This is a genomic window from Pseudomonas rubra (assembly GCF_028656935.1).
GTDB classification, from domain to species: Bacteria; Pseudomonadota; Gammaproteobacteria; order Pseudomonadales; family Pseudomonadaceae; genus Aquipseudomonas; species Aquipseudomonas rubra.
On sequence record NZ_JAMDGZ010000044.1, the window covers coordinates 1 to 115,343 of the forward strand.

The window sequence follows — 115,343 nt, forward strand, 5'->3', positions numbered from 1 at the left end:
CTGGTGATACTGGCCAGAAAGCTCGCACGCGTGGCATTCGCCCTGATGAAAAATCAGGACGAATACGTCACCAAGGGCGGCAAATTGGCTTGCCCAAAACCATAGAATCTCCCACTGGAGGGAGCCGGACACCATCAGTGCGTTGAACAAAATCCGAAGTGGGAGCGAGCTTGCCTCGCGATACGATCTACCGGGCCACGCACATCGCGGCGTAGGCATCTACTCATTGCTCAATGGTGTGATGGCGGCAAGGTGCTGGCCTTGGGATGGGGTAAAGCCTATCAAGTGTTCGCCGCAAGATTTGTAGTGCCCTGGAGATCGAGCGCCGCCCGCGCGGCGCATCGCCGGCAAGGCCAGCTCCCACATTTATTGCAACGTACCATGGCCTGTAAGACCGGCGTTGTCAGCCTTGGTGCTAGGTGCGAGCGCGTATAGAGGCCACAAACCTAGCGGTCTACAAGCGATCGCGAGATGTGTGGATAGAATCTCCCACATCGGGCCGGCGTGTTTTCTACAAGCGCTGCAGGATCAACTCCCCTGCCGCCCCCGCCGAGCCCGGTTGCCCGGCCATACCGGGCTTGCCCGCAGCGCCGCTGGCGGTGCTGTAGACCAGGCATCCCTTGCTCACACCACCAGCACCCGCCTTACCGGCTGCACCTGCCACGCCCGGCGCACCGCCATCGAGCTGAACCACGATGCGCTCGGCCGGGAAACTCGCGGGCAGCGCTAGCCGCACCCGACCACCCGGGGCACCATCATGGCCATTGCCACCATTGTCGCCATTGGCACCACGGCTGGCCTGACCCCAAGTGCAACCACCTGGCTTGCCGTTGGCGCCATCAAGCCCGACGTAGCCTGGTGCACCGGCGCCGCCACGGGCATCAATGGCCAGGGTCGAAGCCTGCAGCTCATGCACCTGCAACTCCAGGTTGCGCCCAGCTTTTGCCACTTTTTCATAAGTACCCGGCGCGCCATGGGCGACAAGCTGGCTGCCCTCGCCCAGACTCGCCCGCTTGATCTCGATCTGCAGAGTGGCCTGCGCCGGGACAATGGCAATCCGCGCTTCATGCCCCAGGTGCAGCTCATCGACCTTGAGGTCGACCAGACTCGCAGGCAATAGCAACGTGGCTGAATCAGCCACATCCAGGCGTTGCAGATGTACGACACTGGAGGTGTTTGGCAGGCGCAGCACCGAATGGGCGGCAACGCTGATTGCGTCAGCCAGCGCCAGAGGGCTGAACAGCGCAGCCAGGATGATCAATTTACGCATGGACAGCTTCCTTGCGGGGTGCTGGAATCGAAAGAACGTGAAAAATACCCACCAGCAGGATCTGCAAGCGATCGAACCAACGGTGGCTGCGCGTGCGCAAGCAACCATTGAACATCAGTATCTCCAGCACATGCAGGCCCAGCAGGGCAGCACCGGCGGCATTGATCAGCAGATGGAAGGGATGTTCCTGTGGGATCAGCAGGTTGACCAACACCACCCACCAGAACACCACGGTCAAGGCCTTGCCCAACCCCAGTAAGCCTTTCATGGATGCCCCCTGTTGTTATTTTTCGGTGGCGATGCCAGCCACGCTGGCATCGCCTGCAACAGTAACGGCTGATACGCGCCTTGTGCCAGAGGCTTGATCAATTAAGGTGCAATTCCACCCTGCGATTCTGCGCACGCCCCGCATCAGTCGCGTTATCGGCGATCGGCTCGCTCTCGCCACGGCCCTGGCTGGTCACCTTCGACGGCGATACTCCCTGGCTGATCAGATACTCGGCAACGCTGCTGGCGCGCCGCTCGGAGAGTGCCTGATTGTAAGTGTCAGAACCCTGGCTGTCGGTATGGCCGATGACCTTGATGCTGACTACATTGGCACCATTGAGCTTGCTGGTCAGTGCCTGCAATTTCTGATGGGCCATTTCGGTCAACTCCGCCGAATCAAAGGCGAACATCACCGCCCCCTGATCGTTCAGAGTAATCACCTCCGAGGTTGACGCAGGTTCTGGGGCCTTCTGCGTCGCCGGGTATTGCGGCAACGGGCAACCGGTGTGGCTGACAGGGGTATTGGCTGGGGTATCTGGGCAACGGTCGCGACGATCGAACACGCCGTCTTCATCCTCGTCACCGTCCTGGGCATAGCAGATCAGCCCACCGGCAATCGCGCCAGCAACGCCGGCACCGGCGGCCCAGGCCGAGCTTTCGATTGCGCCCAGGCCGCCACCGACCAACCCGCCAAGCAGGCTGCAGACAGGCCAGGTCCTTTGATTGAGTGGGGCGCTGCCATCGCTGTGGGTCGCGCAACCGGAGAGCAGGCTTGCGGCCAGCAGGACCGGCAGTGTGGCCTTGGAAAGAACACTCATGAGAATTGCTCCTGTGTCACCGGCCTCTACCGGTCACACAGGAGTAAAGACCGGCCTGCGGCACTTCTCAAGCCGCAGGCCGCTGGCGCTTCAGCGCTCGATGCGAATTTCCGTGCGACGGTTCTGCGCACGGCCATCTGCCGTCGCGTTATCGGCAACCGGCTGAGTCTCACCCGCGCCCTGCACCGAGACGAAACTGCTGCGCGGTACACCGCTCTCGATCAGGTAATCCGTCACCGACTGGGCGCGGTGCTGCGAGAGCTTCTTGTTGTAGGTGTCCGATCCTTTGCTATCGGTGTGGCCGGTGACGCTCAAACGGGCACTCGGCGCTTCGTTTTTCAGGCGTGTGGCGATGGTGTTGAGGCGTTCCTTGTCCTTGGCGGTCAGCTTGGCCGAGTCGAACTGGAAGTGAACATCGCGAATGACGATAACCTCTTCCTTGACGACGGCCACTTCCTCCACCACAGCCACCGGCTCAGGTGGGCAACCGTTGGCATCAACCTGCACGCCGCGTGGCGTGCCCGGGCACTTGTCACGGCTGTCCGGGACGCCATCGCCATCTTCGTCGCCATCGCCGTGGGCCCAGCAATAGCCAGCGGCCATGCCTGCGCCAAGCAGCGCACCCCAGCCAGCCCAGCTAGAACTCTCGATAGCGCCCAGGGCTGCGCCGCCTACACCCCCGACGGCAGCACACTTCGGCCAGTCGGTTTTTTGCAAACCTGCACAACCAGTCAACACGCTGGTTAGCAGAACCAGAGGTAATGCTGTGCGTACTATGCTCATTTTGTTGCATCTCCTAGGGGGAATCGGTGCAATACCGATGCTCTGGGAGTAAAGACCCGCTCATTGATATCCGCCAGCAATAGGCCATGATGCGACCGCGCAGCACTATGCCAAGTGGCGCCAGACCGTTAGTCTTGCGGCATCTGACCGAGGATTCCCGATGATTGACGGTTTTTCCCAGCGCACGCCACAACAGGCCCTTGCCGCCCTGCTCGAACGCCAGGCGCCGCAACGCCTGCTATTGATAGGCGAGCGATTTCCAGCGCTGGAAGCGTTCGCCCAGGCGCATCCGCAGGTGCACATCGCCGCGGCCAGACCGGGCCCGCTGCCTGAGGATCTGGCGACCCAGCGCTTCGACCTGGCGCTGCTGGTAGATTGCCTCGAGCACCTGAGCAAACGTGATGGCCTGCAACTGCTCGGCGGCATCCGAAACCTCAATGCCAGCCGCGTGGCGGTGCTGGCTGACCTGAGCGTCTGCGGCTGGCAGGAAACCGACTTTTTTGCCCTGGCCTTGCAGGCCAGTGAAAAGTTCCAGCGTGATTCGCAGGTTCTGAACCTGTTCACCTATGATCTACGTGAATACAAGCAGGTCCCGGACTGGCTCAACGCCAGGTTCTGGGCCAACCCGGAAAATTTTGGCAAGTACTGGTGGTGAAACGATGAGTGTCTCGGTTTGTCCCTGCGGTAGTGGCGATCTGCTTGCCGCCTGTTGCGGGCATTATCACCAAGGGCAACAGGCGCCCGACGCCCAGACCCTGATGCGTTCGCGCTACAGCGCCTACGTGCTGGGCCTGGTCGACTATCTGGTAGCCACCACACTGCCGGCCCAGCAAGATGGGCTCGATCGCGAGGCAATCAAGGCCTGGAGCCAGCAAAGCACCTGGCTGGGCCTTGAAGTGGAAAGCGCCGAAGTGTTCGGCGGCAAGCCCGAGCATGCCTTCGTCACCTTCACCGCCCGCTGGCACGATAATGACGGCGAGCATAGCCATCGCGAACGCTCGGCCTTCGTGCAAAACCTGGGCAAGTGGTACTTCATTGACCCCACCGTCGGCCTCAAGGCCACCCGCAACGATCCTTGCCCGTGCAACAGCGGACAGAAATTCAAGAAGTGCTGCGCCAGTTACCTGGGAAGCTGAGCCTGATGACCCGCCTGTTGCTGGTCGGCGCTGTGCTCCTGCAACTGGTGGGCTGCGCCAGTTGGCTGGGTGATGACTATCAGGACCCACAGGTGCATTTGCTCAAGGTCGAACCCTTGAAGATGCGCCTGCTGCAGCAAGAGTTCGTGCTCCATGTGCAGGTCGACAACCCTAACGACAGCCGCCTGTTCATCCGCTACCTGGGCTACAAGGTGCTGATCAACGACCTGCCGCTGACCGAAGGCGAAGCCAGCCTGTGGCGCAGTGTCGGCCCGCACGCCCGGCGCACCTTCAAGATCCCGGTGCGCACCAACCTCTGGCAGCAGGTCAAACCCCTGGCAAAACTGCTCAAAGGCAACCAGGGGCCATTGCGTTATCGCCTGGAAGGTGAGCTAGTCAGCGGATTATTCTTCGCCCGCGACCTGCACTTGTCGCGCAGTGGTGAGATAATTCCCGGCGATCTTATTCCGGAGTAACCCAAGATGACCCAGCAACCCCATGTCCATGGCCCAGACTGCAACCACGATCATGACCATCACGACCATGACCATGGCCATGTACACGGCCCGAACTGCAACCACGGCCACCAGGAGCCGGTGCGCAACGCCCTGAAGGACGTCGGCCGCAACGATCCGTGCCCATGCGGCAGCAGCAAAAAGTTCAAGAAGTGCCACGGCGCCTGATAGCCGCCTTCTGACAGTGGTCGCCACTTGTACCCTGTGCAGGCGCGACCGCTATCCCCCTTTCTGCCTCGACACCTCGTCAGCTATTGAAAATAAAGGCTGCGCCCCGCTTGCATGGCGTGATCGCGCTCACTAACGTAGCGCCTTTTACCGCCACGCCCTGCAGGAGCCTGAACATGGCCGCGCCAGCCCTTCCCCCTTTTACCCCCCGGTTCGGCGTAGCCGCTGCGATGCTCGGGCTGCTCAGCCTGGGTGGCTGCCAGATGGCCGGCCAACGTGACAGCGTACTGCCGAGCACAGGTGTGCAGCCGCTCAAGGGCCTGGCGCAGAATGTTTCGGTACGCCGCAACGCCATGGGCATGCCGCTGATCGAATCGAGCAACTTCCACGATGCGCTGTTCGCTCTGGGTTATGTCCACGCCGGTGACCGTATCGGGCAGATGGTCGGCATGCGTTTGCTGGCTCAGGGCCGCCTGGCGGAAATGGCCGGCGCCGATGTGCTGGAAGTCGACCGCCTGATGCGTGCGGCCAACCTCAAGGCCAGCGCCAACCAGCTGTACGCCGATGCCTCGCCCCGTCTCAAGCGCTTCTTCGAGGTGTACGCCCGCGGCGTCAACGCTTACCTGTTCCGCTACCGCGACAAGCTGCCAGCACCACTGGCGCAGACCGGCTACCGCCCGGAATACTGGAAGCCCGAAGACTCGGCGCTGATCTTCTGTCTGTACAACTTCAGTCAGTCGGTCAACCTGCAAGAGGAACTCGCCGCCCTGGGCCTGGCGCAAAAAGTCGGTACCGACAAACTGGCCTGGCTGTTGCCAAGCTACCCCGACGAGCCGCTGGCCCTGAGCGAAACCGACAAGCTCAAAGGTCTGAACCTCAATACCCAACTCGCGGGCCTGGCGCCTCTGACCGCCGTCAGCGAACAACTGGCCGCGCTCAACCTGCTCGGCACCGCCGGCTCGAGCAACTGGGCGATTGCCCCGCAGCGCAGCCGCAGCGGCAAGAGCCTGATGGCCAGCGACACCCTCGGCGCCTGGGCGATGAGCCCGGTGCAGATCCGCTCGCCCAAGTACCAGGCCGCTGGCGTGTCGATTGCCGGCCTGCCGCTGGTACTCTCCGGTTACAACGGCAAGCTGGCCTGGAGCGCCAGTGCGGTGATGGCCGACAACCAGGACCTGTTCCTGGAAAAACTGCGCAAGGAAGGCAGCCGCCTGATGTATCAGGCCGACGGCAAATGGTTGCCGGCCCAGGCCCGCAACGAAACCTTCTTCATCAAGGGCCAGCGCCCGCTGCGTGAAACCCTGTACGACACCCGCCACGGCGCACTGCTCGGCCAGCCGCAGAACACAAGCCTGGGCCTGGCCCTGCGCATGCCCGAGCTCAAGGGCGATCAAAGCCTGGATGCGTTCTTCAACCTGTCGCGGGCGCAGAATGTCGAGCGCGCATTCGACAACACCCGCGAAATTGGCGCCGCAGCGCTGAATTTTGTGTTTGCCGACGCTAGCAACATCGGCTGGCAGGTCAGCGGGCGCTTCCCCAACCGCCGCGAAGGCCAGGGCCTGCTGCCCTCGCCGGGCTGGGACGGGCGTTACGATTGGGACGGTTACGCCGACCCGATGCTGCACCCCTACGACCAGGACCCGCCCCAAGGCTGGATCGGCAATGCCAACCAGCGCAGCGTGCCCAAAGGCTATGGCATGCAGTTGTCCAACAGCTGGTACTACCCCGAGCGCGCCGAGCGCCTGGCGCAACTGGCCGGCAATGGCAAGCACGACAGCCGCAGCCTGATGCTGATGCAAAGCGACCAGACCACACTGTTTGCAGACAAACTGAAAAAGATGTTCGAAGCCCCCGGCATGGCCCAGCCGCTCAAGCAGGCGATCGACGCCCTGCCTTCCGACCAGCGCAGCAAGGCCCGTGAGGCCTACACCCGGCTGATGGCCTTCGACGGACGGCTGAGCACCACCTCGGCAGATGCCGCCCTGTATGAGTTGTTCCTGCAGCAAAGCGCCAAGCTGACCTTCCTCGACGAGCTGGGCCCCGAATCCAGCCCGAGCTGGCAGATGTTCGTCGGCAATGCCCGGCTGTCCTACTCGGCCCAGGCCGATCATTTGCTCGGCCGCGAAGACAGCCCGTTCTGGGACGACCAGAAAACCGCGCAAAAAGAAGACAAGCCAACCATCCTCGCCCGCAGCCTGGCAGCGGCCATCAACGCCGGTGAAGCACAGTTGGGCAATGACCGGCGCGCCTGGCAGTGGGGCAAACTGCACCAGTACCGCTGGCCGGTGCCGACCTTCCATGGCCTGGGTGATGCGCTCAGCCGCGGCCCGTTGGCCACTGGCGGTGACCACAGCACGCTGAACCTTGTGCCCTACGCCTGGGGCAAGGACTTCAACGCGCAACTGGCACCGTCCCTGCGCCTGGTGGTGGACTTCGGCCAGGTCGAGCCGCTGCAACTGCAAAGCAGCAGCGGCCAGTCCGGCAACCCGGCCAGCCCGCACTTTGCCGATGGCCTGGATGCCTGGTTCAAGGGCCGTTACATGAGCTTGCCGCTGCAACCGCAGAACTTCGACCGCGCCTACGGCAACAAGCGCCTGACCCTGGTGCCCGGCAAGTAACCCCGCGATAGCACGCGCAGCCGGTGCAATGCCGGCTGCGCTGATCCATATCAACAGCCCCCGCGTGCAAATCCCTTACAACGAAACTGAGCCAGGTTTCGTCACCTGCCTCTGCCTGATGAACCATAAAAACGATTGCAGCCCTGTGCCCAGGGGACCACCCCAGGCCAGGTGAATAAAGGAATAATGCAATGGCATCCGCCTTCTCCCGTCTGGCCCTGGTGGCCACGACCGTGTTCTCGTTCTCCGTACTCGCCAGCGAGCCGCCCCCGGCAGCGGCAGCCGACAACGAAGTGCTTGCCCGAGGCAAGTACATCGCTCAACTGGGCGACTGCATCGCCTGCCACACCGCCCCGCAAGCACCGGAAATGGCCGGTGGCCTGCAACTGAAAACGCCGATGGGCACCATCTACTCCAGCAACATCACCCCCGACCCGGACACTGGCATCGGCCGCTACAGCTTCGAGCAGTTCGACAAAGCCATGCGCGAAGGGGTTACCCCCGACGGCACCAACCTCTACCCGGCAATGCCCTACCCGTCCTACGCGAAAATGAGCGAAGCGGACATGCGCGCCCTGTACGCCTATCTGATGCAGGGCGTGACGCCGATCAGCCAGTCCAACCAGGAAGCCGACATGAGCTGGCCGTTCAACATGCGCTGGGGCCTGTCGCTGTGGAACTTCGCCTTCGTCGACACCGAGCCCTTCGCGCCCGACCCTGCCAAGGACGAAGTGCTCAACCGTGGTGCCTACCTGGTGCAGGGCCTGGGCCATTGTGGTGCCTGCCATACCCCGCGTGGCATCGCCTTCCAGGAAAAGGCCATGAGCGACGCCGGCAGCAGCGGCAAGCACTTCCTCGCCGGCGAAACCGTGGAACACTGGCGCGCTCTGAGCCTGCGCAACCTGTGGACCGTGGAAGACACCGTGCAACTGCTCAAGACCGGGCAGAACCGCTTTGCCACGGTGTCGGGCAACATGGCCGACGTGATCCATCACAGTACCCAGCACTTCAGTGACACCGACCTGGTCGCCATCGCCAGCTACCTGAAGGCCCTGCCGCCGGGCAAGGACGACCTGCCGATGCCGGATATCCCGCTGGCTGCGGCCAGCGCACCGGACGACCTGTTCAGCAGCCGTGGCGGCCTGGGCTACACCCAGTTCTGCAGCGATTGCCACCGCCCCGATGGCCGCGGGGTCAAGGGCCTGTTCCCGCCATTGGCTGGCAACCCGAGCATTGCCTCGGCCAACCCGACCTCCTTGCTGCACATCACCCTCACCGGCTGGGAGACCGCGCAAACAGCCACTCATTCGCGGGTCTACACCATGCCCGGCTTCGCCCGCCTGGCTGATGAGGAGATCGCCGAAATCCTCACTTTTGTGCGCAGCCGCTGGGGCAACAACAGCTCGCCCATCACCGCCAAGCAGGTGAAGACCCTGCGTGACCAGCTCAATCCGCAAACCACCGACTCAACGGCGTTTGAAACCCCACGCCTGGCCAACCTGCTTGCAGCTACCAACGCCGACCAGGTGATCCGTGGCATGCGCCTGCATCTGCAAACCCGAGAGTTGCTGCCCGATAACGTCGGCAACGCGTTGAACTGCACCAGTTGCCACCTCAACGCCGGCACCGTTGCCGACGGCTCGCCGTTTGTCGGTGTCTCGGCGTTCTTCCCCAGCTACGCACCCCGGGCAGGCAAGGAAGTCACCCTTGAAGAGCGTATCAACGGCTGCTTCCGCCGCTCGATGAATGGCAAGCCGATACCGCCGCAATCGGCGGACATGCAGGCGATGGTGGCCTATTTCGACTGGATGAAAATGAACACCCAACCGGGTGACAAGGTGGCCGGACGCGGTGTCGGTAAGATCGACACGGCAATCAAGCCGGACCTGGACAACGGCAAACAGGTGTACGCCGAACAATGCGCGGTATGCCATGGCAGCAACGGTGAAGGCCTGGCCCGTGAAGACGGCAGCCTGGTGTACCCGCCGCTCTGGGGCGATCAGTCGTTCAACATCGGCGCTGGCATGGCCCGCACCTACACCGCCGCCGCCTTCGTCAAACGCAACATGCCGATTGGCTTTCACGAGAAGTTCCCGCTTGGCCAGGGTGGTTTGAGCGACCAGGAGGCAGTGGATGTCGCGGCCTGGTTCTCGCAGCAGCCACGGCCGGACTTCCCGGACAAGGTCAAGGACTGGCCCAAGGGCGGCAAGCCGGTGGATGCGCGGTACTAAGGTATTTCAGGGCCGCGCTGCGGCCCATCGCTGGCAAGGCCAGCTCCCACAGAATGTGGGGCTGGCCTGGAATATGGTGTGAAACTTGCTATCACTGTGTTGTCTGGCATCGACCGGTAACGGCTTTGTGCCACCCCAACACTTTGCTAATCCAAGGACACACAATGAAAAAAGCATGGCTGACGCTTTCCGCACTCGCGTTGTGTCTGGCTGCGGGGAACACCCTGGCCAAGGAATACAAGGAGCTGCGCTTCGGCGTCGATCCGTCCTACGCTCCGTTCGAATCGAAGGCCGCCGACGGTAACCTGGTCGGCTTCGATATCGACCTGGGCAATGCCATCTGCGCCGAGCTCAAGGTCAAGTGCAAGTGGGTTGAAAGCGACTTCGACGGCATGATTCCGGGGCTCAAGGCCAACAAGTTCGATGGTGTGATCTCGTCCATGACCGTGACCCCGGCGCGGGAAAAAGTCATCGACTTTTCCAGTGAGCTGTTCTCCGGCCCTACCGCCCTGGTGTTCAAAAAAGGTGCCGGCCTGACCGAAGACCCAGCATCGCTCAAGGGCAAGACCGTCGGCTATGAGCAAGGCACCATCCAGGAAGCCTACGCCAAGGCCGTGCTGGACAAGTCCGGGGTCAAGACCCAGGCCTACGCCAACCAGGACCAGGTCTATGCCGACCTGACGTCCGGGCGCCTGGATGCTTCGATCCAGGACATGCTCCAGGCAGAACTGGGCTTTCTCAAGTCGCCACAAGGCGCCGACTATGAAGTCAGCAAGCCGGTCGACAACGAGTTGCTGCCCTCCAAGACTGCAGTCGGTATCAAAAAAGGTAACACTGAGCTCAAAGCTCTCCTGGATAAAGGTATCAAAGCGTTACACGACGACGGCACCTACGCCACGATCCAGAAAAAGCACTTCGGTGACCTGAACCTTTACAGCGGCAAATAACAGGTAGGAGCGGGCTTGCCCCGCGATAGCGATCAGTCAGTCACATCGCAATCGCGGGGCAAGCCCGCTCCCACACTCACCGCTTACCACCTGGCATAGGTTCGGTTCATGTTCGAAGACCTGCTGCAGTTTTTGGGGCTCTCGGCATTCAGTTTGAAGGGCTTCGGCCCCTTGCTGCTGCAGGGCACCTGGATGACCATCAAACTCTCCTTCATGTCGCTGCTGGTCAGCGTTGGCCTGGGCCTGCTCGGCGCCAGTGCCAAGCTCTCGCCATTGCGCCCGCTGCGACTGATCGCCCAGGCCTACACCACGTTGATCCGCGGGGTACCTGACCTGGTGCTGATGCTGCTGATTTTCTACAGCTTGCAAACCTGGCTGACCACCCTGACCGACGCCATGGAGTGGGAGTACATCGAGATCGACCCGTTCGCCGCCGGGGTCATCACCCTGGGCTTCATCTACGGCGCCTATTTCACCGAAACGTTCCGCGGCGCCATCCTCGCGGTGCCCCGCGGCCAGGTCGAAGCGGCCACCGCCTATGGCCTCAAACGCCTGCAACGCTTTCGCTTCGTGGTCTTCCCGCAAATGATGCGCTTCGCCCTGCCGGGCATCGGCAACAACTGGATGGTGATGCTCAAGGCCACGGCGCTGGTGTCGATCATCGGCCTGGCCGACCTGGTCAAGGCCGCCCAGGACGCCGGCAAGAGCAGCTACCAGCTGTTCTACTTCCTGGTGGTCGCCGCCTTTATCTACCTGTTGATCACCAGCGCCTCGAACGTCGCCCTGCGCTGGCTGGAACGGCGCTATAACGTCGGCACCCGGGAGGCCATCCGATGATCGAACTCTTGCAGGAATACTGGCGCGCCTTCCTCTACACCGATGGCACCCACATCACCGGCCTGGCCATGACCCTGTGGCTGCTCACCGCAGCCCTGGCAATCGGCTTTGTGGTCTCGATCCCGCTGTCGATTGCCCGGGTGTCGCCGCGCTTCTGGATTCGCTGGCCCGTGCAGTTCTACACCTACCTGTTCCGCGGCACGCCGCTGTATATCCAGTTGCTGATTTGCTACACCGGGATCTACAGCCTGGAAGCGGTGCGCGCCCAGCCGCTGCTCGACAGCTTTTTTCGCGATGCAATGAACTGCACCATCCTCGCCTTTGCCCTGAACACCTGCGCCTATACCACGGAGATCTTCGCCGGGGCGATCCGCAGCATGAACCATGGAGAAGTCGAGGCCGCCAAGGCCTATGGCCTGCGCGGCTGGAAACTTTATGCTTATATCATCATGCCGTCGGCGCTGCGCCGCTCGCTGCCGTACTACAGCAACGAGGTGATCCTGATGCTGCACTCCACCACGGTGGCCTTCACCGCCACCGTGCCGGATATCCTCAAGGTCGCCCGCGACGCCAACTCGGCCACATTTCTGACCTTTCAGTCGTTCGGCATCGCCGCACTGATCTACCTGTGCGTGACCTTCGCCCTGGTAGGGCTGTTCCGCATCGCCGAACGTCGCTGGCTGGCTTTTCTAGGACCGACCCACTAGGACTGATATGCACCACTCGACTCACGACATTCTGGCCCCGGTTCCAGGCATTGCCCGCCAGATCCACAGCTTCCACTTCGGCCCCCGGGGCGCCGGCAAGCTGTATATCCAGGCCTCGCTGCATGCCGATGAACTGCCCGGCATGCTGGTAGCCTGGCACCTCAAGCAACGCCTGGCCGAACTTGAGGCCCAGGGCCTGCTGCGCCGCGAGATCGTGCTGGTGCCAATCGCCAACCCGGTGGGCCTGGAACAGGTGCTGATGGATGTACCGCTGGGCCGTTACGAGCTGCAAAGTGGCGAGAATTTCAACCGCCATTTCGTCGACCTCAGCGACCAGGTCGGCGATCAGATTGCCGAGCACCTGAGCCAGGATGCGCAGCACAACATTGCCCTGATCCGCGAAAGCCTGCGCCGCGCCCTGGATGCCCATACTGCCCACACCCCGCTGCAATCCCAGCGCCTGACCCTGCAACGGCTGGCCTGTGACGCCGAGATGGTGCTCGACCTGCATTGCGACTTCGAAGCCGTGGCGCACCTGTACACCACCCCCGAAGCCTGGTCACAGGTCGAACCGCTGTCGCGCTACCTCGGTGCCCAGGCCAGTCTGCTGGCCACCGATTCGGGCGGGCAATCGTTCGACGAGTGCTTCACCCTGGTCTGGTGGCAACTGCAACAACGTTTCGGCAAGCAGTTCCCGATCCCCCAGGGCAGTTTTTCGGTGACCGTCGAATTGCGCGGCCAGGGCGATGTCAGCCACCCGCTGGCCGAACAGGACTGCACGGCGATCCTTAACTACCTGACCCGCTACGGCGCCATCGAAGGCGAGCCGGTCGCCCTGCCCGCCTTGCACTACCCGGCAACGCCGCTGGCAGGCGTGGAACCGGTGGCCACCCCGATGGGCGGCCTGTTGGTGTTCCACGTCAAACCCGGCCAATACCTGCAGGCCGGTGAATTGATCGCCGAAGTCATCGACCCACTGAGCGATCGCGTGACACCGGTACGCAACACCCAGGCCGGCCTGCTCTATGCCCGCTCACTGCGGCGCATGGCCACCGCCGGCATGGTCATCGCCCATGTGGCTGGCAACCAGGCCTACCGCAGCGGCTACCTGCTGTCGCCTTGAACCTTCACCTTTAGAGCCTGCGCATGTACAAACTGACCATCGAAGACCTGCACAAACGCTACGGCGAACACCACGTGCTCAAGGGGGTTTCACTCAAGGCCAGGACCGGCGACGTGATCTGCCTGATCGGCGCCAGCGGCTCGGGCAAGAGCACCTTCCTGCGCTGCATCAACTTCCTCGAACAGCCCAACGAAGGCAGCATGACCCTCGACGGCAAGGCGGTGCACATGACCCAGGACCACCATGGCCTGCATGTCACCGACCCGGACGAACTGCAGCGCCTGCGCACGCGCCTGGCCATGGTGTTCCAGCACTTCAACCTGTGGAGCCACCTGAGCGTGCTGGAAAACATTGCCATGGCGCCACGCCGGGTGCTGGGCGTCAGCAAGCATGAAGCCGAAGAGCGCGCCCGCCGGTACCTGGACAAGGTCGGCCTGGCGCCGCGGGTGGCGGATCAGTACCCAGCGTTCCTGTCCGGCGGTCAACAGCAACGGGTGGCGATCGCCCGGGCCCTGGCCATGGAGCCGGAAGTCATGCTGTTCGATGAGCCGACCTCAGCCCTCGACCCCGAGCTGGTTGGCGAAGTGCTAAAGGTGATCCAGGGCCTGGCCGAAGAAGGCCGGACCATGATCATGGTCACTCACGAAATGGCCTTCGCACGCAAAGTCGCAAGCCAGGTGATGTTCCTCCACCAGGGCCTGGTGGAGGAACAAGGACCGCCAGACGAGGTCCTGGGCAATCCGAAAAGCGAACGCCTGCGTCAGTTCCTCAGCGGCAATCTCAAGTAACCGTCAGGCGACGGGTGACGGTGGCGGCTCGTCAGGCAAGGTCGGCTCACCCGGCTCCATCGGCGGATGATCGCCCGGTTGCGGTGAGTCGGGAGTGTCGGGATCAGGCTGGCCGGGCACGCCACCCGCCTGCAGACTGTGCGGGTGCGGATGGGCCAGTAGCGACCAGGCCAGCACCCCGACGCTGTTGGGCTGCAGCACGGCCAGCTTGGCACTGATGGTCGGGTCGAGTTTCATGAGGTGCTCCTGAGTGACTTGCGCCCGGCATAGTGCCGGGCGCAACAGTTCATCTCATTGGAGTCTGCTGACGGCGAGGAATTCCCTCGTTTTGTCGCCTCAGGTGCGTGGCAGGGTGACGCCGCGCTGGCCCTGGTATTTGCCACCACGGTCCTTATAGGACACTTCACACTCTTCATCAGACTCGAGGAACAGCATCTGCGCCACACCTTCGTTGGCGTAAATCTTCGCCGGCAGCGTGGTGGTGTTGGAGAACTCCAGGGTCACGTGACCTTCCCACTCGGGCTCAAGCGGGGTGACGTTGACGATGATGCCGCAACGGGCATAGGTGCTCTTGCCCAGGCAGATGGTCAGCACATTACGCGGAATACGGAAGTACTCGACGGTGCGAGCCAGGGCGAAGGAGTTTGGCGGGATGATGCAGACGTCGCTCTTGACGTCGACAAAGCTGCCGGCATCGAAGTTTTTCGGATCGACGGTCGCCGAATTGATGTTGGTGAACACCTTGAATTCGTCGGCGCAGCGCACGTCGTAACCGTAGCTGGAGACGCCGAAGGAGATCAGCCGGTTGTCGCTCTCACCGCGCACCTGGCGCTCGACGAACGGCTCGATCATGCCGTGTTCCTGCGCCATGCGGCGAATCCACTTGTCCGATTTGATGCTCATGGCGGGGTGTCCTGAAATTGCGTGGTGAAAAATTCTGTGGGGCATCTTACCGGGCCCGGCGCCGGGTTCAAAGTTCCATGCGCCATCAACCGTCGGATCCTTGTATCACGGGGCCTGCAAGGGGGCCCGCAGCACCGTCAGTCATGAATTATGAGAAAGCTTCACAAGACCATTGGCACGTTATGGAAAAAGGGTTAAGGTGACGCCACTGTGCTGCACGTGTCACTGAGAATATCTACCTGATGCAAGATCTCGATCAACCCATCTTCATGAATTTTCTGCCTCTTTGCACTCAGTCTCGGCCAGGGCGTTTCCTGAGTCGTAGTTAACTTTGTCCAAGGAGACAGACCATGTCCAATCGCCAAACCGGTACCGTTAAGTGGTTCAACGATGAAAAAGGCTTCGGCTTCATCACCCCACAATCCGGTGACGACCTGTTCGTACACTTCAAAGCCATCAAGGCTGACGGCTTCAAGAGCCTGAAAGAAGGCCAAGCGGTCTCTTTCATCGCTACCCGCGGTCAGAAAGGCATGCAGGCTGAAGAAGTAGAAGTTATCTAACTTCCGCTTTACAGCTTGAAGAAAGCCCCGCCCTTAACAGGTGGGGCTTTTTTTATGCCCTGATTTTAGGCTGCCTCGTGCCTCATCGCTGGCAAGCCAGCTCCCACAAGGTCCAGTGCATGCAGAACCTGTGGGAGCTGGCTTGCCAGCGATAGCATCACCTCAATCTTCGCTGATGGTGATATTCGGCATCGCCGGCGCCGCCGCTTCCTGCAGCACGATCCGCGCACCGACCTGACGAGCCAGTTCCTGGTACACCATGGCAATCTGACTTTCCGGCTCGGCAATCGCCGTCGGCTTGCCACTATCAGCCTGCTCGCGGATCAGCATCGACAGCGGCAGGGATGCCAGCAGCTCAACGCCGTACTGCGCCGCCAGCTTCTCGCCACCCCCTTCACCGAACAGGTGTTCGGCATGGCCGCAGTTGGAGCAGATGTGCACCGCCATGTTCTCGACCACGCCCAGCACCGGGATATTGACCTTGCGGAACATCTCCACGCCTTTCCTGGCATCGAGCAGTGCCAGGTCCTGTGGCGTGGTGACAATCACGGAACCGGCCACCGGGACTTTCTGCGCCAGGGTCAGCTGGATATCACCGGTGCCCGGCGGCATGTCGATCACCAGGTAATCGAGGTCGTCCCAGGCAGTCTGGGTCACCAACTGCAGCAAGGCGCCGGAGACCATCGGCCCGCGCCAGACCATCGGCGTGTTGTCGTCAGTCAGAAACGCCATGGACATGACCTCGACACCGTGAGCCTTGAGCGGCACGAACCACTTCTGATCGCGAATCTGCGGCCGGGTGCCTTCGGCGATACCGAACATCACGCCCTGGCTCGGGCCATAGATGTCAGCATCAAGAACCCCCACCCGCGCACCTTCACGGGCCAGGGCCAGAGCCAGGTTGGCGGCGGTGGTCGACTTGCCGACACCGCCCTTGCCCGAAGCTACAGCGATAATGTTCTTGACGTTGGCCAGGCCCGGGATCTGCGCCTGGGCCTTGTGCGCGGCGATCACACAGTTGATCACGATCTGCGCCGAGGCAACCCCGTCGATACCTTCGACAGCCGTTTGCAGAACCTGCGCCCATCCGTTCTTGAACAAACCGGCAGCGTAGCCCAGTTGCAGTTGCACGCTGACGCGATCGCCCTGGATATCGATGGCCTGGACGCACCCGGCGCTGACCGGGTCCTGGTTCAGGTAAGGGTCGGTGTATTGGCGAAGAACGGCTTCGACGGCTGCGCGAGTGACGGCACTCATGGAGACTCCCGTGATAAAGACTGAGCAAAACAGGCCACTATGCTAACCCGTCATCCCGCTTCAGATACGTCCATGGGGTGAAATAAATTTCCCGGCGTTTTATAGTGGCCGATCACCGTTTCATCTCAAGTAGCCGAAAAAAGTAGCCGAGCCCCCATGTCCGAGCCACGTCAGATTCTCGTCACCAGCGCCCTGCCCTATGCCAATGGTTCCATTCACCTTGGCCATATGCTCGAGTACATCCAGACAGACATGTGGGTGCGCTTCCAGAAACTGCGCGGCAACCAGTGCATTTACGTCTGCGCTGACGATGCCCACGGCTCGGCCATCATGCTGCGCGCCGAGAAGGAAGGCATCACCCCCGAGCAATTGATTGCCGCCGTCCAGGCCGAGCACAGCGGGGATTTCGCCGACTTCCTGGTCGAGTTCGACAACTTCCACTCGACCCACGCCGAAGAAAACCGCGAGCTGTCGAACCAGATCTACCTCAAGCTGCGTGAAGCCGGGCACATCGCCACCCGCTCGATCACCCAGTACTTCGACCCGGACAAAAAAATGTTCCTGGCCGACCGTTTCATCAAGGGCACCTGCCCCAAGTGCGCCACTGAAGACCAGTACGGCGACAACTGCGAGAAATGCGGCGCCACCTATGCTCCAACCGAGCTGAAGAACCCCAAGTCGGCGATCTCCGGTGCCACCCCGGTACTCAAGGACTCACAGCACTTCTTCTTCAAATTGCCAGACTTCCAGGCCATGCTCCAGCAGTGGACCCGCAGCGGCACCCTGCAGGACGCGGTGGCCAACAAGATCGCCGAATGGCTGGATTCAGGCTTGCAGGAATGGGACATCTCCCGTGATGCGCCGTACTTCGGCTTCGAAATCCCCGACGAACCCGGCAAGTACTTCTACGTCTGGCTGGACGCGCCGATCGGCTACATGGCCAGCTTCAAGAACCTCTGCGCACGCCGCCCGGAGCTGGACTTCGACGCGTTCTGGAACAAGGACTCGCAAGCCGAGCTGTACCACTTCATCGGCAAGGACATCGTCAACTTCCACGCCCTGTTCTGGCCTGCCATGCTCGAAGGCGCCGGCTACCGCAAGCCGACCGCGATCAACGTGCACGGTTACCTGACGGTCAACGGCGCGAAGATGTCCAAGTCCCGTGGCACCTTCATCAAGGCCCGCACCTATCTGGATCACCTGGATCCGGAGTACCTGCGCTACTACTACGCCTCCAAGCTGGGCCGCGGCGTCGATGACCTCGACCTGAACCTGGAAGACTTCATCCAGAAGGTCAACTCCGACCTGGTCGGCAAGGTGGTCAATATCGCCAGCCGTTGCGCCGGCTTCATCCACAAGGGTAACGATGGCGTCATGGTCGCAGGCGACGCTGCACCAGAGTTGACCGAAGCCTTCCTCGCCGCCGCCCCAGGCATCGCCGAAGCCTACGAAGGCCGCGACTTCGCCCGCGCCATGCGTGAGATCATGGGCCTGGCCGACCGCGCCAACGCCTGGATTGCCGACAAGGCACCCTGGTCGCTGGCCAAGCAGGAAGGCAAGCAGGATGAAGTCCAGGCGATCTGCGCCCAGGGCATCAACCTGTTCCGCCAACTGGTGATCTTCCTCAAGCCAGTGCTGCCTGTGCTGGCCGCCGACGCCGAGGCGTTCCTCAACGTCGCTCCGCTGACCTGGGCCGACCACCAGACCCGCCTGAGCAACCATCAGCTCAATCCGTTCAAGGCGCTGATGAGCCGCATCGACCCGGCCAAGGTCGAAGCCATGACCGCTGCCTCCAAGGAAGACCTGGCCGCCAGCCAGACCAGCGTTGTCACCGGCAATGGCGAACTGACCAAGGACCCGCTGTCGGCCGAGATCGACTTCGACACCTTCGCCGCAGTCGACCTGCGGGTTGCCCTGATCCTCAAGGCCGAAGCGGTGGAAGGCGCCGACAAGCTGCTGCGCCTGACCCTGGACATCGGCGACGAACAGCGCAGCGTGTTCTCCGGCATCAAGTCGGCCTACCCGGACCCGGCCAAGCTCGAAGGTCGCCTGACCATGATGATCGCCAACCTCAAGCCGCGCAAAATGCGCTTTGGCATCTCCGAAGGCATGGTGATGGCCGCAGGCCCCGGCGGTGAAGAAATCTACCTGCTCAGCCCTGACAGCGGCGCCAAGCCCGGTCAGCGCATCAAGTAAGGCGTATGCCCCGGCCGATTGCGGCCGGGGCGTTCTCATCCTCGCGTCATTGCCGGATAATGGCGTTCAGCCTCAGCATTCGGCCCCCTCATGAGCGAATTCATTCTGGCCCTGATCAGCGCCGCGCTGATCAACAACCTGGTCCTGCACCAGGGGCAGGCCATCGACCCGCTGCTGCACACCCACCCCGAGCAGAATCGGCGCCAGGTGCATGCCTTGGGGCTTTCGACCCTGCTGTTGCTGGTGTTGGCGGTCGGGCTTGGACAACTGCTTTTTCGTCTGGCGTTGCTGCCGCTGCAGCTTGAGTATCTGTACCTGATTGTTTTCCTGGTGCTGAGCATGGGGCTGATCGTGCTTACCCTCAGGTTGCTGACAGGCCTGCTGCCAGCCCTGCCCTTCGACGGTTTAGCGCCACTGCTGCTGACCAACCTGGCCCTGATCGGCCTGAGCCTGCAGGCCAGTGCAGGCGACCAAGGCATTGCGCAGACCCTGGGCTGGAGCGTGGCCGGAGGCCTGGGCTTCTGGCTGGCCCTGGGCCTGCTCACCGAGCTGCGCCAACGCAGCGACAATGACGATATCCCCACGGCCTTTCGCGGCCTGCCGATCGAATTGATCGGCGCTGGCGTGATGGCCCTGGCGTTTCTCGGCTTCAACGGATTATTGACTTCATGAGCCTGATTCAACGCATCGACGCCCTGCTGCCGCAGACCCAATGCGGCAAGTGTGGCCACCCTGGCTGCAGGCCTTATGCCGAAGGCCTGGCAGCGGGCGAAGCGATCAACAAATGCCCGCCGGGCGGCGGCGAAACCATCGCCGCCCTGGCCCGGCTGCTACAGGTTCCGGTGCTCGAACTCGACGCCGAACGTGGCAGCGCACCGGCGCAAGTGGCCTACATTCGCGAAGCCGAATGCATTGGCTGCACCAAATGCATCCAGGCCTGCCCGGTGGACGCCATCGTCGGCGCGGCAAAACTGATGCACACGGTGATCAGCAGCGAATGCAGCGGCTGTGACCTGTGCGTGGCGCCGTGTCCGGTGGATTGCATCGATTTGCTGCCGGTGAGCGCCGACAGCAATGTCGTGCCGATTGTCGGCGGCCTGGCCCGTAGCGCCGAAGCGCTGGCAGCCCGCGAGCACAAGCGCAACCAGGCCCGGCGCCGCTTTGAACAACGCAACCTGCGTTTGCAGCGCGACGAAGCACGCAAACAGGCTGAGCGCCTGGCCCGCAGCCAGCGTGCCGCGCCCCCCAGTGCTACCCCCGAGAGCGCCGTTGTCGACGACCCGATCAAAGCGGCCATCGAACGGGTCAAGGCACAGAAGGTCGCTGCCGCCGATAGCGCACTCAAGCAAGCGAAGATCGCCGCGGCCATGAGCCGGGCCCAACTGAACAAAGCCAGGACAGCTTTTGGCGATACGCCTGACCCAGCCCAGCAAGCACAACTGGCAGAACTCGAGAACGCAGCGCAACAGGCCCAGGCACGCCTGCAGACCCTGCAACCGGCAGTCGGCGATGGCCGATAATAGCGAACGCCTGCGCAGCACCATGGGCCTGGTGTTGCTGGCCTGCGCCCCAGGGTTGCTGACCCTGTTGTGGCTGCACGGCTGGGGGCTGCTGCTCAATCTGCTGCTATGCGCCAGTGCGGCGCTGGCAAGCGAAGCCGTGCTGCTGAAACTGCAACAACGCCCCTGCCTGCCTGCACTCAACGACGGCAGCGCCTTGGTCACTGCCGTGCTGCTCAGCGCAGCCCTGCCCACCTATGCGCCCTGGTGGCTACCGATGATTGCCGCCAGCGCCGCCATTACCCTGGGCAAGCAACTTTATGGAGGTGTCGGCAAGAACCTGTTCAACCCGGCGATGCTTGGCTATGCGCTGGTGCTGGTGTCGTTCCCGCAACACATGACCCTGTGGCCAGGCACCCAGCTGCTGGGCCTGAGTGATACGCTGCAACAGGTATTTGGCCTGCCCATGGGCGAACAGGTGGATGCCTGGGCACAGGCCACGGTACTCGACGGGCTGCGCAACAACCGCAGCCTGACCATGGATGAGCTGTTCGTCAGCCATCCGGGCTTTGGCCACGTGGGCGGACGGGGCAGCGAGGTGGTCAACCTGGCTTTCTTGCTTGGCGGTTTGCTGTTGTTGCAGCGCAAGGTGATTAGCTGGCATGCGCCCGTGGGCTTGCTGACCAGCCTGTTTGTGGCCAGCCTGCTGTGCTGGAACGGCTCGGGGTCGGACTCCAACGGCTCACCGCTGCTGCATCTGTTTTCGGGCTCGACCATGCTGGCTGCATTTTTTATCATCACCGAACCGGTTTCAGGGCCTCGGAGTCCAAGGGCCAAGCTGTTGTTCGGGGCCGGAGCGGGGCTGCTCATCTACCTAATTCGAACCTGGGGCAGTTATCCGGATGGCGCGGCGTTCGCTGTGCTGCTGATGAACCTCTGCGTACCGATGCTCGAGCGCTGGCAGGGAGAGGCAAAATGAACACCTCCTCCCTGCGTAGCGCAGCCGTGTTGCTGACCCTGGCCCTGCTGACCCTGGGCAGCGTGGTGCTCTGGCAGCACATCACGGCCCCGCGCATCACCGCCGCCGAGCAACAGCTCAAGGCGCAACGCTGGTTGAGCCTGCTGCCAGCGCAGCGCTATGACAACCAACCCCTGCACCACCCCTTGCGGCTACCAGCTGCCAACCTTGATCACAGCCGCCTGCTCGGCGGCTATCTGGCCACCTTGCAGGGCCAGCGCAGCGCCGTTGTGCTGCATAGCCAGATTCAGGGTTATGGCGGCCCGCTCGACTTGCTGATTGCCATTGACGCCAACGGTCGTCTGATGGCGATCAAGGTCTTGCAGCAGCATGAGACCCCAGGCTTGGGTGGCAAGCTAGTGGAGCCTGGCAACACCTGGTTGCAGGGTTTTGCCGGCATCAGCCGGCAGAACACTGCGGACACCGCTTGGGCACTCAAGCGTGACAATGGCCAGTTCGACCAGCTAGCTGGCGCTACCGTGACTTCCCGCGCAGTCATCCAGGCCAGCCATGAAGCCTTGCGCTACTTCGATGAGCATCGCCAGCAATTGCTCTCAGGAGGCGCCGATGAATAGCCGACTGCTCGCGATACTGATGGCGCCGCTGCTAGGCGCCACCCAGACGGCATTGCAGGCTTGCGTGATTGCCCTGTGCAGCGTGCTGATCATCAGCCTGCACCGCTTGTGCATGACGCCGTTGCGCAAGATGCTGGCCGGCACTACGGGCTTGCTTGCCAGCACGCTGCTGGCGGCCTCGCTGGTCACCTGCCTGGAACTGGGCCTGCGCGCCTGGGCCTTGCCGATGTCGCTTGCCCTGGGCCCCTATCCGGCGCTGATCGCCGTACAATGCCTGCTGTTCGAGTACGTCCGCGACGATAACCAGCACTGGCGAAGCGTAGCGCTCACACTGGCAGCGTTCACCTTGCTGTGCATTGCCATGGGTTTGGTACGCCAGGGCCTGGCCGACGTTGCCAACCTGCGACTGGCCAGCCTGTTGCCGGGTGCGCTGATTCTTCTGGGCCTGCTATTGGCCCTGTACAACCGGGTTTGCCAGAGGCGAGCCCCTTCACGTCGTCAAGGAACGCTTTGACCCCATGAATGCCGCCAAACGCCTGGAAATCTTTCGCAGGCTGCATGAAGACAACCCCGAGCCGAAAACCGAGCTGGCCTACACCAGCCCTTTCGAACTGCTGATTTCGGTGATCCTCTCGGCCCAGGCCACCGATGTCAGCGTGAACAAGGCCATGGCCAAACTGTACCCGGTCGCCAATACCCCCGAAGCGATTTACGCCCTGGGCGTCGAAGGCCTGTCGGCTTACATCAAGACCATTGGCCTGTACAACAGCAAGGCGAAAAACGTCATTGAAACCTGCCGCCTGCTGATCGAACAGCATGGCAGCCAGGTGCCAGAGACCCGCGAAGCGCTGGAAGCCCTGCCCGGGGTTGGCCGCAAGACTGCCAACGTGGTGCTCAACACTGCGTTCCGGCATATGGCCATGGCCGTCGACACGCATATTTTCCGGGTAAGCAACCGCACCGGGATCGCTCCGGGCAAGACTGTCCTGGAGGTTGAAAAAGCCTTGATGAAGTTCGTACCCAAGGCATATCTGCTTGATGCCCACCACTGGTTGATCCTGCATGGCCGCTATGTGTGCCAGGCGCGCAAGCCCCGCTGTGGAAGTTGTCGCATCGAAGACTTGTGTGAGTACAAGGAAAAAACCTCGGACGATTGAGCCAATAGTGAAAATACTGCTCAGTCGATTGAAAAAATCTTTTTTACCCGGTCAACATTTCTCGCTATAAGGTGCGCCAATGGCCCTCTTGGCTTGGAGTGACTTATGAGCACCGATAAAGAAGACCTGGATGTAGCAGTTGAAGACCTCAACCCTGAAGATGAGGATGAGGAACCCCGAGTTGAAGTGGCAAAAACCAACCTGAGCAAGCGCCGCACCATCGATAACATGCTGGAAGAGCGTCGTTTGAAAAGGCAGTTGGCCGATTTCGACTTCGACCTCTGACGGATCGACGTTCATAAATCAAAAAAAGCCTCCTGAACGGAGGCTTTGTTGTTGCTGGGTGGATCAAACCAGGCCGTTGCGCTGGGCAAGCTCGATCAGGTCGACCAGCGAGCGCGCATTGAGTTTGAGCAGCAAGCGCGTCTTGTATGTGCTGACCGTCTTGTTGCTGAGAAACATACCATCGGCAATCTCCTTGTTGGTCTTGCCCCGGGCCAGTTGCTGCAGCACCATCATCTCCCGCCCCGACAAGCGCTCGACCATATCTGCCTCGCTCGAACCACCAAGGTTCGAACGCACCGAATGCAACGCCTGGTTAGGAAAGTAGCTGTAGCCGGAAAGCACTGCCTTGATGGCACTGAGCAGCTCAGTGAGGTCCTGCTGCTTGCAGACATAGCCGGCAGCACCCGCCTGCATGCAACGCATGGAAAAGTGCCCGGGCGCCTGGGAGGTGAGGACCAGCACCTTGATGCCGGAGTGATTGGTGGTCAACCTGGCGATGACCTCGAGTCCATCAAGTTTGGGGATGCCGATATCAAGAATGACGATGTCCGGCCCATGCTCTCGCGCCAACTGCAGCGCGTCCACGCCGTTGTCCGTCTCTGCAATGACTTCATAACCATGCCGCTCCATCAACATGCGTACAGCCAGGCGAATGACCGGATGATCATCCACGATCAGGACTTTATTCATGGGCAAATCCAATTGTTCGCTGTTCTATTTTTTTGAGAACTCACAATAGCCTAGATGCATGACTTATTGCATTGCGTCACTAACCAGTGGTTGCATACAGGGACGCGCCCTACAGCCATATGAGAATTATCCTACACGCCGCTATTTCAATAGCGCTGCGAAGACACAGCAATTAAATATTGTCGCGCTCTTTCAACACTTCCTGAATAAAGATATCACCAACACTCGAAAGAGCCCATTACACACGGCCTTATTAGCTGAAGGAAAAATCCTATAACACTGCTTGATAAAAACAGTATCCAAGCATTATGCAAAACCGCCTTACACAAACCTTGGACAAAAGTGCCACCCGGAGAAATTTGCCGCGCTGTAGGTTAGCCCGGTCGATGTGCTAAACCCTGTTGCCATAAAGGACCTGAGTCACCGAGCAAGGTAGCCTGTGCATGAGCAAGATCGAGACGAAACACCCACTGACGATCATCGCGATTCTGGCTGGCGTCATCGAAGCATCGGCGCTGGCCTCGTTGCCATTTCTCAGTGCCGATAGCCAAGGCATCTACACCTGGTTCCTGGTGGGGTTTCCGTTCTTCCTCACGGTGTTGTTCTTTCTCACCTTGAACTTCAACAACAAGTCACTTTACTCACCCGATTCAAGCGATCTCATGACAGATACAATCACTGCACCTGCCGCTGCGCATATGCAAATCGTGGCGGAGCCTGCGCCTCCTGTGAGCGAATCTGTTACTTCAATAAGTACAACGGCCGAAGCCACTAGCACCGTGCTATTGAGAGCGGATAGTTCCGAGCAAAATACAGTATCCATCACCTTGGGTGGTCCGGCAGCCAGCGAACTCATGGAGTTTTTCACATTACAAGCAATCAAACCCGGCCAGCCGACTGGCAACACTTGGACTCTGTACAACCTCAACACCGGCGCTCAAACCACTGTGATAACTCAAGCACTGAACAAGACCTGAGGTTGCCCGGTAATGTCCAGGCAAAAAAAACCCCGGCAAGCCGGGGTTTTCTGAGCAACAACGATCAGACCAGAGTCCGACCCTTGTTGGCCGCAATGCGCATGCGCAGGGCGTTGAGCTTGATAAAGCCCGCCGCGTCGGCCTGGTTGTACGCGCCACCATCTTCCTCGAAGGTCGCAATGTTGGCGTCGAACAGCGAATCGTCGGACTTGCGACCGGTAACGATAACGTTGCCCTTGTAGAGTTTCAGACGCACTACGCCGTTCACGTTGACCTGCGAAGCATCGATCATCTGCTGCAACATCAGACGCTCAGGGCTCCACCAGTAGCCGGTGTAGATCAGGCTGGCGTATTTCGGCATCAGCTCGTCTTTGAGGTGAGCGACTTCGCGGTCCAGCGTGATGGATTCGATGGCGCGGTGCGCACGCAGCATGATGGTGCCGCCCGGGGTTTCGTAGCAACCGCGGGACTTCATGCCGACGTAGCGGTTTTCGACGATGTCGAGACGGCCGATACCGTGAGCACCACCGATCTTGTTCAGCGTCGCCAGCACAGTGGCCGGGGTCATTTCGACGCCGTCCAGTGCAACGATGTCGCCGTTACGGTAGGTAAGCTCCAGATATTGCGCGGTATCAGGCGCATTCTCCGGGGAGACGGTCCAACGCCACATGTCTTCTTCGTGCTCGGTCCAGGTATCCTCCAGCACGCCACCTTCATAGGAGATGTGCAGCAGGTTGGCGTCCATCGAGTACGGCGACTTCTTCTTGCCGTGACGCTCGATCGGGATACCGTGCTTCTCGGCATAGTCCATGAGCTTTTCACGGGACAGCAGGTCCCATTCGCGCCATGGTGCGATGACCTTGACGCCCGGCTTGAGCGCGTAGGCGCCCAGCTCGAAACGGACCTGGTCGTTACCCTTGCCGGTCGCACCATGGGAGATGGCGTCAGCCCCGGTTTGGTTGGCGATTTCGATCAGGCGCTTGGCGATCAGCGGACGAGCGATGGAAGTACCCAGCAGGTACTCGCCTTCATAGACAGTGTTGGCGCGGAACATCGGGAACACGAAGTCGCGTACGAACTCTTCGCGCAGGTCATCGATGTAGATTTCCTTGACGCCCATGGCCTGAGCCTTGGCGCGGGCCGGTTCGACCTCTTCGCCCTGACCCAGGTCTGCGGTGAAGGTCACCACTTCACAGTTGTAGGTATCCTGCAGCCACTTGAGAATCACCGAAGTATCAAGGCCGCCGGAATACGCCAGTACGACCTTTTTTACGTCCGCCATGCCATCACTCCACGGGGTTGTACGGAAAGCCGTCGATTCTACCGGCCTTGCGACAAAAATTACAGTGGGGCGACAGCTTGTGACGACAAAGCGACAAAAATTGTCGAGGCCGCGACGGACGGTCGCAGCTCAGGACTTGCTTGCAGGCTTCACCGTTTCAGCTGCGGCAGCCGGTGCGGCCGCTGGTTTGGCCACAGGCTCGACAGGGTTTTCTTGAGGTTTTTCGACCGGTGTTACCCGATCCAGTTCAATGTTCACGCGCCGGTTGCGTGCGCGGTTGGCTGCGCTGTTGTTGCTCGCCAGCGGATAGCGCTCGCCATGAAAGCGCAAGGTAATCTGCTCTTCGGGGACACCGTGGGCCTTGAGGTACTCCATGACCGCCAGCGCCCGGCGCCGGGACAGGTCACGGTTGGTCAGGCGATTGCCGCTGTTGTCGGAGTGACCGTCGAGTTGGATATGGTTGACCGTCGGGTCGGCCTTGAGGAAATCGAGAATTACATCCAGGCGTGCGCGTGCATCGCTGTCCAGGTCGATGCCACCCCCCGGGAAACCGACCCGGGCCTGACGCACCTGGTCATAGTTCATTGGCAAGAGTTTCGCCGCACAAGCCTGGTAGTCCCCATAGGCCTTGCTGAACTTGACCGGCAGCACCCGCACTTCCATGGCCCGCCCAGCTTCACCGGCGTAGTTGCGCACCACCGTGCTGCGGCCATCGAGCAGGCCGTTGATCAGGCGGCTGGCCTGGCCCTGGGAACTGGTAAAGAGCACGCCGCTGCGGGCCATGCGCACGGCCCCCAGGTTGATATCGCCACGCCCCGGCTGCCACGGCGCAGCCGCCGCCAGCAGGGTGGCGTTGCCGGAGCCGAGCACATTACTGCTTGATCGCAACTGGAATGTCGGCTGCTCGCCGGCGCGACGAACGAATTCGCCGCTGCCGAAATCGGCAATGGGTTGAACCAGCCGACATTCGAACTGATCGCCTTCGACCTTCCACTCGATGTTCTCCAGACGAGTCTGGAAGGTGAGTGCCATGGCAGGCATGCTGGCAAACACACTGAGCAGGGCTAGATAACGCTGGCGCACGGGCGGCTCCACAGATTTTCACGGTATACCTGCACGCTATCGGTCGGGCGCGGCAAAACTTGATAGCGAGTGCTCGTAACCGGCTTTTCCGGTAGCATTCACCTTGAGTTCGACCCGCCTGGAATCCCCAATGTCCGACCGCCTGACCCTCCTGCGTCCCGACGACTGGCACATCCATCTTCGTGATGGCGCTGTTTTGCCGCATACCGTCGGCGACGTCGCGCGCACCTTTGCCCGCGCAATCATCATGCCTAACCTGGTACCACCGGTGCGCAATGCCGCCGAAGCCGGCGCCTACCGCGAGCGCATCCTCGCCGCACGCCCTGCTGGCAGCCGTTTCGAGCCGCTGATGGTGCTGTACCTCACCGACCGCACCCAGCCCGAAGAAATCCGCGCGGCCAAGGCCACAGGTTTTGTCCATGCCGCCAAGCTCTACCCGGCCGGTGCGACGACCAACTCCGATTCCGGCGTGACCAGTGTCGACAAGATCTTCCCGGTGCTCGAAGCCATGGCCGAGGTCGGCATGCTGCTGCTGGTACACGGTGAGGTGACCCGCAGCGAAGTCGACGTCTTCGACCGCGAGAAACTGTTCATTGACGAGCACCTGCGCCGAGTGGTCGAACGCTTCCCGACCCTCAAGGTAGTGTTCGAGCACATTACCACCAGCGACGCCGTGCAGTTCGTCACCGAGGCTCCGGCCAACGTTGGCGCGACCATTACCGCCCAGCACCTGCTGTACAACCGCAACCACATGCTGGTGGGCGGGATTCGGCCGCATTTCTATTGCCTGCCGATCCTCAAGCGCAACACCCACCAGGTGGCCTTGCTGGACGCCGCCACCAGCGGCAGCAGCAAGTTCTTCCTCGGCACCGACTCGGCCCCCCACGCCCAGCATGCCAAGGAAGCCGCCTGCGGCTGTGCTGGCTGCTACACCGCCTATGCCGCCATCGAGATGTATGCCGAGGCGTTCGAGCAGCGTAACGCGCTGGACAAACTTGAAGGCTTCGCCAGCCTGCATGGCCCGGCCTTCTATGGCCTGCCGGCAAATACCGATACCATTACCCTGGTCCGCGACAGCTGGACCGCCCCAAGCAGCTTGCCGTTCGGCGAGCAGACCGTTATTCCGCTGCGCGCCGGTGAACAATTGCGCTGGCGCCTGCTGGAGGAAACTGCGTGAGCGAAGATCAGTACGAAGACGACCAGGAAGGTCATGGCGGGGGTCCGCGCCATCCAATGGCTGAACGCTTTCGCGGTTACCTGCCGGTAGTGGTCGACGTTGAAACCGGTGGTTTCAACAGCGCTACCGACGCCCTGCTGGAGATCGCCGCCGTCACCATCGGCATGGACGAAAAGGGCTTCCTGTTCCCGGAACACACCTATTTCTTCCGCGTCGAGCCATTCGAAGGCGCCAACATCGAGCAAGCAGCCCTGGAGTTCACCGGGATCAAGCTTGACCACCCACTGCGCATGGCAGTCAGCGAAGAGTCGGCCCTGACCGACATCTTCCGTGGTGTGCGCAAGGCGCTGAAGGCCAACGGCTGCAAACGGGCGATCCTGGTCGGCCACAACAGCAGCTTCGACCTGGGCTTCCTCAACGCCGCCGTGGCCCGCCACGACATGAAGCGCAACCCGTTCCACCCGTTCTCAAGCTTCGACACCGCCACCCTGGCCGGTCTTGCCTATGGCCAGACCGTGCTGGCGCGGGCCTGCCAGAGCGCCGACATCGACTTCGATGGCCGTGAAGCGCACTCGGCGCGTTACGACACCGAGAAGACCGCCGAGCTGTTCTGCGGCATCGTCAACCGCTGGAAGGAAATGGGCGGCTGGCAGGACTTCAACGACTGACGCTGCTACAGGCATAAAAAAACCGGCCATCAAGGCCGGTTTTTTTATGCCTGGCAATTACAGCTTGCCAGCGTTCTCGCTCAGGTAAGCAGCAACGCCTTCTGGCGAAGCGGTCATGCCCTTGTCGCCTTTTTTCCAGTTGGCAGGGCAGACTTCGCCGTGCTCTTCGTGGAATTGCAGTGCGTCAACCAGACGCAGCAGCTCGTCCATGTTGCGGCCCAGTGGCAGGTCGTTGACGATCTGCGAGCGGACAACGCCCTTGTCGTCGATCAGGAATGCACCACGGAAAGCGACGCCGCCTTCGGACTCAACGTCGTAAGCCTTGGCGATGTCGTGCTTCATGTCAGCCGCCATGATGTACTGGACCTGACCGATGCCACCGGCATTGATCGGGGTGTTGCGCCAGGCGTTGTGGGTGAAGTGCGAGTCGATCGACACGGCGATCACTTCAACGTTGCGCGCCTTGAATTCGGCCATGCGGTGATCCAGAGCGATCAGCTCGGACGGGCAGACGAAGGTGAAGTCCAGCGGGTAGAAGAACACCAGGCCGTACTTGCCCTTGATGGCCGAAGCCAGGTTAAAACTGTCGACGATTTCGCCGTTGCCCAGAACAGCTGGAACGGTGAAGTCCGGGGCATTTTTGCCAACGAGTACGCTCATGCGATATCTCCTGATGGGGTGGAATCATCTTGCACAGGCCAGCATGCAGCGGCCCGGCAGCGAAATGGCCGACCATCATACACCGCCCGGCGCTACTCGCCGAGTTTCAGTCCGAATGCTCGACAATCTGCCGTCGGTCGCTCTAGTCCGGCCGTTGCAGAAAGAGCTTTGACAAGCATTCTCATTAACATTAAGCTTCTTCGCATTGAGCCTTTACCAGCGATGGTCAGCCTATGTATGTGTGTCTTTGTGTTGGCGTGACCGACGGACAGATCCGCGATGCGATCTATGAAGGATGCTGCAGCTACAAGGAAGTCAGAAGCGCCACCAACGTGGCGAGCCAGTGTGGCAAATGTGCCTGCCTGGCCAAACAGGTGGTACGCGAAACCCTCACCGAGCTTCAGGTCAGCCAGGCTGCCCTGCCCTATCCTGTAGAATTTACTGCAGCATAATTCAGCACATTCCAAGAACCGGACCCAGCGTCCGGTTTTTTTATGCCTGTAATTCAAGTAGTTAGGAGTTTAACGCGGAACAAAAACATTCTTATTCCGATTAATTTTCATTTATTATTCAATAACTTAGGTTTGACAGTAGAAGTTGCGAGGCTCAAACTTGCCTTTATAGACACATTTATAGGGCAGGACCCCATCATGAAAGGCGACGTTAGCGTCATCCAGCATCTCAACAAGATCCTCGGAAACGAGCTGGTCGCAATCAACCAATACTTTCTGCATGCCCGCATGTACGAAGACTGGGGTCTGGAAAAGCTCGGCAAGCACGAGTACAAAGAATCCATCGAAGAGATGAAACACGCTGACAAACTGATCAAGCGTATTCTGTTCCTCGAAGGCATCCCCAACGTCCAGGACCTGGGCAAGTTGCTGATTGGTGAACACACCAAGGAAATGCTCGAGTGCGACCTGAAGATCGAGCAAAAAGGCCTGGTCGACCTCAAGGCCGCCATCGCCCACTGCGAGACCGTTGGCGACTTCGGCAGCCGTGAACTGCTCGAAGACATCCTCGAAGCCGAGGAAGAGCACATCGACTGGCTGGAAACCCAGCTGAGCCTGATCGACAAGATCACCCTGGAGAATTACCTGCAGTCGCAGATGGGCGAGTAAACCCTCCCCCGGTTGCAACAGGTATAAAAAAGCCCCGCACTGCGGGGCTTTTTTTAACCAACCTGGAATCAGGCCTTGTCAGCGGCCTTGGCTGCTGCATCCTTGATCAGGGTCTGCAGTTCGCCGTTGGCAGCCATCTCGGTCATGATGTCAGAGCCGCCAACCAGCTCACCGGCAACCCACAGTTGTGGGAAGGTCGGCCAGTTGGCGTACTTTGGCAGGTTGGCGCGGATTTCCGGGTTCTGCAGGATATCCACGTAAGCGAACTTCTCGCCGCAACCCATCACGGCTTGCGCCGCCTTGGCCGAAAAACCGCACTGTGGGGCATTCGGCGAGCCTTTCATGTAAAGCAGAACGGTGTTGTTGGCAATCTGCTCTTTGATTGTTTCGATAATATCCATGAAGCACCTCGCGGCTGAACTTTCCGACCTGAACTTTCCGACCTGGTTGTCGGCACGGTGACGCATTGTATCGGAAAGCCGGGCAGGACGCTCGGCCTTGCCGATATCAAGCCGCAACCACCTGCACTGGCACGCCGTTGAGCGCTGCATTGCCCGACACTGCGTCCAACTGGCGCTCATCGGTGAGGTCGTTGGCGCTGGCGCCGGGTTGCTCCTGGGCGATGCCCATGCGCACCCCGGCACGGGCATGACCAAAGCCATGGGGCAGGCTGACCACCCCTGGCATCATGTCGCAGCACGCCTGTACCTCGACCTCGATTTCCCCGACCCGAGAGCTGACTCGTACCCGCTGGCCATCGCACAACTGGCGGCCAGCCAAGTCATCCGGATGCATCAACAACTGATGACGAGGCTTGCCTTTCACCAGCCGATGATAGTTGTGCATCCAGGAATTATTGCTGCGCACGTGGCGTCGCCCGATCAACAGCAATTGATCGGCCGCCAGCGGCTGTTGCCGGGCAAAACGCTGCAGATCGTCGAGAATCGCCTGCGGGGCGGCTTGAATCCGTTGGTCTGCCGTCTTCAAGCGCGCCGCCAGGTTCGGCTGCAGCGCTCCAAGGTCGATACCGTGCGGGTGCTGATCAAGGGTCGCAAGCGACAGCTTGAACGCGGAGGCGTCACCATAGCGGCCCTGACGCAGGCCGGTATCGATCATCTGCGCAGGCGCCAAGGTCGGCTTCAATGGCTTGTCACCGAGGGCGGCAAAGGCCTTGGCCAGGCCAACGAATATCTCCCAGTCATGCAGGGCACCTTCGGGCTTGGGCAGAATGGCCCGATTGAAACGGCTGACATTGCGTACCGCGAACAGGTTGAAGGTGGTGTCGTAGTGATCATTCTCCAGTGCCGAGGTGGACGGCAGGATCAGGTCGGCGTACCGAGTGGTCTCATTGATGTACAGATCGATGCTAAGCATGAACTCAAGACCGTCCAGGGCCCGCTCCAACTGCCGGCCATTGGGCGTGGACAGTACCGGGTTACCCGCGACCGTCACCAGCGCGCGGACCTGCCCTTGCCCTTCGACCAGCATCTCCTCGGCCAAGGCCGCCACCGGCAGTTCGCCGCCGTACTCGGGCAGCCCTGAGACCCGGCTCTGCCAGACATTGAAATGCCCGCCCGAGGTGCTGGCCACCAGATCCACCGCAGGCTCGGTACACAGGGCACCACCAACCCGGTCAAGGTTGCCGCTGACCAGGTTGAGCAACTGCACCAGCCAATGGCACAAGGTGCCAAAAGCCTGGGTCGAGACCCCCATACGCCCGTAACAGACCGCCTTGTCGGCGCCGGCAAAGTCCCGGGCCAGCTGGCGAATCACCTCGGCCTCAATACCGCAAAGCCGGCTCATCGCCTCGGCAGTGAACGGTGCAATCGCTGCCTGCACCTGGTCCAGACCCTCGACCGGCAATGCCGTTGGACGGGTCAGCCCCTCGGCAAACAGGGTATTGAGCAGACCGCAGAGCAGCGCCGCATCAGCGCCAGGGCGAATGAACAGATGCTGGTCGGCCATGGCCGCCGTCTCGCTACGACGCGGATCGACCACCACCAGCTTGCCGCCACGGGCCTGAACCGCCTTGAGCCGCTTCTCGACATCCGGCACGGTCATGATGCTGCCGTTGGAGGCCAGCGGGTTGCCGCCCAGGATCAGCATGAACCCGGTGTTGTCGATGTCCGGGATTGGCAGCAACAGGCCATGACCGTACATCAGGTAGCTGGTCAGGTGCTGTGGCAACTGGTCCACCGAGGTGGCCGAGAAGCGGTTACGGGTCTTGAGCAGGCCGAGAAAGTAGTTGCTGTGGGTCATCAGCCCGTAGTTGTGCACGCTGGGGTTGCCCTGGTAGACGGCCACGGCGTTTTGCCCATGGGCTTGCTGGATGGCCCAGAGCTTTTGCGCGGCCAGCTCGAAGGCCTCCTCCCAACTGATCGCCTGCCAGCCGTCAGCAACCCGTTTGTGCGGTGCCCGCAGGCGATCGGGATCATTCTGGATGTCTTGCAGGGCCACCGCCTTGGGGCAGATATGACCGCGACTGAAGCTGTCCTGGGGGTCACCCTTGATCGAGCTGATGCGCGGGGCGACGTCGGGCTCGTGGGTGATTTCGACGGTCAAGCCACAGATGGCTTCACACAGATGACAGGCACGATGATGCAGCGTCTTGTTCATGGCCACCTCTTTCGGGCGTCTGGAATGAGCCTGACTATGAGCCTGCCCCCGCCCACGCACCAGCGAGGTTCGCCGCGTGAATCTTCGGCCATCAGGCACAACGATCCGACGCCGCGCCGCTACCGGGTTTGCCAAGGCGCTGGCAGGCGGTGTAAAACCCTGGTGTAACTATAAAAAAAGCTTCTGACCAATGGGTTACGACACCGCCTGAAACATCGGCGACGAATCCCCCTCTTGGTATGACGCGACATTTAATTATAGTATTGCGTCTTCCCCTAATTCGTCGCCCCGTGCGGCTTTCGCCGCAGGTCACTTCCGTTGTTTTGAAAAGCCGGTATCGCTGACCTGCGGTCTGTTGCAAAAAGGTAGTCAAACATGAGCGCTAGGCACTTTCTCTCCCTGATGGATTTCACACCCGACGAACTGCTCAGTGTGATCCGTCGAGGTATCGAGCTGAAGGACCTGCGTAACCGCGGCGTACTGTTCGAACCGCTGAAAAACCGCGTGCTGGGGATGATCTTCGAGAAATCCTCGACCCGCACCCGCCTGTCGTTCGAAGCCGGCATGATCCAGCTCGGCGGCCAGGCCATCTTCCTCTCGCCACGGGACACCCAGCTGGGCCGTGGCGAGCCGATTGGTGACTGTGCCATCGTCATGTCGCGCATGCTCGATGCAGTGATGATCCGCACCTTCGCCCACAACACCCTGACCGAGTTCGCCGCCAACTCGCGGGTGCCGGTGATCAACGGCTTGTCCGACGACCTGCACCCGTGCCAGTTGCTGGCCGACATGCAGACCTTCCTCGAGCACCGCGGCGCAATCCAGGGCAAGACTGTGGCCTGGATCGGCGACGGCAACAACATGTGCAACAGTTATATCGAGGCGGCCATCCAGTTCGACTTCCAGTTGCGCATCGCCTGCCCGGCCGAATTCGAGCCCAATCCACAGTTCCTGGCCCAGGCCGGTGAGCGCGTGCAGATCTTCCGTGAACCCAAGGATGCAGTGCAGGGTGCTCACCTTGTGAGCACCGATGTCTGGACTTCCATGGGTCAGGAAGAGGAAACTGCACGGCGCCTGGCGTTGTTCGCGCCTTACCAGGTAACCCGCGAACTGCTCGATCTGGCAGCACCCGATGCCCTGTTCATGCACTGCCTGCCCGCTCATCGCGGCGAGGAAATCAGCCTGGACCTGCTCGACGACCCACGTTCGGTCGCCTGGGACCAGGCCGAAAACCGCTTGCATGCACAGAAGGCGCTTCTCGAATTTCTTGTTGAACCGGCCTATCACCACGCATGAGTCAACCTTTACTGCTTAACCTGCGCGAGCTCGCCTGTGGCTATGGCGAGCAGCGCATCGTCCAGAACCTCAACCTGCACCTGAACGCTGGCGACATTGGTTGCCTGCTGGGCTCCTCAGGCTGCGGCAAAACCACCACCCTGCGCGCCATAGCCGGTTTCGAACCGGTGCACGAAGGCGAGATCCAGCTTGGCGGTGAGGTCATCTCCAAGGCCGGGTTCACCCTGGCACCGGAAAAGCGCCGGATCGGCATGGTGTTCCAGGACTACGCGCTGTTCCCGCACCTGACCGTGGCCGAGAACATCGCCTTTGGCATCGGCAAGCACCCGCAGCAGCGTCAGGTGGTTGAAGAGATGCTCGAGCTGGTCAAGCTCGGCGGCCTCGGCAAACGCTATCCCCACGAGCTTTCCGGCGGCCAGCAGCAACGTGTGGCCCTGGCTCGCGCATTGGCACCGGAGCCACAGCTGCTGCTGCTCGATGAGCCGTTTTCCAACCTCGACGTAGAGCTGCGCCGGCGCCTGAGCCATGAAGTGCGCGACATCCTCAAAAGCCGAGGCACCAGCGCAATTCTGGTGACCCACGATCAGGAAGAAGCCTTCGCCGTCAGCGACCATGTCGGTGTGTTCAAGGAAGGTCGCCTGGAACAGTGGGATACCCCCTACAACCTCTACCACGAACCACTGACGCCATTCGTGGCCAGCTTCATTGGCCAGGGCTATTTTATCCGTGGCCAGTTGACCAGCCCGGAGTCGGTACGTACCGAGCTGGGCGAGCTGCGCGGCAACCGGGCCTATACCCTGACGCCTGGCAGCGCCGTGGATGTGCTGCTGCGCCCGGACGACATCATCCATGCCCCGCACAGCGAGCTCAAAGCGCTGATCGTCGGCAAGAGCTTCCTTGGTGCCTCGACCCTGTATCGCCTGCAACTGCCGACTGGCAGCCAGCTGGAAGCGATCTTTCCAAGCCACAACGACCATCAGGTCGGTAGCGAAGTGGGCATTGAAGTGGCGGCGGATCACCTGGTGGTGTTCGCGGTGCCCGGCAGCGTCGCGGCGCAGTTGCCAATGCCGGAGAACGGCGTTCGCCGGTACAGTTCAGCGGTCTGATCAAGATCAATCGCGGGGCAAGCCCGCTCCCACAGTGGGAGCGGGCTTGCCCCGCGATGCCGTTCAATCATTCACGGCCAATGGCGGCAAATCTACCCTGGGTATGCTCGACCAGCACCGCAGGCGCCAACTCGACTTCCAGCCCCCGACGGCCAGCACTGACGAAAATGCGCTCAAACAATTGAGCCGACTCGTCAATGAAAGTACGCAGGCGTTTCTTCTGCCCCAGCGGGCTGATCCCGCCCAATAGGTAACCGGTGGAGCGTTGAGCCGCCGCCGGGTCTGCCATCTCGCACTTCTTCACCCCGGCAGCCTGGGCCAGATGCTTGAGATCCAGGCTACCGGCCACCGGCACTACTGCCACCAGCAACTCGCCCTTTTCGCTACTGGCCAACAAGGTCTTGAACACCCGCGCAGGCTCAAGATTGAGCTTTTCAGCCGCTTCCAGGCCGTAAGAAGCAGCCTTTGGGTCATGCTCGTAACTGTGGATGTGGTGGTCGGCGCGAACCTTTTTCAGCAGATCCAGGGCGGGGGTCATGCAGGACTCCAAGCAGAGGGGTGAATGCCATTTCGCCGGTTACTTTAGGGCAAAACCCCAAGCGCAACCAACGCCCATCACCGCCGCCAATAGTCAGATTGTGAATGGTCGTTCACTTTCGACCTTTGACATAAGCGTTTCTTGTCTATATTTTTTCGATTCTGAATATAGCCATGCCCCGATAAGGTGCATTTTCTGCCGCCGCCCGACCGAAATGGGGATTTCTGTCGGGTTTTTGTCGAGCGCTCACTGCGCCTCACAACAACAAGAACCGAGGTAACGAATGACGACTGCTCTGCGACAACCAACACTTTCAAGCCAGTGCATGGCCGAATTTCTCGGCACCGCGCTGCTGATCTTTTTCGGCACCGGTTGCGTCGCTGCGCTCAAGGTTGCGGGTGCCAGCTTTGGCCTGTGGGAAATCAGCATCATCTGGGGCGTCGGCGTAAGCATGGCGATCTACCTGACCGCCGGGGTATCCGGTGCGCACCTGAACCCGGCAGTGAGCATCGCCCTGTGCCTGTTCGCCGGCTTCGAGAAGCACAAGCTGCCGTTCTATATCGTCGCCCAGATCGCCGGCGCCTTCTGCGGCGCGGCGTTGGTATACACGCTGTACAGCAACCTGTTCTTCGATTTCGAACAGGCCCATGAAATGATCCGCGGTAGCCAGGCCAGCCTCGAGCTGGCCTCGGTGTTCTCCACCTACCCGCACCCGGCACTGTCCACCGGCCAGGCCTTCTTGGTCGAAGTGGTCATCACCGCCGTGTTGATGGCAGTGATCATGGCCCTGACCGATGACAACAACGGCCTGCCGCGCGGCGCCATGGCACCGCTGCTGATCGGCCTGCTGATTGCCGTGATCGGTAGTGCCATGGGCCCGCTGACCGGCTTTGCGATGAACCCGGCGCGGGACTTCGGGCCCAAGCTGATGACCTTCCTCGCCGGCTGGGGCGAAGTCGCCTTTACGGGCGGTCGTGACATTCCCTATTTCCTGATTCCTGTTTTTGCGCCGATCATAGGGGCAAGCCTTGGGGCGGCCCTTTATCGTGGCGTGATCGCCCGAAACCTGCCGGTTGCCGAGAGCGAAAGCGCCCAGACCGACGCCAACCCTCAGGGCAAGACCCAGGCATCCTGATGCCTGCAGTGGCGAGCCAGGCTCGCCCTGCCCTGATCTCTACCCTATTGAGTGCAAGGCCAACGATATGACAGACACCCAGCACAAGAACTACATCATTGCCCTGGACCAGGGCACGACCAGTTCGCGGGCCATCATTTTCGACCGCGATGCCAACGTGGTTGGCACCTCGCAGCGCGAATTCGCACAGCACTACCCTCAAGCCGGCTGGGTCGAGCACGACCCGATGGAAATCTTCGCCACCCAGAGCGCGACCATGGTCGAAGCCCTGGCCCAGGCTGGCCTGAGCCACGACCAGGTGGCGGCCATCGGTATCACCAACCAGCGTGAAACCACCGTGGTTTGGGACAAGGAAACCGGCCGCCCGGTGTACAACGCCATTGTCTGGCAGTGCCGACGCAGCACCGAGATTTGCGAGCAACTCAAGCGCGACGGCCTGCAGGAATACATCCGCGAAACCACCGGTCTGGTCACCGACCCGTACTTCTCCGGCACCAAGCTCAAGTGGATCCTCGACAACGTCGAAGGCGCCCGTGAACGGGCCGAGCGTGGCGAGCTGTTGTTTGGCACCGTCGACAGCTGGCTGATCTGGAAATTCTCCGGCGGCAAGGTGCACGTCACTGACTACACCAACGCCTCGCGCACCATGCTCTTCAACATCCACACCCTGAAGTGGGATGAGAAGATGCTTGAGGTGCTGAACATTCCGCGGCAGATGTTGCCCGAAGTACGCAGCTCCTCGGAAGTCTACGGCCGCACCAAGAGCGGTATCGCCATTGCCGGTATTGCCGGCGACCAGCAGGCCGCGCTGTTCGGCCAGATGTGCGTGGAGCCGGGCCAGGCCAAGAACACCTACGGCACCGGTTGCTTCTTGCTGATGAACACCGGCGACAAGGCGGTCCAATCCTCCCACGGCCTGCTCACCACCATCGCCTGTGGCCCGCGCGGCGAAGTGGCCTACGCCCTGGAAGGTGCGGTGTTCAACGGCGGCTCCACGGTGCAGTGGCTGCGTGACGAGCTGAAGATCGTCAACGACGCCCACGACACCGAGTACTTCGCCAGCAAGGTCAAGGACAGCAACGGCGTCTACCTGGTGCCCGCCTTCACCGGCCTTGGCGCTCCGTACTGGGACCCCTATGCCCGTGGCGCATTGTTCGGCCTGACCCGTGGGGTCAAGGTCGATCACATCATTCGCGCCGCCCTGGAGTCGATCGCCTACCAGACCCGCGACGTGCTCGATGCCATGCAACAAGACTGCGGCCAGCGCCTGAGCGAACTGCGGGTCGATGGTGGCGCTGTCGCCAACAACTTCCTCATGCAGTTCCAGGCCGACATCCTCGGTACCTGCGTCGAGCGCCCGCAAATGCGCGAGACCACTGCCCTGGGCGCCGCCTACCTGGCGGGCCTGGCCTGCGGTTTCTGGAGCAGCCTGGATGAACTGCGCGGCAAGGCCATCATCGAGCGCGAGTTCAGCCCGCAACTGGACGAAGTGCAGAAAGAGAAACTCTACGCCGGCTGGCTGAAGGCCGTGGATCGCACCCGCGACTGGGAACCGCACGAAGAGTGATAGCTTCGCGGGGCAAGCCCGCTCCCACTGTGGGAGCGGGCTTGCCCCGCGATTGTCCAGGCGACTGGCCGTCAGACTCATCCTGCGGCATCATGGCGAAATTTGCCCGGCTGCCCCAAAGGACCGCCCATGAATCTGCCTCCTCGCCAACAACAAATCCTCGAGCTGGTCCGCGAACGCGGCTATGTCAGTATCGAAGAAATGGCGCAGCTGTTCGTCGTTACCCCGCAAACCATCCGCCGTGACATCAACCAGTTGGCGGAGGTCAATCTGCTACGCCGCTACCACGGTGGCGCAGCCTACGATTCCAGTATCGAAAACACTGCCTACGCCATGCGCGCCGACCAGATGCGCGACGAAAAACAGCGCATCGCCGAAGCCATTGCCGCGCAGATTCCCGATCACGCCTCGCTGTTCATCAACATCGGCACCACCACCGAATCCATCGCCCGCGCCCTGCTCAACCACAACCACTTGAAAATCATCACCAACAACCTGCACGTGGCTTCGATCCTCAGCGCCAAGGATGATTTCGAAGTACAGCTGGCCGGTGGCAATGTACGCCGCGATGGCGGCGTTGTGGGCCAGGCCAGCGTCGACTTCATCAACCAGTTCAAGGTCGACTTTGCCCTGGTCGGCATCAGCGGCATCGATGAAGACGGCAGCCTGCTGGATTTCGACTATCAGGAAGTCCGGGTATCCCAGGCGATCATCGCCAATGCCCGCCAGGTCATCCTCGCCGCCGACTCGAGCAAGTTCGGCCGCAACGCCATGGTGCGCCTGGGCTCGATCAGCCTGATCGACTGCCTGGTAACCGACCAGGCGCCGGTGCCCGCCCTCACGCAATTGCTCAACCAGTACAAGATCCGCCTCGAAGTGGTCTGAGCCACTGCCCGCTGCCATCGCAACGGTGGCAGCGCGAATGTTCGTTATTTTTCATTTATTTGTCATCTGATCAGTATTTTCTATGGGAAGGGGCTGGCGAGCAGCATTTTGTTGCGCTAGTATTTTCGAAAGTGAACATCAATGTTCAGATTCGATGTCGGAAAGACCTTCAGGAGGCCACTCGTGTCCCAATCCAGCTTGCCATCGCCCGCCCTTGCCGAACTCTATGACCTCGCTGTAATTGGCGGTGGCATCAACGGTGTGGGGATTACCGCCGATGCAGCCGGACGCGGTCTTTCCGTGTTCCTTTGCGAAAAGGACGACCTGGCCAGCCATACCTCTTCGGCCAGCAGCAAGCTGATCCACGGTGGCCTGCGTTATCTTGAGCATTATGAGTTCCGGCTGGTGCGCGAAGCCCTGGCTGAACGCGAAGTGCTGCTGGCCAAGGCTCCGCACATCGTCAAGCCGATGCGCTTCGTGCTGCCGCATCGCCCGCACCTGCGTCCGGCGTGGATGATCCGTGCTGGCCTGTTCCTTTACGATCACCTGGGCAAGCGCAAGCAGCTCGGTGCATCAAACAGCCTGCGCTTTGCTCCGGGCAATCCACTCAAGCCTGCCATCACCCGCGGTTTCGAGTACGCCGACTGCGCCGTGGATGACGCCCGCCTAGTGGTGCTCAACGCCATGGCCGCCCGCGAAAAAGGTGCAGACATTCGCACCCGCACCCGCTGCATCAGCGCCCGCCGGGTCGATGGTGTGTGGAACGTGCAGCTGGAAAACGCCGACGGCAGCCAGCAGTCGATCCGTGCCCGCGCATTGGTCAATGCCGCCGGGCCATGGGTGGCCAAGTTCATCCAGGACGACCTGCAACTGGAAGCGCCCTACGGCATCCGCCTGATCCAGGGCAGCCACCTGATCGTGCCGAAACTGTACGACGGCGAGCATGCCTACATCCTGCAGAACGAAGACCAGCGCATCGTCTTCGCCATTCCGTACCTGGAGCGCTTCACCCTGATCGGCACCACCGACCGTGAGTACACCGGCGACCCGGCCAAGGTTGCGATCACCGAAGGCGAAACCGATTACCTGCTCAAGGTGGTCAACGAGCACTTCAATCACCAGCTCAGCCGCGCCGATATCCTCCACACCTACGCCGGCGTTCGCCCGCTGTGCAACGACGAGTCCGACAACCCGTCGGCCGTTACCCGCGACTACACCCTGGCGCTGTCGGCCAGCAGCGGTGAAGCTCCACTGCTGTCGGTGTTCGGCGGCAAGCTGACCACCTACCGCAAACTGGCCGAGTCGGCCATGGCCGAGCTTGCGCCCTTCTTCACCCAGATGCGCGGCAGCTGGACGGCCAGCGCACCGTTGCCGGGCGGCGAAGACATGAGCACCCCGCAGGCATTGGTCGATGCCATCCTGGCCCGCTGTGGCTGGTTGCCGGCCGAGATTGCCAAGCGCTGGGCGCGCACCTACGGTAGCCGCGTCTGGCGCTTGCTCGAAGGTGTACAGGGTCCGCAGGACTTGGGCGAGGCCATTGGCGGTGGCTTGTTTACCCGGGAAGTGGATTACCTGTGCCGCGAGGAATGGGCGGTGAACGCCGACGATATCCTCTGGCGCCGGAGCAAGCTGGGGCTGTTCACGACCGCAGCAGAGCAGCAGGCGCTACAGGATTACCTTCAGCGTCTGGAACTGAACCGCGCAGGTGTTCAAGCGGCTTAGTAAGCAGTTGAAAAATATCGCGGGGCAAGCCCGCTCCCACCAATTAGAGTGGGAGCGGGCTTGCCCCGCGATTCGGTTTTCCGAACGAAAAACCCCGCCTCATTCGGCCATCCGGACGAATCCTACCTCGCACAACCCGTCAAAAAAGATTAATCCCCAGTTTTTTCAGGGCGTTATGATCGACATCAGGGCTTGGCACGAGTCATGCTCTACACTCAGTACCCGAATGCGCAAAACGCTTCACTGCAGTGTTCGCTGAACGAAAGAGCCCGCCAACGGCTCCATAAAAAAAACAACGTCGAGGAAATTTTGATGCGTATCGTTCCCCATCTGTTGGGCGCCGCTGTTGCGGCCGCTTTGATCAGCACGCCAGCCTTCGCTGCCGAACTGACCGGCACCCTGAAAAAGATCAACGAGTCGGGCACCATTACCCTGGGGCACCGTGACGCTTCCATTCCGTTCTCCTACATCGCCGACGCTTCGGGCAAACCCGTCGGTTACTCCCATGACATCCAGCTGGCTATCGTCGAGGCCCTGAAAAAGGACCTGAACAAGCCGGACCTGCAGGTCAAATACAACCTGGTCACCTCCCAGACCCGTATTCCACTGGTACAGAACGGCACCGTTGACGTCGAGTGTGGCTCGACCACCAACAACGTCGAGCGCCAGCAGCAAGTCGACTTCTCGGTCGGCATCTTCGAGATCGGTACCCGCCTGCTGTCCAAGAAAGACTCCAGCTACAAGGACTTCCAGGACCTGGCTGGCAAGAATGTGGTGACCACCGCCGGTACCACCTCCGAGCGCATCCTCAAGTCGATGAACGCCGACAAGCAGATGAAGATGAACGTCATCTCTGCCAAGGACCACGGCGAATCGTTCCAGATGCTCGAATCCGGTCGCGCCGTCGCCTTCATGATGGACGACGCCCTGCTAGCCGGCGAAATGGCCAAAGCCAAAAAGCCAACCGACTGGGCCGTCACCGGTACCCCGCAGTCCTATGAAATCTACGGCTGTATGGTGCGCAAGGACGATGCTCCGTTCAAGAAAGCGGTCGATGACGCCATCGTTGCCCTGTACAAATCGGGCGAGATCCAAAAGATCTACGACAAGTGGTTCCAGTCGCCAATCCCGCCTAAAGGCTTGAACCTGATGTTCCCGATGAGCGACGAGCTCAAGGCGCTGATCGCCAATCCTACCGACAAAGCTGCAGACGAAAAGAAGTCCTGATTCCCAGCTAGTTAGTGTCTAACCTTTCATCCGAGGGCGCCTGCGCCCCCGGATGCTCGAAGGTGCCCGTAATAAACCGATCTGAGGGGAGACCCCGATGAATTACAACTGGGACTGGGGCGTATTCTTCAAGTCCACTGGCGTGGGCAGCGAAACCTATCTGGACTGGTACATCACCGGCCTGGGCTGGACCATCGCCATTGCCATTGCCGCCTGGATCATTGCATTGCTGCTGGGTTCGATACTCGGCGTCATGCGTACCGTGCCGAACCGTCTGGTATCAGGCATTGCCACCGCCTACGTGGAACTCTTTCGTAACGTACCGCTGCTGGTGCAACTGTTCATCTGGTACTTCCTGGTGCCCGACCTGCTGCCCGAAGGCCTGCAGGAGTGGTACAAGCAAGACCTCAACCCGACCACTTCGGCGCTGATCAGCGTGATCATCTGCCTGGGCCTGTTCACTGCAGCGCGGGTGTGCGAGCAGGTGCGTACCGGTATCCAGGCGCTGCCCCGCGGCCAGGAAGCTGCCGCCCGCGCCATGGGTTTCAGCCTGCCGCAGGTGTACTGGAACGTGCTGCTGCCACAGGCCTACCGGATCATCATTCCGCCGCTGACCTCCGAATTCTTGAACGTGTTCAAGAACTCCTCGGTGGCCTCGCTGATCGGCCTGATGGAACTGCTGGCACAAACCAAACAAACCGCCGAGTTCTCGGCCAACCTGTTTGAAGCCTTCACCCTGGCGACCCTGATCTACTTCACCCTGAACATGGGCCTGATGCTGCTGATGCGTATGGTCGAGAAGAAAGTCGCCGTACCCGGCCTGATTTCCGTGGGGGGCAAATAATGGACTTCAGTGACATCATTCCAGCGATGCCGGGCCTGTGGAACGGCATGAAAATGACCCTGCAACTGATGGTCATGGGTATCGTTGGCGGCATTGCATTGGGCACGATTCTGGCACTGATGCGCTTGTCATCGAACAAGCTGCTGTCACGCTTTGCCGGCGCCTACGTCAACTACTTCCGCTCCATTCCGTTGCTGCTGGTGATCACCTGGTTCTACCTGGCCGTGCCGTTCGTGCTGCGCTGGATTACCGGCGAAGACACCCCGATCGGTGCGTTCACCTCCTGCGTCGTGGCGTTCATGATGTTCGAGGCGGCGTACTTCTGTGAAATCGTCCGCGCTGGCGTGCAGTCGATCGCCAAGGGCCAGATGGGCGCCGCCCAGGCCCTGGGCATGACCTATGGCCAGACCATGCGCCTGATCATCCTGCCCCAGGCGTTTCGCAAGATGACCCCGCTGCTGCTGCAACAGAGCATCATCCTGTTCCAGGACACCTCGCTGGTCTACACCGTCGGCCTGGTCGACTTCCTCAACTCGGCACGCGCCAGTGGTGACATCGTTGGCCGCTCCAACGAGTTTCTGATCTTCGCCGGTGTCGTCTACTTCGTCATCAGCTTCTCCGCTTCCTTCCTGGTCAAGCGTCTGCAGAAAAGGATAACCGTATGATCTCCATCAAAAACGTCAACAAGTGGTACGGCGACTTCCAGGTTCTGACCGACTGCAACACCGAGGTCAAGAAAGGCGAAGTGGTGGTGGTTTGCGGCCCGTCGGGCTCGGGCAAGTCGACCCTGATCAAGTGCGTCAACGCCCTGGAGCCGTTCCAGAAGGGTGACATCATCGTTGACGGCACCTCGATTGCCGACCCCAAGACCAACCTGCCCAAGCTGCGCTCGCGGGTCGGCATGGTGTTCCAGCATTTCGAGCTGTTCCCGCACCTGACCATTACCGAGAACCTGACCATTGCCCAGCGCAAGGTGTTGGGCCGCAGCGAAGCCGAAGCGACCAAGAAAGGCCTGGCCCTGCTTGAGCGCGTCGGTCTCAGCGCCCACGCCAAGAAGCACCCGGGGCAACTGTCCGGTGGCCAGCAGCAACGTGTGGCCATTGCCCGCGCGCTGGCGATGGACCCGATCGTCATGCTGTTCGACGAACCAACTTCGGCGCTGGACCCGGAAATGGTCAGCGAGGTTCTCGACGTAATGGTGCAACTTGCCAACGAAGGCATGACCATGATGTGTGTAACCCACGAGATGGGCTTTGCTCGCAAGGTCGCCAACCGGGTCATTTTCATGGACAAGGGCAACATCATCGAGGACTGCACCAAAGAGGAATTCTTTGGTGACCAGAGCGCCCGTGACGAGCGTACCCAACACTTCCTCAGCAAAATCCTGCAACACTGAGGTCTCACCACTGCCTGTCCGGTGTACGCCGGGCAGGCAGCGCTGTTAGTTACCGGGCTACTGTGATGAAATGCGACCCTACGCTCTTTCGCCCTGCCAAGCCTGCCCTTGCCGTGAAACCCCGTTTGATCCGCCAGTTGCTGTTCCCGCCCCTGATCGTCTTGCTGATGATCGGCCTGGGTGTGGCCGGCTTCATGATCAGCGAACACAACGGCATCCGCACCTTGAGCGAAAACGGCGAGCGCCAGCTTGAGCTGCACGCGCGCGCGGTCGAGAGCGAAATCAACAAGTACACCTATCTGCCGAGCCTGCTGGAGCTTGAAAACAGCGTTTCCAGCCTGCTCACCCAACCCGACGGCGAACACCGCCAGGCGGTCAACGAATACCTTGAAGGCCTGAACCGCCGCAGCCGCAGCCGGGCGATCTTTGTCCTCGACACCAGCGGCCGGGTCCAGGCCACCAGCAACTGGCGCGATGTCGACAGCTTCCTCGGTGAAGACCTGTCATTTCGCGCCTACTTCCAGGACGCCGTGCGCGGCCAACCCGGGCGCTTCTACGGCATCGGCAGCACCACCGGCGAGCCAGGCTACTTCCTCGCCCACGGCCTGGAAGAGCACGGCAAGATCATTGGCGTGGCGGTGATCAAGGTGCGCCTGGAGGCCATGGAAGAACGCTGGCAGCGGGCTCGCCTGGAAGCCTTTGTCAGTGACGAGAATGGCATCATCATCCTCTCCAGCGACCCGGCGCGGCGGCTCAAGTCTGTGCGCCCGCTTACCCCGGAGATCAAGGAGCGCCTGGCGCGCAGCCTGCAGTATTACTGGTGGCCGCTGAACGAACTGCAGCCACTGTCACGCGAAAAGCTCGCCGACGGCATCGAGAAACTGAGTTTTCCGGCCAACGCCGAACTTGGCGATGGCCGCCGCGAAGTGGCTTACCTTGCACAAACCCGGCGTCTGAGCGACACACCCTGGCACTTCACCCTGCTCACGCCCTTGCAGGACCTGCGCCGCGAATCCATGGTCCAGGGCATCCTGGTCGGTGTCGCCTTCGCGCTGCTGGCGATCTTGCTGATCGCCTGGAACGAACGGCGCAAAGTCATTGCCACCCGCCTGGCCGCCCGTGAAGCGCTGGAAGAGGCCAACAGCCAGCTGGAGCGCAAGATCACCGAACGCACCGCCGACCTGCGCGCCAGCAACGAGCGCCTGAAGGGCCAGATCCGCGAACGCCGGCATGCCGAGCAGACCCTGCGCCATGCCCAGGACGAGCTGGTTCAGGCCGGCAAACTGGCGGCCATCGGCCAGATGTCGACCAGCATCGCCCATGAACTGAACCAACCCCTGGCCGCCCTGCGCACCTTGTCGGGCAACAGCGTGCGTTTTCTTGAGCGCGGCGCACTGGAAACCGTCAGCACCAACCTGCACACCATGAACGATTTGATCGACCGCATGGGCCGCATCACCGCCAGCCTGCGCTCCTTCGCCCGCCGCGGTGAAGACAGCGGCAAGGCCTCGTTGAACAAGGCCGTCGAGGCCAGTCTGCAAGTGCTGGGCAACCGCATCGCCGGCTGCCACTTGCAACTGCATAATCACTACGACGATCAGCAACTGGCCATCGACCAGACCCGCCTCGAGCAGATCCTGGTCAACCTGATCGGCAACGCCCTCGACGCCATGGCCGCGCAACCCCTGCCGCAGCTCTGGCTTGAAGGTGAACTGCAAGGCGACAAATACCGCCTGCGAGTGCGCGATAATGGTCACGGCATCGATGACGAAACACGCAAGCACCTGTTCGAACCGTTTTTCACCACCAAACCGGGAGAGCACGGCCTGGGCCTGGGGCTGACCCTGTCCGCCAGCCTTGCCGCCGCCGCCAAGGGCAGCCTCAGTGTCGAACACCCCGCCAGCGGCGGGACCGCGTTCGTACTCAGCCTGCCGCTGGTCAATGCCCCCACTGAATCAGCCGAGTCCCTATGAACCAAGCGCCCCTTACCGTCCTGATCGTCGAAGACGACCCGCATGTGCTGCTCGGCTGCCAGCAGGCGCTGGCCCTGGAAGACATTGCCTGCGAAGGCGTCGGCAGTGCCGAAGAAGCCCTGCAGCGCATCGGTGATGACTTTGCCGGTATCGTCGTCAGCGATATCCGCCTGCCCGGCATCGATGGCCTGGAACTGCTCAGCCGCCTGAAAGCCCGCGACCGCAGCCTGCCGGTAGTTTTAATCACCGGCCACGGCGATATCGATATGGCGGTCGGCGCCATGCGCAACGGCGCCTATGACTTCATGGAAAAACCGTTCGCCCCGGAACGCCTGGTTGAAGTGGTACGCCGTGCCCTGGAGCAACGTGGCTTGTCCCGCGAAGTATTCGCCCTGCGCCGTCAGTTGGCCGAGCAAAGCACCCTGGAGGGGCGAATCATCGGCCGTTCGCCGGCCATGCAGAACCTGCGAGAACTGATTGCCAACGTCGCCGATACCTCGGCCAACGTGCTGATCGAAGGCGAAACCGGTACCGGCAAAGAGCTAGTCGCGCGCTGCCTGCATGATTTCAGCCGCCGCCAGGGCGCCCCCTTTGTCGCGCTGAACTGCGGCGGGTTGCCGGAGAACCTGTTCGAGAGCGAGATCTTCGGCCACGAAGCCAACGCTTTTACCGGCGCCGGCAAACGCCGGATCGGCAAGATCGAACACGCCAACGGCGGCACCTTGTTCCTCGACGAAGTCGAAAGCATGCCGCTGAACCTGCAGATCAAACTGCTGCGCGTGTTGCAGGAACGCACCCTGGAGCGCCTGGGGTCGAACCAGAGCATAGCCGTCGATTGCCGGGTGATTGCCGCAACCAAGTCCGACCTCAACGCCCTAGGCCAGAGCGGGCAGTTTCGCAGTGACCTGTACTATCGGCTGAACGTGGTGACCCTGGAGCTGCCGCCACTGCGCGAGCGCCGCGAAGACATCCTGCAACTGTTCGAGCACTTCCTGCAGCAGTCGTCGCTGCGCTTTGACCGGGAAACCCCGCAACTGGACAGCCAGACCCTGTCACGGCTGATGGCCCACGACTGGCCGGGCAACGTCCGCGAACTGCGTAACGTTGCCGAACGCTATGCCCTGGGCCTGCCAGCATTCAAAAAGACCGACGCCAGTACCAACCAGGGCCTGGGCTTTGCCGAGGCGGTCGAGGCGTTCGAGCGCAACCTGCTCGGCGATGCCCTGCAGCGCACCGGCGGCAACCTCAGCCAGGCCAGCCAGGAGCTGGGCATGGCCAAGACCACACTGTTCGACAAAGTGAAAAAGTATGGCCTGGGTTAACCCCGCGTTGAAACAGGACAACACGTGGACCTGATACTCAAAGCCTGCCTGGGCGCCGCCGTGGTGGTGATCCTTGCCGCCTTGGCGAAAACCCGCAACTACTACATTGCCGGGCTGGTGCCGTTGTTTCCGACCTTCGCCCTGATCGCCCATTACATCGTCGGTAAGGGCCGCTCACTGGACGACCTGAAGACCACCATCGTGTTCGGCATGTGGTCGATCATCCCTTACTTCGTCTACCTGGCGGCGCTGTACCTGCTGGTCGACCGCCTGCGCCTGGAGGCATCACTGGCGCTTGCCGCAGTGGCCTGGCTGGTGGCGGCGACGGTGCTGGTGAGCCTGTGGGTGAAGCTGCACTGATGGGCTTGCCCTGCGATCAGTACACCGCAACATGGGTATCGGCCAGCCGTTGCGACTGCAGATACGGCAACACCGCACTCAGCAACGGCCCCTTGAACGGCGCCTGAAAACGGTGGGCCAAACCCGGTATCAGCCGTAACTGACTGCCGCGGATATGCGCGGCTAGGTGCACGCCATGCATGACCGGCAGCAGCGGGTCCGCCGTGCCATGCACCACCAGGGCCGGTAGCCGCAGGCGATTGAGCAGTTCAACCCGGCTGGGTTCGGCCAGGATCGCCAGGATCTGGCGTTTGGCGCCCTCAGGATTGAAAGCCCGGTCGTAGGCTTGTGCAGCCTGGCGCACCAGTGCCTGGCGATCGTCGGTTACCTCAGGGCTGCCCAAGGCAGCAAGCAAGTCGGCCTGCTGCTCGATGGCAGTGGCACGATCCGGCGCCTCTCGCCGCGCCAGCAATTGCACCAGTGCCGGTGCCGGCGCCGGCAAGCCCTGGGCACCGGAACTGGACATGATCAGGGTCAGGCTCTCGACCCGTTGCGGGGCCATGGCCGCCAAGTGCTGAGCAATCATCCCGCCCATGCTCACACCCAGCACATGGAAGCGCTCGATACCCAAGGCATCCATCAACTGCAGACCATCCTCGGCCATGTCACCCAGGCTGTAGGGGGCGGCCACCGACAGCCCCAACTTGAAACGCAAAAGCTCGAAGGTCAGGTTGGCGCTGGCCGGCGGCCGGTTCCAGGTCGACAGGCCAACATCGCGGTTATCGAAGCGAATGACGCGAAAGCCCTGCTCGCACAGGGCTTTCACCACGTCATCGGGCCAATGGATCAGCTGCCCGCCCAGGCCCATGACCAGCAGTAACGCAGGATCCGAGGCACGGCCGACACTCTGGTAAGCCAGGCTCACCTGCGCCAATTGAGCCTGTTGCACAGGCACCTGAGTATCACAGCGCGGCGCGGCAAAGGCCGCCGATGCACTCGACAGAACAAGAAGTAAAAACAGCAACGCCCGCATGACTCAAACACCAGAATGCAAATCCCCAGTAGAGCGCGAGTGTGATGAAGTTTGTTCAAGCGCGCTGCCACAGTTGCGTGACAATTTGATGAAGCTCGCTCAGTGGTCGTGTCGATATCTATCTACCACTGCAAGTGCAAATGGGTCCTGTCCAATAAACCGCTCGCCATTCTCGGCGCGATACCGACAGGGAAATCCAACATGAGCGAAATACTCGACGACACAGCCCCAAGCGACTTTCACGCCGTTCACTTCGTTTCAGCCAACTGGCTTGATAGTGGGTCACTGCAACGCCGCATCGGCCAGTGGAATCTACACCTCGACAACTTCAATGCCCTCATCGCCAATGCTCCGGGAGTTCGAGATGCCCTGCGCAGCACTCTGCGCGAACAGTTGAATTCAGACCCCGAGGTCACCGGACTGCTGTTCGAATCCGACGGTTCGCGAACCTTCATCAACCTAATCGAGCTTGCCGTCTTTGGCCGCCACCACCCCACTGCGCCGACAAACCTGGATCAGGATGCGCTAGTCGTCGGTCTGCTGGCGGATAGTCCGTTGCTGCAACTGACCCCAAGCCAACTACTGGATCGACTCCAGCAGCTGGACATCCCCGCCAGTATCCGCCAGCGCTGGAACCACTACTGGGCAGCCCGCGCCGAGGGTACGCCGATCAGTCGTCGTGCCCATGCACTGGCCCATTACAAGGGGCACTTTCAGGTGGCGATGCAAGCCGCCGTGATCATGGACAGCATCACCGAGCAGGCGCTACGGCCAGTGTTCGGTGTACTCGACGACCCCGAGTGGCTGCGACTGGACGGCAAACAACTGACGATCCAAACGCTGCAAAAAAACGGTGAGGCACTCCCTGGCTTGATGGTGTTCGGCATCGAAGACAACCCGACGCTCATCCTCTACCAACCCAACAACCAACCTGCCTTTTCCCAATTCGCGAGCTCTGCAGATCTGGAGGCCAAGTTGCGGGCCGGGAACAAGGACGACCGCATCAGCTATCAGGCACAGGATGGCCTGGTTGGCGGCTTCGACACGCTTGTCGACGGCCTTCTGAACAAACAGCTCAAATCACTGGACTACAACCCGGGCAGCGATCTTCAGCGCCAGGCCGAGTTTGCCTTGTCCAAAGCCGATAGCATTGACCTGGAGCGGCGCCAGACTTCACTGCTGAGCGCCCCACCGTCGCTACCGGCAACAGATCTGGAGGCAACGCCAGCACCGTCCTTGCACGACTTGGGTGGGTTGGGAGATGAAATTCCTCACACCTTGCGGTCACAACTGATTCGCGGTCAGCTCAAGCTGATGAGTGCAATTGCCGAAAGCGCCCCCCAGCGTCTGAAAGCGCACTACTCTGCCCTGGAAAGCGCCACGCTCGCAGCGCAGAGCGCGATCTCTCGACAGTTGGCGAACGACACCTGGCGAACCAGTGAAACAGTACCCGTCGCCAGCACCGAGCTGATTACCGCCCATCATACCGGCCTGCGTGCCCATGCTCAGTTCCAGCAGTTACTGGGGCAAATCGACAGTAAAGAGCTGGGTTGGGTAGAAACCTTGCTCGACCAAGGGCAGTCGTTTCCACGGCCAGGCTCCAGCATCGTCGCCAACCACCTGGTGTTGAGCCAGACCGAGCAGGCACAGGGAGTTGAGCAGACCCGCGAACACACACTGGATACCTTGCTGGTACTCTCCCGCAAGCCGACGGGAGAGGGTCTCGAAACCCCACCCGCCATGCTCCTGTATTGGCCAGGCAAGCACGGTGGCTTGCTGCGCTGCCCGGATATTCAGACACTGGAAAGCTGCTTAGGGGTACAGAAGTTATCAGCGCAGTCCTTGAGACTCAAGCCTGCCTACGGCGATGTCCTCAGCCAGATACTTGACCTGCAGCTCAGCCGCAGCCGAACAGCGGCGCACAACGTAATGTTGGACAACAACGGCGTACCAGTACAGGACGCCCTCGCAGCAATCGATGAAGACCTCGAACAGCAACTGCAGATTCCCCAGCATGCCGCCCGTAAAAGGGCTTACCAGATGCTGCAGGAGCAGGACCAAGCGATCATCCTGGCCGGTGCGACACTGCCCAACTGGCTAAGCAGGCTATCGGATGCCAAGCGTCTGCTGATCAAGCAGCACATCGTCGACTACATCGCGGCCATGCAACTGGCACAGAGCCTGATCACCCGGGACTTGCCCAACCGCCTGCTGTTTTGCCGGCAACACCTGCTAAAGCGTCTGAAAAAAGACTTTCCCAGCTATGACGGCAGTGACATCGTGCTCAACCTGCCGGACTCCACCTCAGAAGAAAAAGTACCGACGACTTCTTCTCCAGGCCTGCCAGGCCAAGCCTCCATACCTGTCGTAGTGAAGCTGTTGCCCAGTACCCAGCGTCACGATCATCTGCTGGAAACCCTGCTCCTGGAGAACGTCGATAGCGCTGTAAGCAATCGGCTGAAGTTCATGAGGGTGGAAAGCCGCTCCAACAGCAGTGACGTGCGAACGCGCCTGAGCAGCGGCATCACCAAGGCGTATGTGGAAAAGCTGAGTATCGAACTGGATCTGGCCAAGCTTTACGAAGACAAGGTTCGCCGGCTGTTCCTGAGCACCGACGAAACAGCGTTCGAGCGCCAGTACCGTCGCGAGAGCCTGGCCAAGCCCATACAGCAGATGCTCAAGCTTCAGAGCCTGGTCGCCCGCGAACAAGGCAACCTGACTGACAAGGGGCAGCGCATTTTTGACATCTGCATTACCGCCAACAGCGCTGCGCACTACACCGCGCAAGGCCATGACATACGCCTGATTCCCGCCCATCTGACCGGCAGCTACCCGGAAACCGACGGCCTGTCGATTACGCTCTCGGGGGTCACCTTTATAAACGACCGCAACAGCGGCATCACCCTGCTCTACCGCCCCGATCATCCATCCAGGGTCCTGCGCGAATACTCAAGCCTGGAAGACGCACGCGATGGTCTTTATCAATTGGCCAAGCAAAGTGGTGAAATCGACTACCTCGCCAGTCGTACCTTGCAGGGTAGCCCCGCCCACCACAGAGCCTGGATGCACCAAGCACTGGGCCACAAATACAGCGGCATGATCGGACTGGGGCCGGACTGGCCGAGGAGTACGTCCCTGAGCGAGCACCTGCTGGACGCTCAGATGGGAAGAATGCTGGAGGCCCATCGCGCCACTTCCCGCTCCAATGATCAGCTCTGGCTGGAGAACTTTGCCCATCAAAGTGGCATGGTCTTCAACTACCTCAAGATGACGTTCAGCTTCATACCTGTGCTGGGCAGCTTGATCGGCCTGTATGACTTTTTCGACGCATGCGCCAAGGCCAGGTCCTTGTTGGTCAATGGTCAACCCTACAAAGCCTTGGGCGAGCTGGGCACAGCCTTGTTGTGCCTGGTCGATGCTGCCGTGGACTTGCTGCCTGCTATCGCCGCCAAGGCCACAGCGGTACGGCGCTTGACCAAGCTGCGTCAACTTCGCCAGTTGGACAGCCCTCTGGTGCAACAAAATATTATAGGGGCGCCCAGAAGCGCCCCCCTGCACGCCCGCTTCAACGGCTATGAATACGAAAAACCCATTGAGTTTTCTGCTTCGCAACTGGGCACCGATGGACGCTTTCGCGGCATCTATCGCCACGCCGACGGCGATTTCATTCTGATGGGGGACCGTCCATGCCAGGTGCAATGGGATGCTACGGCCCATACCTGGCGCTTGCAAGGGACCGCTGCCAAGGGCTGGAAGCGCCCGATCGCACTCTCGGTAGAAGGACAATGGGATACGCATTTCGCGCTGTATGGCGTACACCTGTACGGTGGCGGCGCCGGTGGGGGTATTGCTAGCAGCGCGCTGCGATTTACCGGACGAACTCTCGACCGGCTCGACCCTTACTGGCCGGAAGCAATCCGCAGCAGACTCCCCCGTATTTTGGTGGACAGCCATTTCCGGCGCAAAAACATCCTGTCATTGCAAGCAGCAACGGATGAACTGGCCCTGAAAAACAGCGTGAACCGAACCAATCGTCAATTTGAGCCCTATAACGCCGCCTCCCCTGAAGAACAACGGGTGATGGCAGTCAATCTCGAAAAGAGTTGCCGGGCTGATATCGATCTGGCGAAAAACAACTATTCCACACTGGAAAGCCTCTTTGAAGTCGGTACTCGGGCAGAAAAGCTGCTCTGTACCGAGCAAAAATCCCGTACGGCCAACGTCATCTGTGGCCGCTTGATAAGCTCGATCGAGCTGAAGGTCAACCGCACCCGCCCCCTGGTGCAATCGGCCTACGAAATTCGCAATAGAATCTCCCTTTTGAACGATCTGACCGAGCAGGCACCGTTACTTCGCCAATTGCGCGAACTTTCTATCCAGATTCTGGACATACGCAAAGAAATGGCAGCGGATATGCTTGAGCTCAGGTCCTGGAACCGGAATGTCCACGCTCCGGCGAAACCCAGCAACACCGACGCTCGCTTCAATAGCGAACTGTCCAGGCTCAACAAGGCACATGCAGATAACGCCCAACGACTTGTCGCCCTGGACCTCGGTACTGATGAACATCTGGCGGCGCGCATCAAAAGCCAACAAGACCTCAACAATTCGATCAACGACTTGATACAACGCTTTCCCACGCACCGGGACTATCTGATTAATCTCAGGAGCTTCAAAGGTATGGGGCAATCGTTCACGATCTATGAGCGCCAGTTCAACGACAATTTTTTTGTCTTCTACAAAACTCCGCACCTGATGAGTGCTGCTCGTCGTTACCAGAACACATCGGTGGTTGCCGACTACCTGCAGCAACAGTTACAACAGATCGAACGGGACTTTGCCGAGGCACGTGGCACGCTGGTGGAAATGTGGGAGGTTGCGGTCAACGCTCAGCAACGTCGAACCATTTTCGAACAGGCCAGTACGACCTATCGCAATTATCAACTCAGGCTACGCAGTACCTACGCCAGTTTTCCCGAGTTGTTCGATGAGCAGTACTTGCAACAGCTGCATGACAATCTGCAGACACTGATCTCCCAGGCAGATAGGCAGCTGCGCCATCTTCCCAACGCTACTCCGGCTGCCAGCGGCCAATCCAGCGGCCCGCGCCTGTTCCAGACAGTAGATGACAGGTACAGAGTGGGCGATTACTTCCCAGCTAACGACGACCTTCCTGCCTATATCGTTACTTGGGATGAAGAGGGCAACGCCCTAGGCCACTACGACGCGATAGGTGATCGCTGGCAACGCCGACCTGCCGTTGTGCCCCCCCGCCCCAATGAACTTCGCGACCTCAAGCGCACAGCGGCCGAGTTGATCGACGGGCTGGGCAATTATCGACAGCGCGTTGAGGGCTACAAGCGCCAAGGCATGTTGCCTGTGGATCTTGAGCACGTTATGAACACCAAGGCCGAAGAACTGGAACACTGCGCTCGACGCCTCCAGCAACTTGATGCGACAGCCACAGAACCGGCACAGCTGCGTCCCCACGCGGCCACACTACGTCAACAGGGCGTCGACTTGCGCATCGCCCAGATCAAACTCAGCGTCGAACCCAACGAGGGGCATCTGTTGTATTTACTCGAACAACAGCAGGTGGACATCGTTCCAGAGGGCGAGCGACAGTTGCTCAAAACGCGGGACTACCTTGAGGAATACGTAATCCGCGACCTGACGGCAGCCGGGCAACCCACACTCTGGTATGCCCATTTCCATTACAGCAAATTGGATACGCCGTTCGTCAACGCCACCGCCATGCACCTCAAACGCGCGGCGGATCGTTATCGCGGTGCACAGTGGCAGCAAACCAACAGCGCTGACACCATCTGGCGCGGGACGATTTCGGCGCAGACTGCTCAAACGCATTTTGCTCATCTTTAACCGCAATAAACTTGGCGAGCCGTCCTGGCTCGCCGAGTTTCTCCTTACGCCAGTTCCGCCCGTAACTGCCGCGCCGCCGCCACCAGGTTGACCAACGCGGCCTCGGTTTCCGGCCAGGCGCGGGTTTTCAGGCCGCAATCGGGGTTGACCCACAAACGCTCAGCGGGCACTCGCGCGGCCGCTTTGCGCATCAGCGCGACCATCTCTGCGGTGTCTGGCACTCGCGGGGAGTGGATGTCATAGACACCCGGGCCAATATCGTTGGGGTAGTCGAAGGCTTTGAAGGCTTCCAGCAACTCCATGTCCGAGCGTGAAGTCTCGATGGTGATGACGTCGGCATCCATGGCGGCGATGGCTTGGATCACATCGTTGAACTCGCTGTAGCACATGTGGGTATGGATCTGGGTTTCGTCGCGCACGCCACTTGCGCACAGGCGGAAAGCCTCAACCGCCCAGTCCAGGTACTCCTGCCATTGCGCCCGACGCAGCGGCAAGCCCTCGCGGAACGCGGCTTCGTCGATCTGCACGATCTTGATGCCGGCGGCTTCCAGGTCCTGCACTTCGTCGCGAATGGCCAGGGCCAGTTGCTCGGCCTGAACCCTGCGCGACACGTCTTCACGGGGGAAGGACCACATCAGCATGGTCACCGGGCCCGTCAGCATGCCTTTCATGACCTTGTTGGTCAGCGTCTGGGCATATTCGATCCAGGCCACGGTCATGGCCTGCGGGCGGCTCAGGTCGCCGTAGATAATCGCAGGTTTGACGCAGCGCGAACCGTAACTCTGGACCCAGCCAAAACGGGTGAAGGCGTAGCCGTCCAATTGCTCGGCAAAGTATTCGACCATGTCGTTACGCTCGGCCTCGCCGTGCACCAGCACGTCCAGGCCCAGGCGCTCCTGCACCTGCACGGCATGGCGGATCTCGCTGTGCATGGCGTCGGTGTAGTCGTTGGCCGACAGCTTGCCTTGCTTGTAGGCCTGGCGCGCCAGGCGGATCGCCGAAGTCTGCGGGAACGAGCCGATGGTGGTGGTCGGGAAGGCCGGCAGTTGCAAGCGCTGGCGCTGAACCTCAATACGCTGGGCAAAGGCTGACTGGCGCCGGCTATCGGCAGCAGTAACCGCCGCCAGACGGGCCTGAACCTGCGGTTTGTGAATGCGTGGCGACTCGGCACGGCGCTTGTGTACTGCGCGGCTGTTGCTCAAGGCGTTCTGTACCGCCGGCAAATGCGGGGTATCCAGGGCCTTGGCCAGCACGGCGATTTCTTCGCACTTCTGCACAGCAAAGGCCAGCCAGCTTTTCAATTCGGCGTCGAGCTTGTCTTCACGGCCAAGGTCCACTGGGCTGTGCAACAGCGAACAAGAGCCGGCGACCCACAGGTTGGCACCGAAACGTTGCTGGGCCTGCTGCAGCTGTTCCAGCGCCTGGTCCAGGTCGCAGCGCCAGACGTTGCGGCCGTTGACCACACCCAACGACAGCACTTTGTAGGTCGGCAGACGATCGAGCACCGCTGGCAGTTGCTCCGCTGCGCGCACCAGGTCGATGTGCAGGCCATCCACCGGCAGGCCGACGGCCAGACCCAAGTTGTCTTCCAGGCCGCTGAAGTAGGTAGCAACCAGCTTCTTGAGCGGTGAGTACTGGAGGATGTGATAGGCGCGCTCGAAGGCGTTCCTCCATTCTTGAGGCAGGTCCAGGCCAAGGATCGGCTCGTCGATCTGTACCCATTCCACGCCCTGGCGCGACAGGCGGCTGAGGATTTCGCCATAGACCGGCAGCAGGCGCTCGAGCAGGTCGAGCTTGTCGAATTCGTCGCCCTTGACCTTGCCCAGCCACAGGTAGGTCAGCGGGCCGATCAGCACCGGTTTGACCGCATGACCCAGGGCCCGGGCTTCAGCGACTTCGTCGAATAGCTGATCCCAACTGAGGACAAAACGCTGGTCGGCACTGAACTCCGGGACCAGGTAGTGGTAGTTGGTGTCGAACCACTTGGTCAGCTCTTGGGCATACTGGGTTTGCGCATGAGCGCCGCCACAGCAGGTGCTGGCGCCGCGGGCCATGGCAAACAGGGTATCGAGGGTCGGCAGGCCATTGCTGCCCAGGGCACTGGCAAAACGCTCGGGGATGGCACCGAAGGCTAGCGAATGGCTCAGTACCTGGTCGTACCAGGCGAAGTCACCAACCGGCAGCAGCTCGATGCCGGCGTCTTTTTGCAACTGCCAGTGGCGGGCGCGCAGTGCACGGCCAACGGCTTCAAGGCCGACCTGATCGAGATCACCTTTCCAGTAGGCTTCTTGGGCTTTTTTCAGTTCGCGGTCAGCGCCGATGCGCGGGAAACCAAGGTTGTGGGCCAGTGCCATGACAAAACGTCCTCCCTGTAAAAGATGACGCTATTGTCGACAGCTGGAACAACATGAGACAAACTCAATAAATTCGTGTTCATCTCAAAATTTATTCATGGAGCCCTGCGGTGCTGGAAATTCGCCACCTGAAAACCCTGCATGCCCTGCGCGAAGCCGACAGCCTGGTGGAGGCTGCCGAGCGTCTGCACCTGACCCAGTCGGCACTGTCCCATCAGTTCAAGGAGCTGGAGGAGCGCCTGGGCATGCAGCTGTTCATGCGCAAGACCAAGCCGATCCGCTTCACCAGTGCCGGCCTGCGCCTGCTGCAACTGGCCGATGCCACCTTGCCGCTGCTGCGTGGCGCCGAGCGCGACATCGCCCGCCTGGCCGGTGGTACTGCCGGGCGCCTGCACATGGCGATCGAATGCCACAGCTGCTTCCAGTGGCTGATGCCAACCATCGATCAGTTCCGCAACGCCTGGCCGGAAGTCGAACTCGACCTGGCCTCGGGTTTTGCCTTTGCCCCGCTGCCAGCGCTGGCCCGTGGCGACCTTGACCTGGTAGTGACCTCCGATCCACTGGAACTCAGCGGCATCACCTACGTGCCGCTGTTCACCTACGAAGCGATGCTCGCCGTGGCCAACCAGCATCCGCTGGCGCACAAGCCGTATATGGTGCCCGAAGACCTGGCCAGCGAAACCCTGATCACCTACCCGGTGGAGCGCGACCGCCTGGATATCTTCACCCGTTTCCTGGAGCCGGCCGATGTGGAGCCTGCGCACGTACGCACAGCAGAGCTGACGGTGATGATGATGCAACTGGTGGCCAGCGGTCGCGGCGTGTGCGGCATGCCGCACTGGGCCCTGCACGAGTACAGCTCGCGCGGTTATGTGAAGGCCAAGCGCCTGGGTGAGAAAGGCCTGTTTGCCACGCTGTATGCGGCGGTACGCACCGATATGCTCGATGCGCCGTACATGCGCGACTTTTTGCTGACCGCCAAGGACACGTCGTTCTCCACCCTCGACGGCGTCAGCGCAGTACGCTGAGCCTTACACGGCCCGGCGCTGCTCCTGCACCAGGCGCAGCGCCAAGCCGGCCAGGACGAAGCCCATCACATAGCGTTGCAGCATCAGCCACAGCGGGTAGCGCACGAACCAACCGGCGATGCCGGCGGCGAACAGGGCGATCAGCAGATTGACCGAGAAACTCACGGCGATCTGAGTCAGGCCCAAGGCCAGGCTCTGGACCAGCACCGAGCCGTTCTCCGGCGAAACGAACTGCGGCAGCACCGAGAGATAGAACACCGCCACCTTGGGGTTGAGCACGCTGGTCAGAAAGCCCATGAGTACCAGCTTGTGCGGCGAGTCCGGTGCCAGCTCGCGCGGCTCGAACGGCGAACGGGCACCGGGTTTGACCGCCTGCCAGGCCAGCCACAGCAGGTAACCGGCACCGGCCCACTTGAGCAGGTCGTAAGCCAGCGGTACGGCCATGAACAAGGCCGTCAGGCCAATGGCTGCGGCCGTCATGTGCACCAGAAAACCGCCGACTACCCCCAGCAACGACGTTACCCCGGCCATGCGGCCCTGGCAGATCGAGCGGGAAATCAGGTAGATCATGTTCGGCCCCGGGGTCAGGACCATCAGCAGCGCAGCACCAATAAACAGCAACCATTCATGGGTAGGGATCATCGGCATTCCTTTGCAAGTGCGATCAGGCGGGGGTGGTAGTTAACTGCCGATACAGGGGCAGAATCAAGTCCCGTGTCAGCGGCGCCAGCTCCAGGGTCAGCGGCTTGCGGGCCGAGACCCACACCACTTCTTCGATTTCCGCTGCGGGTTCGACCGGCATGGCGGTGTGCACTTTGAAAATCTCGGCCTGGACGACAAAACCTGGCTCGTTGGCGGCCGGGGCACTGAACTGGCCAAGAAACTCGGCGTCTTGCGCCTCGATCGCCAGGCCCAGCTCTTCGAACAGCTCACGGGCCAGGGCGGTAACCGGCGGCTCGTCGGCCTCGATCTTGCCGCCAGGCTGCATGAACGCCTGGGTACCGCGCTTGCGTACCAGCAGGGTACGGCCTTGCGGGTCGAGCAGAAGGGCGGCGGCGATGCGAATGGTTTTGCTCATGGGATGCTCGTTAACGGGAAAGCGCGCAAGGATCACATGTTGGTGGTGGCCTTTCAATGTTGGAGCGGGCTGACGAACGTCCCTTGCAAGCCCGCGCCATTGGCCGCATAAACAGCCCATGAACCTCCCCGCCCTCAAGCACCCGGAACTGGACGCCTTCCACCCAGCAGTCCGTACCTGGTTCCAGCGCCAGTTCCCGACGGTCACCGCCGCCCAGGCCCGGGCCTGGCCGTTGATTCGCAGTGGCCAATCCTTGCTGGTCGCCGCCCCTACCGGTTCAGGCAAAACCCTGACCGCTTTCCTGGCGATCCTCGATGAGTTGTTCACTCAGGGACTAGCGACCGGGCAACTGCCGGACCAGACCCAAGTGGTCTACGTCTCGCCGCTCAAGGCGCTGTCCAACGATATCCAGATCAACCTGCAGGCACCGCTGGCCGGGATCAATGCGCTGCTGGCCGAACAAGGCCTTGAACCACTGCACATCCGCACGGCGGTACGCAGCGGCGACACCCCGCAGAAGGAACGCACGGCGATGCGCCGTCAGGCGCCGCACATTCTGGTCACCACCCCCGAATCGCTGTATGTGTTGCTCGGCTCGGCATCCGGCCGCCGGGGCCTGGCCTGCGTACACACGGTGATCGTCGATGAGATCCACGCCCTGGCCGGCAACAAGCGCGGCAGTCACCTGGCCCTGAGCCTGGAGCGCCTGGAGGCACTGTGCGGGCGGCCACTGAGGCGAATTGGCCTGTCGGCCACCCAGCGCCCGGTCGAACGGGTGGCGCAGTTTCTGGTGGGCCTGGGACGCGCGTGCGCGGTTGTCGATATCGGCCATGCCCGCCCCCGCGACCTGGGCCTGGAAGTTCCGCCAGTGCCGCTGGGGGCAGTGATGGCCACAGATGTCTGGGGCCTGGTTTATGACCGCCTGGCGGCCCTGGCCCGCGAGCACCGCACCACGCTGGTGTTCGTCAACACCCGGCGCCTGGCCGAGCGTCTGACCCGCCACTTGAGCGAGCGCCTGGGTCATGACGCGGTGGCCGCGCACCACGGCAGCCTGGCCAAGGAGTACCGCCTGGACGCCGAGCAACGGCTCAAACGCGGTGAGTTGCAAGTGCTGGTGGCCACCGCCTCGCTGGAGCTGGGCATCGATATCGGTGAAGTCGAGCTGGTCTGCCAGATCGGCTCACCCGGCTCGATCGCCGCTTTTTTGCAAAGGGTCGGGCGCTCCGGGCACCAGGTCGAGGGCACACCCAAAGGCCGGCTGTTCCCACTGTCGCGCGACGACCTGATCGAATGCGCGGCGTTGCTCGATTGCGTGCGCCGTGGCGAGCTGGACCGTTTGCACGTGCCAGTGGCACCGCTGGATGTCCTGGCTCAACAGATAGTCGCCGAAGTCAGCAGCCAGGAGTGGCACGAGCAGGCATTGTTCGACTGCCTGCGCCGGGCCACGCCCTATGCGGGGCTGGACCAGGGCCACTACCTGGCGCTGTTGCGCATGCTCGGCGAAGGGTTCAATGGCCGCCAGGGCATCCGCAGCGCCTACCTGCACCGTGACGCGGTCAACGCTACCTTGCGCGGGCGCCGTGGCGCCCAGCTGACAGCATTGACCAGCGGCGGCACCATTCCCGACAACGCCGACTACGCGGTAATCCTCGAACCGCAAAGCCTGAACATTGGCAGCGTCAACGAAGACTTCGCAGTAGAAAGCATCGCCGGCGATGTCTTCCAGCTGGGCAATACTTCCTACCGCATCCTGCGGGTGGAAAGCGGCCGGGTGCGGGTCGAGGATGCCAAGGGCCTGCCACCAAACATCCCGTTCTGGCTCGGCGAGGCACCGGGGCGCAGCGATGAACTGTCCGCAGGTGTGGCGCGCCTGCAAGGTGAAATCGACCGGCGCTTGAGTGCAAGCGATGGCCAGCAACACGCGCTGCTCCACTGGCTCACGGCAGAATTGGGCCTGTGCCAGGACAGCGCCGAACAGTTGCTTGAGTATCTCGCCCACACCCGTCAGGTGCTTGGCGCCCTGCCCTCGCAGCAAACCTTGATAATGGAGCGCTTTTTCGACGAGCCCGGTGGCACCCAGCTGATCATCCACTCACCCTTCGGCAGCCGCATCAACCGCGCCTGGGGCCTGGCCTTGCGCAAGCGTTTCTGCCGCACCTTCAACTTCGAATTACAGGCTGCGGCCAGCGAAGACGCGATTGTCCTGTCACTGTCGGCCAGCCACAGTTTTGCCCTGGACGAAGTCTGGCGTTACCTGCCCAGCAACAAGGCCGAGGCGGTGCTGATCCAGGCGTTGCTCGATGCGCCGCTGTTTGGCGTACGCTGGCGCTGGAACGCATCTACCGCGCTGGCCTTGCCGCGCTTCGTCGGCGGGCGCAAAGTGGCACCGCAGATCCAGCGGATGAAAAGCGAGGACCTGATTGCCGCGGTGTTCCCCGACCAGATCGCCTGCCTGGAAAACCTCGCTGGCGAGCGGCAGATTCCCGATCATCCACTGGTTGAGCAAACCCTCGACGACTGCCTGCACGAGGCCATGGACAGCGAAGGCTGGCTGGCACTGCTGCGGCGTATCGAGCAAGGTCAAATCACCCTGGTTGCCCGTGACCTGCCGGCACCTTCGCCGCTGGCCTCGGCCATTCTCAACGCCCGTCCCTACACCTTCCTCGACGATGCACCGCTTGAAGAACGACGTACCCAGGCCGTGCTCAATCGCCGCTGGAACCAAGTGCAGAGCGTTGATGATCTGGGTGCACTAGACCCGCAAGCCATCGCTGCTGTACAGGCCGAAGCCTGGCCGACGCCAACCCGCAGCGATGAAATGCACGAGGCCTTGATGAGCCTGGCCTGCATCAGCCAGACCGAAGCCCAGGCCAATGAAGGCTGGCAGGATTGGCTGGAGACGCTGGCCAGGCAAGGCCGCGCCTGCCGCCTGCAACTGGCCGGCGACCAGGCGCTGTGGCTGGCCCGCGAACGCCTGGTGCTGCTGCGCGCCCTGTACCGGCAAGCGCCCCTCACACCCGAGCTCGCCGCCCTGCCCGGCTTTGATCAAGCCATCGACGCCGATGCGGCGCTGGTCGAGCTGCTGCGTGCGCGCCTGAGCGGCTTCGGCCCGCTGACCTGCGAACAGATTGCCGCGCCGCTGCAACTGCCGGCCAGCGCCGTTGAACAGGCCCTGGCCCGCCTGGAAGGCGAAGGCTACGTCATGCGTGGCTACTTTCAACTGGGCGAGCAAGTGCTGCAATGGTGCGAGCGACACCTGCTGGCACGTATTCATCGCTACACCATCAAGCGCCTGCACCGGGAAATCGAGCCGGTCAGCCTGCAGGACTTCATGCGCTTTCTGTTCGACTGGCAGCACCTGTCGCCCAACGCCCGCCTGCAAGGCCAGGCCGCACTGAGCGCTGTTCTCGATCAGTTCGAAGGGTACCCGGCGGCGGCCGGCGCCTGGGAAAGCGACCTGCTGCCGACCCGGCTCAAGGACTACAGCCCGCGCTGGCTTGACGAAGCCTGCCGCGCCGGCAAGTACGCCTGGGCACGCCTGGCGCCGAGTACGGCGAGCAGCACCTTGCGCAGCACGCCGCTGGTGCTGCTGCCACGGGGGCGCCTGGGCCTGTGGCGTACCCTGGGGCCGGCGCTGGAGTCCGGTGAGCTGAGCCTGCGCGCCCAACGTGTGCATGGCGTGCTCAGCGATCAGGGCGCCTCGTTCTTCGACGAGCTGCTGCACGACGCCCACCTGCTGCCCAGCGAGCTGGAAAACGCCCTGCAGGAACTGGTGGCCGCCGGCTTGATCAGCGCTGACAGTTTTGCCGGCCTGCGCGTGTTGATCACCCCGGCGAGCAAGCGCCAGCGGCGCGGTCGCGGGCCATTGCTCGGCGGCATGCAAGACGCCGGACGCTGGGCCCTGCTGCGCAAGCCCGGCGACCAGCGCGACGAAGACCTTGAACACATTGCCCGCACCTTGCTGCGCCGCTACGGCGTGATCTGTTGGCGCTTGCTGGAGCGCGAGGCCGACTGGCTGCCCAGCTGGCGCGAACTGCTGCGTTGCTACCACCGCCTGGAAGCCCGTGGCGAAATCCGTGGCGGGCGCTTTATCAGCGGCCTGGCCGGCGAACAATTCGCCCTGCCCGAGGCCGTGGCGCTGCTGCGTGAAGTACGCCGGCGACCGCTGGATGGCAGCTTGGTCGCGATCAGTGCCAGCGATCCGCTGAACCTGGTCGGCAGCCTGCTGCCAGGCAGTAAAGTCCCCGCCGTCAGCGGCAACCGCCTGCTCTATCTCGACGGTGTGCCAGTGGCGACGCTTATTGCCGGCAAGGTCCAGTACCACCCTGACGATGAACTAACGCGCCAGGGCGAGTGGCGCAACCGCCTGATCCGCGATGCTGCCCTGGTTAGCTGACCTGACGTTTGGTGCACAGACGGCGCCATGCATAGCCGCCAATACAAATGATTTTCGATTCCAAGATGAAGCTTGCAGCCCTTGTGCGCTGCGGGCTGGCGCTTGAAACCCCAACCGGGCTAAGGTCGGGGTTTTCCAGGCCCTGAGCCTGACCGTGCCATCGCAAGGAAACCGTATGAGCCTGTCACTTCTCAGCCGCTACGCCTTCTTCGCTGCCTGTGTGCTGTTCACCCTGGCCAGCCTGCCCTTTCTCCACCACGAATGGCTGTGGCCCTTCACCCTGGTCACCGCCGTGCTCAGCCTGATTGGCCTGGGCGACCTGCTGCAAAGCCGACACGCGGTACGCCGCAACTACCCGATCCTTGGCAACATCCGCTACCTGGTCGAAGGCATTCGCCCGGAAATCCGCCAGTACCTGCTCGAAGCCGACAGCGACGCCCTGCCGTTTTCCCGGGCCCAGCGCTCGCTGGTTTATGCGCGGGCCAAGAACGAAGCTTCGGACAAACCCTTTGGTACGTTGATCGACGTGTACCAGTCCGGTTTCGAGTTCATCGGCCACTCCATGCGCCCGGCGCCGCTGAGCGACCCGGCGGGTTTTCGGGTCATCGTCGGTGGCCCGCAGTGTAGCCAACCCTACTCGGCGTCAGTGTTCAACATCTCGGCCATGAGCTTCGGCTCGCTCAGCGCCAATGCCATCCGCGCCCTCAACGAGGGGGCCAAGCTGGGCAACTTCGCCCATGACACTGGTGAAGGCAGCATCAGCCCCTATCACCGCGAGCACGGTGGCGACCTGACCTGGGAGCTGGGCAGCGGCTATTTCGGCTGCCGCACCGCGGATGGGCGCTTTGACCCCGAGCGCTTTGCCGAACAGGCGCGCACCCCGCAGGTACGCATGATCGAGATCAAGATGAGCCAAGGCGCCAAACCCGGCCACGGCGGCATCCTGCCCAAGCACAAAGTCACCCGCGAAATTGCCGAGACCCGCGGCGTGATGATGGGCGAAGACTGCATCTCGCCGTCACGTCATAGCGCCTTCTCTACCCCGATCGAAATGATGCAGTTCATCGCCCAACTGCGTGAGCTGTCTGGCGGTAAACCGGTGGGCTTCAAATTCTGCCTCGGCCACCCCTGGGAATTCATGGGCATTGCCAAGGCCATGCTCGAGACCGGTATCCTCCCCGACTTCATCGTCGTCGACGGCAAGGAAGGCGGCACCGGCGCTGCGCCCGTCGAGTTCACCGACCATATCGGCGTGCCGCTACGCGAAGGCCTGCTGTTCGTGCACAACACCCTGGTGGGCCTGAACCTGCGCGACAAGATCAAGCTCGGCGCCAGCGGCAAGATCGTCAGCGCCTTCGACATCGCCAGCGTGCTGGCCATCGGCGCCGACTGGGCCAACTCGGCGCGCGGCTTCATGTTCGCCATCGGTTGCATCCAGTCGCAGAGCTGCCACACCAACAAATGCCCGACCGGCGTCGCCACCCAGGACCCGCTGCGCCAGCGCGCCCTGGTGGTGCCCGACAAAGCCCAGCGAGTGCTCAACTTCCACCACAACACCCTCAAGGCCCTGGCCGAAATGCTCGCCGCTGCCGGCCTCGAACACCCCTCTCAACTGCAAGCCAAGCATCTGGTGCGGCGCATTTCCGCCACCGAGATCAAGCTGTTCTCGCAGATGCATGTGTTCCTTAAACCCGGTGAGTTGCTCAGCGGCGAGGTCAATGGCGAGTTCTACTCGCGGATGTGGCAAATGGCGCGCGCAGACAGTTTCGAGCCACAGGAGGTGGCAGCGGCCTAAGGGACGCGGGGCCAGTTGTGGTTGTAGTTTTCATCGTCCTGTATGGGCTTCATGACAATGAAGCCCTGCGCGCCGCTGACGTAGATCGAATAGAACTTGTTGTCCACCAGCGGCTCGCCCACGTCTCCTTGCGCCACCAACCGGTCAAAGACTGCAGGCTCGCCGCCAATGACATTGTTGATCCCCAGGCGAGGTAAAAACTGGGCATGCAGCACCGAGTTCGAGCCACTGAGGATGTATCTGAGTAGCGGCATATGGGTCATGGCACCATGGCCCCTGGGCAACCAGTTACCATCACCCGGCGCCCTCAGGTAGGTGTAGGTGTTTACGCCGCGCAGCTCAGTGCGTGATACCAGGTCATTGGCAATGTAGTACGCCATGGCTGACTCGAGCTCTTTCTTGGCAATGATCACCTGCCCATAGGCATAGCTGAAGGTAAACATGAACAGCGTTGGCATGAGCAACAGCCAGCGCAAACCCGGCCAGATCCGCCCGAGCAACTGGTGATTGAGATAGAACAGCAACAGCAAAACGGCCGAAAAGCCGATGAAGTTCCTGGCTTCAAGGTTGGGCTCGGAAAGAAACAGCATCATGCCCGGCACGCTCCAGGCCAAAGCTACCAGGCTGAGCAGGTACAGCAGCGCAACGCCAAGCTTGCCTGCTGGCCGCCCATGTATCTGGCAAATGTTGGTCATGAGCATCATGAAACCGGCACCTGCCCCCAACAGCAGGGCAACCGTCAGCACAGTGCCCGCTGAGGCGCCCAGCACACCCAGCATCTGCATCGAGAAGCAGAACTTCTGCCACACCACCTCCAACCACTGCTGATCAAATGGCAGGCGGCTGCCGCGGGTATCGACAGCCAGTTGGTAAGCGCTGAAAAAATAAATGAGGCCGCCCGCTACAAGTTGCACGACCCGCTCCACGAGCACCACCAGCAATGCCCGGAGCGCGACCTTGTCTTTTATGCCACGGACAAATTCGACAATGCTCAAGCCGATAAACAGACTGATGGTCAGCTGATAAAGGCTCAGCGTTGCAGCAATCAACAAGGCCACCAGCAACCCGCGAACAGCGCGCGGTTCAATCCGGCAGGTGATTGCGTAGATGACCGCAACCTGCGCCAGCACCATCCCAGGACCATCGTATTGATAGGTCAGGTTGCCGAGGAAAAACGGGTTGCATAACACCGGTAGAATCACCAGGCAGCTGGTAATACCGGGGCGCGGAAACAGCCAGAACGTCAGACGCGACATGGCCAGGGCCAGGGCGAAAATGCTGATCAACAAGGGCAGTGGGAAGATATTTATCGTTGCCTGGCTAAAGGTCAGCATTTTGTACAGCCACTCAAGCAGGATCCTGCCTTGATTGCGCCAGGCGTCCTGGGCCTGGAGCAATGCCCGCCAGTTATCATCCACATAGGCATAATCGGCGTGAACAATGGGGAACACGTAAACCAGGCACAGAACGGCAAAAAACGCCAACACCTGTGCAGGGCTCAATACTCGTTCATTCCCCGGCACGCTTGGACTCCTTGCGATAGCGCGTGGTATTGGCCTTGACGATCTCCTTCACCACATACCGGGGTCGATGCTTGGCCTCCATATAGATTCGGCCGACATACTCCCCCAATATGCCAATGCCGATCAGTTGCACCCCACCCAGGAACAGAATTGCCGTCATCAACGACGGATACCCGGGCACATCATTGCCGAACAGGATCTTGTCCAGTACCAGGTACGCGGCATACAGCAAAGCCAACAACGAGATGAACGCACCGACGTAACTCCACAGGCGCAAGGGCCAAGTGCTGAACGAGGTAATGCCGTCCAGTGCCAGGTTCCACAGGCGCCAGGCGTTGAACTTGCTACGCCCCACGGCCCTCGGTGCGCGGTCGTACTCGACGATGGCAACGTTGAATCCCGCCCACGACAGCACCCCTTTCATGAACAACTGTTGTTCCGGCAGGGTCTTGATTACGTCCACAACCTTACGGTCCATCAAGCGGAAATCGCCGACGTTTTCTTCAATATGGGTGTAGGCGATACGATTGAGCAGGCGATAAAACAACGAAGCACTGCGGCGCTTGAGGTAGCCATCACTGGTGCGGTCCCGGCGTTTGGCCAGGACCACATCGGCGCCGTCTTGCCATGCATCGATCAACTGCGCGACCACCGCCACCGGGTCCTGCAGGTCAACGTCCATGGGCACCACTGCATCGCCGCTGGCGTACTCCAGGCCGGCGAACAGCGCGGGTTCCTTGCCGAAGTTGCGCGAGAAATTGATCAGCACCACCTCACTGTCCGCCAGCGCGAGCGAGCGTGCGACCTCTGCCGTGCGGTCACTGCTGCCGTCATTGATGAAGACGATCTCAATGCAGTGGGCTTGCAACGAGGGTTCCTGGCGCACGGTCTGGTAGAACAGCCTGACCGCCTGTTCTTCGTTGAACACCGGCACGATAAGTGAAACTTTCATGGCTCGGACCCGCGAAATACCACCCATTTGGCCAGCAAGAAGCCGCAGGTCAGGCTGATCAGGGAAAAGCTCACGACGGTGATCAACCCGTGCAACCGCCAATGATCGCCCAGCCAGCCAACCGCCAGGCTGACAGAGCCCAGGCACAGCATGAACAGCAGGTAGCGCCCGATCGAGGGCGGCACAGCAAAGGTGTAGAGAGCATTAACAGTGTAGGAAAGGGTCGCGGCTACACAGAATGCCAGCAGATTACTCAGGGCCTGGCTCAGGTCGAACGCTACCCGAAGGACGAAAAAAAGCTGCCAATGCACCAGGGTATTGGCAATGCCAATCACGCTGTAGGTGGAAAATCCTTTCCAGATGTTGGCCATTTCCGCGTCGCGCCTCTTTGCCTGATGCGGTTTAATTTAAGCAGGCCACGTCGACAGCGGTTCGTCTACTGGGAGAATCGGCAGGGGTGGCCCATTTGCGACCAACGGTTTGCAGCCCAGGGCCGATTCGAGATATCCGGTAATAAGCAACTTTTGCAATTATGGCCAAATACCTCCACCCTGCCCCCGCCCGACGCGCGGCACGAGCGATTACCGTCGTCTGCAGGTCACTACTAAATCAACTGTTCAAGAGCCCGCTGCCATGCTTAACGGACGCGACCCGCGCATCGATTTCTTTCGAGGCCTGGCGTTGATCTTCATCTTCTGGGATCACGTCCCCCACAACCCTTTGGGCCAGATCACCCTGCGTAACATCGGTTTCAGCGATGCTGCGGAAGTGTTCGTATTCCTCGCCGGCTACGCTGCGGTCCTGGCCTATGGCAAGGTCCTGCAACGCGATGGTTACCTGATCGCCTGTGTGAAGATCCTGCGCCGTACCTGGGTGTTGTATGTGGTACATATTTTCCTGTTGGCGATGCTGATGGGCATCGTGTTCTTCGCCAACAGCCATGTGCAGACCCGCGACCTGGTCCAGGAAATGGGCCTCACCCATTTCATCACCAACCCCCAGCAGGCGCTGACCGACGAGCTGCTGCTGCGCTTCAAGCCCAACCTGATGGACCCGCTGCCGCTGTATATCGTGCTGCTGGCTGGCTTGGCGCTGGTACTGCCACTGCTGATGCGCAACGCCCTGGCCGTGGTCGGGGTGTCGATGGCGGTGTACCTGGTGGCGCCTAAGCTTGGTTGGAACCTGGCGAATTTTTCCGATGGCGTGTGGTACTTCAACCCGGTGACCTGGCAGTTCCTGTTCGTGCTTGGCGGCGCCGCAGCGCTGTACGGGCAGCAGGCACGGCCAGCACAAACCCGGCCGTTACGCCGTCAGCCACTGTTCCTCGCCGCAGCCGCCTACTCACTGGCTGCGGGCATCATTACCCTGTCCTGGCGCTGGCCAGAGATTCACGATGCGTGGATGCCGGCCAGCCTCAGCAACCTGCTGTACCCGATCAGCAAGACCGACCTGTCGCCGGTACGCCTGCTGCATTTCCTGGCCCTGGCCTATGTCACCGCCAAACTGCTGCCGGGCGTTGGCTGGACGCACAACTGGCTGGCTCAGCAAACCTGCCGTATGGGCCGCTACTCCCTTGAAGTGTTCTGCCTGGGGGTGTTGTTGGCGCCCTTGGCGGACATGGTCAATGCCATGGCCAGTGACGCCTTTGCCGTGCAGGTCTTCACCGCGCTGGTGGGCGTTGCGATCATGGCCCTGCTCGGCGCCTGGCTGGACTTCAACAAACGGTTGACCCAGCCGATGCGTGCGGTTGCTACCTGAAAACCGCAGGCAAAAAAAAGCCCGTATCCATGGATACGGGCTTTTTTTGTTCACGCGAGGATCAGGACGCCGAACTTGCAGCGCGCTGCTCCACAGGGCTTGGCGACAACTTGAACACGTAATACAGCACGGTCAGCATCACCAGAAACGCCGGGCCGATGTACAGGGCTACGCGGGTCTCCTCGAAGTAGGCCATCAGGCCGACCACCAGGATCAGGAACGCCAGCGCCAGGTAGGAGCTCAGCGGCCATAGCCACATGCGGTACTTGAGTGCATCGCGCTCGGCATTGCTCAGGCCGGCGCGGAATTTCAGCTGGGCCAGGAGGATCATCACCCAGGTCCAGATCGCGCCAAAAGTAGCGATCGCGGTTACCCAGACGAAGACTTTCTCCGGCACCAGGTAGTTGGCCAGCACGCCCAGCAGCAAGGCTGCAATCGACAGCAGCAAGGCATTGCGCGGCACGCCGTTGCTCGAGGTGCGGGCGAAGGTGGCCGGCGCCTGGCCGTTCTGCGCCAGGCTGTAGAGCATGCGCCCGGTACTGAAGATACCGCCGTTGCACGACGACAATGCAGCGGTGATCACCACGAAGTTGATGATACCGGCCGCAGTCTTGATACCCAGACGCTCGAAGGTCATCACGAACGGGCTGCCCTGGCTGCCGATTTCGTTCCACGGGTAGATCGACAGGATCACGAACAGCGCACCGACGTAGAACAGCAGGATGCGCCAAAACACCGAGCCGATGGCCTGCGGAATGGTCTTTTGCGGGTTGCGCGCTTCACCGGCAGTCAGGCCGATCATTTCCACACCCAGGTAAGCGAACATCACCATCTGCAGCGACATCAGCACGCCGGTCACGCCATTGGGCATGAAGCCGCCGTTGCTCCAGAGGTTGGAGATGCCCATCGCCACGCCATCGTTACCAAAACCAAAGGCGATGATGCCGACGCCACCCAGGACCATGGCAATGATGGTGACGATCTTGATCAGGGCGAACCAGAACTCGAACTCGCCAAAGGCCTTGACCGCAATCAGGTTGATCGCGCCCATGCTGCCCAGGGCTGCCAGGGCCCAGATCCAGCGCGGCACTTCAGGGAACCAGATGCCCATGTAGATGGCCACTGCGGTGATTTCCGCCACACACGTCACCAGCCACAGGAACCAGTAGTTCCAGCCAGTGAGAAAGCCCGCCAATGGGCCGAGATAGTCTTGGGCGTAACGGCTGAACGAGCCGGCAACTGGATTGTGCACGGCCATTTCGCCGAGGGCACGCATGATCACCAGGATCGCCAGACCGCCAATGATGTAGGACAGCATGATCGCCGGCCCGGCCATTTCGATGGCCTTGGCCGATCCCAGGAACAGGCCGACACCGATACAGGCGCCCAGCGCCATCAGGCGAATATGACGTTCGCCGAGTTCTCGCTTGAGTGGGCCGCCTTGGGCGGTCTCACCGTGAGCAGGGTGGTTGCCGACTGGCATAGAAATACAACCTCATTTTGTTATTGGATATAACCATTCGTGCAGGCCTGGCATCGCCGATAGGCTGGATGCGTTGCCTCGCCGGGCACCGCCTTGTGAGCGGGCCCGTCTGCCGGGCATGCAAAACCGACAGAGCGAAAGGGGCGAGCAGTATAGAAAGGCCCCTGCAGGGCATTCCACTGTATAAGGCGCAATATTTGGCGAGAACTCTCGGCAATAACCGCTTCTACGGAGGGGCATTCCCCGTGGTTTAGCCTCTGCAGGAAACAGGGCGGCTAACATAGCACCAAAACGGGGCAATTCAAGCTCCACTAAAGGAGCATTTCTGACGCCATTTTAGGAATCATCTGGCAACTGACTACAAATTTTTCACCAAACCCGGCCACCGTCTAAGCTTCAGGCAAGCAAGACGAAAAACGTAGCCGGGCTGAAGACTATGGGCGCATTGTGGCAATCGGAACCGAACAGTACGGACGCTCCCCCTGAAAACCTCGAACCTTCGCCATCGCCGAAAAGCCCACGCCAGCGCCATCTCTGGTGGCGGCTGTTCTGGTTGGTGCTGGTACTTGCCCTGATCGCCCTGGGGTATGCCGCCACCACCGAAATGCACACTTCACGCCTGCAATCACGAGAGTTCAGCCAGTTCGCCGCGACTCTGAGCTATTCCATGCAGCCCGGCCCCAGCGATGCTATCCGCTACCCTGGTGACGGCCCGTTCGACAAGCGCCTGGGCTACAGCGCACTGGGTGAGTTCCTGCCACGCCTGCTCAAGCGCGACTATGTGATCAACGAACAGACCCGATTCTCTCCGGCACTGATGAACTACGTTGATCACGGTTTCTTCGTCCCCTATGCCGAGAAGATTCAGGCAGGCCTGTCGATCACCGACTGCAAGGGTGACGCGCTGTACCAGTTCCATTACCCGCAGCACCTGTACCCCGACTTCGCCTCAATTCCACCGATCATTGTCCACAGCCTGCTGTTCATCGAGAACCGCGATCTACTCGACGCCAATGACCCGCTGAACAACCCTGCGGTGGACTGGCCGCGCTTTGCCAAGGCGGCCTACACCCAAGTGGCAAAATACCTCGCCCTGCCTGGCCAGTCGGCCGGTGGCAGTACCCTGGCGACCCAACTGGAAAAGTACCGGCACTCGCCCGACGGCCTGACAGCCTCGGGTAGCGAGAAGATCCGCCAAATGATATCCGCCAGCGTACGTGCCTATCAGGATGGTCCCCAGACCCTGCAAGCACGCCAGCGTATCGTGCGCGACTACCTCAACAGCGTGCCGCTGTCGGCAGTGCCCGGCCATGGTGAAGTGCATGGCATGGCTGAAGGATTGCGAGTCTGGTACGGCGCTGATTTCGCCCAGGTCAACCAGGCCCTGTCATCCACCGACAATGACCCCGCCAGCCTCGCCACCCGCGGCCTGGCCCTGCGTCAGGTGCTGTCGCTGATGATCGCCCAGCGCCGGCCCTCGCACTTTTTGTCCAAGGGCCGTGAGGAACTGGCGCTGTTGACCGACAGCCACATCCGCATCCTTTCGGCCAGCAACATCATCGACAAGCCACTGACTGACGCCGCCCTGGCCAGCAAAGCCATCTACCGCGACTGGGTGGCCCAGCCAACCATACAGCCCATCGTCACCAACAAGGGCATCAGCGTTGCCCGCAGTCGCCTGTCTTCAGCCCTCGGCCGACCGCTGTACGACCTCGACCGTCTCGACCTGTCGGCCACCAGCACCCTGCAGTCGCAACTGCAGGGCCAGATCAGCCAGTACCTCAAAGACCTCGCTGACCCGGCCTTTGCCGAGAAAATGGGCCTGTACGGCGAACGCCTGCTGACCCCGACCAGCACCACCCAGGTGCGCTACAGTTTCACCCTGCTCGAACGCACCGCCGACGGCTCGCGGGTGCGGGTGCAGACCGACAGCACCGACCAGCCGTTTGACATCAACGAAGGCAGCAAGCTGGAGCTGGGCTCGACCGCCAAACTGCGAGTGCTGACCAGCTACCTGGAAATCATCGGCGAATTGCACGACAAGTACGCCAACACGCCGGCCGCCGACCTGAAAAAAGTCCAGGTGGCGGAACTGGACTTCATCACCCGTTGGGCCATCGACTACCTGATCCAGAACAAGGACCGCGACCTCAACGCCATGCTCAACGCCGCCCTTGAGCGCAAATACTCGGCCAGCCCCGGCGAAGCCTTCTTCACGGGCGGTGGCCTGCACGTGTTCAACAACTTTCGCAAGGAAGACAACGGCCGCATCCCGACCCTCAAGGACGCCCTGCGCGAATCGATCAACTTGCCGTTCATTCGCCTGATGCGCGATCTGGTGCGCTACAGCACCTACCAGCAGCCGGGCAACAGTGCCAGCCTGCTCAAGGACGATGCCGAGCCGCGCCGACAGGAATACCTGGCGCGTTTTGCCGACAAGGAAGGCACCGATTACATGCGCAGGTTCTGGAAGAAGTACCAGCGCAAGACCTCCCAGCAGCGTCTGGACACCTTTCTCGACAGCCTGCGGGTCACACCGATCCGTCTGGCCGCAGTACACCGTTACCTGTTCCCCGACGCCGACCAGGCCACCTTCAATGCCTTTGTCCAGGCACACCTGAAAAAAGACCGGGTCGAGAACAAGACACCGGCCACCAAGCAGAACACCGTGACCGAGAAACGCCTGCAAGAGCTGTTTGAGGCGTACCGACCTGGCGCCTATGACCTGCCTGACCAAGGCTTTATCGCCAAGGTCCACCCGCTGGACCTATGGCTGCTTGGCTATCTGCTGCAGCACCCCAGCGCCACCTTCCAGGACGCAGCACAGGCCAGCCATTTCGAGCGCCAGGAAGTCTATGGCTGGCTGTTCAAGAGCCGCCACAAAGGCGCGCGCGACAGCCGCATCCGGACCCTGGTGGAGATCGAAGCCTTTCTCGATATCCACCAACGCTGGAAGCGCGTCGGCTATCCATTCGACCACCTGGTGCCATCGCTAGCCACCGCCATCGGCAGCTCCGGCGATCGCCCGGCAGCGCTGGCCGAGTTGATCGGCATTATTCAGAACGATGGCGTGCGTCTGCCGGTGCTGCGCATCGATACCCTGCACTTCGCCGCCGAAACACCCTATGAAACCCGCCTGACCAGCGATCCCGACCTGGGCCAGCGGGTGCTCTCGGTGGAAGTTGCCCGGGCCCTGCGCGGCGCCCTCTCGCAAGTGGTCGATGCCGGGACCGCACGACGGGTGTCGGGCAGCTTCAAACTGGCCGATGGCACGCCGCTGGTGATGGGCGGCAAGACCGGTACCGGCGACAACCGCATCGAAAGCTTCGGTGCCGGTGGGCGCCTGATCGGTTCACGTTCGCTGAACCGCACTGCGACCTTTGTGTTCTACCTCGGCGAAAATCACTTCGGCACCCTCACCGCCTTCGTACCCGGTCGAGCGGCAGAGTCCTTCCGCTTTACCTCGGCACTGCCGGTGCAGGTGCTCAAGGGCATGGCGCCGATCCTTATGCCCTACCTGGAGCCGGGCAGCCACACACTGTGCAAACCGCCGAGGATGGTACAGCGCTAGTGGAAGCGCTTGGCAGTCGTATAGCTTTTGCTCCAGTAGCTGTTCTTCAACGAGTCGATACGGATGTGCTTGCCGGTCCGAGGGGCATGGATAAAACGCCCTTCGCCGATATACAGACCGACGTGACCGATCCGCCCCTGCCCATTGCGATTGAAGAACACCGCGTCTCCGCGCTTGAGCTGGCTCTGCTTGATGGTGCGGGCACCGGACTTGAGCATCGCCGAGGTGGTACGCGGGATCCTGATATCGGCCTCGTTACGGAACAGGTAGACCAGCAGGCCACTGCAATCGAAGCCCCCCTTCACCGACATGCCGCCCCAACGGTAGGGCACGCCAATCAGTTGGTGAGCGCGCTCGACCAAACGATCGAGGTTGGCTTCGAGCTCTTGCCGCACACTGTGCTCGCGAGAGTTCTTGGTAACCGGGAGTGTGGCCTGGGCAAAAAATGACAGGCCCCAGAGCAGCCCGATGAAAAAAATGGAACGTGCCACGGTGAAATACTCACAGATGAAAAAAACGTGGCAAATCTTAGGAGCGTTTTCCGGGTGTGTAGATCAAGGCAATCTGAGGCGTTTGTAGGAAATTCCTTAAGCTCTCTTACACAAATTCATCTGCTCCTACGCACTTCATGAGAAATATTCCTATTCTCACGCTTGCTTTACGATATATCTTGAGTAATATCTAAAGATACATCTAACGCAACCGGAGATTCCTCATGCGCGACCATCAACCCCATCGCGAGCATGGCGAGCGGCATGACGGATTCGAACGTCGCCACAGCCGTGAGCGTGGCGATCGCGGCCCACGGGTGTTTGCCCCTGGCGACCTGAAACTGCTGCTGTTATCAATGCTGGGCGAACAGCCCTGCCACGGTTACGACCTGATCCGCCAGATCGAAAGCCTCTTCGATGGCAGCTACAGCCCAAGCCCTGGCGTGATCTATCCAACCCTGAATTTTCTTGAAGAAGCTGAATTGATCAGCGGCGAAACCCAGGGCAGTAAACGCCTCTACGGCATCACTGCGGCCGGGACAAAATCTCTGGCCGAGCAGGCCATTGCCCTGGACGGCGTGCGCATGCGCATCGAAGTCAGCAAGCGCTCGCTGCGCGGCCACGATCGCCCGGCCGAGATCCACGAAGCCGTACATAACTTGCGCCATGCCCTGCAAATGCACAGCGGGCGCTGGAACCCGGCGGAAATCGAGCGGGTCCGCAGCCTGCTCAACGACACCGCCAAAGCCATCGTCGCAGGGCCCATTGCGACCTCACCGGAGAAACCCGAATGACTGTTAGCGAAAACGCCACCATTCACCGCGTCAACCACGAGATCAAACACCGCCGCCTGGACGTGCTGGGGGTCACCGAGCTGACCCCGCGCATGCGCCGCATCACCCTCGGCGGGCCAGAGTTGCAGGGCTTTACCAGTGTTGGCAGTGATGACCATGTCAAACTGATGTTCGCCTGCACGCCAGAAGAACAGACCCTCCTCGACAACCTCGACTTCAGCCGTGACGGCGGGCGTCCAACCATGCGCGAGTACACGCCGCGGCGTATCGACCTGGTCCGTGGCGAGATGGACATCGACTTCGTGCTCCATGGTGACGGCCCTGCCTCCACCTGGGCGGCCCAGGCCCAGGTCGGCCAGGTGCTCAATATGGCCGGCCCACGCGCCTCGATGGTGGTTCCGGACATTTTCGACAGTTACTTGTTGATCGGCGATGAAACCGCTATTCCAGCCATTGCCCGGCGCCTGGAAGAACTGCCCGCTGGCCGCAAAGTGGTAGCGGTGATTGAAATCGAAGATGCCCAGGAACAACAGCCGCTGACCAGTGCATCGCAGGTCGAGGTGATCTGGGTGCTGCGCCAGAAGCAGAACCTGCTTGAAGTGCTGAAGGAGGTGAGCCTGCCTGAAGGACAGATGTACGCCTGGGTTGCCCTGGAAAAATCGCTAATGCGTAAGACCAAGCGCCTGCTGATCGATGACAAGGGTGTCAAGGAAGACCTGATCAAGGCCGTCGCCTACTGGAACCTCGACTCACACGACGATTGACCGGCTACCTCAGGGTTGCGTCCTGGCCTTGGCCAGGCGCCCGCCCTGCCAATGATCAAGGCCGAGCAACAGCAGGCCGATGGTAACGAACCCCAGCAGTATCGCCAGCGCATTGAGCACAACCCGGGCATAGCCCAGTTCGGCCACATCGATGAACGGATAGGGATAGACACCTATCACCTGCCCTCGCAGCAGCGCATAGGCAAAGTACCCCAACGGGTACAGCAGCCAGGCCAGCAGATGCCTTGCGCGCAGGCTGCCCTTCTCCACGCAGCACCACCAATAGACCACGAATACCAGCGGCATGACGTCATGCAACAGCTCGTCCGCAAGCCATTGCCAGCCCTGTGGATGCCACAGGTGACGCAACAACAGACTATAGGCAAGGCCAACAAGGATGATGCAGGCGGCCACCCCCGAACTGACCCAGGGCGCCAGAAAGAAGCGCCGCAGCGGCGAATCCCGACCGAATGCCGCAGAACTGAGCACCACCGCGACCAGCGTATTGCTGAGCACCGTGAAAAAACTGAACAAGGTCACCAGGCCGCCCAGCAGGCTGGCCTGCTCCTGCCAACGCGCCCACAACAGCAAGTACATCTGAATCGCCAACGCGCTCCAGCCCAGGCACGCGGCCAGGGCTATCAGTAGCGTTCGGCGGCACACCGGCTCAGCGGCCGCGTTGCATTTTCAGGTACAAGCGTTCGACCTTCTCTCGAGCCCAGGGCGTCTTGCGCAAGAAGGTCAGGCTCGACTTGATGCTCGGGTCACTCTTGAAGCAGCGGATATCAATGCGCTCAGCCAGGCCGTCCCATTGGTATTTCTCTACCAGCGCGGTAAGGATCTGCTCCAGGGTCACGCCATGCAGCGGGTTTTGATTAGCGGCGGTCATGCCTGTGCTCCAGCCAACGAAAGGTGCGCACCTTAGCCGAGGCTCGCCTGCAAGTCTTCAGACTTTTCGCATTCGCGGTGCTGCTTAAAGACATTCTAGTGTGGGCAAAGGCTCTAGCCAGCACGTGAGCGTTTTATCTTCGTATGTAATGTTATACTGTATCAATACTATAACACTGCCAAGGACCCTGCCCTCCATGCGTCACTTACCCCTGCGCCTCTCCCCACTTGCCGCCGCGCTCTGGCTAGCCTCGCCGTTGAGCCAGGCTGTCGAGCTGCAACCCCAGGTGATCACCGCTAACCCGCTGGGTAACAGTGAACTGGCCGCGCCCAGCACCGTGCTCGACGGCGACAATCTGGCCCTGCAACAAAAAGGCAGCCTCGGCCAGACCTTGAACAACCAGCCCGGTGTCGCGTCCACCTGGTTTGGCCCCGGGGCCAGCCGCCCGGTGATCCGCGGCCTGGATGGCGACCGCATTCGCATCCTGCGCAACGGCGTCGGCGCCCTGGACGCTTCGTCGCTGTCCTATGACCACGCCGTGCCGCTGGACCCGGCCACCGTCGAGCGCATCGAAATCGTCCGTGGTCCGGCCGCCCTGCTCTACGGCGGCAATGCCATCGGCGGGGGGGTCAACAGTTTCGACAACCGCATTCCGACCTCGCCCATCGACGGCATTCATGGGGCTGGCGAATTGCGTTACGGCGGCGCCGACACCACCCGCAGCAGCGCTGGCAAGCTGGAAGCCGGCGATGGCCGCTTCGCCCTGCACCTGGACGCCAACAGTCGCCAGTTCAATGACCTGCGCATCCCCGGTTACGCGCGCAGCTCGAAAGTGCGCGACGCTGACGAACCAGGCAGCAAGCATCGCCTGGAAAACAGCGACGGCCGCCAGGATGGTGGCGCCGTAGGTGGTGCCTACCATTGGGATCACGGCTATGCCGGCCTTTCCTACAGCCGCTATGACTCCAACTACGGCTCGGTGGCCGAGCCCGGCGTGCGTCTGGACATGCAGCAGGATCATTACGGCTTTGCTTCGGAACTGCGCGACCTCGACGGTCCGTTCAGCTCGGTGAAAGTCGACCTCGGCTACACCGACTACCAGCACCGCGAGCTGGAAAGCGGCGAGGTGCACACCACGTTCAAGAACAAGGGCTACGAGGCGCGGGTCGAGGCCCGGCATCAACCGCTGGGGCCGGTCGAAGGGGTGATTGGCGCCCAGGTCAGCCGCAATGAGTTCTCCGCCCTTGGCGAAGAGGCCTTCGTACCGCACACCGACACCAACAGCCTGGCGCTGTTCATGCTTGAACAGTGGCAAGCCACGGAACGCCTGAACCTGAGCCTTGGCGCACGCCTGGAGCACACCCGGGTCGAACCCGACAGCAAGGGCAGCGAGCGTTTTGCCGAAGCGGATCGTTCGAGCAGCTTCACCGCCGCCAGCCTGTCCTCCGGCGCGGTCTACGAGCTGACGCCAGTCTGGTCCCTGGCTGCGACCCTGGGCTACACCGAACGCGCCCCGACCTTCTACGAGCTGTATGCCAACGGCGCCCACGTCGCCACCGGCACCTACGAAGTCGGCGACCCCAACCTGAACAAGGAAAAAGCCATCTCCAGCGACCTGGCCCTGCGTTTTGACAACGGTACGCACAAGGGCAGCGTCGGTGTGTTCTACAGCCACTTCAGCAACTACATCGGCCTGCTGGCCAGCGGCAACCTGCGCGAAGGTCATGACCACGACCATGATCATGGCGATCACGATCACGACCATGACCATGACCACGGCGGCGATGTGCCTGAATACCTCTACCATGGGGTTCGCGCGCGCTTCTACGGCATCGAAGCCCAGGACCGCTGGCAACTGGCGCAGAACCGCTACGGCAGCTTCGCCCTGGAGCTGTCTGGCGACTACACCCGGGCCAAGAACCTCGACACCGGCGAAGACCTGCCGCGCATCGCCCCGCTGCGCCTGAACAGCGGCTTGCTGTGGGAGCTGGATCGCTGGCAGGCGCGGGTGGATGTGCAACACGCCAGTGCCCAGCATAAAAAGCCGGCCAACGAGACCAGCACCGACGGCTACACCACCCTCGGCGCCAGCGTCGGCTATCGCTTCGACATCGGCCAGAGCCAGTGGCTGGCCTTTGTCCGCGGCGAAAACCTGACCGACCAGACCGTACGTTACTCAAGCTCAATCCTGCGCGACATCGCCCCGGCGCCAGGGCGCAGTGTCGAAGTCGGTCTGCGTACCACCTTCTAACCCGCTCCTACCCAATGGCACCGTTACCGGACTATTACCGATCCGGCAACGGTGCCTCTCGTTGAATTGACTTTTTTTCTTACAAATTCAGCTATATCCTCCCCGCCTCAAGCTGAACCGCTTCAGTTCACTTCCCTGCAGCCTTATCGCCGATGATCCTCGGAACTCGGTGGCCTTGCCGTTTTTTCAATAATCAAAAGATAGCGCTATCTCATGCCTCAGAATGATCGTTTCCGCTTTTCCCCCGCCACCCGGACACTGCTTTCGGGTCTGGCCATCGCCAGCCTCGCGCCTTGCGCCCAGGCCGCGGCGATGTTCGCCAGCGACTCGCCATGGATGCTCGGCGATTGGGGCGGCACCCGCACGGAGCTGGCTGAACGCGGCTACGACTTCACCCTGGGTTACACCGGCGAGATGGGCGCCAACCTGCACGGTGGCTATGACGATGACGAAACTGCGCGCTATAGCGGCCAGTTCGCCCTCGGCACTCACCTGGACCTGCAGAAAATTCTCGGCTGGCACGACACCGAGTTTCAGTTGACCGTGACCCAGCGCCATGGCGACAACATCAGCAACGACCGTATCAATGACCCGCGCGTTGGCGGTTTCACCTCGGCCCAGGAAATCTGGGGCCGTGGCCAGACCTGGCGGTTGACCCAGATGTGGATCAAGCAGAAGTACTTCGACGGTGCGCTGGACGTGAAATTCGGCCGCTTCGGCCAGGGCGAGGACTTCAACAGCTTCCCTTGCGACTTCCAGAACCTGGCGTTCTGCGGCTCCCAGGTGGGCAACTGGGACGGGAACATCTGGTACAACTGGCCGGTCAGCCAGTGGGCCCTGCGGGTCAAGTACAACCTGACCCCGGAACTCTACGCGCAGATCGGCGCCTATGAGCAGAACCCTTCCAACCTTAATCGCGGCAACGGCTTCAAGCTCAGCGGCAGCGGCACTCAGGGCGCGGTGATCCCGGTCGAACTGGTCTGGACGCCGGCACTCAACGGCCTGAAAGGGGAATATCGCGCCGGTTACTACTACAGTAATGCCAAGGCAAGCGATGTCTACAAAGACAGCAACGAACAACCGGCAGCACTGAGCGGCCAGGCTTACCGCAGCCGTTCGAGCAAGCACGGCTTCTGGCTCGGCGCCCAGCAACAGGTGACGTCGCTGGCATCCGACCATTCGCGGGGGTTGAGTGTGTTCGCCAACGCCACGCTGCACGACAAGAAGACCAATGCCATCGACAACTATGTTCAGGCAGGTGTGGTGTACAAGGGGCCTTTCGATGCCCGCGCCAAGGACGACATCGGTTTCGCCCTGGCCCGCGTGCACGTCAACCCTGCCTATCGCAAGAATGCCCAGGCCATCAACCAGGCCAGCGGCATCAGCGACTACAACGATCCCCTGTTCCGTCCGATCCAGGACACCGAATACAGCGCCGAGCTGTACTACGGCATTCACCTGGCCGACTGGCTGACTGTGCGCCCGAACCTGCAGTACATCCGCCACCCCGGTGGCGTGAGCCAGGTCGACGACGCGTTGATCGGCGGGATCAAGCTCCAGAGCAGTTTCTAACCACCCTTTTCACCTAACGGAGAACACACGATGAGCACTGATGGTGCCTTGAGTAGAACCCGCTGGCTGCCGCGACTGATCGGTGTGCTGCTGTTGCTGATGGGCCTGGCCCTGCTGGCCGGCGGTATCAAACTGAGCCAGCTGGGCGGCTCGCTGTATTACCTGATCGCAGGCATTGGCTTCGCCCTGTCCGGCATTCTGTTGCTAGCCCTGCGTCGTCACGCCCTGGGCCTGTACGGTCTGGTGCTGCTAGGCAGCACCTTGTGGGCATTGTGGGAAGTGGGCCTGGACTGGTGGCAACTGGTGCCGCGCCTGGCCCTGTGGTTCGCCCTGGGTGTGGTGTTGCTGCTGCCGTGGGCCCGTCGCCCGCTGCTGGGCAACCCATCCAAGGTCAACACCGGCCTGCTGAGCCTGGCAGTGGTGTTGTCTGGCGCCACTGCAGTGGCCAGCCAGTTCACCAACCCGGGTGAAATCAAGGGCGAGCTGGGCCGCGAAAGCGCGCAGATGAGCAGCACCGCGCCACAGATGCCCGATGGCGAGTGGCAGGCCTATGGCCGCAGCGAATTCGGCGACCGCTACTCGCCGCTGCGTCAGATCACCCCACAGAACGTACACAAGCTGCAGGAAGCCTGGCGCATCCGCACCGGTGACCTGCCGACCGACAACGACCCGGTGGAGCTGACCAACCAGAACACCCCGCTGAAGGTCAACGGCAAGCTGTACGCCTGCACCGCCCACAGCAAAGTGCTGGCCCTGGATCCGGACACCGGTGCGGAAATCTGGCGTTTCGACCCGCAGATCAAAAGCCCTGTGGGCTTCAAGGGCTTTGCCCACATGACCTGCCGTGGCGTTTCGTATTACGACGAGAACAACTACGTCAGTGCCGACGGCAGCCCGGCGCCGAAAATCAGCGCAGCCGGCCAGGCCGTTGCTGTCGCCTGCCCGCGTCGCCTCTACCTGCCAACCGCCGACGCCCGCCTGATCGCCCTGAACGCCGACACTGGCAAGGTCTGTGAAGGGTTCGGCAACCAGGGTGTGATCGACCTGACCACCGGCATCGGCCCGTTCACCGCCGGCGGTTACTACTCCACCTCGCCTGCGGCGATCACCCGCGAACTGGTGATCATCGGCGGCCATGTCACCGACAATGAGTCGACCAACGAGCCGTCCGGGGTGATTCGCGCCTACGACGTGCACGACGGCCGCCTGGTGTGGAACTGGGACAGCAACAACCCGGATGACACCGCGCCTCTGGCAGCGGGTAAAACCTACAGCCGCAACTCGGCGAACATGTGGTCGCTGGCCAGCGTCGACGAGAAACTGGGCATGGTCTTCCTGCCGCTGGGCAACCAGACGCCAGACCAGTGGGGTGCAGACCGCACCCCAGGTGCCGAGAAGTACAGCGCCGGTATCGTCGCCCTTGACCTGGGCAACGGCAAAGTACGCTGGAACTACCAGTTCACCCACCACGACCTGTGGGACATGGACGTCGGCAGCCAGCCTACCCTGCTCGACCTGAAAACCGCCGACGGCGTCAAACCTGCGCTGATCGCCCCGACCAAACAGGGCAGCCTGTACGTGCTAGACCGTCGCGACGGTACGCCGATCGTGCCGATCCGCGAGATCCCGGTACCGCAAGGTGCGGTCGAAGGCGACCACACCTCGCCGACCCAGGCCCGCTCGGACCTCAACCTGCTTGGCCCGGACCTGACCGAACAAGCCATGTGGGGCGCCAGCCCGTTCGACCAGATGCTCTGCCGCATCCAGTTCCGCGAACTGCGCTACGAAGGCCAATACACCCCGCCCTCGGAGCAGGGCAGCCTGGTCTACCCGGGTAACGTCGGTGTGTTCAACTGGGGCAGCGTCTCGGTCGACCCGGTGCGCCAGCTGCTGTTCACCAGCCCCAACTACATGGCCTTCGTCTCGAAAATGGTACCGCGCGCCGACGTCGCCGCCGGCAGCAAGCGCGAGAGCGAAACCAGCGGCGTGCAGCCCAACACCGGCGCACCGTACGCGGTGATCATGCACCCGTTCATGTCGCCGCTGGGCGTACCTTGTCAGGCGCCAGCCTGGGGTTACGTGGCCGGCATCGACCTGACCACCAATCAGGTGGTGTGGAAGCACAAGAACGGCACCAGCCGTGACAGTTCGCCGATCCCGATCGGCCTGCCGATTGGCGTGCCAAGCATGGGCGGCTCGATCGTCACCGCCGGCGGCCTGGGCTTCCTCAGCGGAACCCTGGACCAGTACCTGCGTGCCTACGACACCAATACCGGCAAGGAGCTGTGGAAATCGCGCCTGCCGGCCGGTGGCCAGGCTACGCCGATGACCTACACCGGCAAGGACGGCAAGCAGTACGTGCTGGTGACCGCCGGGGGTCACGGCTCGCTGGGCACCAAAATGGGCGATTACGTAATCGCTTACAAATTGGCTGAGTAAACCTCAGCCCGCTCCTACAGACGTGTAGGAGCGGGCTTGCCCCGCGATCAAGCGCTACCATTGAAACCGCCCCCCACCCGCCCCATCTAAGCACCATAGTCATTGAGCAGGTGCCCCATGAGCGATCAGCAGGATCTACCCGAACATCCCGAGGACCACGCCGAAGTCGAGCATCTCGAAGCCGCCGAACACAGCGGCCAGAACCTTGCCTTGCCTGGCCAACAGCTGCCGGACAAGGTCTATATCATCCCGATTCACAACCGCCCGTTCTTCCCCGCGCAAGTCTTGCCGGTGATCGTCAATGAAGAGCCCTGGGCCGAAACCCTGGACCTGGTCGCCAAGACCCCGCACCACTCCCTGGCCCTGTTCTTCATGGACACGCCGCCCGAAGACCACCGTCATTTCGACACCTCGGCCCTGCCGCTGTATGGCACCCTGGTCAAGGTTCACCACGCCAGCCGCGAAAACGGCAAGTTGCAGTTCGTCGCCCAGGGCCTGACCCGGGTCCGCATCCGCTCCTGGCTCAAGCACCATCGCCCGCCCTACCTGGTCGAGGTCGAATACCCGCATCAAACCAGCGAGCCGACCGACGAGGTCAAGGCCTACGGTATGGCCCTGATCAATGCAATCAAGGAACTGCTGCCACTCAACCCGCTGTACAGCGAAGAGCTGAAGAACTACCTCAACCGCTTCAGCCCCAACGACCCGTCGCCCTTGACCGACTTCGCCGCCGCGCTGACCTCGGCCACCGGCAACCAGTTGCAGGAAGTGCTCGACTGCGTACCGATGCTCAAGCGCATGGAGAAGGTCCTGCCGATGCTGCGCAAGGAAGTCGAAGTCGCGCACCTGCAGAACGAGATCTCCGCCGAAGTGAACCGGCAGATCGGCGAGCACCAGCGCGAGTTCTTCCTTAAGGAACAGCTCAAGGTCATCCAGCAGGAGCTGGGCCTGACCAAGGACGATCGCAGCGCCGACCTCGAACAGTTCGAGCAGCGCCTGCAGGGCAAGACCCTGCCCGCCGCGGCGCGCAAGCGCATCGACGAGGAGACAGCCAAGCTGTCGATCCTCGAGACTGGCTCACCGGAGTACGCTGTTACCCGCAACTACCTGGACTGGGCCACCAACCTGCCCTGGGGCGTCTACGGCAAGGACAAGCTCGACCTCAAGCACGCGCGCAAGGTGCTCGACCAGCACCACGCAGGCCTTGATGACATCAAGGAACGCATTCTCGAATTTCTCGCCGTAGGTGCCTACAAAGGCGAGATCAGCGGCTCTATCGTGCTGCTGGTGGGCCCGCCAGGCGTTGGCAAGACCAGTATCGGCAAGTCCATCGCCGAATCCCTGGGCCGACCGTTCTACCGCTTTAGTGTCGGCGGCATGCGCGACGAGGCCGAGATCAAGGGCCACCGCCGCACCTACATCGGCGCCCAGCCGGGCAAGCTGGTGCAGGCACTCAAAGACGTCGAGGTGATGAACCCGGTGATCATGCTCGACGAGATCGACAAGATGGGCCAGAGCTACCAGGGCGATCCGGCCTCGGCGCTGCTGGAAACCCTCGACCCGGAGCAGAACGTCGACTTCCTCGACCATTATCTGGACTTGCGCCTGGACCTGTCCAAGGTGCTGTTCGTGTGCACTGCCAACACCCTCGACTCGATCCCCGGGCCGTTGCTTGACCGTATGGAAGTGATTCGCCTGTCCGGCTACATCACCGAAGAAAAACTGGCCATCGCCAAGCGCCATCTATGGCCCAAGCAGCTGCAAAAAGCCGGGGTGGCCAAGGCCAGCCTGAGCATCAGCGACAGCGCCCTGCGCATGGTGATCGAGGGCTATGCCCGCGAAGCCGGTGTGCGTCAGCTGGAAAAGCAGTTGGGCAAACTGGTGCGCAAGGCGGTGGTACAACTGCTGGACGATCCCGAGAAAAAGATCAAGATCGGCGCCAAGGACCTCGAAGCCTCACTGGGCATGCCGGTGTTTCGTAGCGAACAGGTGCTTGCTGGCAAGGGCGTGATCACTGGCCTTGCCTGGACCAGCATGGGCGGCGCCACCTTGCCGATCGAGGCAACCCGCATTCATACCCTCAACCGCGGCTTCAAGCTGACCGGTCAGTTGGGTGAGGTGATGAAAGAATCTGCCGAGATCGCCTACAGCTACGTCAGCGCCAACCTCAAGCAATACGGCGGTGACCCGAGCTTCTTCAACGAAGCGTTCATCCACCTGCACGTGCCGGAAGGTGCCACCCCCAAGGACGGCCCCAGCGCCGGGGTGACCATGGCCAGTGCGTTGCTGTCGCTGGCCCGCGACCAGGTGCCGAAAAAAGGCGTGGCCATGACCGGTGAACTGACCCTGACCGGCAGGGTCCTGCCGATTGGCGGGGTGCGCGAGAAGGTCATTGCGGCGCGGCGGCAGAAGATCTTCGAGCTGATTCTGCCTGAGGCCAACCGCGGTGATTTCGAAGAATTGCCGGACTACCTCAAGGAGGGGTTGAGCGTGCACTTTGCCAAGCGCTTCAGCGATGTGGCAAAGGTGTTGTTCACCTGAGGTTTTCGCGAGAATGGACGCGGGCGTTGAAAGCCCGCATCCCCTTGATTGACGGTGGTTGAATCACGTTCTTCGTTGACACTGGGTCAACGTGCGGACCATGTGCTTTGCGCTGTCTTCGATCGTCTTCCACAGCCCCAGGAACCGACCGAAGTAAATCGCGAAGCGTGCCAATTGTTGGCCTGTGGTAATGCGCTGAAGCTGAGTATTCGACGTGTCGATATAGAGGGTTAGGCTTTGCCAAGCGGAATGAACATGAGAAGCAGCGGTCAGGACTTCCCTGAGTAGCTTATCCATTTTCTGCAGCTCTTCTAAGAGCTCTTCGACACGGCTTTTCAACCTCGCAACCACCCCCATGAAGCCCATTGTGGTTTGGAGTGTTGGGTGCAGGTACTGGCCAATTTCTTTAGTCTTCCTCACGACCGCAGGCAGTAGCTGCAGCCTCGCCTCATCGCGAAACCGAGTGCCCTGGATACGTACAGACTCCACCTGCTGCGCGTAAGCCCGCAGTTGCGCCTTGAGTGCGCTCATCTGGTTTGGCAAGGACAATACAATTTTCTGGTCAGCCGCGCTGAGTGGGAGCAACTCCCCCCCTTGCAAGGCATCCCAGGCTTCACGTCGTTTACCCAGTGCCTTGGTTTGCGCACACACCTCTAGAATGACGGTCCCTGAATGATTGATGCTGCCGGCAGCCGTTACCAATGCGCTTGCCAGTTGCAGGTTTGTTCCGAACAACACCTCCCAGCCTGAGGCGTGCCTTTTCACCTGACTAAAGAATGTCAGCATGCTGTTGTTATTAAGTTCAGGGTTCGATGCAAATATAGAATTATCGACCGGTATCTTTCTGAAGTCCGCTGCCGCTGCACTTGCTCCGGTCCACCGAGCGATGCCTGTGGGCGAGCTCGGCAGGCCCCTCGCATAGGCTACATAGGCATTGAGGTTTCGAACGTGTGCCGGCGACAAGCTCAGTGCACCGGTGTCCAGTCCTGACGCCATTGCACTCAGCAACGCCGCGGGGAGAGTTGAAGCTTGTACTTGCCAGCCTTTATCCATCACTTCATGTGTATTCATTCACGCATCACTCCTGCACATCCCGTTCCTGCGTCTGCCCCTTCCCTCGACAAAGGAGCAAATCGCAATGATCAAGCGCAACGGTGGTTAAAAGGCCTGGCGAAACTTCAGAACAACATCTTGCAGATAGCTAACCAGTTGTTTCAGCAGCCGGTTTAGCAACTGTGCCTTTGCGTAACTGTTCAAGTTCATCCGACGCATCTGATTAGCCAGCGTCTCCAGTTGCACACGGATTTGCTGTTTTTCAGCCAGCCACCCCTGACGCTTTGGATACAGTGCTGAATACTCCGACAGCGACTGCAGGTTGGCCTGTACCTGTTTCGCCCGTTGTTCCTTTTCACGTTGCTCAGCGATCAATTCGTTGGCTTCTGCGCGTAGCGCCCGGCGCTGGTCTTGAAGTCGCGAGTAACGCATTCCTTGCTGAACACCATCCATCAGTTTGGCCAGTGCTGCCAATGCCTGCTCGACTGCTGCGGCAGCGCCGGCCGTGGTGGAGCCTTGGGCGACCAGTCCCTGGAGTTGCTCGACCGTTGGCAATTTGCCCTCAAACAGTTTTTCAATTCCATTGGCTTCAAACACACTGATCGCATTTTCCAGCTCGGCAAGGTTTTCGCGTTTTGCGCTGAGCGTAACGGCAAGCGCTTGCAAGCTGATGGCCAGCCGCTCGTGGGTTTCCAGGTAACGTGCCTGGTCGCGGGCCACATCATAAACCGGCAAGCTGCCAATGGATTTCGACGCGGTCATCACCCCAGAGACCACGGCATCAAGTGCTGTAGCTATCTTGTTTTTTGAGGTCTGTAATTCCTCAAGGTAGAACTCCTGTTCTTCCGGGTCTTCCTGGCTCTCTCGAAGCTCGTCAAGCAGCGCATCAAGCTGATGTGATTTAATGGTTACCGCAAGCACCTCCGCATTTTTAGCCAAACTGTCAACGTACTTTTGAAACCCCTTGTAGTGCCGCTCAATTGATTCATGCAATAACGGTAGAAACGCGAACGTACGCTGCGCCCAGAGCGCTGCATAGGCAGACACCGGGGCCAGAAGCACATCCATATCAGGGGCTTTAAGTTCAACATTCAAATTCAAAGCAACGACATTATCATTCATGAGGGTATATCCTTATTTAGCGGCTGCAGCGTCATCAAAGACACGATTCATATGCTGGGCAAATTTTTCTATGTCTTTCCATTGACCTATAAAGCGTTTGAAAAATATCGAAAACTTGAACAACGCCTGATTGGTTTCAATACGCTGCAGGTGTTCAATCGATGTATCGATGTAAACGCCAATCAACTGCCAGGCCGATTGCAGGTGGGAAGAGGCTGTCACCACATCCCTGAGTCGAGTATCCAGCTGTCCCATTTGAGTGCCGAGCTCTTCCACCAGCCCCTCCAACCGAACGGACTCCTTGATTTTCTGGCTAAGCGCTGCGCGCTGGCCCTGCAGCTTGTTACGCTCCTTGCGTACTTTCGCCGCCTTGCTGCCATAAATACCGCCGGTTATAGCCGCGCCCAGCGGCCCAGCAGCCAGGCCACTGAGCGCTGCTTTGACATACTGGTCATACTCGGCTTCAAGTCGCTTGATTTCATTGTCCAGCTCTGCCAGATCTTCTCGCAGTTGCTGTACTGCCCCGCTCGCCTTTTGGCGCTTGAGTGCCTGACTTTTTACTGCGACCAAAGGGATCAGTTGCTCACGCGCCGTATCACGAAACTGCTCCGTTTCCTCGCGAACTGCGTTCACACGCCGGGCGAAAAGGTCCACGTCCTCACGCAGTACTTCCATATAGTCAACCAGGTCGAGCACCCTGCGCCTGTCATCCGCACCCAACCTGAGCGCTTTTTCGAACTTGAGGGTTTCCCAGGCATCCCTATGCCTGCCCAGAGCGCGGCTGTTTTCGAGAATCTCCAATATCTCGTCGCCGGTGGTGTTGATGCCATTGGCGCTGGCAGCCAACTCGAAGCCGAGTTTCTTGCTATTGTCGGCAAGTACCGTCCAACAGCGCCCGTGTTTCTGCAACTGCTTGTGCATCGCCTCCATCTTGCTCGGCATCAGATCCGGCTCTTGGATGGTGGAGTAACCCAACCAGCGAATCACGGCATCCTTGGCAACGGGAAGCTGGAAGGTATAGTTGGCATACTGGTTAAGGGTGACAATGTGTTCTCGCGTCAGCGTCAACCCACCCTCTGCGGGGCCATCGCGCTCGGCCATTGCCTGAATGAGATTTCCGGGCAGAAGCTCGGCCTCTTTCTGCAGGGTGTCCAAGTCTAGCGGTGTACTGTTCATTACTATGTCCCTGTTGATAAGCCGATCCGGCGGGGACCTTCAAACTAATACCCTGGCGGACTGCTCAGCAGAGGGTCAGGGTTCCTGCTAGCCATTTACGACCCTATTGACTGGATTAACGATGAACATCAATTGCACGCTGTTGGTCCTTGGTCTGTCACTCCTGACAGCCTGTTCACAAACGCCAGGCAGACACGAAGACATGATGTTGGAAAAGGCCAGCCAGTGCCCGGCGCATATGCAGACGGGCCAGACGCTCACCCTGACCCTGCCCAGCAACCCGAGCACCGGCTACCGTTGGCTGGTGCAGAACCCGGCCACGGGCATCCTGCGCAGCCTCGGGCCTGAGGTCTACAGCCATCCGGAAGACGCCGGCGTGGTCGGCAGCGCCGGGCGCTCGGTGTGGCGTTTCCAGGCCCAGGCCACAGGCGAAGGCCATCTGCTGCTGGTCTACCAGCAACCCTGGGCCCCGGAAGTGCGCCCGGTGCAGACCTTCGACTGCGCAATCACGGTGAAGTAGGCGGCGCTGGTCAGTGGGCCATGCATCCTGTCGCCAGTTTGGCTAAAATGCCCGCCCTTTACCGTCCAACGCCTGGATTGCAACCGTGAGCAAAGAACCCGACCGCCTATTCGCCCAGCCCCTTGGCCAAGTGCCCGACTTCGCCTTCAACGAAGACGTGGTGCGGGTGTTCCCGGATATGATCAAGCGGTCGGTCCCCGGTTACCCAACCATCGTCGAGAACCTCGGCGTGCTCGCCGCCCAGTTCGCCCAGCCCAACAGTGCCCTGTACGACCTGGGCAGCTCGCTGGGCGCTGTGACCCAGGCCCTGCGCCGGCATGTGCGCAGCGAGGGCTGCCAGGTCATTGCGGTGGACAATTCAGCGGCCATGGTCGAACGCTGCCGCCAGTACCTCAACGCCCAGGACTCGATGTTCCAGGAGTTGCTGCCAGTCGAGGTGATCGAAGGCGATATTCTCGCCCTGAAGTTCCAGCCGGCCTCGGTGGTGGCAATGAACTTCACGCTACAGTTCATTGCCCCCCAGCAGCGCCTGGAACTGCTCGCGCGCATCCGCCAGGCGTTGCTGCCAGGCGGCGCGCTGATCCTCTCGGAGAAGCTGCGCTTTGATGACGCCGAAGAACACGCCTTGCTCACCGACTTGCATGTGGCGTTCAAGCGCGCCAATGGCTACAGCGAACTGGAAATCGCCCAGAAGCGCAGCGCCATCGAAAACGTCATGAAGCCCGACAGCCTCGAAGAACACCGTGAACGCCTGCTGGCGGCCGGTTTCTCCAAGGTCGTGCCCTGGTTCCAATGCCTTAATTTCACCTCGTTGATTGCCCTGCCATGATTGATCTGTCACCCCTGGTCCGCCGCTTGGCGGGCACTCCCCTGGCGCAATGGGCCCAGGGCCTGCAAGCGCAACTCGATGCCAAGATGGAAAAGGGTCACGGCGACCTGGAACGCTGGCAAGCCGCGCTGGATGCCCTGCCAGCGCTGCTGCCGACGCGCATTGACCTGGAAAACGGCCTCAGTCTGAACTGCGACTGCGATGACGACACCCGCGCGCGCATGCGCCAGGCGCTGATGGGCCTGTCACCGTGGCGCAAGGGGCCGTTCGACCTGTTCGGCGTGCACGTCGACACCGAATGGCGCTCGGACTGGAAATGGTCGCGGGTTGCCCCACACCTGGACCTCAAGGGCAAACGGGTGCTGGATGTCGGCTGTGGCAACGGCTACTACCAGTGGCGCATGCTCGGGGCCGGGGCCGACAGCGTCATCGGTGTCGACCCCAACTGGCTGTTCTTCTGCCAGTTCCAGGCCGTGCAGCGCTACCTGCCAGAGTTACCCGCCTGGCACCTGCCCTTCGCCCTGGAAGACCTGCCAGCCAACCTCGAAGGTTTCGACACGGTGTTCTCCATGGGCGTGTTCTATCACCGCCGCTCGCCCATCGAGCACTTGCTGGCGCTCAAGGACTGCCTGGTCAAGGGTGGCGAGCTGGTGCTGGAAACCCTGGTGATCGAAGGTGATGAAAACCAGGTGCTGGTGCCTGAAGATCGCTACGCACAAATGCGCAATGTCTGGTTCCTGCCTTCGGTACCTGCGCTGGAGCGCTGGTTGCGCCGTGCCGGTTTCAGCCAGGTGCGCTGCGTTGATGTCAGCACCACCAGCGTTGAAGAGCAGCGCAGCACCGAGTGGATGCGCTACCAGTCGCTCAGCGACTTCCTCGACCCCAATGACCATAGCCGCACCCTCGAAGGTCTACCGGCGCCGCGTCGCGCGGTACTGGTGGCGCGCAAATAAAACAGGCGCCCATTAGGGCGCCGAAGATTCACCTTTTCCAAAGGAGCGGGGGAGCTTCTAAGGTGAATGGAGCTACTCCTTGGCGACCTGGCGGGTCGCCGTCTCAGGTTTTTCCGAATCGGACTTGGCCACTGCCTGGTCCTTCTTGCCGTGAATCTGTTCCTGGCTCAGGCGGAAGTTTTCCCAGAACTGCTTCGAGCGCTCCGCTCCGCCTTCGGCCAGAGCCGCACTGCTGCCCAGGGCCAATACAGCCATCAGCACATATTTGTTCAGGCTCATGTTGCTCACCTCGTGATTGAATTTCAGGACAGTTCAATCTTACGTAAGGCAAGCTAACGCCAAGGTGAGCCGGACATTACAGTGCTGCAAGATTTGCCCTACAACAGGCTCAGGGGATACTCGACAATCAAACGCACCTCATCCAAGTCCGATTCAAAGGCCGTGGCCCGGGTCGTGGCCTGACGCACGCGCAGCGACAAATCCTTGAAGTTGCCGGACTGCACCACGTACTTCGCCTCGATATCGCGCTCCCAGCGCTTCTGATCGGTCAGCGGATTGCCGCCAGCATCGCGGCGCATGTACACGCCATTGGCATCGGAGTAATCGATGCCGCTGCCGCGCCCGTAGCGGGTCATGAATGACAACCCGGGCACGCCATAGGCAGTCATGTCGAGGTCATAACGGAGCATCCACGAGCGCTCCTTGGGCGAGTTGAAATCGCTGTACTGGATTGAGTTGTCGAGGTAGATCGAGTCGGACTGGCGCAGGTAATCGAAGTCGTTGTCGCCTTGGTTGCGCTGGTGCGACAGGGCCAGGGTGTGGGCGCCGTAGCTGACGCCGACACGGGCGCTCCAGATGTCGTTGTCGAATTTGCCGAGCAACTGCTGGCCTTCATTCTTGGCCTTGTAATAGTTGAAGCTGGTGAAGCCGGTCAGATCTTCAGTGATGGGGTACTTGTAGCTGACGCCCGCGTAGTACTGATCCCAGGCATCTTTCAGACGGCTGCTGTAAAGGCTCAGGCTGAGATTGTCGCTGACCTGGTAGTCGCCGCCAAAATAGCCCAGCCAGGGCGAATCGACGGGGCCGCCGTAAAAGGTCACGAAGCCATCGCGGTTGTTGCTCGACAGCGGCTGGCTCATGGCATGCAAGCGACCGCCCTGCACTTTCAGTCCAGCCAGGGTGGTGTTCTCAAGGGTCCAGCCGGTGAAGCTTTCCGGCAACAGCCGCGAGTCGCCGAAATGCACCACCGGGGTGGTCGGGAACACGTCGCCCACTTTCAGCTCGGTATCGAACAGACGCGCCTTGAGCGCGCCGCCCAGCTTGCTGAAGTTGCTGGCGGTATTGCCGTTACGGTCCACCGGCAACATGTCGAACGAACTGCGCCCGCCGCTGCGGCCATCACCGCTGTCGAGCTTGAGGGCGAGCATGGCGTGGGCGTCCAGGCCAAAACCCACGGTGCCCTCGGTATAGCCTGACTCGAAACGGGCAATAAAGGCCTGGGCCCAGGCTTCGGCGTAACCCGCCTTGCCAGTGGGTGACTCGCCCCCCTTGCGGTAGTCGCGGTTGAAATAGAAGTTACGGCTAAGCACCGTCAGGCTGCTGTCTTCGACAAAGCCCCCACCCTCGGGCTGGCTGACGGCATTGGCGGTAGCGCAACCGGCAAGAGCCAATGCGCCGGTAAAACAGGCTGTGGTTTTATTCCCCATCTTCAACTCCTGATTATTGGCAGTAACAAGCAAGGCGGCCGCAGAAGCGGCCGCCATGGTTATCCTGACAAGGGCTGAATAACCCGAAGATGAGCGGTGAATTACAGTTTCGTCACCTCAGGTACGACCTCCTCTTCGTCCTTGCGGTGCGCCCAGTAATACAAGGCAGGCAGTACCAGCAGGGTTAGTGCCGTGGACGACAGGATGCCGCCGATCACCACGGTGGCCAGCGGTCGCTGCACCTCGGCACCAGTGCCGGTGGCCAGGGCCATGGGGATAAAGCCCAACGACGCCACCAGGGCGGTCATCAGCACCGGCCGCAGGCGCGTCAATGCACCTTCGTCAACGGACAACTGCAAGGAGCGCCCCTGCTCACGCAGGCTACGGATAAAGGCAATCATCACCAGGCCGTTGAGCACCGCGACACCGGAGAGCGCAATGAATCCCACGCCCGCCGAAATCGACAGCGGAATATCGCGCAGCCAGAGGGCAACCACGCCACCGGTCAGGGCGAAGGGAATACCGGTGAACACCAGCAGGCCATCCTTGAGGTTGTTGAACATCATGAACAACAGGCCAAACACCAGCAGCAAGGCCACCGGCACCACCACCTTCAAGCGCTGGGCCGCCGACTGCAACTGCTCGAACTGCCCCCCCCAACGGATCCAGTAGCCGGCCGGGATGCTGACCTGGCTGTCGATGCGCTGGCCTGCTTCTTCAACAAAGGAGCCGATATCGCGCCCGCGCACATTGGCGCTGACCACCACCAGGCGCTTGCCGTCTTCGCGACTGACCTGGTTGGGCCCCTGGACCAGTTCCAGGCTGGCCACATCGGCCAGGGTAATGAAACCGATCTGGCCATTGCCCGCCGCGCTGGCGGGTACCGGCACCAGGAGCTGGGACAGCCCGTCGATATCGGTGCGCAGGTCATCGGACAGGCGCACGACCATGTCGAAACGCCGGTCGCCCTGGTACAAGGTACCCGCCTGGCGCCCGCCCACAGCCACCGCGATGGTGTCCTGTACATCGCCGACATTCAGGCCATAGCGCGCGGCCTTGTCACGATCGACCTCAATGGTGAGCACCGGCAGCCCGGACGTCTGTTCAACCTTGACCTCCGAAGCGCCAGGCACAGCCTGCAAGGTGCTGGCAATCTTCGCCGCCGTGCTGTTGAGCACCGCCATGTCATCACCGAACACCTTCACCGCAACGTCACTGCGCACCCCGGAGATCAGCTCGTTGAAACGTAGCTGGATCGGTTGCGACAGCTCGTAGTTGCTACCCGGCACCCGTGCACTGGCGCGCTGGATATCAGCAATCAGCTGCTCGCGGCTCTTGCCCGGATCTGGCCACTGATCCTGGGGTTTGAGCATGACGTAGCTGTCAGAGATGTTCGGCGGCATCGGGTCCGAGGCGATTTCGGCAGTGCCGGTACGACCAAATACCCGTTCGACTTCCGGCACCTGGCTCAGCACACTCTGCTCCAGGCGCTGCTGCATCTGCACCGACTGGCTCAGGCTGGTGCCAGGTACGCGCAAGGCCTGCAAGGCGAAATCGCCCTCGCTCAGGCTCGGCACGAACTCGCTGCCCATGCGGCTGGCCAGCACGCCCGAGAGCAACACGGTGATCGCGGCGAGGGCAAAGGCCAGCGGCCGATGACCCATGACCCACTTGAGCAACGGTGCATAGCCGCGCTTGGCGCTGCGCATCAACAGGTTTTCGTCTTCCTTGACCTTGCCGGTGACGAACAGGGCGATAGCTGCCGGCACGAAGGTCACCGACAGCAACATGGCGCCCAGCAAGGCGATGACCACGGTGAAGGCCATCGGGTGGAACATCTTGCCCTCGACCCCGCTCAGGGCAAAGATCGGCAGGTACACCACCATGATGATCAACTGACCGAAAATCAGCGGCCGACGGGCTTCGCGGGCAGCATTGAAGACTTCGTGCAGGCGCTCGGAGCGAGTCAGCAGGCGGCCATGATGCTGTTGGGCATGGGCCAGGCGACGAATCGCGTTCTCGACAATCACCACCGCACCATCGACGATGATGCCGAAATCCAGCGCCCCCAGGCTCATCAGGTTGGCACTGACCTTGTTGCTGAACATGCCGGTGAAGGTAAACAGCATCGACAACGGAATGACCATGGCGGTGATCAGCGCCGCACGGATATTGCCCAGGAACAGGAACAGAATGACGATGACCAGGATTGCGCCTTCGATCAGGTTCTTCTTCACCGTGGCGATGGCCTTGTCGACCAGGTTGGTGCGGTCGTAGACGGTGACCGCACTCACTCCTTCAGGCAGCGATCGGTTAATCTCCAGCAGTTTCTGCGCCACCGCCTGGGACACCGTGCGGCTGTTCTCGCCGATCAGCATGAACACCGTGCCCAGCACCACTTCGCGGCCGTTCTCGGTCGCCGCGCCGCTGCGCAACTCACGGCCAATACCGACCTCGGCAACGTTGCGCACGCGGATCGGCGTACCGTCGACGTTGGCCAGGACGATATTGGCAATGTCATCGATGCCGGCCAGTTGCCCCGGGGCGCGAATCAGCAGTTGCTCGCCGCGGCGCTCGATGTACCCCGCACCGACGTTGGCGTTGTTGCGCTCAAGGGCGGTGAGCAGGTCGCTCAGGGTCAGCTTGTAGGACGCCAGCCGTTTCGGGTCCGGGGCAATCTGGTATTCCTTGGCGAAACCGCCGATGGTGTTGATCTCCGCCACCCCACGCACGTTGCGCAGTTGCGGCTTAATGATCCAGTCCTGGATCTCGCGCAGGTCGGTCGGCGTATACGGGCTGCCGTCGGCCTTGCGCGCATCGTCGGCGGCCTCGACGGTCCACAGGAAGATCTCGCCAAGGCCGGTGGAGATCGGCCCCATGGCCGCTTCAACACCCTCTGGCAACTGCTCGCGCGCCTGTTGCAGGCGCTCGTTGACCAGTTGCCGGGCGAAGAACAGGTCGGTGCCTTCTTCGAAAATCACCGTCACCTGCGACAGCCCTGAACGCGACAGCGAACGGGTCTGTTCCAGCCCCGGCAAGCCGGCCATGGCCGTTTCAATGGCGAAGGTAATGCGTTGCTCGGTTTCCAGCGGCGAAAAGCCCGCGGCCTGGGTGTTGATCTGCACCTGGACGTTGGTGATGTCTGGCACGGCATCGATCGGCAGCTTCTGATAGCTGGCAACTCCCAGCCCGGCCATCAGCAGCACCGCCAGCAGCACCATCAGGCGCTGCTCGATGGCAAATTGTATGAGGCGTTCGAACATGTGAGCTTCCCGGTCAGTGGGCGTGTTCGGCGCTGGCCTTGCCCAGCTCCGACTTGAGGATGAAGCTGCCCTGCGCCGCCACTTGCTGGCCGGCCTGCAAGCCCTTGCGGATTTCGACAAAGCCGTTGGCGCTGGCCCCAGGCTCAACCGCCTGGGCGATGAAACCCTGGGCGGTACGCACAAACACCGTGGGCTTTTCTTCCAGGGTCTGCAGGGCCTGGTCCGGCACACTCAGGGCGGCGGCATACTGCTCGGTGGGTACTTGCACCGCAACGAACAGCCCAGGACGCCAGGCACCTTGCGGGTTGTCCAGGGTCACACGCACCGCAGCGGTACGGGTCTGCTCACCGAGCAAGCTGCCGACATGAGTGACCGTGCCGCTGACCTGCTGACCCAGTTCGCTGGCGACAATGCTCACGGGCATGCCGGCACGCAACTTGGGCAGGTCACGTGGGGCCACGCCAAAGGTCGCCCAGACCCGCGACAGGTCCGAAAGCGTGAAGGCAGCGCTGGTTTCATTGACCACCTCGCCCGGCACCAGGTGCTTCTCGACGATCTGCCCGGCAAAGGGGGCACGCAACTCATAACGGTTGCCGCCGGCCAGGACCACGCTGCCGCTCAAGGCGCTGATTTTCTGCCGGGCGTTGGCCTGGGCAATTTCAGCCTCCTGCAGGGCCTGGCGGGCTTGCTGGTAATCCTGCTCGGCGGAAATGCCCTCCTGCCATAGCGCTTTCTCGCGCTGGTAGGTGTTGCGCGCCAGTTCCAGGCGGCGCTGGCTGGCGGCCAGTTCACTGCGCTGCTCGGAGATCTGCGGACTGGCGATCACCGCCAGCAGATCGCCGGCCTTGACCTGCTGGCCCAGCACCACAGCAACCGATTCGACCACCCCGGCAGCCCGTGGTACCAGGTGCGCGGTACGGTCTTCGTCGAAACGGATCTCGCCGGGCAGCGACAGGCTGCGTTGCAGCTGACGCGGGCCGACGGCGGCCAGTTCGATACCGGCCAGGTCAATCTGCTCCTGGCTGAGGGTCAGCGCGCCCTCGTCCTCGTGACTTTCTTCGGTTTTTTGCGCTTCGCCATGTTCTTCTTCCTCATGATCGCCCTCGTTATGGCCGTGGGCGGACGCAGGGGCGGCAACCGGCCCGCTCTGGCGCGCCAGCAGCACGCCCAGGCCCAGGCCGATCAGCAGGGCCACGACCAGCAGCGTGGTGGACTTCTTGTTCATGCAGGTTCCTCAGCAAAGTGTCGGGTGAAGGTCGCGTTCAGCGACTGGCGAGGCTCAGGTCGCCAAAAATCCGTTCCAGGCGTACCCGTGCTTCGCTGCTCTGGGCCTGGGCCTGCAGGTATTGCAGGCGCGCCGCCACCAGGGTGCGCTGGGCATCAAGCACATCGAGGAAAGCGAACTTGCCGCGTTCGAAGCCGCGGGTGGCGGCATCCAGCGCCTGCTGCGCAGAGGGCAGGATCGAGCGGTCGAAGGTCTGCACTTCCTGGGCCGCAGTGCTCCACTGGGTCAGGGCCTGGACCACTTCACTGCGCAGGCGCAGCTCGGCGCCATTGCGCTGGTCGCGGGCCTGGTCGGCGCGCCGGGCGGCGGCAAGGACATTGCCCTGGTTGCGGTCGAACAACGGAATGGGCACCGACAGCCCGACCACATTGATGCGCTCACGGTCAGTTTCGCTGTACTGGCTGCCGACACTGACAGTCAGGTCGGGAATGCGCTGGGTGCGGGCCAGGCCCAGGGCCGCTTCGCGCTGATCGATCTGCAGGCGGGCCAGGCGCAGATCGGCAGTCTGCTCCAGACGATCGAGCAACAGCGTGCGGCTCGGAATGTTGCTATTGGGTTCCAAGCCACCCTCTACCCGGGCGAACTGCACTAGCGGTGCTCCGGTCACGGCCGCCAGTTGCTGGTAGGCAATGGTCAGTGTTTGCTCGGCACGACTTTGCTCCAGGCGCACCTCGGACAACTGCACCTGGGCGCGCGTCGCCTCGACCGGCGAAGCACTGCCGGCCTTGACCCGGCCTTGCACCACTTGCAGTGCTCGCTCGCCCAGGCGCACGGACTGCTCGGCCAGTTGCAGGCCTTCCTGGGCTTGAGCCGCAGCCTGGAACGCACCGATCACTTCGGCGCGCAGCACATTGCCCTGACGCTCCAGTTCCAACGCCGCAAGCTGGCCATCGCGATCGGCAACGTCCAGGCGCGCACCGCGTTTGCCACCTAACTCGAACAACTGGCTGACGCCAACGGTAGTGGTCTGCGACCGCTTGCGGGTGTCTTCCACTTCCCAGCTCAACACCGGGTTGGGCAGCACGCCGGCCTGGCGCCGTTCGCCGTCGGCAATGTCGATGCCCCAACGCGCTGCGGCAAGCTCAGGGTTGTTGTCGCGAGCCGCCTGCAGCGCCGACTCAAGGGTCAATACGCGCGCTTGCGCCAGGGCCAGCGACGGCAAGGCAAGTAACAACAGCGCCAGCAATATCCGACCAGGGCCTATGCCTGGCCGATCCAGGGTGCAAAACATGGCGAACTCCTGCGCCGTGATCGGAGCCCGCACTCTAGTAATCGGGGTTTATCGCCAAGATGACTCAAATGTTACAAATCTGTTATCCAGGCAAACCCTGGACGCAGATGGCTTAGTATCCGCCGCGCAACGCCTTTCAGCGCTTGACCTTGTAGCTGCTACAGGGTTGAGAATCAGCGCCTTTCAACGCCAACGAGCCATCCCATGCGTCTACTGATTGTCGAGGACGAACTGCGCACCGCCGAATACCTGCAGCAGGGTCTGCGTGAAAACGGCTACATCGTCGATTGCGCCCACACCGGCGCCGACGGCCTGCACCTGGCGCGCCAGCAGGCCTATGACCTGGTCATACTCGACGTCAACTTGCCCGAGCTTGATGGTTGGACCGTACTACAGCGCCTGCGCGCCGAGTCCAGCACGCGCATCATGATGCTCACCGCCCACGGCCGGCTGGCCGACCGGGTCAAGGGCCTGGACCTTGGGGCCGACGATTACCTGCTCAAGCCCTTTGAATTTCCCGAACTGCTGGCGCGCATCCGCAGCCTGCTGCGGCGCAACGACCAGGCCCTGCAACCGAACACCCTCAAGGTCGCCGACCTGGAACTGGACCCCAGCCGTCACCGCGCCTACCGCAGCGGCCAGCGCATCGACCTGACCGCCAAGGAGTTCGCCCTGCTGCACCTGCTGATGCGCCAGAGCGGTGAGGTGCTGTCGCGCACACAGATCATCTCGCTGGTCTGGGACATGAACTTCGACTGTGACACCAACGTCGTGGAAGTGTCGATCCGTCGCCTGCGGGCCAAGATCGACGACCCCTTCGATGCCAAGCTGATCCACACCTTACGCGGCGTCGGCTACGTACTCGAGGCCCGCGAATGAAGCCTGCGCGCCTGTCGCTACGCCTGGGCCTGAGCGTCAGCCTGATGGGCGCAGCGCTGGTACTGCTGCTCGCCTGCCTGGCGGTTGTTGCCCTGGACCACGAGCTGGACAGCCGTGCACGCAAGCACCTGGCCAACAAAATGACGCAGATCGAGCACAGCCTGACCATCGACCTCAACGCTGCCGACCTGCGTGCGCCGATGCATCCGCTGCTGGATGTGGTCATGGGCCATGACAACCTGAGCCTGAGCGTTATCGCCCTGACTGGCCGCCACTCAGCCTTGTTGACCCTGGGCCCGGCCCTGGAAGCCAACGCCTTGCTACAGATTGAAAGCGGCCCGCAGCTGGCTTTCAGCCCCTGGCGCGATCAGGCCGGCGAGCATCTGCTCACCGCCTCGCGGCTGATGCGCCTGCAGGACGGCACCCTGGTGCGGGTACTGTTGACGGTCAATCGCGCCGACGACCATGCCCTGCTCCAGGCCTACCTAGGCTCGACCCTGTGGGCCTTGCCGCTGCTGCTGGTGCTGATTGGCCTGGGCGCCTGGAAGCTGGTTCAGCGCGGGCTGCTGCCGTTGCGACGCTTTCGCCGCATCGCCGAACAGGTGTCGGCGCAAACCCTTAGCCACCGCCTGCCGGAAGCCGGCCTGCCACAAGAGCTAGGCGACCTGGCGGGGACGATCAACATCATGCTCGATCGCCTGGACGACGGCGTTCAACGCCTGTCGCAATTCTCCGATGACCTGGCCCATGAACTGCGCACCCCCATTGGCAACCTGATGGGCAAGGCCCAGGTCACTCTCAGCCGCGAGCGCAGCAACGACGAGTACCGCGAAGCGCTGGAAAACAGCATCGAGGAACTGACCCGGTTGAACCGCATCATCAACGACATGCTGTTCCTCGCCCAGGTCAGCCAGCCGCAGGCGCAGGTGCCGCTCAAGCCGGTGGTGCTGGCTGACGAGGTGCAGCGGGTATGCGAATTGTTCGAATATAACGCCGAGCAAAAGGGCATTGCCCTGCACGTTCAAGGCTGGGGCACAGTGATGGCCGAGCGCTTGATGGTGCAGCGAGCGCTGTCCAACCTGCTCAGCAATGCCATCCGCCATGGCGATGAAGGACAGCCGATAGATATTGGCATTGAGCGCCGGGACGGATCGGTGTGGGTGTCGGTGGCCAATCGCGGGCCAGGCATTGCCCAGGCGCATTTGCCGCATCTGTTCGAACGCTTTTACCGGGTGGGCTCGGGGCGCTCGCGCCTGGAAGGCGGGACGGGCCTGGGGCTGGCGATTGTGCACTCGATCATGCAGGTGCATTGCGGGCGGGTTGAGGTGCAAAGTGAACTGCAGGGCGTGACGCGGTTTAGCCTGGTGTTTGCCGATCGGGTTGGCTGATCGGGCCTTATCGCGGGGCAAGCCCGCTCCCACCGGTGGGAGCGGGCTTGCCCCGCGATGCTTTTACTTGCTGCTGGCCGCCAGAATCAATGCCTTCATCTCGGCCACCGCCGACTTAAAGCCAACGAACAAAGCATGGGCCACCAGCGCATGGCCAATGTTCAGTTCATTGATACCCTTGAGCGCTGCCACCGCCTCGACGTTATGGTAATGCAGACCATGACCGGCATTGACGATCAGGCCCTGGCCCAGGCCAAAGGCGACGCCGTCAGCCACGCGCTTGAGCTCTTCGGCCACTTCGCTCGGGGTCTGGGCATCGGCATAACGGCCGGTGTGCAACTCGATGGCCGGGGCACCGACGCGGCGCGAGGCTTCGATCTGGCGCTCGTCGGCATCGATGAACAGCGAAACTTCCGAGCCCAGCCGCGACAGGCGTTCGACCGCAGCCTTGATCCGCGCTTCCTGGCCGGCGACATCCAGGCCGCCTTCGGTAGTCAGCTCCTGGCGCGTCTCAGGTACCAGGCAGATATGCGCCGGACGAATGCGCTCAGCAAAAACCATCATTTCTTCGGTGACGCCCATCTCGAAGTTCATGCGCGTCTGCAGCACGTCCTTGAGCAGCAGCACGTCACGCTCCTGGATATGCCGGCGGTCTTCGCGCAGGTGCACGGTAATGCCATCGGCACCGGCCTCTTCGGCGTCCAGCGCGGCCTTGACCGGGTCCGGGTAGCGGGTGCCACGCGCCTGGCGCAGGGTCGCCACGTGGTCGATGTTCACGCCGAGCAGCATGCGGTTGCTTTGAGTCACGAAGAGGCTCTCCTGAAAGTTGAGGCACACAGCATACGACGTTGTTCAGCGCTTGCGAAACAGTTCGCGACTGACCAGCGGCCTAGCACCCAAATGCACGGCCAGGGCCTGGCGCATCAGGCGCTTGGCCGCACTCAGGGCGCCGGGCGTTTCCCAATCGGCATCGGCCATGGCCAGCAGTTCGGCGCCGTTGAACAGCCCCGGCTGCAACAGGTAGACCCGCTCAAGCCCGGCATCGACCTGCAAGCGGTACAGGCCATCGACGGCCAGCGGATCACCGTTGATGTCCTGATCAAGCGCAAAGGCGTAGCCCAGCTCGTCCAGCAGGCGCCATTCGAAAGCCCTCAGCAGGGGCTCCAGGGGCCGTCCCGCAGCCAGGGCCTGCAAGGTCGCGGCATAGTGCTCGAACACCACAGGATGGGGGTCTTCGGCCGGCAGCAGGCGAATCAGCAACTCATTGAGGTACAGCCCGCTGAACAGCGCGTCGCCATGTAGCCAGGCGGCCACACCAACGCTGTCCAGACGGCCGACATTCTTCAGCTCGCCACGCCCGCGAAACTCGACTTCAAGGGGCACGAAGGGCCGTACCTGGCTACCCGCCTTGCCGCGGGCACGGCGCATGACTGCGCGCAAGCGCCCTTGCGGGGTGAGAAAGTCAACCAGCGCGCTGGTTTCACGGTAGGCCCGGCTGTGCAGCACGTAGGCCGGTTGGCCAACTGGCAGATCCATGAGCGGCGCTTCAGAAAAGGTTCGACCCGGCGGCGGACGCCACCGGGCCTGGAGCGATCAGAGGTCGCCGTAGCCCAGCGAACGCAGGGCGCGTTCGTCGTCGGACCAGCCACCCTTGACCTTGACCCAGAGGTTGAGCATGACCTTGGCGTCAAACAGCACTTCCATGTCTTTGCGCGCCTCGGAACCGATGCGTTTGATCCGCTCGCCTTTGTCGCCAATGATGATCTTCTTCTGGCCGTCACGTTCGACCAGGATCAGCGCATGGATGTGCAGGATCTTGCCCTGCTGCTTGAACTCTTCGATTTCCACGGTGATCTGGTACGGCAGCTCCGCGCCGAGTTGACGCATGATCTTCTCGCGTACCAGCTCTGCGGCCAGGAAGCGGCTGCTGCGGTCGGTGATCTGGTCTTCCGGGAAGAAGTGATCGTTTTCCGGCAGGTGCTTGGCGATCAGGCCTTCGAGCGCTTCGAGGTTGTGGCCCTGCTGGGCCGAGATCGGCACGATTTCGGCATTCGGCAGTTGCTCTTGCAGCCACTGCAGGTGCGGGATCAGGTCGGCTTTCTCTTCGATCCGGTCGGTCTTGTTGATCGCCAGGATCACCGGACCCTGCACGTACTGCACGCGCTCCAGTACCAGTTGGTCTTCGTCGGTCCACTTGGTGCGGTCAACGACGAAGATCACCACATCGACGTCCTTGAGGGCGGCCGAAGCGGTTTTGTTCATGTAGCGGTTGAGCGCCTTTTCGTTGCTCTTGTGCATGCCCGGGGTATCGACGTAGATCGCCTGGACATCACCCTCGGTCTTGATCCCGAGCATGTTGTGGCGAGTGGTCTGCGGCTTGCGCGAGGTGATCGCCAGCTTTTGCCCGAGGATGTGGTTGAGCAGGGTCGACTTGCCCACGTTCGGGCGGCCGACAATAGCGACATAGCCGCAGCGGGTAGTGTTGGTATCAGTCATTGCCATTCTCCACGCCCAGGGCGATCAGTGCTGCGGCGGCCGCGACTTGCTCGGCGATCCGCCGGCTGACGCCTTGCCCTCGGCTTTTTTCAGTCAAAAGGGTCACTTCGCATTCGACGAAAAACGTCCGGCAATGGGGTTCACCTTGAATATCCACCACTTCGTAGCGTGGCAGTTCGCAGGCCCGCGACTGCAAGAATTCCTGCAGACGGGTTTTCGGGTCCTTGTTGGTATCGACCAGGGTCAGGCTCTCGAATTCGCCCGCCAACCAGGCCAGCACCCGCTCGCGGGCGGTGTGCATGTCCGAGTCCAGGTAAATGGCGCCAATCAGCGCCTCCAGGGCATCGGCCAGGATCGACTCGCGGCGGAAACCGCCGCTTTTCAGCTCGCCCGAGCCCAGGCGCAGGTAGTCGCCCAAGTCAAAGCCACGGGCCAGTACCGCCAGGGTCTCGCCCTTGACCAGGCGTGCGCGCAAACGCGACAGCTGGCCTTCGCGAGCCTGGGGGAAGCGCTCGAACAGCGCTTCGCCGGCGACGAAGTTGAGGATCGCATCGCCTAGAAACTCGAGGCGTTCATTGTTACGCCCGGCAAAACTGCGGTGCGTCAGGGCCAGCAGCATCAGCTCCTGGTTCTTGAAGGTATAGCCGAGCTGACGCTCGAGGCGGCTCAAGGAAACGCTCACAGTGTACCCACGTGCAGTTCGTGGTCGGAATTCAGGCCAGGCGCCTGGGCGCAAGGCTCACACTTTGCAGCTCGGTACACCGCCATCGGGGCTACCGTCGGATTTAACGCGTTGTTCAAATCAACATCCTGAAAGACTGTTTGGCTCATGCTCGCTGGCCGCGGTGCTCGGTTGAATCGCAAGATCCCTGAACACAGCCTATGCCAGAAACGCATTCGGCGCTGTCCCAGGACAGCGCCGTTGTGGTGTTACTTGATCAAGCCGACCCGAGACAGGTTGGGGAAGTGGCTCAGTTTCGGCTCTGGCCAGCTCATCCAGACCGCGAAGGCCTTGCCGACGATGTTCTTGTCCGGAACCATGCCGTGCAGTTCCTTGGGAATGCTGGGGTCATCCCAGTAACGGCTGTCGTTGGAGTTGTCGCGGTTGTCGCCCATCATGAAGTAATGGCCAGCCGGGACTGTCCACTGCTGATCAGGCGGCATGCGGTAGCGGCTCATCTCCTTGCGGATCAGGTGCTCGGCTGCACCGAGTTTTTCCTGATACAGCTCGGCACTGCCCAGGGTACCCGGTTCGCTGCCCACCAATTGCTCGGCAATTGCCTGGCCGTTGACGAACAGCTTCTTGTCGCTGGTGTAGCGAATCTCATCGCCCGGCAGGCCTACTACACGCTTGATGTAGTTGACGTTCGGGTCGCTCGGGTAGCGGAACACCATGACATCGCCACGCTGTGGGTCACCGATTTCGATGACTTTCTTGTCGATCACAGGCAAGCGAATCCCGTAGGAGAACTTGTTCACCAGGATGAAATCGCCCACATCCAGGGTCGGCTTCATCGACCCCGAGGGGATCTGGAACGGCTCGATCAGGAACGAGCGCAGCACCAGGACAATGAACAGCACCGGAAAGAACGATTTACCGTACTCGACCAGCAACGGTTCCTTGTTCAGGCGCTCGACCACGGCCATTTCAGGCTGGCTGACGCTGCCCTGATAGGTGGCGATTGCCGTGCGCCGGCGCGGGGCCAGGAACAGCAAATCGACCAAGGCCAACAGACCGCAGACGGCGACGGCGATGACAAGCAACAGCGGGAAATTTAGTGACATAGGACCTAACTATCCAACCTGAGCACGGCGAGGAAGGCTTCCTGTGGGATCTCCACATTACCGACCTGTTTCATGCGTTTCTTACCGGCCTTCTGCTTCTCCAACAGCTTGCGCTTACGGCTCACGTCGCCACCGTAGCATTTGGCCAGTACGTTCTTTCTGAGCGCCTTGACAGTGGTACGCGCAACAATCTGCCCGCCAATGGCGGCCTGGATTGCCACATCGAACATCTGCCGAGGAATCAGTTCCTTCATCTTCTCGGTCAATGCGCGACCCTTGTAGTGCGCATTGTCGCGGTGCACGATCAGCGCCAGGGCGTCGACCTTGTCACCGTTGATCAGTACGTCAAGCTTGACCAGGTTAGCCGACTGGTAGCGGTCGAAATGGTAGTCCAGCGAAGCATAGCCGCGGCTGGTGGACTTCAGGCGGTCGAAGAAGTCCAGAACCACTTCGTTCATCGGCAGATCGTAGCGCACTTGCACCTGCGAGCCGAGGAACTGCATGTCGCGCTGCACGCCGCGCTTCTCGATACACAGGGTAATGACGTTACCCAGGTGCTCCTGAGGCACCAGGATAGTGGCCGAAACGATCGGCTCGCGGAAGTCTTCGACCGACGAGACATCCGGAAGCTTCGACGGGTTGTCGACGTAAATGGTTTCGCCGGTCTTGAGCTTGACCTCGAAGATTACGCTTGGCGCAGTGGTGATCAGGTCCAGGTCGTATTCGCGCTCCAGGCGCTCCTGGATGATCTCCATGTGCAGCATGCCGAGGAAGCCGCAACGGAAGCCGAAGCCCAGTGCATCGGAGCTTTCCGGCAGGTACTGCAGCGACGAGTCGTTCAGGGTCAGTTTCTGCAATGCATCACGAAAATCTTCGAAATCTTCGGAACTGACCGGGAACAAGCCGGCATACACCTGCGGTTGAATACGTTTGAAACCTGGCAGCACCGCGACCTCGGGGGTCGTGCTCAGGGTCAGGGTGTCGCCTACTGGCGCACCGTGAATGTCCTTGATGCTGGCGATGATAAAGCCTACTTCACCGGCCTTGAGGTCGGCGGTCTGGGTGTGCTTGGGAGTGAACACACCGACGCTGTCGACCAGGTGGACCTTGCCGGTGGACTTGACCAGGATCTTGTCGCCCTTCTTCACCCGGCCGTGACGTACACGCACCAGGGAGACGACGCCCAGGTAGTTGTCGAACCAGGAGTCGATGATCAGCGCCTGCAGGGGCGCCTCGATATCACCGGTAGGGGCCGGGATGGTGTGCACCAGGCGCTCAAGCACCTCGTCCACGCCCATGCCGCTCTTGGCGCTACAGGCCACAGCGTCGGTAGCGTCAATGCCGATGATCTTCTCGATCTCGTCCTTGACCTTGTCCGGGTCGGCCTGGGGCAGGTCCATTTTGTTCAACACCGGCATGACCTCAAGGCCCTGCTCGATGGCGGTGTAGCAGTTGGCGACCGACTGGGCTTCGACGCCCTGGCCGGCATCGACCACCAACAAGGCACCTTCACAGGCCGCCAGGGAGCGGCTGACTTCGTAGGTGAAGTCGACGTGGCCCGGGGTGTCAATGAAGTTCAACTGGTAGGTTTTGCCGTCCTGCGCCTTGTAGTGCAGGGTGACGCTGTGGGCTTTGATGGTGATACCGCGTTCACGCTCAAGGTCCATGGAATCGAGTACCTGGGCTTCCATCTCACGCGCAGACAGGCCGCCGCACATTTGAATGAAGCGGTCGGCCAGGGTCGACTTGCCATGGTCAATGTGGGCGATGATGGAGAAATTGCGGATATGACTCAAATCACTCACGGGTCAACACTCAAAAAGGCTGCGGGCCGGACGCCCACCGAAAAATAGCCGGGAATTGTACCTGAAGCTTGACGTTGGCGTCACGTGAACTGTGGGCAACACGGCGGCGGGATGTGTTTCCATGGGAGGAGCTGGCTCTACCTAGGGTAGGAGCGGGCTTGCCCCGCGATGCGATGAGGCTGACAGAATGCTTTCGCGGGGCAAGCCCGCTCCTACAGCTGTAAAAAAGGGCAGCCTAGGCTGCCCTTTTTGGCTCAACCCGGCTTATTCAGCCAGTTTGAAGGTGATAAAGCTGGCACGCCCCTGACGCAGGACACGCATTGACACCGAACGGTTCTTCGGCAGTTCCTTGGCGATTTCGGTGAACTGCTTGGCCGAGAGGATCGCCTGGTTGTTCAGGTGGCTGATGACATCGCCCGGACGCAGGCCGATCAGCGCCGCCGGACCATCCTGGACTTCCTTGATGACCACACCGCCCTTGAGCTCGAGGGATTTTTTCTGCTCTGCAGTCAGGTCGGACACCGACACACCCAGACGGTTGCTGCTGCGCTCAACGCCGCCAGTGAGGTTGCTGGCGATTTCGGCGTCATCATCCGGCAGTGCGCCAATGGTGATGTCCAGCGACTGACGCTTGCCGCTGCGGATGATATCCAGCTTGGCCTTGGCGCCATCCTTGAGGCCACCAATCAGATGTGGCAAGTCGGCGGACATGACAATCGGCTGACCGTTCATGCTCAGGATCACGTCACCGACCTGCAGGCCACCCTTGGCTGCCGGGCCATCTTCGAGCACCTGGGCGACCAGGGCACCGGCTGGCTTGTCGAGGCCGAACGATTCAGCCAGGTCCTTGTTGACCTCCTGAATCACCACGCCCAGCCAGCCTCGGCTGACTTTGCCATCCTTCTTCAACTGATTGGAAACATCTATGGCAACGTCGATCGGGATGGCGAACGACAGGCCCATGAAGCCGCCGGAACGGGTGAATATCTGCGAGTTGATCCCCACTACTTCACCGCTCATGTTGAACAGTGGGCCACCAGAGTTACCCGGGTTGATGGCCACGTCGGTCTGGATGAACGGCACATAGGTGTCGTTGGGCAAGGTGCGACCCTTGGCGCTGACGATGCCTTTGGTCACCGAATGGTCAAAACCAAACGGCGAACCGATGGCCAACACCCACTCACCCACCTTGAGTTTCTCTGAATCGCCCAGCTTGACGATCGGCAGGTCCTTGCCTTCGACCTTGAGCAGGGCGACGTCGGTGCGCGGGTCGGTGCCGACCAGCTTGGCCTGCAACTCGCTGCGGTCCGACAGGCGGACGATGATTTCATCGGCGTCGGCGACCACGTGGTTGTTGGTCAGCACGTAACCATCACTGGAGATGATGAAACCCGAACCCAGCGATTGCGCCTCACGCTGACGATCACCGCGCGGCGAGCGCGGGGTCTGCGGCATGTTGCGCTCGAAGAACTCGCGGAACATCGGCGGCAGGCCTTCGAGGTCAGGCATTTGCCCGGCGGCGTACTTGCGGTCCGGCAGTTTCTGCTTGGTACTGATGTTCACGACCGCAGGCGACGCCTGCTCGACCAGGGTGGTGAAATCCGGCAGGGCTTCGGCCTGGGCGGTGAGCACCTGACCGAGCATGAACACGGCGGCGAACATCGATAGGTAGGTTTTCAAGCGTGGTATTGACATACGGCTCCCGTCACAACGAGCGTGGTTAGCAGTAGGGACCTGCAGAAGCAGGAAAGGCCAGCCCCCGGAAGGACTGACCTATAGAAAAAATCTGGAGTTTTTGCAAATTGCAAAGCTTGCCAATCATGTCAGCCAAGCAATCCTCGCACTGTCAGCTTCATTGCCAGCGTCTCATTTTTTTGCCTGGGCGTCCTGAGCGCGCATGGACAGCGCAATGCGTTCGGCGGTACCGATGGGGATCTCGCCGACTACAGTGACCATCATTTCGCCCTTGGGCGTGGTCAAGCGCCGCGAGACAGCCACCGTCGGGCCAAGCTGTGTGCGGATGTCAGCTGCAGTGCCTTTGTCCAGTGCTTCGACGAACACCGAGAAGCGTGCCAGGCCATCGTCATACATCAGGCTACTGACGGCGCTCTTGCTCTGAGGATCTTTGCGCACAGAACTTGTCACCAACTCGAAACCCGGCGGCAACCAGTCCGAACGCCATTCCGAGACCGGCTGTGCTGCCTGCGCGTTCATCTGGGTGACCGGCTTGCAGATACCGCTGGCCTTGAGATCGTCGTCGCCTGGCAGCTCGTCAGTATCCAGCCGGGTGAACTGGAAGCGCTCGAGCAAGCGTCCCTTGTCATCGAGCATCAGCGATTTGAGCGGCAGCCCGGTCTGGCGATCCAGGTGCAACTCGAAGGCATAACGGTGTTGATCACGCGGACTCAGGGTGACGATCACCGCTTCGCGGTCTGCCACCCTGGATTTGCCGGCGACCCCAAGGTCATACCAGCTCATCAGTTTCAAAGGATCAAACACTCGCGCCGCAGATTCCGGCGCATTGGCCACTCCTGCCTCCAGGGCTCCGCTGACGCATCGGGTTTGCCCATCGACACGCACGACTTCCTGGGCAGAGCCATCGAGCTGCAACAATCGCTCGCTGACCTTGCCGTTCTGGACGCGATGCCAGATGTCGTGGGTGGAGAAGCTACCGTTACGCTCGTAAACGAAAGTACCCTGATAACTCTGCTGTTGCTCGGCCTGGGCCAGTTTTTTGAGCCAGTCACCTGCCTCCGGAGAGGAGTTGGCGGCAAGGGCCGGCACCGTCAACCAGCCACCCAGCAGCAGCGGTATGAGAGGTAGCGCGCGCATGATCCTCCTTACTTAACGATTTTCCAGGCTGGCTGCACGTGCGTACGGCAGAGCGCTCTCGGTTCCTTTGAGGGCTGCTTCCTGAGCATGCTGGCGCAGGTAGCCAGGCAGACGCTGGTCATGCCAGCCGGTTTGCCCTTGCAGCACGCCATTGGCCATCGGGCCTGGCTGGTCTGCACTTTCACTATAGCCTGCCAAAACGGCCGGGCCTTGCGCTTGTGGCAGGCTCAGGCCTTGCTGTGCCGGTTGCTGGGCGGCCAGCTGGGCACCGCTGATTTCATCCTGGTTGTACAGGCGCACACCGGCCAGCACCGCGACGGTCACCGAAGCGGCGACGGCCAGGCGGCCCAGGCTGCGCCATGGGCCACGGGAGGCCTTGGCGGGTGCGGCTTCATCGGCCAGCGCTGCGGATACAGCCGAAGCGATATCCAGCTGTGGCAGTACCAGTTCCTTGTGCATGGCTGCACGGGCAACCTGGTAACGCGACCAGGTGGCACGGGTTTCTGGATCGTCGACGGCATTCAATACCCGACGTAATTCCAGCTCGTCCGCTTCGTTATCCATCACCGCGGACAGCGATTCCTGCAAAGCTTCACGACTCATGGCGGTTCCTCTCTTGGCTGTCGCCGCTGTCTCAGGTTTCCTGCAACAACGGCTGCAGGGCTTTATCTATGGCCTCCCGAGCGCGGAAGATTCGAGAGCGCACGGTACCCACCGGACACTGCATGACGCTCGCAATGTCCTCGTAACTCAGACCATCGAATTCACGTAAAGTTAACGCCGTACGTAAATCTTCTGGCAGTTGCTGGATGGTCCGATGGACGGTGCCTTCGATCTCATCTCGCAACAACGCGCGCTCGGGGGACTCCAGATCCTTGAGGCCATGATCGCCGTCGTAAAATTCCGCATCCTCGGAACTTACATCGCTGTCCGGTGGACGCCGACCGCGTGACACCAGATAGTTCTTTGCCGTGTTGATGGCAATGCGGTACAGCCAGGTATAAAAAGCGCTGTCACCGCGAAAATTACCAAGCGCGCGGTAAGCCTTGATGAAAGCTTCCTGCGCAACATCCTGGGCTTCATGGGTGTCGTGGACAAAACGCACGATCAACCCGAGAATCTTGTGCTGATACTTCAGCACCAACAGATCGAACGCTCGCCTGTCGCCACGCTGCACGCGCTCGACAAGCTGCTGATCCTCTTCCTGGGTTAGCATGAACACTCCTCAGTGAACTCGAAGGAGCGTTGCAAAAGCCACCGTTCAGGCTTGCAACCATAGACTCGGGCTTTTCGCAAAAGTTCTCCCCTCCAAGCAAGTTTCCTGCGGCCCTTGGTCGGCTCGCACGAAAAACGCAGCACGGTCACGGCCGGCTGCGTCGATAATCGGGTCTCGAATACGCAGACAGTGCCTCCAACGGGCGCCTGCCGTGCGTCGCCGCGGCATTGTGGCGTGCGGGCATCCTTCTATGGATATCCATCCATCACGGAAAGTTCCCACAAAAGGCCACCAAGACTGCACAAGCGCCATTGGAAATCAGGGCCTTGGGGCTGTTATAAAGGCAGCCGGCCTAGATTCACGATAGTTTCACAATGCCATAAACGCCTGACTATTGTGCCGATCCCCCCCTTCAGATACTAGTGTCCTGACATGAGCCAACAATTCCAACATGATGTTCTCGTGATCGGCAGCGGCGCCGCCGGCCTCAGCCTGGCCCTGACCCTCCCCGGCCACCTGCGCATCGCCGTGCTCAGCAAGGGCGATCTCGCCAATGGCTCGACGTTCTGGGCCCAGGGCGGCGTTGCCGCGGTGCTGGACGATACCGACACGGTGCAATCCCACGTCGAAGACACCCTCAACGCCGGTGGCGGGCTATGCCATGAAGACGCGGTACGCTTCACCGTAGAGCATAGCCGTGAATCGATTCAGTGGCTGATCGACCAGGGCGTGCCCTTCACCCGCGACGAGCACACCGGCGATGAAGAAAGCGGATTCGAATTCCACCTGACCCGCGAAGGCGGCCACAGCCATCGGCGTATCATCCATGCTGCCGATGCCACGGGTGCGGCGATCTTCACCACCCTGCTGGCCCAAGCACGGCTGCAGCCGAACATCGAACTGCTGGAGCAGCGGGTAGCGGTCGACCTGATCACCGAGCGGCGCCTGGGCCAGGATGGCGATCGCTGCCTGGGTGCCTACGTGCTGGACCGCAACAGCGGCGAAGTCGATACCTTTGGCGCCCGTTTCACCGTGCTCGCCACCGGCGGCGCGGCCAAGGTCTACCTGTACACCAGCAACCCTGACGGTGCTTGTGGCGATGGCATCGCCATGGCCTGGCGCGCCGGTTGCCGCGTGGCCAACCTTGAATTCAACCAGTTCCACCCGACCTGCCTGTACCATCCCCAGGCCAAGAGTTTTTTGATTACCGAAGCCCTGCGCGGTGAAGGCGGCCTGCTCAAACTGCCCAATGGCGAGCGTTTCATGCCGCGCTTCGACCCGCGTGAAGAACTGGCACCACGCGACATCGTCGCCCGCGCCATCGACCATGAAATGAAGCGCCTGGGGGTCGACTGTGTCTACCTGGACATCAGCCACAAACCGGCCGAATTCGTCAAAAGCCACTTCCCGACTGTTTACGAACGCTGCCTGACCTTCGGCATCGACATCACCCGCCAGCCGATCCCGGTGGTGCCAGCTGCTCATTACACCTGCGGCGGGGTGATGGTCGACGAGCAGGGCCTGACCGACGTGCCGGGCCTGTACGCCATCGGCGAGACCAGCTTCACCGGCCTGCACGGCGCCAACCGCATGGCCAGCAACTCGCTGCTCGAATGCTTCGTTTATGGACGCTCGGCCGCCAACGACATCAAAGCCCGCCTCGACCAGGTACAGATACCCCAGGCCCTGCCATGCTGGGACGCAAGCCAGGTGACCGATTCGGACGAAGACGTGATCATCGCCCACAATTGGGACGAGTTGCGGCGCTTCATGTGGGACTACGTCGGCATCGTGCGCACCAACAAGCGCCTGCAGCGTGCCGAGCACCGGGTGCGCCTGCTACTTGACGAAATCGACGAGTTCTACAGCAACTACAAGGTCAGCCGCGACCTGATCGAGTTGCGCAACCTCGCCCAGGTGGCCGAACTGA

General features: G+C 61.3%; 98 protein-coding genes and 2 pseudogenes (1 of these 100 running past the window's edge). 57 read left to right on the plus strand and 43 right to left on the minus strand.

Annotated features, from left to right (window positions below):
- Positions 1-105, plus strand: a pseudogene (locus tag M5G17_RS19065) (IS110 family transposase); the annotation flags it as partial.
- A 406-nt stretch (positions 106-511) separates the two neighbouring features.
- Here the strand turns inward: M5G17_RS19065 and M5G17_RS19070 are convergent.
- The 4 genes from M5G17_RS19070 to M5G17_RS19085 form a co-directional block, all read right to left on the minus strand.
- Positions 512-1,270 (minus strand): collagen-like protein, encoded by a 759-nt coding sequence (locus tag M5G17_RS19070; protein WP_273894463.1) that lies wholly within the window; start codon positions 1,268-1,270, stop codon positions 512-514.
- Positions 1,263-1,538 (minus strand): DUF1145 domain-containing protein, encoded by a 276-nt coding sequence (locus tag M5G17_RS19075; RefSeq protein ID WP_273894464.1) that lies wholly within the window; start codon positions 1,536-1,538, stop codon positions 1,263-1,265. Before M5G17_RS19075 ends, M5G17_RS19070 begins: the two co-directional genes overlap by 8 nt.
- A gap of 97 nt (positions 1,539-1,635) precedes the next feature.
- On the minus strand, positions 1,636-2,355 hold the full coding sequence (locus M5G17_RS19080; protein WP_273894465.1) for a PA1041 family peptidoglycan-binding anchor lipoprotein: 720 nt from the start codon (positions 2,353-2,355) through the stop codon (positions 1,636-1,638).
- Between the two features lie 90 nt (positions 2,356-2,445).
- Positions 2,446-3,138 (minus strand): PA1041 family peptidoglycan-binding anchor lipoprotein, encoded by a 693-nt coding sequence (locus M5G17_RS19085; protein WP_273894466.1) that lies wholly within the window; start codon positions 3,136-3,138, stop codon positions 2,446-2,448.
- Positions 3,139-3,298: 160 nt separating this feature from the next.
- Between M5G17_RS19085 and M5G17_RS19090 the strand changes: the two genes are divergently transcribed.
- The 11 genes from M5G17_RS19090 to M5G17_RS19140 all read left to right on the plus strand — a co-directional run bounded on the left by M5G17_RS19090 (position 3,299) and on the right by M5G17_RS19140 (position 14,208).
- Positions 3,299-3,793 (plus strand): DUF6231 family protein, encoded by a 495-nt coding sequence (locus M5G17_RS19090; RefSeq protein WP_273894467.1) that lies wholly within the window; start codon positions 3,299-3,301, stop codon positions 3,791-3,793.
- 4 nt (positions 3,794-3,797) lie between these two features.
- A complete protein-coding gene (locus M5G17_RS19095) occupies positions 3,798-4,274 on the plus strand; it encodes a YchJ family protein (RefSeq protein ID WP_273894468.1) in 477 nt (158 codons plus the stop codon).
- Between the two features lie 5 nt (positions 4,275-4,279).
- Positions 4,280-4,750, plus strand: a complete 471-nt coding sequence (locus tag M5G17_RS19100; protein ID WP_273894469.1) for an LEA/WHy family protein — start codon at positions 4,280-4,282, stop codon at positions 4,748-4,750.
- Positions 4,751-4,756: 6 nt separating this feature from the next.
- Positions 4,757-4,957 (plus strand): SEC-C metal-binding domain-containing protein, encoded by a 201-nt coding sequence (locus tag M5G17_RS19105; protein WP_130265942.1) that lies wholly within the window; start codon positions 4,757-4,759, stop codon positions 4,955-4,957.
- Between the two features lie 176 nt (positions 4,958-5,133).
- Positions 5,134-7,575 (plus strand): penicillin acylase family protein, encoded by a 2,442-nt coding sequence (locus M5G17_RS19110; RefSeq protein WP_273894470.1) that lies wholly within the window; start codon positions 5,134-5,136, stop codon positions 7,573-7,575.
- 191 nt (positions 7,576-7,766) lie between these two features.
- Positions 7,767-9,806: a c-type cytochrome gene (locus M5G17_RS19115; protein WP_273894471.1), complete on the plus strand. Its 2,040-nt coding sequence runs from the start codon at positions 7,767-7,769 to the stop codon at positions 9,804-9,806.
- 164 nt (positions 9,807-9,970) lie between these two features.
- Positions 9,971-10,753: a transporter substrate-binding domain-containing protein gene (locus tag M5G17_RS19120; protein ID WP_273894472.1), complete on the plus strand. Its 783-nt coding sequence runs from the start codon at positions 9,971-9,973 to the stop codon at positions 10,751-10,753.
- A 108-nt stretch (positions 10,754-10,861) separates the two neighbouring features.
- Positions 10,862-11,590 carry an ABC transporter permease gene (locus M5G17_RS19125; RefSeq protein ID WP_273894473.1) on the plus strand — a complete coding sequence of 243 codons (729 nt, stop codon included), beginning with the start codon at positions 10,862-10,864 and terminating at the stop codon, positions 11,588-11,590.
- Entirely contained in the window at positions 11,587-12,297 is a 711-nt protein-coding gene (locus M5G17_RS19130; protein ID WP_273894474.1) for an ABC transporter permease, read from the plus strand. Before M5G17_RS19125 ends, M5G17_RS19130 begins: the two co-directional genes overlap by 4 nt.
- A gap of 7 nt (positions 12,298-12,304) precedes the next feature.
- Entirely contained in the window at positions 12,305-13,420 is a 1,116-nt protein-coding gene (locus M5G17_RS19135) for a succinylglutamate desuccinylase/aspartoacylase family protein (protein ID WP_273894475.1), read from the plus strand.
- A 23-nt stretch (positions 13,421-13,443) separates the two neighbouring features.
- A complete protein-coding gene (locus M5G17_RS19140; RefSeq protein ID WP_273894476.1) occupies positions 13,444-14,208 on the plus strand; it encodes an ABC transporter ATP-binding protein in 765 nt (254 codons plus the stop codon).
- Between the two features lie 3 nt (positions 14,209-14,211).
- Here M5G17_RS19140 and M5G17_RS19145 read toward each other — a convergent pair whose 3' ends face one another.
- Both M5G17_RS19145 and dcd read right to left on the minus strand, forming a co-directional pair.
- The gene (locus M5G17_RS19145) at positions 14,212-14,445 is read right to left on the minus strand and encodes a hypothetical protein (protein WP_273894477.1); all 234 of its coding nucleotides are present in this window, start codon (positions 14,443-14,445) and stop codon (positions 14,212-14,214) included.
- A gap of 99 nt (positions 14,446-14,544) precedes the next feature.
- Positions 14,545-15,111 carry a dCTP deaminase gene (dcd, locus tag M5G17_RS19150; RefSeq protein ID WP_028943496.1) on the minus strand — a complete coding sequence of 189 codons (567 nt, stop codon included), beginning with the start codon at positions 15,109-15,111 and terminating at the stop codon, positions 14,545-14,547.
- A 350-nt stretch (positions 15,112-15,461) separates the two neighbouring features.
- Between dcd and M5G17_RS19155 the strand changes: the two genes are divergently transcribed.
- Complete coding sequence (locus M5G17_RS19155; protein ID WP_010221054.1) at positions 15,462-15,671, plus strand: cold-shock protein; 210 nt, start codon at positions 15,462-15,464, stop codon at positions 15,669-15,671.
- A 162-nt stretch (positions 15,672-15,833) separates the two neighbouring features.
- On the opposite strand, the gene apbC is transcribed toward M5G17_RS19155, so the two are convergent.
- Positions 15,834-16,928, minus strand: coding sequence for an iron-sulfur cluster carrier protein ApbC (apbC, locus tag M5G17_RS19160; RefSeq protein ID WP_273894478.1), 1,095 nt, complete (start codon positions 16,926-16,928; stop codon positions 15,834-15,836).
- Between the two features lie 156 nt (positions 16,929-17,084).
- On the opposite strand from apbC, the gene metG reads away from it, so the two are divergent.
- The 8 genes and pseudogenes from metG (at position 17,085) to M5G17_RS19200 (ending at position 23,658) form a co-directional block, all read left to right on the plus strand.
- The gene (metG, locus tag M5G17_RS19165) at positions 17,085-19,124 is read left to right on the plus strand and encodes a methionine--tRNA ligase (protein ID WP_273894479.1); all 2,040 of its coding nucleotides are present in this window, start codon (positions 17,085-17,087) and stop codon (positions 19,122-19,124) included.
- A gap of 90 nt (positions 19,125-19,214) precedes the next feature.
- On the plus strand, positions 19,215-19,796 hold the full coding sequence (locus M5G17_RS19170; RefSeq protein WP_273894480.1) for an Rnf-Nqr domain containing protein: 582 nt from the start codon (positions 19,215-19,217) through the stop codon (positions 19,794-19,796).
- A pseudogene (gene rsxB / locus M5G17_RS19175) lies at positions 19,793-20,626 on the plus strand (electron transport complex subunit RsxB); the annotation flags it as partial. The gene M5G17_RS19170 and the pseudogene rsxB, both read left to right, overlap by 4 nt.
- Positions 20,627-20,633: 7 nt before the next feature.
- Positions 20,634-21,602, plus strand: a complete 969-nt coding sequence (locus M5G17_RS19180; protein WP_273894482.1) for an RnfABCDGE type electron transport complex subunit D — start codon at positions 20,634-20,636, stop codon at positions 21,600-21,602.
- Complete coding sequence (locus M5G17_RS19185; RefSeq protein ID WP_273894483.1) at positions 21,599-22,216, plus strand: RnfABCDGE type electron transport complex subunit G; 618 nt, start codon at positions 21,599-21,601, stop codon at positions 22,214-22,216. The genes M5G17_RS19180 and M5G17_RS19185 overlap by 4 nt, the downstream gene beginning before the upstream one ends.
- Positions 22,209-22,730 (plus strand): Rnf-Nqr domain containing protein, encoded by a 522-nt coding sequence (locus M5G17_RS19190; protein ID WP_273894484.1) that lies wholly within the window; start codon positions 22,209-22,211, stop codon positions 22,728-22,730. The genes M5G17_RS19185 and M5G17_RS19190 overlap by 8 nt, the downstream gene beginning before the upstream one ends.
- Before the next feature lie 4 nt (positions 22,731-22,734).
- Positions 22,735-23,373: an endonuclease III gene (nth, locus tag M5G17_RS19195; RefSeq protein ID WP_273894485.1), complete on the plus strand. Its 639-nt coding sequence runs from the start codon at positions 22,735-22,737 to the stop codon at positions 23,371-23,373.
- 105 nt (positions 23,374-23,478) lie between these two features.
- Positions 23,479-23,658, plus strand: a complete 180-nt coding sequence (locus M5G17_RS19200) for a PA3496 family putative envelope integrity protein (RefSeq protein WP_273894486.1) — start codon at positions 23,479-23,481, stop codon at positions 23,656-23,658.
- 63 nt (positions 23,659-23,721) lie between these two features.
- Here M5G17_RS19200 and M5G17_RS19205 read toward each other — a convergent pair whose 3' ends face one another.
- A complete protein-coding gene (locus M5G17_RS19205; protein ID WP_273894487.1) occupies positions 23,722-24,348 on the minus strand; it encodes a response regulator transcription factor in 627 nt (208 codons plus the stop codon).
- 443 nt (positions 24,349-24,791) lie between these two features.
- Between M5G17_RS19205 and M5G17_RS19210 the strand changes: the two genes are divergently transcribed.
- Entirely contained in the window at positions 24,792-25,325 is a 534-nt protein-coding gene (locus tag M5G17_RS19210; protein WP_273894488.1) for a hypothetical protein, read from the plus strand.
- Positions 25,326-25,389: 64 nt separating this feature from the next.
- Here the strand turns inward: M5G17_RS19210 and M5G17_RS19215 are convergent, their stop codons facing one another.
- Positions 25,390-26,607 carry an argininosuccinate synthase gene (locus M5G17_RS19215; RefSeq protein WP_273894489.1) on the minus strand — a complete coding sequence of 406 codons (1,218 nt, stop codon included), beginning with the start codon at positions 26,605-26,607 and terminating at the stop codon, positions 25,390-25,392.
- A 129-nt stretch (positions 26,608-26,736) separates the two neighbouring features.
- Positions 26,737-27,690 carry a flagellar protein MotY gene (locus M5G17_RS19220; RefSeq protein WP_273894490.1) on the minus strand — a complete coding sequence of 318 codons (954 nt, stop codon included), beginning with the start codon at positions 27,688-27,690 and terminating at the stop codon, positions 26,737-26,739.
- A gap of 130 nt (positions 27,691-27,820) precedes the next feature.
- On the opposite strand from M5G17_RS19220, the gene pyrC reads away from it, so the two are divergent.
- Both pyrC and rnt read left to right on the plus strand, forming a co-directional pair.
- A complete protein-coding gene (gene pyrC / locus M5G17_RS19225) occupies positions 27,821-28,867 on the plus strand; it encodes a dihydroorotase (protein ID WP_273894491.1) in 1,047 nt (348 codons plus the stop codon).
- A 56-nt stretch (positions 28,868-28,923) separates the two neighbouring features.
- Positions 28,924-29,535, plus strand: coding sequence for a ribonuclease T (rnt, locus tag M5G17_RS19230; protein ID WP_267954172.1), 612 nt, complete (start codon positions 28,924-28,926; stop codon positions 29,533-29,535).
- A gap of 57 nt (positions 29,536-29,592) precedes the next feature.
- On the opposite strand, the gene M5G17_RS19235 is transcribed toward rnt, so the two are convergent.
- Positions 29,593-30,195 carry a peroxiredoxin gene (locus M5G17_RS19235; protein ID WP_010221038.1) on the minus strand — a complete coding sequence of 201 codons (603 nt, stop codon included), beginning with the start codon at positions 30,193-30,195 and terminating at the stop codon, positions 29,593-29,595.
- 233 nt (positions 30,196-30,428) lie between these two features.
- Here M5G17_RS19235 and M5G17_RS19240 point away from each other — a divergent pair, with 233 nt between their 5' ends.
- Positions 30,429-30,647 (plus strand): bacterioferritin-associated ferredoxin, encoded by a 219-nt coding sequence (locus M5G17_RS19240; protein WP_010221037.1) that lies wholly within the window; start codon positions 30,429-30,431, stop codon positions 30,645-30,647.
- 198 nt (positions 30,648-30,845) lie between these two features.
- Positions 30,846-31,316, plus strand: a complete 471-nt coding sequence (gene bfr, locus M5G17_RS19245; RefSeq protein WP_010221036.1) for a bacterioferritin — start codon at positions 30,846-30,848, stop codon at positions 31,314-31,316.
- A 68-nt stretch (positions 31,317-31,384) separates the two neighbouring features.
- On the opposite strand, the gene grxD is transcribed toward bfr, so the two are convergent.
- The gene (grxD, locus tag M5G17_RS19250; RefSeq protein WP_273894492.1) at positions 31,385-31,717 is read right to left on the minus strand and encodes a Grx4 family monothiol glutaredoxin; all 333 of its coding nucleotides are present in this window, start codon (positions 31,715-31,717) and stop codon (positions 31,385-31,387) included.
- Positions 31,718-31,823: 106 nt separating this feature from the next.
- A complete protein-coding gene (locus M5G17_RS19255) occupies positions 31,824-33,932 on the minus strand; it encodes a molybdopterin oxidoreductase family protein (protein WP_273894493.1) in 2,109 nt (702 codons plus the stop codon).
- Between the two features lie 375 nt (positions 33,933-34,307).
- On the opposite strand from M5G17_RS19255, the gene argF reads away from it, so the two are divergent.
- A complete protein-coding gene (argF, locus tag M5G17_RS19260) occupies positions 34,308-35,228 on the plus strand; it encodes an ornithine carbamoyltransferase (RefSeq protein ID WP_273894494.1) in 921 nt (306 codons plus the stop codon).
- On the plus strand, positions 35,225-36,334 hold the full coding sequence (locus tag M5G17_RS19265; protein WP_273894495.1) for an ABC transporter ATP-binding protein: 1,110 nt from the start codon (positions 35,225-35,227) through the stop codon (positions 36,332-36,334). Before argF ends, M5G17_RS19265 begins: the two co-directional genes overlap by 4 nt.
- 67 nt (positions 36,335-36,401) lie before the next feature.
- Here M5G17_RS19265 and ybaK read toward each other — a convergent pair whose 3' ends face one another.
- Positions 36,402-36,872, minus strand: a complete 471-nt coding sequence (gene ybaK / locus M5G17_RS19270; protein ID WP_273894496.1) for a Cys-tRNA(Pro) deacylase — start codon at positions 36,870-36,872, stop codon at positions 36,402-36,404.
- Between the two features lie 283 nt (positions 36,873-37,155).
- On the opposite strand from ybaK, the gene M5G17_RS19275 reads away from it, so the two are divergent.
- The 11 genes from M5G17_RS19275 (at position 37,156) to M5G17_RS19325 (ending at position 49,303) form a co-directional block, all read left to right on the plus strand.
- Entirely contained in the window at positions 37,156-38,007 is an 852-nt protein-coding gene (locus M5G17_RS19275) for an MIP/aquaporin family protein (RefSeq protein ID WP_273894497.1), read from the plus strand.
- Positions 38,008-38,074: 67 nt separating this feature from the next.
- Positions 38,075-39,574 carry a glycerol kinase GlpK gene (gene glpK, locus M5G17_RS19280; protein ID WP_273894498.1) on the plus strand — a complete coding sequence of 500 codons (1,500 nt, stop codon included), beginning with the start codon at positions 38,075-38,077 and terminating at the stop codon, positions 39,572-39,574.
- 129 nt (positions 39,575-39,703) lie between these two features.
- A complete protein-coding gene (locus tag M5G17_RS19285; RefSeq protein WP_273894499.1) occupies positions 39,704-40,459 on the plus strand; it encodes a DeoR/GlpR family transcriptional regulator in 756 nt (251 codons plus the stop codon).
- A 183-nt stretch (positions 40,460-40,642) separates the two neighbouring features.
- The gene (gene glpD, locus M5G17_RS19290; protein ID WP_273894500.1) at positions 40,643-42,181 is read left to right on the plus strand and encodes a glycerol-3-phosphate dehydrogenase; all 1,539 of its coding nucleotides are present in this window, start codon (positions 40,643-40,645) and stop codon (positions 42,179-42,181) included.
- Positions 42,182-42,493: 312 nt separating this feature from the next.
- Positions 42,494-43,408, plus strand: a complete 915-nt coding sequence (locus M5G17_RS19295; protein ID WP_273894501.1) for a glutamate/aspartate ABC transporter substrate-binding protein — start codon at positions 42,494-42,496, stop codon at positions 43,406-43,408.
- Between the two features lie 97 nt (positions 43,409-43,505).
- Positions 43,506-44,252 (plus strand): amino acid ABC transporter permease, encoded by a 747-nt coding sequence (locus M5G17_RS19300; RefSeq protein WP_273894502.1) that lies wholly within the window; start codon positions 43,506-43,508, stop codon positions 44,250-44,252.
- Positions 44,249-44,917 carry an amino acid ABC transporter permease gene (locus tag M5G17_RS19305; RefSeq protein WP_273894567.1) on the plus strand — a complete coding sequence of 223 codons (669 nt, stop codon included), beginning with the start codon at positions 44,249-44,251 and terminating at the stop codon, positions 44,915-44,917. Before M5G17_RS19300 ends, M5G17_RS19305 begins: the two co-directional genes overlap by 4 nt.
- Entirely contained in the window at positions 44,914-45,648 is a 735-nt protein-coding gene (locus M5G17_RS19310) for an amino acid ABC transporter ATP-binding protein (protein ID WP_273894503.1), read from the plus strand. Before M5G17_RS19305 ends, M5G17_RS19310 begins: the two co-directional genes overlap by 4 nt.
- Before the next feature lie 65 nt (positions 45,649-45,713).
- A complete protein-coding gene (aauS, locus tag M5G17_RS19315; RefSeq protein WP_273894504.1) occupies positions 45,714-47,621 on the plus strand; it encodes a two-component sensor histidine kinase AauS in 1,908 nt (635 codons plus the stop codon).
- A complete protein-coding gene (gene aauR / locus M5G17_RS19320; RefSeq protein ID WP_130265975.1) occupies positions 47,618-48,943 on the plus strand; it encodes a two-component response regulator AauR in 1,326 nt (441 codons plus the stop codon). Before aauS ends, aauR begins: the two co-directional genes overlap by 4 nt.
- Positions 48,944-48,976: 33 nt before the next feature.
- Positions 48,977-49,303, plus strand: coding sequence for a GlpM family protein (locus M5G17_RS19325; protein ID WP_273894568.1), 327 nt, complete (start codon positions 48,977-48,979; stop codon positions 49,301-49,303).
- A 16-nt stretch (positions 49,304-49,319) separates the two neighbouring features.
- Here M5G17_RS19325 and M5G17_RS19330 read toward each other — a convergent pair whose 3' ends face one another.
- Positions 49,320-50,315 carry an alpha/beta fold hydrolase gene (locus M5G17_RS19330; protein ID WP_273894505.1) on the minus strand — a complete coding sequence of 332 codons (996 nt, stop codon included), beginning with the start codon at positions 50,313-50,315 and terminating at the stop codon, positions 49,320-49,322.
- Positions 50,316-50,516: 201 nt separating this feature from the next.
- On the opposite strand from M5G17_RS19330, the gene M5G17_RS19335 reads away from it, so the two are divergent.
- The gene (locus tag M5G17_RS19335) at positions 50,517-56,195 is read left to right on the plus strand and encodes a dermonecrotic toxin domain-containing protein (protein ID WP_273894506.1); all 5,679 of its coding nucleotides are present in this window, start codon (positions 50,517-50,519) and stop codon (positions 56,193-56,195) included.
- A gap of 44 nt (positions 56,196-56,239) precedes the next feature.
- On the opposite strand, the gene metE is transcribed toward M5G17_RS19335, so the two are convergent.
- Positions 56,240-58,549 carry a 5-methyltetrahydropteroyltriglutamate--homocysteine S-methyltransferase gene (gene metE / locus M5G17_RS19340; RefSeq protein ID WP_273894507.1) on the minus strand — a complete coding sequence of 770 codons (2,310 nt, stop codon included), beginning with the start codon at positions 58,547-58,549 and terminating at the stop codon, positions 56,240-56,242.
- Positions 58,550-58,659: 110 nt separating this feature from the next.
- Between metE and metR the strand changes: the two genes are divergently transcribed.
- Positions 58,660-59,577 carry a transcriptional regulator MetR gene (gene metR, locus M5G17_RS19345; RefSeq protein ID WP_130265980.1) on the plus strand — a complete coding sequence of 306 codons (918 nt, stop codon included), beginning with the start codon at positions 58,660-58,662 and terminating at the stop codon, positions 59,575-59,577.
- Between the two features lie 3 nt (positions 59,578-59,580).
- On the opposite strand, the gene M5G17_RS19350 is transcribed toward metR, so the two are convergent.
- Both M5G17_RS19350 and M5G17_RS19355 read right to left on the minus strand, forming a co-directional pair.
- Entirely contained in the window at positions 59,581-60,219 is a 639-nt protein-coding gene (locus M5G17_RS19350; protein ID WP_273894508.1) for a LysE family translocator, read from the minus strand.
- Between the two features lie 22 nt (positions 60,220-60,241).
- Positions 60,242-60,655: an NUDIX hydrolase gene (locus tag M5G17_RS19355; RefSeq protein ID WP_273894509.1), complete on the minus strand. Its 414-nt coding sequence runs from the start codon at positions 60,653-60,655 to the stop codon at positions 60,242-60,244.
- Positions 60,656-60,773: 118 nt separating this feature from the next.
- On the opposite strand from M5G17_RS19355, the gene M5G17_RS19360 reads away from it, so the two are divergent.
- Both M5G17_RS19360 and M5G17_RS19365 read left to right on the plus strand, forming a co-directional pair.
- Positions 60,774-65,051 (plus strand): DEAD/DEAH box helicase, encoded by a 4,278-nt coding sequence (locus M5G17_RS19360; protein ID WP_273894510.1) that lies wholly within the window; start codon positions 60,774-60,776, stop codon positions 65,049-65,051.
- Positions 65,052-65,226: 175 nt separating this feature from the next.
- Complete coding sequence (locus tag M5G17_RS19365; protein ID WP_273894511.1) at positions 65,227-66,846, plus strand: FMN-binding glutamate synthase family protein; 1,620 nt, start codon at positions 65,227-65,229, stop codon at positions 66,844-66,846.
- Here the strand turns inward: M5G17_RS19365 and M5G17_RS19370 are convergent.
- From M5G17_RS19370 to M5G17_RS19380, 3 genes are read right to left on the minus strand one after another with little or no spacing between them, the layout of a single operon-like run.
- A complete protein-coding gene (locus tag M5G17_RS19370; RefSeq protein ID WP_273894512.1) occupies positions 66,843-68,369 on the minus strand; it encodes a glucosyltransferase domain-containing protein in 1,527 nt (508 codons plus the stop codon). The two genes, M5G17_RS19365 and M5G17_RS19370, sit on opposite strands and share 4 nt — an antisense overlap.
- On the minus strand, positions 68,356-69,321 hold the full coding sequence (locus tag M5G17_RS19375; RefSeq protein ID WP_273894513.1) for a glycosyltransferase family 2 protein: 966 nt from the start codon (positions 69,319-69,321) through the stop codon (positions 68,356-68,358). Before M5G17_RS19375 ends, M5G17_RS19370 begins: the two co-directional genes overlap by 14 nt.
- Positions 69,318-69,692, minus strand: a complete 375-nt coding sequence (locus tag M5G17_RS19380) for a GtrA family protein (RefSeq protein WP_273894514.1) — start codon at positions 69,690-69,692, stop codon at positions 69,318-69,320. The genes M5G17_RS19375 and M5G17_RS19380 overlap by 4 nt, the downstream gene beginning before the upstream one ends.
- Positions 69,693-69,954: 262 nt before the next feature.
- Between M5G17_RS19380 and M5G17_RS19385 the strand changes: the two genes are divergently transcribed.
- Positions 69,955-71,079 (plus strand): OpgC family protein, encoded by a 1,125-nt coding sequence (locus M5G17_RS19385; protein WP_273894515.1) that lies wholly within the window; start codon positions 69,955-69,957, stop codon positions 71,077-71,079.
- A 61-nt stretch (positions 71,080-71,140) separates the two neighbouring features.
- Here M5G17_RS19385 and M5G17_RS19390 read toward each other — a convergent pair whose 3' ends face one another.
- A complete protein-coding gene (locus M5G17_RS19390) occupies positions 71,141-72,562 on the minus strand; it encodes an amino acid permease (protein ID WP_273894516.1) in 1,422 nt (473 codons plus the stop codon).
- Positions 72,563-72,998: 436 nt separating this feature from the next.
- Here M5G17_RS19390 and M5G17_RS19395 point away from each other — a divergent pair, with 436 nt between their 5' ends.
- Entirely contained in the window at positions 72,999-76,133 is a 3,135-nt protein-coding gene (locus M5G17_RS19395) for a transglycosylase domain-containing protein (protein ID WP_273894517.1), read from the plus strand.
- Here M5G17_RS19395 and M5G17_RS19400 read toward each other — a convergent pair.
- A complete protein-coding gene (locus M5G17_RS19400; RefSeq protein ID WP_420793333.1) occupies positions 76,130-76,624 on the minus strand; it encodes a C40 family peptidase in 495 nt (164 codons plus the stop codon). The genes M5G17_RS19395 and M5G17_RS19400 overlap by 4 nt on opposite strands.
- 224 nt (positions 76,625-76,848) lie before the next feature.
- Here M5G17_RS19400 and M5G17_RS19405 point away from each other — a divergent pair, with 224 nt between their 5' ends.
- Together M5G17_RS19405 and M5G17_RS19410 are read left to right on the plus strand one after the other, a co-directional pair.
- A complete protein-coding gene (locus M5G17_RS19405; RefSeq protein ID WP_273894518.1) occupies positions 76,849-77,418 on the plus strand; it encodes a PadR family transcriptional regulator in 570 nt (189 codons plus the stop codon).
- Positions 77,415-78,182 (plus strand): siderophore-interacting protein, encoded by a 768-nt coding sequence (locus M5G17_RS19410; RefSeq protein ID WP_273894519.1) that lies wholly within the window; start codon positions 77,415-77,417, stop codon positions 78,180-78,182. Before M5G17_RS19405 ends, M5G17_RS19410 begins: the two co-directional genes overlap by 4 nt.
- 9 nt (positions 78,183-78,191) lie before the next feature.
- Here the strand turns inward: M5G17_RS19410 and M5G17_RS19415 are convergent, their stop codons facing one another.
- Together M5G17_RS19415 and M5G17_RS19420 are read right to left on the minus strand one after the other, a co-directional pair.
- The gene (locus tag M5G17_RS19415; protein WP_273894520.1) at positions 78,192-78,779 is read right to left on the minus strand and encodes a Pr6Pr family membrane protein; all 588 of its coding nucleotides are present in this window, start codon (positions 78,777-78,779) and stop codon (positions 78,192-78,194) included.
- A gap of 70 nt (positions 78,780-78,849) precedes the next feature.
- A complete protein-coding gene (locus M5G17_RS19420) occupies positions 78,850-79,071 on the minus strand; it encodes a VF530 family protein (protein ID WP_130265995.1) in 222 nt (73 codons plus the stop codon).
- A 196-nt stretch (positions 79,072-79,267) separates the two neighbouring features.
- Between M5G17_RS19420 and M5G17_RS19425 the strand changes: the two genes are divergently transcribed.
- The 4 genes from M5G17_RS19425 to lon all read left to right on the plus strand — a co-directional run bounded on the left by M5G17_RS19425 (position 79,268) and on the right by lon (position 87,874).
- Positions 79,268-81,322 (plus strand): TonB-dependent receptor, encoded by a 2,055-nt coding sequence (locus M5G17_RS19425; protein ID WP_273894521.1) that lies wholly within the window; start codon positions 79,268-79,270, stop codon positions 81,320-81,322.
- A gap of 213 nt (positions 81,323-81,535) precedes the next feature.
- Positions 81,536-82,894, plus strand: a complete 1,359-nt coding sequence (locus M5G17_RS19430; RefSeq protein ID WP_273894522.1) for a carbohydrate porin — start codon at positions 81,536-81,538, stop codon at positions 82,892-82,894.
- Positions 82,895-82,924: 30 nt separating this feature from the next.
- On the plus strand, positions 82,925-85,333 hold the full coding sequence (locus M5G17_RS19435; RefSeq protein ID WP_273894523.1) for a glucose/quinate/shikimate family membrane-bound PQQ-dependent dehydrogenase: 2,409 nt from the start codon (positions 82,925-82,927) through the stop codon (positions 85,331-85,333).
- Positions 85,334-85,450: 117 nt separating this feature from the next.
- Positions 85,451-87,874 carry an endopeptidase La gene (gene lon / locus M5G17_RS19440; RefSeq protein WP_273894524.1) on the plus strand — a complete coding sequence of 808 codons (2,424 nt, stop codon included), beginning with the start codon at positions 85,451-85,453 and terminating at the stop codon, positions 87,872-87,874.
- Between the two features lie 63 nt (positions 87,875-87,937).
- Here the strand turns inward: lon and M5G17_RS19445 are convergent, their stop codons facing one another.
- The 3 genes from M5G17_RS19445 to M5G17_RS19455 all read right to left on the minus strand — a co-directional run bounded on the left by M5G17_RS19445 (position 87,938) and on the right by M5G17_RS19455 (position 91,225).
- Positions 87,938-88,945, minus strand: a complete 1,008-nt coding sequence (locus tag M5G17_RS19445) for a hypothetical protein (RefSeq protein ID WP_273894525.1) — start codon at positions 88,943-88,945, stop codon at positions 87,938-87,940.
- A gap of 87 nt (positions 88,946-89,032) precedes the next feature.
- Positions 89,033-90,049 carry an alpha-xenorhabdolysin family binary toxin subunit B gene (locus M5G17_RS19450; protein WP_273894526.1) on the minus strand — a complete coding sequence of 339 codons (1,017 nt, stop codon included), beginning with the start codon at positions 90,047-90,049 and terminating at the stop codon, positions 89,033-89,035.
- A gap of 12 nt (positions 90,050-90,061) precedes the next feature.
- Positions 90,062-91,225, minus strand: a complete 1,164-nt coding sequence (locus tag M5G17_RS19455; protein WP_273894527.1) for an alpha-xenorhabdolysin family binary toxin subunit A — start codon at positions 91,223-91,225, stop codon at positions 90,062-90,064.
- 121 nt (positions 91,226-91,346) lie between these two features.
- Here M5G17_RS19455 and M5G17_RS19460 point away from each other — a divergent pair, with 121 nt between their 5' ends.
- The 3 genes from M5G17_RS19460 to cmoB all read left to right on the plus strand — a co-directional run bounded on the left by M5G17_RS19460 (position 91,347) and on the right by cmoB (position 93,527).
- On the plus strand, positions 91,347-91,745 hold the full coding sequence (locus tag M5G17_RS19460; protein WP_273894528.1) for a protease inhibitor I42 family protein: 399 nt from the start codon (positions 91,347-91,349) through the stop codon (positions 91,743-91,745).
- An 85-nt stretch (positions 91,746-91,830) separates the two neighbouring features.
- Complete coding sequence (gene cmoA / locus M5G17_RS19465) at positions 91,831-92,574, plus strand: carboxy-S-adenosyl-L-methionine synthase CmoA (RefSeq protein ID WP_273894529.1); 744 nt, start codon at positions 91,831-91,833, stop codon at positions 92,572-92,574.
- Complete coding sequence (gene cmoB / locus M5G17_RS19470) at positions 92,571-93,527, plus strand: tRNA 5-methoxyuridine(34)/uridine 5-oxyacetic acid(34) synthase CmoB (RefSeq protein ID WP_273894530.1); 957 nt, start codon at positions 92,571-92,573, stop codon at positions 93,525-93,527. Before cmoA ends, cmoB begins: the two co-directional genes overlap by 4 nt.
- Positions 93,528-93,599: 72 nt before the next feature.
- On the opposite strand, the gene M5G17_RS19475 is transcribed toward cmoB, so the two are convergent.
- The 5 genes from M5G17_RS19475 to M5G17_RS19495 all read right to left on the minus strand — a co-directional run bounded on the left by M5G17_RS19475 (position 93,600) and on the right by M5G17_RS19495 (position 101,012).
- A complete protein-coding gene (locus M5G17_RS19475; protein ID WP_273894531.1) occupies positions 93,600-93,806 on the minus strand; it encodes a hypothetical protein in 207 nt (68 codons plus the stop codon).
- A gap of 98 nt (positions 93,807-93,904) precedes the next feature.
- Entirely contained in the window at positions 93,905-95,233 is a 1,329-nt protein-coding gene (locus M5G17_RS19480; RefSeq protein ID WP_273894532.1) for an OprD family porin, read from the minus strand.
- A gap of 101 nt (positions 95,234-95,334) precedes the next feature.
- Entirely contained in the window at positions 95,335-98,496 is a 3,162-nt protein-coding gene (locus M5G17_RS19485; protein WP_273894533.1) for a CusA/CzcA family heavy metal efflux RND transporter, read from the minus strand.
- A 13-nt stretch (positions 98,497-98,509) separates the two neighbouring features.
- Complete coding sequence (locus tag M5G17_RS19490) at positions 98,510-99,721, minus strand: efflux RND transporter periplasmic adaptor subunit (protein WP_273894534.1); 1,212 nt, start codon at positions 99,719-99,721, stop codon at positions 98,510-98,512.
- Between the two features lie 37 nt (positions 99,722-99,758).
- Positions 99,759-101,012, minus strand: a complete 1,254-nt coding sequence (locus M5G17_RS19495; protein WP_273894535.1) for a TolC family protein — start codon at positions 101,010-101,012, stop codon at positions 99,759-99,761.
- Positions 101,013-101,216: 204 nt separating this feature from the next.
- Between M5G17_RS19495 and M5G17_RS19500 the strand changes: the two genes are divergently transcribed.
- Positions 101,217-101,891, plus strand: a complete 675-nt coding sequence (locus M5G17_RS19500; protein WP_273894536.1) for a heavy metal response regulator transcription factor — start codon at positions 101,217-101,219, stop codon at positions 101,889-101,891.
- Entirely contained in the window at positions 101,888-103,279 is a 1,392-nt protein-coding gene (locus M5G17_RS19505; RefSeq protein ID WP_273894537.1) for a heavy metal sensor histidine kinase, read from the plus strand. Before M5G17_RS19500 ends, M5G17_RS19505 begins: the two co-directional genes overlap by 4 nt.
- A 63-nt stretch (positions 103,280-103,342) precedes the next feature.
- Here M5G17_RS19505 and pdxJ read toward each other — a convergent pair whose 3' ends face one another.
- The 10 genes from pdxJ to rpoE form a co-directional block, all read right to left on the minus strand.
- Positions 103,343-104,068 carry a pyridoxine 5'-phosphate synthase gene (pdxJ, locus tag M5G17_RS19510; protein WP_420793334.1) on the minus strand — a complete coding sequence of 242 codons (726 nt, stop codon included), beginning with the start codon at positions 104,066-104,068 and terminating at the stop codon, positions 103,343-103,345.
- Positions 104,069-104,131: 63 nt separating this feature from the next.
- The gene (recO, locus tag M5G17_RS19515) at positions 104,132-104,815 is read right to left on the minus strand and encodes a DNA repair protein RecO (RefSeq protein ID WP_273894539.1); all 684 of its coding nucleotides are present in this window, start codon (positions 104,813-104,815) and stop codon (positions 104,132-104,134) included.
- 57 nt (positions 104,816-104,872) lie between these two features.
- On the minus strand, positions 104,873-105,775 hold the full coding sequence (gene era, locus M5G17_RS19520) for a GTPase Era (protein ID WP_115085573.1): 903 nt from the start codon (positions 105,773-105,775) through the stop codon (positions 104,873-104,875).
- Positions 105,768-106,457 (minus strand): ribonuclease III, encoded by a 690-nt coding sequence (gene rnc / locus M5G17_RS19525; RefSeq protein ID WP_273894540.1) that lies wholly within the window; start codon positions 106,455-106,457, stop codon positions 105,768-105,770. Before rnc ends, era begins: the two co-directional genes overlap by 8 nt.
- A gap of 248 nt (positions 106,458-106,705) precedes the next feature.
- Positions 106,706-107,560 carry a signal peptidase I gene (lepB, locus tag M5G17_RS19530; protein WP_273894541.1) on the minus strand — a complete coding sequence of 285 codons (855 nt, stop codon included), beginning with the start codon at positions 107,558-107,560 and terminating at the stop codon, positions 106,706-106,708.
- Positions 107,561-107,565: 5 nt separating this feature from the next.
- Positions 107,566-109,365 carry a translation elongation factor 4 gene (gene lepA, locus M5G17_RS19535; RefSeq protein ID WP_273894542.1) on the minus strand — a complete coding sequence of 600 codons (1,800 nt, stop codon included), beginning with the start codon at positions 109,363-109,365 and terminating at the stop codon, positions 107,566-107,568.
- Between the two features lie 264 nt (positions 109,366-109,629).
- Positions 109,630-111,027 carry a DegQ family serine endoprotease gene (locus M5G17_RS19540; protein WP_273894570.1) on the minus strand — a complete coding sequence of 466 codons (1,398 nt, stop codon included), beginning with the start codon at positions 111,025-111,027 and terminating at the stop codon, positions 109,630-109,632.
- A 204-nt stretch (positions 111,028-111,231) separates the two neighbouring features.
- Entirely contained in the window at positions 111,232-112,197 is a 966-nt protein-coding gene (locus tag M5G17_RS19545) for a MucB/RseB C-terminal domain-containing protein (protein ID WP_273894543.1), read from the minus strand.
- A gap of 12 nt (positions 112,198-112,209) precedes the next feature.
- A complete protein-coding gene (locus tag M5G17_RS19550) occupies positions 112,210-112,800 on the minus strand; it encodes an RseA family anti-sigma factor (RefSeq protein WP_273894544.1) in 591 nt (196 codons plus the stop codon).
- Between the two features lie 31 nt (positions 112,801-112,831).
- Positions 112,832-113,413, minus strand: a complete 582-nt coding sequence (gene rpoE / locus M5G17_RS19555) for an RNA polymerase sigma factor RpoE/AlgU (protein WP_010220971.1) — start codon at positions 113,411-113,413, stop codon at positions 112,832-112,834.
- Positions 113,414-113,845: 432 nt separating this feature from the next.
- On the opposite strand from rpoE, the gene nadB reads away from it, so the two are divergent.
- Positions 113,846-115,343 carry the 5' portion of an L-aspartate oxidase gene (gene nadB / locus M5G17_RS19560; protein WP_273894557.1) on the plus strand. Its footprint extends 119 nt past the window's final position, so the window shows 1,498 of its 1,617 coding nt (coding positions 1-1,498); its start codon is at positions 113,846-113,848; its stop codon lies off the right edge, out of view.

Bases quoted from the DNA above. Each gene is read 5' to 3' on its own strand.
- M5G17_RS19285 (WP_273894499.1), top strand. From the start codon at position 39,704: ATGAATCTGCCTCCTCGCCAACAACAAATCCTCGAGCTGGTCCGCGAA.
- metG (WP_273894479.1), top strand. From the start codon at position 17,085: ATGTCCGAGCCACGTCAGATTCTCGTCACCAGCGCCCTGCCCTATGCC.
- M5G17_RS19405 (WP_273894518.1), top strand. From the start codon at position 76,849: ATGCGCGACCATCAACCCCATCGCGAGCATGGCGAGCGGCATGACGGA.
- M5G17_RS19390 (WP_273894516.1), bottom strand. From the start codon at position 72,562: ATGCCAGTCGGCAACCACCCTGCTCACGGTGAGACCGCCCAAGGCGGC.
- M5G17_RS19145 (WP_273894477.1), bottom strand. From the start codon at position 14,445: ATGAAACTCGACCCGACCATCAGTGCCAAGCTGGCCGTGCTGCAGCCC.
- M5G17_RS19155 (WP_010221054.1), top strand. From the start codon at position 15,462: ATGTCCAATCGCCAAACCGGTACCGTTAAGTGGTTCAACGATGAAAAA.
- M5G17_RS19090 (WP_273894467.1), top strand. From the start codon at position 3,299: ATGATTGACGGTTTTTCCCAGCGCACGCCACAACAGGCCCTTGCCGCC.
- M5G17_RS19480 (WP_273894532.1), bottom strand. From the start codon at position 95,233: ATGGGGAATAAAACCACAGCCTGTTTTACCGGCGCATTGGCTCTTGCC.
- pyrC (WP_273894491.1), top strand. From the start codon at position 27,821: ATGTCCGACCGCCTGACCCTCCTGCGTCCCGACGACTGGCACATCCAT.
- lepB (WP_273894541.1), bottom strand. From the start codon at position 107,560: ATGTCACTAAATTTCCCGCTGTTGCTTGTCATCGCCGTCGCCGTCTGC.
- cmoB (WP_273894530.1), top strand. From the start codon at position 92,571: ATGATTGATCTGTCACCCCTGGTCCGCCGCTTGGCGGGCACTCCCCTG.
- M5G17_RS19205 (WP_273894487.1), bottom strand. From the start codon at position 24,348: ATGAATAAAGTCCTGATCGTGGATGATCATCCGGTCATTCGCCTGGCT.
- M5G17_RS19265 (WP_273894495.1), top strand. From the start codon at position 35,225: ATGAGTCAACCTTTACTGCTTAACCTGCGCGAGCTCGCCTGTGGCTAT.
- M5G17_RS19335 (WP_273894506.1), top strand. From the start codon at position 50,517: ATGAGCGAAATACTCGACGACACAGCCCCAAGCGACTTTCACGCCGTT.
- M5G17_RS19295 (WP_273894501.1), top strand. From the start codon at position 42,494: ATGCGTATCGTTCCCCATCTGTTGGGCGCCGCTGTTGCGGCCGCTTTG.
- M5G17_RS19330 (WP_273894505.1), bottom strand. From the start codon at position 50,315: ATGCGGGCGTTGCTGTTTTTACTTCTTGTTCTGTCGAGTGCATCGGCG.
- M5G17_RS19240 (WP_010221037.1), top strand. From the start codon at position 30,429: ATGTATGTGTGTCTTTGTGTTGGCGTGACCGACGGACAGATCCGCGAT.
- M5G17_RS19460 (WP_273894528.1), top strand. From the start codon at position 91,347: ATGAACATCAATTGCACGCTGTTGGTCCTTGGTCTGTCACTCCTGACA.
- M5G17_RS19545 (WP_273894543.1), bottom strand. From the start codon at position 112,197: ATGCGCGCGCTACCTCTCATACCGCTGCTGCTGGGTGGCTGGTTGACG.
- rpoE (WP_010220971.1), bottom strand. From the start codon at position 113,413: ATGCTAACCCAGGAAGAGGATCAGCAGCTTGTCGAGCGCGTGCAGCGT.
- M5G17_RS19235 (WP_010221038.1), bottom strand. From the start codon at position 30,195: ATGAGCGTACTCGTTGGCAAAAATGCCCCGGACTTCACCGTTCCAGCT.
- aauR (WP_130265975.1), top strand. From the start codon at position 47,618: ATGAACCAAGCGCCCCTTACCGTCCTGATCGTCGAAGACGACCCGCAT.
- M5G17_RS19500 (WP_273894536.1), top strand. From the start codon at position 101,217: ATGCGTCTACTGATTGTCGAGGACGAACTGCGCACCGCCGAATACCTG.
- M5G17_RS19180 (WP_273894482.1), top strand. From the start codon at position 20,634: ATGGCCGATAATAGCGAACGCCTGCGCAGCACCATGGGCCTGGTGTTG.
- M5G17_RS19485 (WP_273894533.1), bottom strand. From the start codon at position 98,496: ATGTTCGAACGCCTCATACAATTTGCCATCGAGCAGCGCCTGATGGTG.
- nth (WP_273894485.1), top strand. From the start codon at position 22,735: ATGAATGCCGCCAAACGCCTGGAAATCTTTCGCAGGCTGCATGAAGAC.
- M5G17_RS19095 (WP_273894468.1), top strand. From the start codon at position 3,798: ATGAGTGTCTCGGTTTGTCCCTGCGGTAGTGGCGATCTGCTTGCCGCC.
- M5G17_RS19495 (WP_273894535.1), bottom strand. From the start codon at position 101,012: ATGTTTTGCACCCTGGATCGGCCAGGCATAGGCCCTGGTCGGATATTG.
- M5G17_RS19105 (WP_130265942.1), top strand. From the start codon at position 4,757: ATGACCCAGCAACCCCATGTCCATGGCCCAGACTGCAACCACGATCAT.
- argF (WP_273894494.1), top strand. From the start codon at position 34,308: ATGAGCGCTAGGCACTTTCTCTCCCTGATGGATTTCACACCCGACGAA.
- M5G17_RS19375 (WP_273894513.1), bottom strand. From the start codon at position 69,321: ATGAAAGTTTCACTTATCGTGCCGGTGTTCAACGAAGAACAGGCGGTC.
- M5G17_RS19455 (WP_273894527.1), bottom strand. From the start codon at position 91,225: ATGAACAGTACACCGCTAGACTTGGACACCCTGCAGAAAGAGGCCGAG.
- M5G17_RS19125 (WP_273894473.1), top strand. From the start codon at position 10,862: ATGTTCGAAGACCTGCTGCAGTTTTTGGGGCTCTCGGCATTCAGTTTG.
- M5G17_RS19425 (WP_273894521.1), top strand. From the start codon at position 79,268: ATGCGTCACTTACCCCTGCGCCTCTCCCCACTTGCCGCCGCGCTCTGG.
- bfr (WP_010221036.1), top strand. From the start codon at position 30,846: ATGAAAGGCGACGTTAGCGTCATCCAGCATCTCAACAAGATCCTCGGA.
- M5G17_RS19365 (WP_273894511.1), top strand. From the start codon at position 65,227: ATGAGCCTGTCACTTCTCAGCCGCTACGCCTTCTTCGCTGCCTGTGTG.
- glpK (WP_273894498.1), top strand. From the start codon at position 38,075: ATGACAGACACCCAGCACAAGAACTACATCATTGCCCTGGACCAGGGC.
- rnt (WP_267954172.1), top strand. From the start codon at position 28,924: ATGGCTGAACGCTTTCGCGGTTACCTGCCGGTAGTGGTCGACGTTGAA.
- era (WP_115085573.1), bottom strand. From the start codon at position 105,775: ATGACTGATACCAACACTACCCGCTGCGGCTATGTCGCTATTGTCGGC.
- M5G17_RS19190 (WP_273894484.1), top strand. From the start codon at position 22,209: ATGAATAGCCGACTGCTCGCGATACTGATGGCGCCGCTGCTAGGCGCC.
- M5G17_RS19140 (WP_273894476.1), top strand. From the start codon at position 13,444: ATGTACAAACTGACCATCGAAGACCTGCACAAACGCTACGGCGAACAC.
- M5G17_RS19110 (WP_273894470.1), top strand. From the start codon at position 5,134: ATGGCCGCGCCAGCCCTTCCCCCTTTTACCCCCCGGTTCGGCGTAGCC.
- M5G17_RS19100 (WP_273894469.1), top strand. From the start codon at position 4,280: ATGACCCGCCTGTTGCTGGTCGGCGCTGTGCTCCTGCAACTGGTGGGC.
- M5G17_RS19130 (WP_273894474.1), top strand. From the start codon at position 11,587: ATGATCGAACTCTTGCAGGAATACTGGCGCGCCTTCCTCTACACCGAT.
- M5G17_RS19200 (WP_273894486.1), top strand. From the start codon at position 23,479: ATGAGCACCGATAAAGAAGACCTGGATGTAGCAGTTGAAGACCTCAAC.
- M5G17_RS19415 (WP_273894520.1), bottom strand. From the start codon at position 78,779: ATGTACTTGCTGTTGTGGGCGCGTTGGCAGGAGCAGGCCAGCCTGCTG.
- M5G17_RS19360 (WP_273894510.1), top strand. From the start codon at position 60,774: ATGAACCTCCCCGCCCTCAAGCACCCGGAACTGGACGCCTTCCACCCA.
- grxD (WP_273894492.1), bottom strand. From the start codon at position 31,717: ATGGATATTATCGAAACAATCAAAGAGCAGATTGCCAACAACACCGTT.
- M5G17_RS19255 (WP_273894493.1), bottom strand. From the start codon at position 33,932: ATGAACAAGACGCTGCATCATCGTGCCTGTCATCTGTGTGAAGCCATC.
- M5G17_RS19410 (WP_273894519.1), top strand. From the start codon at position 77,415: ATGACTGTTAGCGAAAACGCCACCATTCACCGCGTCAACCACGAGATC.
- M5G17_RS19300 (WP_273894502.1), top strand. From the start codon at position 43,506: ATGAATTACAACTGGGACTGGGGCGTATTCTTCAAGTCCACTGGCGTG.
- M5G17_RS19115 (WP_273894471.1), top strand. From the start codon at position 7,767: ATGGCATCCGCCTTCTCCCGTCTGGCCCTGGTGGCCACGACCGTGTTC.
- M5G17_RS19430 (WP_273894522.1), top strand. From the start codon at position 81,536: ATGCCTCAGAATGATCGTTTCCGCTTTTCCCCCGCCACCCGGACACTG.
- M5G17_RS19475 (WP_273894531.1), bottom strand. From the start codon at position 93,806: ATGAGCCTGAACAAATATGTGCTGATGGCTGTATTGGCCCTGGGCAGC.
- M5G17_RS19135 (WP_273894475.1), top strand. From the start codon at position 12,305: ATGCACCACTCGACTCACGACATTCTGGCCCCGGTTCCAGGCATTGCC.
- M5G17_RS19505 (WP_273894537.1), top strand. From the start codon at position 101,888: ATGAAGCCTGCGCGCCTGTCGCTACGCCTGGGCCTGAGCGTCAGCCTG.
- recO (WP_273894539.1), bottom strand. From the start codon at position 104,815: ATGGATCTGCCAGTTGGCCAACCGGCCTACGTGCTGCACAGCCGGGCC.
- M5G17_RS19420 (WP_130265995.1), bottom strand. From the start codon at position 79,071: ATGACCGCCGCTAATCAAAACCCGCTGCATGGCGTGACCCTGGAGCAG.
- apbC (WP_273894478.1), bottom strand. From the start codon at position 16,928: ATGAGTGCCGTCACTCGCGCAGCCGTCGAAGCCGTTCTTCGCCAATAC.
- M5G17_RS19490 (WP_273894534.1), bottom strand. From the start codon at position 99,721: ATGAACAAGAAGTCCACCACGCTGCTGGTCGTGGCCCTGCTGATCGGC.
- M5G17_RS19075 (WP_273894464.1), bottom strand. From the start codon at position 1,538: ATGAAAGGCTTACTGGGGTTGGGCAAGGCCTTGACCGTGGTGTTCTGG.
- pdxJ (WP_420793334.1), bottom strand. From the start codon at position 104,068: ATGCTGCTCGGCGTGAACATCGACCACGTGGCGACCCTGCGCCAGGCG.
- M5G17_RS19185 (WP_273894483.1), top strand. From the start codon at position 21,599: ATGAACACCTCCTCCCTGCGTAGCGCAGCCGTGTTGCTGACCCTGGCC.
- M5G17_RS19275 (WP_273894497.1), top strand. From the start codon at position 37,156: ATGACGACTGCTCTGCGACAACCAACACTTTCAAGCCAGTGCATGGCC.
- M5G17_RS19120 (WP_273894472.1), top strand. From the start codon at position 9,971: ATGAAAAAAGCATGGCTGACGCTTTCCGCACTCGCGTTGTGTCTGGCT.
- M5G17_RS19435 (WP_273894523.1), top strand. From the start codon at position 82,925: ATGAGCACTGATGGTGCCTTGAGTAGAACCCGCTGGCTGCCGCGACTG.
- M5G17_RS19380 (WP_273894514.1), bottom strand. From the start codon at position 69,692: ATGGCCAACATCTGGAAAGGATTTTCCACCTACAGCGTGATTGGCATT.
- M5G17_RS19395 (WP_273894517.1), top strand. From the start codon at position 72,999: ATGGGCGCATTGTGGCAATCGGAACCGAACAGTACGGACGCTCCCCCT.
- M5G17_RS19355 (WP_273894509.1), bottom strand. From the start codon at position 60,655: ATGAGCAAAACCATTCGCATCGCCGCCGCCCTTCTGCTCGACCCGCAA.
- M5G17_RS19210 (WP_273894488.1), top strand. From the start codon at position 24,792: ATGAGCAAGATCGAGACGAAACACCCACTGACGATCATCGCGATTCTG.
- lon (WP_273894524.1), top strand. From the start codon at position 85,451: ATGAGCGATCAGCAGGATCTACCCGAACATCCCGAGGACCACGCCGAA.
- M5G17_RS19080 (WP_273894465.1), bottom strand. From the start codon at position 2,355: ATGAGTGTTCTTTCCAAGGCCACACTGCCGGTCCTGCTGGCCGCAAGC.
- M5G17_RS19350 (WP_273894508.1), bottom strand. From the start codon at position 60,219: ATGATCCCTACCCATGAATGGTTGCTGTTTATTGGTGCTGCGCTGCTG.
- M5G17_RS19385 (WP_273894515.1), top strand. From the start codon at position 69,955: ATGCTTAACGGACGCGACCCGCGCATCGATTTCTTTCGAGGCCTGGCG.
- metE (WP_273894507.1), bottom strand. From the start codon at position 58,549: ATGGCACTGGCCCACAACCTTGGTTTCCCGCGCATCGGCGCTGACCGC.
- M5G17_RS19070 (WP_273894463.1), bottom strand. From the start codon at position 1,270: ATGCGTAAATTGATCATCCTGGCTGCGCTGTTCAGCCCTCTGGCGCTG.
- dcd (WP_028943496.1), bottom strand. From the start codon at position 15,111: ATGAGCATCAAATCGGACAAGTGGATTCGCCGCATGGCGCAGGAACAC.
- ybaK (WP_273894496.1), bottom strand. From the start codon at position 36,872: ATGACCCCCGCCCTGGATCTGCTGAAAAAGGTTCGCGCCGACCACCAC.
- M5G17_RS19550 (WP_273894544.1), bottom strand. From the start codon at position 112,800: ATGAGTCGTGAAGCTTTGCAGGAATCGCTGTCCGCGGTGATGGATAAC.
- M5G17_RS19215 (WP_273894489.1), bottom strand. From the start codon at position 26,607: ATGGCGGACGTAAAAAAGGTCGTACTGGCGTATTCCGGCGGCCTTGAT.
- aauS (WP_273894504.1), top strand. From the start codon at position 45,714: ATGAAATGCGACCCTACGCTCTTTCGCCCTGCCAAGCCTGCCCTTGCC.
- M5G17_RS19085 (WP_273894466.1), bottom strand. From the start codon at position 3,138: ATGAGCATAGTACGCACAGCATTACCTCTGGTTCTGCTAACCAGCGTG.
- M5G17_RS19170 (WP_273894480.1), top strand. From the start codon at position 19,215: ATGAGCGAATTCATTCTGGCCCTGATCAGCGCCGCGCTGATCAACAAC.
- M5G17_RS19540 (WP_273894570.1), bottom strand. From the start codon at position 111,027: ATGTTCGCCGCCGTGTTCATGCTCGGTCAGGTGCTCACCGCCCAGGCC.
- M5G17_RS19310 (WP_273894503.1), top strand. From the start codon at position 44,914: ATGATCTCCATCAAAAACGTCAACAAGTGGTACGGCGACTTCCAGGTT.
- M5G17_RS19445 (WP_273894525.1), bottom strand. From the start codon at position 88,945: ATGAATACACATGAAGTGATGGATAAAGGCTGGCAAGTACAAGCTTCA.
- M5G17_RS19450 (WP_273894526.1), bottom strand. From the start codon at position 90,049: ATGAATGATAATGTCGTTGCTTTGAATTTGAATGTTGAACTTAAAGCC.